99 protein-coding genes and 2 pseudogenes (1 of these 101 cut by a window edge) are annotated in these 115,343 nt (G+C 61.1%); 60 read left to right on the top strand and 41 right to left on the bottom strand.

Annotated elements, in window-relative coordinates:
* Positions 1-2,262, bottom strand: partial view of a valine--tRNA ligase gene (locus KW062_RS05470; RefSeq protein WP_027618647.1) — the 5' portion only. Its footprint begins 585 nt before the window's first position; only the first 2,262 of its 2,847 coding nucleotides appear in the window; it begins with the start codon at positions 2,260-2,262; the stop codon falls past the left edge of the window.
* 366 nt (positions 2,263-2,628) lie between these two features.
* Between KW062_RS05470 and KW062_RS05475 the strand changes: the two genes are divergently transcribed.
* Positions 2,629-3,066 (top strand): DUF3757 domain-containing protein, encoded by a 438-nt coding sequence (locus KW062_RS05475; RefSeq protein ID WP_105755124.1) that lies wholly within the window; start codon positions 2,629-2,631, stop codon positions 3,064-3,066.
* A 54-nt stretch (positions 3,067-3,120) separates the two neighbouring features.
* Here the strand turns inward: KW062_RS05475 and KW062_RS05480 are convergent, their stop codons facing one another.
* Genes KW062_RS05480 through KW062_RS05490 form a run of 3 tightly spaced genes read right to left on the bottom strand, consistent with a single transcriptional unit; the run spans position 3,121 to position 5,531 of the window.
* Positions 3,121-3,546 (bottom strand): hypothetical protein, encoded by a 426-nt coding sequence (locus KW062_RS05480; RefSeq protein WP_027618649.1) that lies wholly within the window; start codon positions 3,544-3,546, stop codon positions 3,121-3,123.
* A 7-nt stretch (positions 3,547-3,553) separates the two neighbouring features.
* Complete coding sequence (locus tag KW062_RS05485) at positions 3,554-3,982, bottom strand: DNA polymerase III subunit chi (protein ID WP_105755125.1); 429 nt, start codon at positions 3,980-3,982, stop codon at positions 3,554-3,556.
* A gap of 58 nt (positions 3,983-4,040) precedes the next feature.
* Complete coding sequence (locus tag KW062_RS05490) at positions 4,041-5,531, bottom strand: leucyl aminopeptidase (protein WP_027618651.1); 1,491 nt, start codon at positions 5,529-5,531, stop codon at positions 4,041-4,043.
* Between the two features lie 288 nt (positions 5,532-5,819).
* Here KW062_RS05490 and lptF point away from each other — a divergent pair, with 288 nt between their 5' ends.
* From lptF to pdxJ, 8 genes are all read left to right on the top strand, one after another.
* A complete protein-coding gene (gene lptF, locus KW062_RS05495; RefSeq protein ID WP_027618652.1) occupies positions 5,820-6,935 on the top strand; it encodes an LPS export ABC transporter permease LptF in 1,116 nt (371 codons plus the stop codon).
* Positions 6,928-7,989, top strand: coding sequence for an LPS export ABC transporter permease LptG (gene lptG, locus KW062_RS05500; RefSeq protein WP_027618653.1), 1,062 nt, complete (start codon positions 6,928-6,930; stop codon positions 7,987-7,989). Before lptF ends, lptG begins: the two co-directional genes overlap by 8 nt.
* 171 nt (positions 7,990-8,160) lie before the next feature.
* The gene (gene lepA, locus KW062_RS05505; RefSeq protein ID WP_027618654.1) at positions 8,161-9,960 is read left to right on the top strand and encodes a translation elongation factor 4; all 1,800 of its coding nucleotides are present in this window, start codon (positions 8,161-8,163) and stop codon (positions 9,958-9,960) included.
* 5 nt (positions 9,961-9,965) lie between these two features.
* The gene (lepB, locus tag KW062_RS05510; RefSeq protein WP_027618655.1) at positions 9,966-10,820 is read left to right on the top strand and encodes a signal peptidase I; all 855 of its coding nucleotides are present in this window, start codon (positions 9,966-9,968) and stop codon (positions 10,818-10,820) included.
* A 178-nt stretch (positions 10,821-10,998) separates the two neighbouring features.
* Positions 10,999-11,688 (top strand): ribonuclease III, encoded by a 690-nt coding sequence (gene rnc, locus KW062_RS05515; RefSeq protein ID WP_027618656.1) that lies wholly within the window; start codon positions 10,999-11,001, stop codon positions 11,686-11,688.
* Positions 11,681-12,583 carry a GTPase Era gene (gene era / locus KW062_RS05520; RefSeq protein WP_027618657.1) on the top strand — a complete coding sequence of 301 codons (903 nt, stop codon included), beginning with the start codon at positions 11,681-11,683 and terminating at the stop codon, positions 12,581-12,583. Before rnc ends, era begins: the two co-directional genes overlap by 8 nt.
* 155 nt (positions 12,584-12,738) lie before the next feature.
* Complete coding sequence (gene recO / locus KW062_RS05525; RefSeq protein ID WP_105755126.1) at positions 12,739-13,428, top strand: DNA repair protein RecO; 690 nt, start codon at positions 12,739-12,741, stop codon at positions 13,426-13,428.
* Between the two features lie 50 nt (positions 13,429-13,478).
* Positions 13,479-14,225, top strand: a complete 747-nt coding sequence (gene pdxJ, locus KW062_RS05530; RefSeq protein WP_027618659.1) for a pyridoxine 5'-phosphate synthase — start codon at positions 13,479-13,481, stop codon at positions 14,223-14,225.
* Positions 14,226-14,340: 115 nt separating this feature from the next.
* Here the strand turns inward: pdxJ and mltF are convergent, their stop codons facing one another.
* Positions 14,341-15,801 carry a membrane-bound lytic murein transglycosylase MltF gene (mltF, locus tag KW062_RS05535; protein ID WP_105755127.1) on the bottom strand — a complete coding sequence of 487 codons (1,461 nt, stop codon included), beginning with the start codon at positions 15,799-15,801 and terminating at the stop codon, positions 14,341-14,343.
* Between the two features lie 287 nt (positions 15,802-16,088).
* Between mltF and purL the strand changes: the two genes are divergently transcribed.
* Together purL and KW062_RS05545 are read left to right on the top strand one after the other, a co-directional pair.
* A complete protein-coding gene (gene purL, locus KW062_RS05540) occupies positions 16,089-19,985 on the top strand; it encodes a phosphoribosylformylglycinamidine synthase (protein WP_105755128.1) in 3,897 nt (1,298 codons plus the stop codon).
* 20 nt (positions 19,986-20,005) lie between these two features.
* Complete coding sequence (locus KW062_RS05545; RefSeq protein WP_027618662.1) at positions 20,006-20,317, top strand: Nif3-like dinuclear metal center hexameric protein; 312 nt, start codon at positions 20,006-20,008, stop codon at positions 20,315-20,317.
* 101 nt (positions 20,318-20,418) lie between these two features.
* Here the strand turns inward: KW062_RS05545 and nagE are convergent, their stop codons facing one another.
* The 7 genes from nagE to KW062_RS05580 all read right to left on the bottom strand — a co-directional run bounded on the left by nagE (position 20,419) and on the right by KW062_RS05580 (position 28,974).
* The gene (gene nagE, locus KW062_RS05550) at positions 20,419-22,125 is read right to left on the bottom strand and encodes an N-acetylglucosamine-specific PTS transporter subunit IIBC (RefSeq protein ID WP_105755129.1); all 1,707 of its coding nucleotides are present in this window, start codon (positions 22,123-22,125) and stop codon (positions 20,419-20,421) included.
* Positions 22,126-22,151: 26 nt separating this feature from the next.
* Positions 22,152-24,668: a phosphoenolpyruvate--protein phosphotransferase gene (ptsP, locus tag KW062_RS05555; protein ID WP_105755130.1), complete on the bottom strand. Its 2,517-nt coding sequence runs from the start codon at positions 24,666-24,668 to the stop codon at positions 22,152-22,154.
* A gap of 24 nt (positions 24,669-24,692) precedes the next feature.
* Positions 24,693-25,715, bottom strand: coding sequence for an SIS domain-containing protein (locus tag KW062_RS05560; protein ID WP_027619137.1), 1,023 nt, complete (start codon positions 25,713-25,715; stop codon positions 24,693-24,695).
* The gene (nagA, locus tag KW062_RS05565; RefSeq protein WP_027619136.1) at positions 25,696-26,802 is read right to left on the bottom strand and encodes an N-acetylglucosamine-6-phosphate deacetylase; all 1,107 of its coding nucleotides are present in this window, start codon (positions 26,800-26,802) and stop codon (positions 25,696-25,698) included. The genes KW062_RS05560 and nagA overlap by 20 nt, the downstream gene beginning before the upstream one ends.
* 19 nt (positions 26,803-26,821) lie before the next feature.
* Positions 26,822-27,553 (bottom strand): GntR family transcriptional regulator, encoded by a 732-nt coding sequence (locus tag KW062_RS05570; RefSeq protein WP_027619135.1) that lies wholly within the window; start codon positions 27,551-27,553, stop codon positions 26,822-26,824.
* Between the two features lie 325 nt (positions 27,554-27,878).
* On the bottom strand, positions 27,879-28,382 hold the full coding sequence (locus KW062_RS05575) for a L,D-transpeptidase family protein (protein ID WP_027619134.1): 504 nt from the start codon (positions 28,380-28,382) through the stop codon (positions 27,879-27,881).
* 40 nt (positions 28,383-28,422) lie between these two features.
* Positions 28,423-28,974 (bottom strand): NUDIX hydrolase, encoded by a 552-nt coding sequence (locus KW062_RS05580; RefSeq protein ID WP_027619133.1) that lies wholly within the window; start codon positions 28,972-28,974, stop codon positions 28,423-28,425.
* Positions 28,975-29,123: 149 nt separating this feature from the next.
* Here KW062_RS05580 and KW062_RS05585 point away from each other — a divergent pair, with 149 nt between their 5' ends.
* The 5 genes from KW062_RS05585 (at position 29,124) to purT (ending at position 32,389) form a co-directional block, all read left to right on the top strand.
* Positions 29,124-29,723: a CoA pyrophosphatase gene (locus tag KW062_RS05585; RefSeq protein ID WP_027619132.1), complete on the top strand. Its 600-nt coding sequence runs from the start codon at positions 29,124-29,126 to the stop codon at positions 29,721-29,723.
* Positions 29,724-29,779: 56 nt separating this feature from the next.
* Complete coding sequence (locus KW062_RS05590) at positions 29,780-30,304, top strand: gamma carbonic anhydrase family protein (protein WP_027619131.1); 525 nt, start codon at positions 29,780-29,782, stop codon at positions 30,302-30,304.
* The gene (locus KW062_RS05595; RefSeq protein ID WP_027619130.1) at positions 30,301-30,513 is read left to right on the top strand and encodes a DUF1289 domain-containing protein; all 213 of its coding nucleotides are present in this window, start codon (positions 30,301-30,303) and stop codon (positions 30,511-30,513) included. The genes KW062_RS05590 and KW062_RS05595 overlap by 4 nt, the downstream gene beginning before the upstream one ends.
* A gap of 126 nt (positions 30,514-30,639) precedes the next feature.
* A complete protein-coding gene (locus KW062_RS05600) occupies positions 30,640-31,107 on the top strand; it encodes a VUT family protein (protein WP_027619129.1) in 468 nt (155 codons plus the stop codon).
* Between the two features lie 100 nt (positions 31,108-31,207).
* Positions 31,208-32,389 carry a formate-dependent phosphoribosylglycinamide formyltransferase gene (gene purT / locus KW062_RS05605; protein ID WP_027619128.1) on the top strand — a complete coding sequence of 394 codons (1,182 nt, stop codon included), beginning with the start codon at positions 31,208-31,210 and terminating at the stop codon, positions 32,387-32,389.
* 116 nt (positions 32,390-32,505) lie between these two features.
* Here the strand turns inward: purT and KW062_RS05610 are convergent, their stop codons facing one another.
* The 3 genes from KW062_RS05610 to KW062_RS05620 all read right to left on the bottom strand — a co-directional run bounded on the left by KW062_RS05610 (position 32,506) and on the right by KW062_RS05620 (position 36,108).
* Positions 32,506-33,822 carry an MFS transporter gene (locus tag KW062_RS05610; protein WP_105755131.1) on the bottom strand — a complete coding sequence of 439 codons (1,317 nt, stop codon included), beginning with the start codon at positions 33,820-33,822 and terminating at the stop codon, positions 32,506-32,508.
* A gap of 219 nt (positions 33,823-34,041) precedes the next feature.
* Positions 34,042-35,283 carry a transporter associated domain-containing protein gene (locus KW062_RS05615; RefSeq protein ID WP_105755132.1) on the bottom strand — a complete coding sequence of 414 codons (1,242 nt, stop codon included), beginning with the start codon at positions 35,281-35,283 and terminating at the stop codon, positions 34,042-34,044.
* A gap of 12 nt (positions 35,284-35,295) precedes the next feature.
* On the bottom strand, positions 35,296-36,108 hold the full coding sequence (locus KW062_RS05620; RefSeq protein ID WP_027619125.1) for a cytochrome C assembly family protein: 813 nt from the start codon (positions 36,106-36,108) through the stop codon (positions 35,296-35,298).
* A gap of 208 nt (positions 36,109-36,316) precedes the next feature.
* Between KW062_RS05620 and ffh the strand changes: the two genes are divergently transcribed.
* The 5 genes from ffh to rplS all read left to right on the top strand — a co-directional run bounded on the left by ffh (position 36,317) and on the right by rplS (position 39,887).
* Positions 36,317-37,693, top strand: a complete 1,377-nt coding sequence (ffh, locus tag KW062_RS05625) for a signal recognition particle protein (RefSeq protein WP_027619124.1) — start codon at positions 36,317-36,319, stop codon at positions 37,691-37,693.
* 249 nt (positions 37,694-37,942) lie between these two features.
* Positions 37,943-38,194, top strand: coding sequence for a 30S ribosomal protein S16 (rpsP, locus tag KW062_RS05630; protein ID WP_003185073.1), 252 nt, complete (start codon positions 37,943-37,945; stop codon positions 38,192-38,194).
* 5 nt (positions 38,195-38,199) lie between these two features.
* Positions 38,200-38,736, top strand: coding sequence for a ribosome maturation factor RimM (rimM, locus tag KW062_RS05635; RefSeq protein WP_027619123.1), 537 nt, complete (start codon positions 38,200-38,202; stop codon positions 38,734-38,736).
* Positions 38,737-38,738: 2 nt separating this feature from the next.
* Complete coding sequence (gene trmD, locus KW062_RS05640; protein WP_027619122.1) at positions 38,739-39,491, top strand: tRNA (guanosine(37)-N1)-methyltransferase TrmD; 753 nt, start codon at positions 38,739-38,741, stop codon at positions 39,489-39,491.
* Positions 39,492-39,536: 45 nt separating this feature from the next.
* Positions 39,537-39,887 carry a 50S ribosomal protein L19 gene (rplS, locus tag KW062_RS05645; protein WP_027619121.1) on the top strand — a complete coding sequence of 117 codons (351 nt, stop codon included), beginning with the start codon at positions 39,537-39,539 and terminating at the stop codon, positions 39,885-39,887.
* 57 nt (positions 39,888-39,944) lie between these two features.
* On the opposite strand, the gene KW062_RS05650 is transcribed toward rplS, so the two are convergent.
* The gene (locus KW062_RS05650) at positions 39,945-41,756 is read right to left on the bottom strand and encodes a cation:proton antiporter (RefSeq protein WP_027619120.1); all 1,812 of its coding nucleotides are present in this window, start codon (positions 41,754-41,756) and stop codon (positions 39,945-39,947) included.
* Between the two features lie 107 nt (positions 41,757-41,863).
* Between KW062_RS05650 and xerD the strand changes: the two genes are divergently transcribed.
* From xerD to KW062_RS05680, 6 genes are all read left to right on the top strand, one after another.
* The gene (gene xerD / locus KW062_RS05655) at positions 41,864-42,760 is read left to right on the top strand and encodes a site-specific tyrosine recombinase XerD (protein WP_105755133.1); all 897 of its coding nucleotides are present in this window, start codon (positions 41,864-41,866) and stop codon (positions 42,758-42,760) included.
* A gap of 149 nt (positions 42,761-42,909) precedes the next feature.
* The gene (locus KW062_RS05660; protein ID WP_027619118.1) at positions 42,910-43,641 is read left to right on the top strand and encodes a DsbC family protein; all 732 of its coding nucleotides are present in this window, start codon (positions 42,910-42,912) and stop codon (positions 43,639-43,641) included.
* 135 nt (positions 43,642-43,776) lie between these two features.
* On the top strand, positions 43,777-45,081 hold the full coding sequence (locus KW062_RS05665; protein ID WP_027619117.1) for a homoserine dehydrogenase: 1,305 nt from the start codon (positions 43,777-43,779) through the stop codon (positions 45,079-45,081).
* Between the two features lie 93 nt (positions 45,082-45,174).
* Positions 45,175-46,584, top strand: a complete 1,410-nt coding sequence (gene thrC / locus KW062_RS05670; protein ID WP_027619116.1) for a threonine synthase — start codon at positions 45,175-45,177, stop codon at positions 46,582-46,584.
* A gap of 119 nt (positions 46,585-46,703) precedes the next feature.
* Positions 46,704-48,062, top strand: a complete 1,359-nt coding sequence (locus tag KW062_RS05675; RefSeq protein ID WP_105755134.1) for a transporter substrate-binding domain-containing protein — start codon at positions 46,704-46,706, stop codon at positions 48,060-48,062.
* 171 nt (positions 48,063-48,233) lie between these two features.
* Positions 48,234-48,521: a DUF3509 domain-containing protein gene (locus KW062_RS05680; protein WP_105755135.1), complete on the top strand. Its 288-nt coding sequence runs from the start codon at positions 48,234-48,236 to the stop codon at positions 48,519-48,521.
* A gap of 163 nt (positions 48,522-48,684) precedes the next feature.
* Here the strand turns inward: KW062_RS05680 and KW062_RS05685 are convergent, their stop codons facing one another.
* Positions 48,685-49,623 (bottom strand): TIGR02285 family protein, encoded by a 939-nt coding sequence (locus KW062_RS05685; RefSeq protein ID WP_105755136.1) that lies wholly within the window; start codon positions 49,621-49,623, stop codon positions 48,685-48,687.
* Positions 49,577-50,776: a CaiB/BaiF CoA transferase family protein gene (locus tag KW062_RS05690; protein ID WP_105755137.1), complete on the bottom strand. Its 1,200-nt coding sequence runs from the start codon at positions 50,774-50,776 to the stop codon at positions 49,577-49,579. Before KW062_RS05690 ends, KW062_RS05685 begins: the two co-directional genes overlap by 47 nt.
* Before the next feature lie 148 nt (positions 50,777-50,924).
* Here KW062_RS05690 and KW062_RS05695 point away from each other — a divergent pair, with 148 nt between their 5' ends.
* The 3 genes from KW062_RS05695 (at position 50,925) to KW062_RS05705 (ending at position 54,545) form a co-directional block, all read left to right on the top strand.
* Positions 50,925-51,467, top strand: coding sequence for a YaeQ family protein (locus KW062_RS05695; protein ID WP_027619111.1), 543 nt, complete (start codon positions 50,925-50,927; stop codon positions 51,465-51,467).
* A gap of 52 nt (positions 51,468-51,519) precedes the next feature.
* Positions 51,520-53,229, top strand: a complete 1,710-nt coding sequence (gene recJ, locus KW062_RS05700; protein WP_027619110.1) for a single-stranded-DNA-specific exonuclease RecJ — start codon at positions 51,520-51,522, stop codon at positions 53,227-53,229.
* 209 nt (positions 53,230-53,438) lie between these two features.
* Positions 53,439-54,545: an NADH:flavin oxidoreductase/NADH oxidase gene (locus tag KW062_RS05705; protein ID WP_105755138.1), complete on the top strand. Its 1,107-nt coding sequence runs from the start codon at positions 53,439-53,441 to the stop codon at positions 54,543-54,545.
* Between the two features lie 44 nt (positions 54,546-54,589).
* Here KW062_RS05705 and KW062_RS05710 read toward each other — a convergent pair whose 3' ends face one another.
* The gene (locus KW062_RS05710; RefSeq protein ID WP_027619108.1) at positions 54,590-56,224 is read right to left on the bottom strand and encodes a glucan biosynthesis protein D; all 1,635 of its coding nucleotides are present in this window, start codon (positions 56,222-56,224) and stop codon (positions 54,590-54,592) included.
* 476 nt (positions 56,225-56,700) lie between these two features.
* Between KW062_RS05710 and KW062_RS05715 the strand changes: the two genes are divergently transcribed.
* Positions 56,701-56,886: a hypothetical protein gene (locus KW062_RS05715; RefSeq protein WP_027619107.1), complete on the top strand. Its 186-nt coding sequence runs from the start codon at positions 56,701-56,703 to the stop codon at positions 56,884-56,886.
* 61 nt (positions 56,887-56,947) lie between these two features.
* Here KW062_RS05715 and KW062_RS05720 read toward each other — a convergent pair whose 3' ends face one another.
* The 9 genes from KW062_RS05720 to KW062_RS05760 form a co-directional block, all read right to left on the bottom strand.
* Positions 56,948-58,810: an NAD(P)-binding protein gene (locus KW062_RS05720; protein ID WP_027619106.1), complete on the bottom strand. Its 1,863-nt coding sequence runs from the start codon at positions 58,808-58,810 to the stop codon at positions 56,948-56,950.
* Positions 58,811-58,870: 60 nt separating this feature from the next.
* Entirely contained in the window at positions 58,871-60,355 is a 1,485-nt protein-coding gene (locus KW062_RS05725) for an APC family permease (protein WP_027619105.1), read from the bottom strand.
* 231 nt (positions 60,356-60,586) lie between these two features.
* On the bottom strand, positions 60,587-62,011 hold the full coding sequence (locus KW062_RS05730; protein ID WP_027619104.1) for a gamma-aminobutyraldehyde dehydrogenase: 1,425 nt from the start codon (positions 62,009-62,011) through the stop codon (positions 60,587-60,589).
* Between the two features lie 132 nt (positions 62,012-62,143).
* Positions 62,144-62,953 carry an ABC transporter permease gene (locus KW062_RS05735; protein ID WP_105755139.1) on the bottom strand — a complete coding sequence of 270 codons (810 nt, stop codon included), beginning with the start codon at positions 62,951-62,953 and terminating at the stop codon, positions 62,144-62,146.
* Positions 62,943-63,890 carry an ABC transporter permease gene (locus tag KW062_RS05740; RefSeq protein ID WP_105755140.1) on the bottom strand — a complete coding sequence of 316 codons (948 nt, stop codon included), beginning with the start codon at positions 63,888-63,890 and terminating at the stop codon, positions 62,943-62,945. Before KW062_RS05740 ends, KW062_RS05735 begins: the two co-directional genes overlap by 11 nt.
* Before the next feature lies 1 nt (position 63,891).
* The gene (locus tag KW062_RS05745) at positions 63,892-64,929 is read right to left on the bottom strand and encodes an ABC transporter ATP-binding protein (RefSeq protein ID WP_105755141.1); all 1,038 of its coding nucleotides are present in this window, start codon (positions 64,927-64,929) and stop codon (positions 63,892-63,894) included.
* Between the two features lie 249 nt (positions 64,930-65,178).
* The gene (gene ydcS / locus KW062_RS05750; protein ID WP_105755142.1) at positions 65,179-66,330 is read right to left on the bottom strand and encodes a putative ABC transporter substrate-binding protein YdcS; all 1,152 of its coding nucleotides are present in this window, start codon (positions 66,328-66,330) and stop codon (positions 65,179-65,181) included.
* A gap of 86 nt (positions 66,331-66,416) precedes the next feature.
* Positions 66,417-67,907 (bottom strand): gamma-aminobutyraldehyde dehydrogenase, encoded by a 1,491-nt coding sequence (locus tag KW062_RS05755; protein ID WP_105755143.1) that lies wholly within the window; start codon positions 67,905-67,907, stop codon positions 66,417-66,419.
* 101 nt (positions 67,908-68,008) lie between these two features.
* Entirely contained in the window at positions 68,009-68,923 is a 915-nt protein-coding gene (locus KW062_RS05760) for a LysR family transcriptional regulator (protein ID WP_027619098.1), read from the bottom strand.
* 198 nt (positions 68,924-69,121) lie between these two features.
* Between KW062_RS05760 and KW062_RS05765 the strand changes: the two genes are divergently transcribed.
* From KW062_RS05765 to KW062_RS05835, 15 genes are all read left to right on the top strand, one after another.
* Positions 69,122-69,814, top strand: a complete 693-nt coding sequence (locus tag KW062_RS05765) for a tellurite resistance TerB family protein (protein WP_105755144.1) — start codon at positions 69,122-69,124, stop codon at positions 69,812-69,814.
* Positions 69,815-70,059: 245 nt separating this feature from the next.
* Complete coding sequence (locus KW062_RS05770) at positions 70,060-71,682, top strand: methyl-accepting chemotaxis protein (RefSeq protein ID WP_105755145.1); 1,623 nt, start codon at positions 70,060-70,062, stop codon at positions 71,680-71,682.
* Entirely contained in the window at positions 71,682-72,218 is a 537-nt protein-coding gene (locus tag KW062_RS05775; RefSeq protein WP_105755146.1) for a chemotaxis protein CheW, read from the top strand. The genes KW062_RS05770 and KW062_RS05775 overlap by 1 nt, the downstream gene beginning before the upstream one ends.
* Entirely contained in the window at positions 72,215-73,483 is a 1,269-nt protein-coding gene (locus tag KW062_RS05780; protein ID WP_105755147.1) for a CheR family methyltransferase, read from the top strand. Before KW062_RS05775 ends, KW062_RS05780 begins: the two co-directional genes overlap by 4 nt.
* Complete coding sequence (locus tag KW062_RS05785; protein WP_027619093.1) at positions 73,480-74,163, top strand: chemotaxis protein CheW; 684 nt, start codon at positions 73,480-73,482, stop codon at positions 74,161-74,163. The genes KW062_RS05780 and KW062_RS05785 overlap by 4 nt, the downstream gene beginning before the upstream one ends.
* On the top strand, positions 74,160-76,448 hold the full coding sequence (locus KW062_RS05790; protein ID WP_105755148.1) for a hybrid sensor histidine kinase/response regulator: 2,289 nt from the start codon (positions 74,160-74,162) through the stop codon (positions 76,446-76,448). The genes KW062_RS05785 and KW062_RS05790 overlap by 4 nt, the downstream gene beginning before the upstream one ends.
* Positions 76,445-77,455: a chemotaxis response regulator protein-glutamate methylesterase gene (locus KW062_RS05795; protein WP_105755149.1), complete on the top strand. Its 1,011-nt coding sequence runs from the start codon at positions 76,445-76,447 to the stop codon at positions 77,453-77,455. The genes KW062_RS05790 and KW062_RS05795 overlap by 4 nt, the downstream gene beginning before the upstream one ends.
* Positions 77,456-77,503: 48 nt before the next feature.
* Complete coding sequence (locus KW062_RS05800) at positions 77,504-78,505, top strand: diguanylate cyclase domain-containing protein (protein ID WP_105755150.1); 1,002 nt, start codon at positions 77,504-77,506, stop codon at positions 78,503-78,505.
* Between the two features lie 107 nt (positions 78,506-78,612).
* A protein-coding gene (prfB, locus tag KW062_RS05805; protein WP_095965010.1) for a peptide chain release factor 2 occupies positions 78,613-79,708 on the top strand; the annotation gives its coding sequence in 2 pieces (ribosomal slippage) (positions 78,613-78,684 and positions 78,686-79,708; 1,095 coding nt in all).
* Positions 79,709-79,802: 94 nt separating this feature from the next.
* Positions 79,803-81,305 (top strand): lysine--tRNA ligase, encoded by a 1,503-nt coding sequence (lysS, locus tag KW062_RS05810; protein WP_027619088.1) that lies wholly within the window; start codon positions 79,803-79,805, stop codon positions 81,303-81,305.
* Positions 81,306-81,403: 98 nt separating this feature from the next.
* Positions 81,404-82,120 carry a TetR/AcrR family transcriptional regulator gene (locus tag KW062_RS05815; protein ID WP_027619087.1) on the top strand — a complete coding sequence of 239 codons (717 nt, stop codon included), beginning with the start codon at positions 81,404-81,406 and terminating at the stop codon, positions 82,118-82,120.
* 30 nt (positions 82,121-82,150) lie between these two features.
* The gene (locus KW062_RS05820) at positions 82,151-82,693 is read left to right on the top strand and encodes a hypothetical protein (protein ID WP_027619086.1); all 543 of its coding nucleotides are present in this window, start codon (positions 82,151-82,153) and stop codon (positions 82,691-82,693) included.
* Between the two features lie 46 nt (positions 82,694-82,739).
* On the top strand, positions 82,740-84,017 hold the full coding sequence (locus tag KW062_RS05825; protein WP_027619085.1) for a flavohemoglobin expression-modulating QEGLA motif protein: 1,278 nt from the start codon (positions 82,740-82,742) through the stop codon (positions 84,015-84,017).
* 97 nt (positions 84,018-84,114) lie between these two features.
* Positions 84,115-85,029, top strand: coding sequence for an alpha/beta hydrolase (locus KW062_RS05830; RefSeq protein WP_027619084.1), 915 nt, complete (start codon positions 84,115-84,117; stop codon positions 85,027-85,029).
* Complete coding sequence (locus KW062_RS05835) at positions 85,026-85,355, top strand: hypothetical protein (protein ID WP_027619083.1); 330 nt, start codon at positions 85,026-85,028, stop codon at positions 85,353-85,355. Before KW062_RS05830 ends, KW062_RS05835 begins: the two co-directional genes overlap by 4 nt.
* A gap of 56 nt (positions 85,356-85,411) precedes the next feature.
* Here the strand turns inward: KW062_RS05835 and KW062_RS05840 are convergent.
* Positions 85,412-85,672 (bottom strand): annotated as a pseudogene (locus tag KW062_RS05840) (integrase core domain-containing protein); the annotation flags it as partial.
* A gap of 64 nt (positions 85,673-85,736) precedes the next feature.
* Here KW062_RS05840 and KW062_RS05845 point away from each other — a divergent pair.
* A complete protein-coding gene (locus KW062_RS05845; protein WP_081786355.1) occupies positions 85,737-87,113 on the top strand; it encodes an IS30 family transposase in 1,377 nt (458 codons plus the stop codon).
* A 7-nt stretch (positions 87,114-87,120) separates the two neighbouring features.
* Here KW062_RS05845 and KW062_RS05850 read toward each other — a convergent pair.
* The 4 genes and pseudogenes from KW062_RS05850 to KW062_RS05865 form a co-directional block, all read right to left on the bottom strand.
* A pseudogene (locus KW062_RS05850) lies at positions 87,121-88,085 on the bottom strand (IS3 family transposase); the annotation flags it as partial.
* Positions 88,086-88,202: 117 nt separating this feature from the next.
* Positions 88,203-88,991: an OmpA family protein gene (locus tag KW062_RS05855; RefSeq protein WP_105755049.1), complete on the bottom strand. Its 789-nt coding sequence runs from the start codon at positions 88,989-88,991 to the stop codon at positions 88,203-88,205.
* A gap of 56 nt (positions 88,992-89,047) precedes the next feature.
* Positions 89,048-89,461: a DUF4398 domain-containing protein gene (locus KW062_RS05860; RefSeq protein ID WP_027619081.1), complete on the bottom strand. Its 414-nt coding sequence runs from the start codon at positions 89,459-89,461 to the stop codon at positions 89,048-89,050.
* A gap of 261 nt (positions 89,462-89,722) precedes the next feature.
* Positions 89,723-90,067 (bottom strand): hypothetical protein, encoded by a 345-nt coding sequence (locus KW062_RS05865; protein WP_027619080.1) that lies wholly within the window; start codon positions 90,065-90,067, stop codon positions 89,723-89,725.
* A gap of 205 nt (positions 90,068-90,272) precedes the next feature.
* On the opposite strand from KW062_RS05865, the gene ppc reads away from it, so the two are divergent.
* The 7 genes from ppc (at position 90,273) to KW062_RS05900 (ending at position 97,545) form a co-directional block, all read left to right on the top strand.
* The gene (ppc, locus tag KW062_RS05870) at positions 90,273-92,903 is read left to right on the top strand and encodes a phosphoenolpyruvate carboxylase (protein WP_105755048.1); all 2,631 of its coding nucleotides are present in this window, start codon (positions 90,273-90,275) and stop codon (positions 92,901-92,903) included.
* A gap of 288 nt (positions 92,904-93,191) precedes the next feature.
* Positions 93,192-93,839, top strand: a complete 648-nt coding sequence (gene adk, locus KW062_RS05875) for an adenylate kinase (protein WP_027619078.1) — start codon at positions 93,192-93,194, stop codon at positions 93,837-93,839.
* Between the two features lie 92 nt (positions 93,840-93,931).
* Positions 93,932-94,606, top strand: coding sequence for a tRNA (adenosine(37)-N6)-threonylcarbamoyltransferase complex dimerization subunit type 1 TsaB (gene tsaB / locus KW062_RS05880; RefSeq protein ID WP_105755047.1), 675 nt, complete (start codon positions 93,932-93,934; stop codon positions 94,604-94,606).
* Positions 94,607-94,817: 211 nt separating this feature from the next.
* Positions 94,818-95,114 carry a hypothetical protein gene (locus tag KW062_RS05885; RefSeq protein WP_027619076.1) on the top strand — a complete coding sequence of 99 codons (297 nt, stop codon included), beginning with the start codon at positions 94,818-94,820 and terminating at the stop codon, positions 95,112-95,114.
* Complete coding sequence (locus KW062_RS05890; RefSeq protein ID WP_105755046.1) at positions 95,114-95,974, top strand: DUF72 domain-containing protein; 861 nt, start codon at positions 95,114-95,116, stop codon at positions 95,972-95,974. The genes KW062_RS05885 and KW062_RS05890 overlap by 1 nt, the downstream gene beginning before the upstream one ends.
* 34 nt (positions 95,975-96,008) lie before the next feature.
* Positions 96,009-96,830, top strand: coding sequence for an isocitrate lyase/PEP mutase family protein (locus KW062_RS05895; protein WP_027619074.1), 822 nt, complete (start codon positions 96,009-96,011; stop codon positions 96,828-96,830).
* Between the two features lie 25 nt (positions 96,831-96,855).
* A complete protein-coding gene (locus tag KW062_RS05900) occupies positions 96,856-97,545 on the top strand; it encodes an extensin-like domain-containing protein (RefSeq protein ID WP_256350891.1) in 690 nt (229 codons plus the stop codon).
* A 3-nt stretch (positions 97,546-97,548) separates the two neighbouring features.
* Here KW062_RS05900 and KW062_RS05905 read toward each other — a convergent pair whose 3' ends face one another.
* Positions 97,549-98,172, bottom strand: coding sequence for a hypothetical protein (locus KW062_RS05905; RefSeq protein ID WP_027619072.1), 624 nt, complete (start codon positions 98,170-98,172; stop codon positions 97,549-97,551).
* A gap of 94 nt (positions 98,173-98,266) precedes the next feature.
* Here KW062_RS05905 and KW062_RS05910 point away from each other — a divergent pair, with 94 nt between their 5' ends.
* Positions 98,267-99,049: a class I SAM-dependent methyltransferase gene (locus tag KW062_RS05910; protein WP_105755044.1), complete on the top strand. Its 783-nt coding sequence runs from the start codon at positions 98,267-98,269 to the stop codon at positions 99,047-99,049.
* 8 nt (positions 99,050-99,057) lie between these two features.
* Here KW062_RS05910 and KW062_RS05915 read toward each other — a convergent pair whose 3' ends face one another.
* Entirely contained in the window at positions 99,058-99,699 is a 642-nt protein-coding gene (locus tag KW062_RS05915; protein WP_027619070.1) for a TetR/AcrR family transcriptional regulator, read from the bottom strand.
* A 94-nt stretch (positions 99,700-99,793) separates the two neighbouring features.
* On the opposite strand from KW062_RS05915, the gene KW062_RS05920 reads away from it, so the two are divergent.
* From KW062_RS05920 to KW062_RS05930, 3 genes are all read left to right on the top strand, one after another.
* A complete protein-coding gene (locus tag KW062_RS05920; protein ID WP_105755043.1) occupies positions 99,794-100,894 on the top strand; it encodes an efflux RND transporter periplasmic adaptor subunit in 1,101 nt (366 codons plus the stop codon).
* Positions 100,895-100,900: 6 nt separating this feature from the next.
* The gene (locus tag KW062_RS05925; protein ID WP_105755042.1) at positions 100,901-103,960 is read left to right on the top strand and encodes an efflux RND transporter permease subunit; all 3,060 of its coding nucleotides are present in this window, start codon (positions 100,901-100,903) and stop codon (positions 103,958-103,960) included.
* Positions 103,961-104,059: 99 nt separating this feature from the next.
* The gene (locus tag KW062_RS05930; RefSeq protein WP_105755041.1) at positions 104,060-105,415 is read left to right on the top strand and encodes a Fic family protein; all 1,356 of its coding nucleotides are present in this window, start codon (positions 104,060-104,062) and stop codon (positions 105,413-105,415) included.
* A 39-nt stretch (positions 105,416-105,454) separates the two neighbouring features.
* On the opposite strand, the gene KW062_RS05935 is transcribed toward KW062_RS05930, so the two are convergent.
* Positions 105,455-105,853: a YbaY family lipoprotein gene (locus tag KW062_RS05935; RefSeq protein WP_027619066.1), complete on the bottom strand. Its 399-nt coding sequence runs from the start codon at positions 105,851-105,853 to the stop codon at positions 105,455-105,457.
* A 51-nt stretch (positions 105,854-105,904) separates the two neighbouring features.
* Positions 105,905-108,406: a glycerol-3-phosphate 1-O-acyltransferase PlsB gene (gene plsB, locus KW062_RS05940; RefSeq protein ID WP_105755040.1), complete on the bottom strand. Its 2,502-nt coding sequence runs from the start codon at positions 108,404-108,406 to the stop codon at positions 105,905-105,907.
* A 247-nt stretch (positions 108,407-108,653) separates the two neighbouring features.
* On the opposite strand from plsB, the gene KW062_RS05945 reads away from it, so the two are divergent.
* Positions 108,654-108,863 (top strand): cold-shock protein, encoded by a 210-nt coding sequence (locus KW062_RS05945; protein ID WP_027619064.1) that lies wholly within the window; start codon positions 108,654-108,656, stop codon positions 108,861-108,863.
* A 106-nt stretch (positions 108,864-108,969) separates the two neighbouring features.
* Here the strand turns inward: KW062_RS05945 and KW062_RS05950 are convergent, their stop codons facing one another.
* The 4 genes from KW062_RS05950 to KW062_RS05965 form a co-directional block, all read right to left on the bottom strand.
* Positions 108,970-109,347, bottom strand: a complete 378-nt coding sequence (locus tag KW062_RS05950; protein WP_105755039.1) for a hypothetical protein — start codon at positions 109,345-109,347, stop codon at positions 108,970-108,972.
* An 85-nt stretch (positions 109,348-109,432) separates the two neighbouring features.
* A complete protein-coding gene (locus tag KW062_RS05955; RefSeq protein WP_105755038.1) occupies positions 109,433-110,242 on the bottom strand; it encodes a putative RNA methyltransferase in 810 nt (269 codons plus the stop codon).
* Positions 110,242-111,393: a succinyl-diaminopimelate desuccinylase gene (gene dapE / locus KW062_RS05960; protein ID WP_027619061.1), complete on the bottom strand. Its 1,152-nt coding sequence runs from the start codon at positions 111,391-111,393 to the stop codon at positions 110,242-110,244. Before dapE ends, KW062_RS05955 begins: the two co-directional genes overlap by 1 nt.
* Positions 111,394-111,612: 219 nt before the next feature.
* Positions 111,613-114,204: a glycosyltransferase gene (locus tag KW062_RS05965; RefSeq protein WP_105755037.1), complete on the bottom strand. Its 2,592-nt coding sequence runs from the start codon at positions 114,202-114,204 to the stop codon at positions 111,613-111,615.
* Between the two features lie 219 nt (positions 114,205-114,423).
* On the opposite strand from KW062_RS05965, the gene tcdA reads away from it, so the two are divergent.
* Complete coding sequence (gene tcdA / locus KW062_RS05970; RefSeq protein ID WP_027619059.1) at positions 114,424-115,236, top strand: tRNA cyclic N6-threonylcarbamoyladenosine(37) synthase TcdA; 813 nt, start codon at positions 114,424-114,426, stop codon at positions 115,234-115,236.
* The last annotated feature ends 107 nt before the right edge of the window (positions 115,237-115,343 follow it).

Below are 115,343 nucleotides of genomic sequence, written 5' to 3' on the forward strand. Positions count from 1 at the left end.
GATGAACGGCATGAACGGATGCGCCAGGCGCAGGGCCACTTCCAGCACGCGAACCAGGGTGCGGCGGGTGCCGCGCTGACGTTCGATCGGGCCGTTTTCGTCCCACAATACCGGCTTGGACAGTTCCAGGTACCAATCGCAGTACTGGTTCCAGATGAACTCGTACAAGGCTTGCGCCGCCAGGTCGAAACGGAACTGGTCGAGTTGACGGGTGACTTCGGCTTCGGTGCGTTGCAGTTGGGAAATGATCCAGCGATCCGCCAGCGACAGTTCGTAGGCCTCGCCGTTCTGGCCGCAGTCTTCGCCCTTGTCGAGGACGTAGCGCGCAGCGTTCCAGATCTTGTTGCAGAAGTTGCGATAGCCTTCAACGCGGCCCATGTCGAACTTGATGTCGCGACCGGTGGAGGCCAGCGAGCAGAAGGTGAAGCGCAGGGCATCGGTGCCGTAGCTGGCGATACCGTCGGCGAACTCGTCGCGGGTCTGCTTCTCGATCTTTTTCGCCAGTTTCGGCTGCATCAGGCCGGAGGTGCGTTTCTGCACCAGGGCTTCAAGCTCGATGCCGTCGATGATGTCCAGCGGGTCAAGCACGTTACCCTTGGACTTGGACATCTTCTGGCCTTGGCCATCACGCACCAGGCCGTGCACGTACACGGTCTTGAACGGAACCTGCGGTGTGCCGTCCTCGTTTTTCACCAAATGCATGGTGAGCATGATCATCCGGGCAACCCAGAAGAAAATGATGTCGAAGCCGGTCACCAGGACGTCGGTGGAGTGGAACTTCTTGAGGAATTCGGTCTGCTGCGGCCAGCCAAGGGTCGAGAAGGTCCACAGGCCTGAACTGAACCAGGTGTCGAGTACGTCGTTGTCCTGCTGCAGGGCAACGTCGGCGCCGAGGTTGTTCTTGGCCCGCACTTCGGCTTCGTCGCGACCGACATAGACCTTGCCCGACTCGTCGTACCAGGCCGGAATCCGGTGGCCCCACCACAGTTGGCGGCTGATGCACCAATCCTGGATGTCACGCATCCACGAGAAGTACATGTTTTCGTACTGTTTCGGCACGAACTGGATGCGACCGTCTTCAACGGCGGCAATCGCCGGCTCGGCCAGCGGCTTGGTGGACACATACCACTGGTCGGTCAGCCAAGGCTCGATGATGGTCCCGGAGCGGTCGCCCTTTGGCACTTTCAGACCGTGGTCGTCGACGCTGACCAGCAGGCCCGCAGCTTCGAAGGCGGCAACGATCTGCTTGCGCGCTTCGAAACGATCGAGGCCTACGTATTCGGCCGGGATCTTGCCGTCGATGCTGTCGTTCAGTGTGCCATCGAGGTTGAACACCTGGCAGGCCGGAAGGACTGCAGCGTTCTTGTCGAAGATGTTCAGCAGCGGCAGGTTGTGGCGCTTGCCGACTTCGTAGTCGTTGAAATCGTGTGCCGGGGTGATTTTCACGCAGCCGGTGCCGAATTCAGGGTCGCAGTAATCGTCGGCGATGATCGGGATGCGGCGGCCCACCAGTGGCAGCTCGACAAACTTGCCGATCAGGGCCTGGTAGCGCTCGTCGTTCGGGTTCACCGCGACGGCGGAATCGCCGAGCATGGTTTCCGGACGGGTGGTCGCGACGATCAGGTAATCATTGCCTTCGGCGGTTTTCGCGCCATCGGCCAGCGGGTATTTCAGGTTCCACAGGAAACCTTTCTCGTCGTGGTTTTCCACTTCAAGGTCGGAAATCGCCGTGTGCAGCTTGGTGTCCCAGTTGACCAGGCGCTTGCCGCGGTAGATCAGGCCGTCTTCGTGCAGGCGCACGAACGCTTCCTTGACCGCTTCCGAGAGGCCGTCATCCATGGTGAAGCGCTCGCGGCTCCAGTCCACGGACGAGCCGAGGCGACGGATCTGACGGCTGATATTGCCGCCGGACTCTTCTTTCCATTCCCAGACTTTTTCGAGGAATTTTTCCCGGCCCAGGTCGTGGCGATTCTGGCCCTTGGCTTCGAGCTGACGCTCAACCAGCATTTGCGTGGCGATACCGGCGTGGTCGGTGCCCGGCTGCCACAGGGTGTCGCGACCCTGCATGCGGCGGAAACGGATCAGGGCGTCCATGATCGCGTTGTTGAAGCCATGACCCATGTGCAGGCTGCCGGTGACGTTCGGCGGTGGAATCATGATGGTGTAGGAATCGCCCGCGCCTTGCGGGGCGAAGTAGTTCTCGGACTCCCAGGTGTTGTACCAGGAAGTTTCAATGGCGTGCGGCTGGTAGGTCTTATCCATGCGCGGCGGGACCCTATTGGCATTTATTCAGGAAAAGCCGGCAAGTATAGCGGGGATGACGCCCGGGGCGTAGGGCGAGCTGATGGCAGGGGTGAGAAAACTCGCGGTTTTTTTGCTGTCACCGTCGCTGGGCGCTCCTCGTTAAGGAGGGTGCGTCCTGAAGTCAGTCTCGGATGCCAACCGTTGAAGAGGGAGTGGAACTGCTAAATGACTTTTCGTTTACATGTAAGGACTTTCCCTACAAGTTTGCGGGTTTGAGCAAGGTAAGTGTGTGGGTAATATTCGACCGGCACTGGAGCGCCATTGTTATCTGCGCGTGATAGCTGCAAATCACACATTGGGTTACACGTATTACATGGAGTGTTTATGGCTATTAAAAAGTTAGCGCTGTTGATCCCCTTCCTGTTGTCGAGCACGGCCTGGGCGGGCGTCATCGAGCACTGCCCGAAAGTCGCCGATATCAAGGAGGTGGGCACCGCCAGCTACACGGCGCCAACCGTCAGCGGTGAGGGCCAGTGGCACGGTACTTCGCAAGGCGCGGGCGGACCTGTCGTCGGCTTTGACGAGGCGATCTTCAAGGCTCATGGCGAGCCGGCCGAAGGTGAGGTGGTCGGCGAGTTGCTGCACTGTGGCTACAGCCTGCGCGATGGTGGCAAGTTGGATATGCGTTTCAAGCAGGAAGGTACTGTTATCAAAATCAAGTCTGGCGGCGCTTGGGAGCAGTGGTACAGCCAATATTACTGTGAGGATAAAACCGACGGTGGTTGTGCCTTCAAAGAATTGAAGCGTCCAACTAAAGGCTGACTCAGTAACATTCAAACAAGGAGCGAGTCATCTCGCTCCTTTTCGTGTTGGCAATCAATTCTCGTACTGACTCAACAAGCGTTCCATCCGCGCATCCAGCCGACGCTTGATTTCGGTTTCGATGTGCGGAGCGAAGTCGTCGATCACGTCTTGCATGATCAGTTGCGCGGCGGCGCGCAGTTCGCCGTCCAGGTGCAGCATCACGTCAGCAGCCTGTTGCGCAGTGCTGGCCGCCGGCGGAGGAGGTGCTTGTACCGCGGGTGCGGGTGGTGCGGGCTCTTCGATGGCTTCAGCCGGCGCAGTGCCGCCGACCTGATCGAACAGCATCGGAATCTGGCCTTCTTCGCTGACACTATCGACCGTTTCGACGGTATCGGTCAGCAGGGGCGGTTGCAGGTTGTCGTCGCCGAGCAGTTGGCGGATCGACTCAAGGTCGTCCAGCAGGTGCGCGGATTTTTTCAGCGGGTTTGGCGTGTCCATGGGGTACTCAGATTCGCTGTAGCCGGTGATCTTGCAGAGGATAGCCCTGTTCGCGGTAGAAGCGGAAACTCTCCCGCGCGGCCTGACGAATTGCCGGATCTTCCACCACCACTTCAGCCACGCGGGCGAAGCGCTGGGCAAAGGTCGGGACCTTGAGGTCGAGGTTAACCAACAGATCCTGATGAGAGCCTGGATCTTCGCCCAGGCCCAATACGATCAAGCCGTCCGGTTCACGTTCGGCGGCACCGTGGGGGACGAAGGTTTCGCCCTTGAAGGCCCAGAGCCGGGCATCGAGGTCGTCGCGTTGCGCGGCATCGCTGCAATGCAAATAGATGCGATGACCCATGCGCCAGGCTTTTCCCGTGAGTTTGCAGGCGAAGTCCAGGCGTGCCGACGGGTCGGCGCTGGGCAGGATATAAAAGTCGACTTTGGTCATTGCGGTTCCTGAGCCACAAGTGGCGCCCCATAAAGGACGCCACTCGCGGTCATCGGTTTCAGGCCTTGGCGCGATCCAGCAGGTATTGGGTCAGCAGGGGGACCGGGCGGCCGGTGGCGCCCTTGTCCTTGCCGCCGCTGATCCAGGCGGTGCCGGCGATATCCAGGTGCGCCCAGTTCAGGTTCTTGGTGAAGCGCGACAGGAAGCAGGCGGCGGTGATGGTGCCTGCCTTCGGCCCGCCAATGTTGGCGATGTCGGCGAACGGGCTGTCCAGTTGTTCCTGGTACTCATCGAACAGCGGCAGTTGCCAGGCGCGGTCGTCGGCGGCCTTGCCGGCGCTGAGCAGTTGTTCGATCAGTTCGTCGTTGTTGCCCAGCAGGCCCGAGGTGTGCGAGCCAAGGGCGACGATGCAGGCGCCGGTCAGTGTGGCGATGTCGATCACGGCCTGTGGCTTGAAGCGCTCGGCGTAGGTCAGGGCATCGCACAGCACCAGGCGGCCTTCGGCGTCGGTGTTGAGGATTTCAACGGTCTGGCCGCTCATGGTGGTGACAATGTCGCCAGGACGTGCAGCGTTGCCGCTTGGCATGTTTTCGGCGCATGCCAGAATGCACACCAGGTTGATCGGCAGTTTCAGTTCGAGCACGGCACGCAAGGTGCCGAACACGCTGGCGGCGCCGCCCATGTCGTACTTCATTTCATCCATGCCGGCGCCAGGCTTGAGGCTGATGCCGCCGGTATCGAAAGTGATGCCTTTGCCAACCAGGGCGTACGGTTTCTCGGATTTCTTGCCACCGTTGTATTGCATGACGATCAGGCGCGGCGGCTGGGCGCTGCCCTGGCCAACGGCGTAGAACGAGCCCATGCCCAGTTCCTTGATCTTCTTCTCGTCAAGCACTTCGACTTTCAGGCCCTTGAACTCTTTGCCGAGGTTCTTTGCCTGCTCGCCGAGGAAGGTCGGGTGGCAGATGTTCGGCGGCAAGTTGCCGAGGTCGCGGGTGAACGACATGCCGTTGGCAATGGCAGTGGCGTGGGTCACTGCGCGCTGCACTTCAGCCTGGGCTGCCTTGATGGTCAGCAGGGTGATTTTCTTCAGTGCGCGAGGTTCGGCTTTCTGGCTCTTGAACTGATCGAAGGTGTATTCGCCGTCCACCAGGGTTTCCGCCAGCAGGCGGGTCTTGCCATAGCTGTCGCGACCCTTGACCACGACTTCGTCCAGCGCCAGTGCGGCATCGCCGCCACCCAGGCCCTTGAGGGTGTTCAGTACGCCAGCGACGATTTTGCGGAACGGACGGTCGCCCAGTTCGGCGTCCTTGCCCACGCCCACCAGCAGCACGCGCTCGGCCTTGATGTTGGGCAGGTTGTGCAGGAGCAGGCTTTGGCCGACTTTGCCGGCGAGGTCGCCGCGCTTGAGGATGGCGCTGATGGCGCCACCGGAGAGTTCGTCGATCTGCTGAGCGACGTTGCCGAGTTTGCGGCCTTCGCCGACGGCAACCACCAGGGTGGCGGTCTTCAACGTTTCTGGGCTAACGCTTTTTACAACCAGTTCCATGTCCGGGTCCCTGAATAAATGGTCAAAGTGCAACGGCACGCACGTTTGCTTCTATATTGAAAAGGCGCTGCTACAGCCAGCGACAAAGGCCGCAGTGTGAACCTCGCCAGCGGCGCCTGACAACCCTTGCGCCGCTGATCTTTGAGGCTTTGCGCGCCGGCTTGAGCGTGCGCAGTGACAGGCGCGGTCAATCACAGGATAATGCCGCAACTTTTTCGGCGGCTCATTCCTGAGAGCCGCTGTTTGCTTGTTTGGCCGCCTTAGCCTGACAACCCTGGAGTGTCTGGTTTGATTGTCTTCCGTTATCTGTCCCGAGAAGTCCTGGTGACCCTGAGCGCCGTCAGCGCCGTGCTATTGGTCATCATCATGAGTGGGCGCTTTATCAAATACCTGGCCCAGGCTGCGGCCGGCCTGCTGGACCCGGGCTCGCTGTTCCTGATCATGGGCTTCCGCCTGCCGGGGTTCCTGCAACTGATCCTGCCCCTGGGGCTGTTCCTGGGGATTCTGCTGGCGTATGGCCGGCTGTACCTGGAAAGCGAAATGACCGTGTTGTCCGCGACCGGTATGAGCCAGCAGCGGCTGTTTGTTTACACATTGTTTCCAGCGACCCTGGTGGCCTTGCTGGTTGCCTGGCTGAGCCTGGGCCTGGCACCGCAAGGGGCCAATCAGTTCCAGTTGCTGCTGAACAAGCAGGATGCCCTGACTGAGTTCGATACCCTGGAGCCAGGGCGTTTCCAGTCTCTGCGCGACGGTACGCGGGTGACCTATACCGAAACGCTGACGGACGACCGCATCAACCTCGCCGGCGTGTTCATTTCGCAGAAGAATCAAGGCTCGGAAACCAAGGATCGCGGGATTTCGGTGTTAGTGGCTGAAAAAGGTCGTCAGGAAATCAAGCCCGACGGCAACCGCTACCTGATCCTCGACAACGGCTACCGCTACGACGGCAACCCGGGGCAGGCCGACTACCGGGTCATCAAGTACGACACCTATGGCGTGCTGCTGCCCAAGCCGGATGTCAGTGACGAAGTGACCGACCGCGATGCGATCAGCACTGCCAACCTGCTGGGCAGCGACGACGTGCGTTCGCGCGCCGAGTTGCAATGGCGCATGTCCCTGCCGCTGCTGGTGTTTATCGTGACCCTGATGGCGGTGCCGCTGGCGCGAGTCAATCCGCGCCAGGGCCGATTCCTCAAGCTGTTGCCGGCAATCCTGCTGTACATGGCCTACCTGACCATCCTGATTGCCGCTCGCGGCGCCCTGGAGAAAGGCAAGCTGCCGGCGTCGCTGGGCTTGTGGTGGGTGCACGGGATATTCCTGGTCATCGGCCTCGGATTGCTTTATTGGGAACCCTTGCAATTGAAGCGGGCGAGTCGCCGTGCGTTGGAGGTGACCCGTGGTTAAGCTCGATCGCTACATTGGCAGCAGTGTATTCATGGCCATTCTGGCCGTGCTGGGGATCATCCTCGGGTTGGCGACACTCTTCGCCTTCATCGATGAAATGGGCGATGCCAGCGACACCTATACCGTGATGGATGTCCTGAGCTATGTGCTGCTGACCGCGCCACGCCGGCTGTATGACATGTTGCCGATGGCCGCGCTGATTGGCTGCCTGATCGGCCTCGGCAGCCTGGCCAGCAACAGCGAATTGACCATCATGCGCGCTGCGGGCGTGTCGATTGGCCGTATCGTCTGGGCGGTCATGAAGCCGATGCTGTTGCTGATGGTCGCCGGCGTGCTGATTGGCGAATATGTGGCGCCGGCCACGGAAACCATCGCTCAGGCCAATCGTTCGCTGGCCCAAGGCAGTGGCGATTCGCAAAGCGCCAAGCACGGCCTGTGGCACCGTCAGGGCGAGGAGTTTATTCACGTCAACTCGGTGCAGCCCAACGGCCGTCTATATGGCGTAACTCGTTATCGCTTCGATAATGAGCGGCACCTGGTGTCGTCGAGTTTTGCCAAGCGTGCTGAGTTTGATACCGATCACTGGCAACTGAGCGACGTCACCACCACCCTGTTCCACGACAAGAGCACTGAAGTAGTAAGCACTCCGATCGAGCGCTGGGATGTGGCGTTGAGTCCGCAATTGCTGAGCACGGTGGTGATGGCGCCCGAGTCGCTGTCGATCAGTGGTCTGTGGGGCTATATCCACTACCTGGCTGACCAGGGCCTGAACAACGGGCGCTACTGGCTGGCATTTTGGGTCAAAGTGTTGCAGCCACTGGTCACCGCTGCGCTGGTATTGATGGCCATCTCCTTCATCTTCGGTCCTTTGCGTTCGGTGACCCTCGGTCAGCGAGTGTTCACCGGGGTGCTGGTGGGTTTCACCTTCCGTATCGTCTCGGATTTGCTGGGTCCTTCGAGCCTGGTGTTCGGCTTCTCGCCGTTGTTCGCAGTGCTGGTTCCGGCCGCGGTCTGCGCCTTGGCGGGCCTGTTCCTGATGCGCCGAGCCGGCTGACGAGCGGTATACAGCGTCGCGCCGGACACTCAAAAACGCCCCGTTCACCAGAGCGGGGCGTTTTTGCATCCGGGCTTCATGCTGCAAACGTGACGCTTGCCCAGTGATTCAGGTACAATTCCCGGCTATTTTTCGGCGGGCCATGCCTGCAGCCTTTTTGAGTGTTGATCCGTGAGTGATTTGAGTCATATCCGCAATTTCTCCATCATCGCCCACATTGACCATGGCAAGTCGACGCTGGCCGATCGCTTCATCCAGATGTGCGGCGGCCTGGCCGAGCGTGAAATGGAAGCCCAGGTACTGGACTCCATGGACCTTGAACGCGAGCGCGGCATCACCATCAAGGCGCACAGCGTCACCCTGTATTACAAAGCCAAAGATGGTATCAACTACCAACTGAACTTCATCGATACCCCGGGCCACGTTGACTTCACTTATGAGGTCAGCCGTTCGCTGGCGGCCTGTGAAGGTGCGCTGCTGGTGGTCGACGCCGGTCAGGGTGTCGAGGCGCAATCGGTTGCCAACTGCTACACGGCGATCGAGCAGGGTCTGGAAGTGATGCCTGTCCTGAACAAGATCGACCTGCCACAGGCTGATCCTGAGCGGGTGAAGGAAGAAATCGAGAAAATCATCGGCATCGATGCCACCGACGCCGTCACTTGCAGCGCCAAGACCGGCCTGGGTGTCGATGAGGTGCTCGAGCGCTTGGTGACTACCATTCCCGCGCCGACCGGCAATATCGAAGATCCGCTGCAGGCGTTGATCATCGACTCCTGGTTCGACAACTACCTGGGCGTTGTGTCTCTGGTACGCGTGCGTCATGGCCGGGTGAAGAAGGGCGACAAGATTCTGGTCAAATCCACCGGCAAGATCCATCTGGTGGACAGCGTCGGTGTATTCAATCCGAAACACACCCCGACCGCTGATCTGAAAGCCGGCGAAGTGGGCTTCATCATCGCCAGCATCAAGGACATTCACGGCGCGCCAGTCGGCGATACCCTGACCTTGAGCTCGACCCCTGACGTCGACGTGCTGCCAGGCTTCAAGCGTATTCAGCCGCAGGTCTATGCCGGTCTGTTCCCGGTCAGCTCCGACGACTTCGAAGACTTCCGTGAGGCGCTGCAAAAACTCACCCTGAACGACTCGTCGCTGCAGTACACCCCGGAAAGCTCCGACGCCCTGGGCTTCGGCTTCCGTTGTGGGTTCCTCGGCATGCTGCACATGGAAATCATCCAGGAGCGCCTGGAGCGCGAATACAACCTGGACCTGATCACCACGGCGCCGACGGTAATCTTCGAGCTGCTGCTCAAGACTGGCGAAACCATCTACGTCGATAACCCGTCGAAGCTGCCGGACCTGTCGACCATCGAGGACATGCGCGAGCCGATTGTGCGCGCCAACATCCTTGTGCCGCAGGAGCACCTGGGTAACGTCATTACCCTGTGCATCGAAAAACGCGGCGTGCAGGTCGACATGCTGTTCCTCGGCACTCAGGTTCAGGTTACCTATGACCTGCCAATGAACGAAGTGGTATTGGACTTCTTCGATCGCCTGAAATCCACCAGCCGCGGCTATGCTTCGCTGGACTACCATTTCGATCGCTACCAATCAGCTAATCTGGTCAAGCTGGATGTGCTGATCAACGGCGACAAGGTCGACGCCCTGGCGCTGATCGTGCACCGCGACAACTCGCACTACAAAGGTCGCCAGTTGACCGAGAAGATGAAAGACCTGATTCCTCGGCAGATGTTCGACGTGGCCATCCAGGCCGCCATTGGCGGTCAGATTGTGGCGCGGACAACTGTCAAGGCACTCAGAAAGAACGTATTGGCCAAATGCTACGGTGGTGACGTCAGCCGTAAGAAGAAACTGCTGGAGAAGCAAAAGGCCGGTAAAAAACGCATGAAGCAGGTCGGCAACGTGGAAATTCCACAGGAAGCCTTCCTTGCAGTGCTCAGGTTGGATAGTTAGGTCCTATGTCACTAAATTTCCCGCTGTTGCTGGTCATCGCTGTCTTCGTCTGCGGTTTGTTGGCCTTGCTCGACCTGGTGTTTCTGGCGCCGCGTCGGCGTGCCGCCATTGCCTCCTATCAGGGCACGGTCAGCCAACCGGACCAGGTTGTGGTCGAGAAGCTGAACAAGGAGCCGATGCTGGTTGAATACGGCAAATCGTTCTTTCCGGTGCTGTTCATCGTGCTGGTGTTGCGTTCGTTTCTGGTGGAGCCGTTCCAGATTCCGTCGGGTTCGATGAAGCCGACCCTGGATGTCGGCGACTTCATCCTGGTGAACAAGTTCTCTTACGGGATCCGCTTGCCGGTGCTCGACAAGAAAATCATCGAGGTGGGTGATCCGCAGCGCGGTGATGTGATGGTGTTCCGTTACCCGAGCGACCCGAACGTCAACTACATCAAGCGTGTGGTCGGCCTGCCGGGCGACCAGATTCGCTACACCGCTGACAAGAAACTGTTCGTCAATGGCGAGTCGATTGCCGAACAACTGGTCGGCTCCGAGCCGGGAACCCTGGGCAGCGCCGAGCTGTACAAGGAAAAACTCGGTGCGGCCGAGCACATGATCCGCAAGGAAATGACGCGCTATCGCGCCACTCCTGACCGTCAGTGGACAGTGCCTGCCGGGCACTACTTCATGATGGGCGACAACCGCGATAACTCGAACGACAGTCGCTACTGGGATGACCCGAACATTCCCAAGAACCTGCTGGGCATGGTTCCCGACCAGAACATCGTCGGCAAGGCCTTCGCGGTCTGGATGAGCTGGCCTGAACCAAAACTCAGCCACCTGCCGAATTTCTCGCGGGTTGGCCTGATCAAGTAATCCCACACGGCGCTGTTGAATACAGCGCCGAGTGTTTTTCTGGAACCCGCAGACGGTTGTTGAAAAGCATTGAAGCCACGATATTCAGGAAGTAATTTTTGAACACAGCGTTATTTGTCCCAGGCCTTCGCAGCGATGCTGTGAGGGAAGTCGGCCACGAACTCAGCGTGGGTAAACCGTGAGCGTCTCTTTAAGTCGTCTTGAGCGTCAGCTCGGCTACACCTTCAAGGACCAGGAACTGATGGTCCTGGCCCTCACTCATCGCAGCTTTGCCGGGCGCAACAACGAACGCCTGGAATTCCTCGGTGACGCCATCCTTAACTTTGTCGCCGGTGAAGCCCTGTTCGACCGCTTCCCGCTGGCCCGCGAAGGCCAGTTGTCGCGTTTGCGCGCGCGTCTGGTGAAAGGCGAGACACTGGCGGTACTGGCGCGTGGTTTTGACCTGGGCGAGCATTTGCGCCTGGGCTCCGGCGAGCTGAAAAGTGGTGGCTTCCGTCGTGAGTCGATCCTGGCCGATGCCCTCGAGGCGCTGATTGGTGCGATCTACCTCGACGCTGGCATGGACATGGCGCGTGAGCGGGTACTGGCCTGGCTGGCGTCTGAGTTCGAGAGCCTGACCCTGGTCGACACCAACAAGGATCCGAAGACCCGCCTGCAGGAATTCCTGCAGTCGCGTGCCTGTGAGCTGCCGCGTTACGAAGTGGTGGATATCCAGGGTGAGCCGCATTGCCGGACGTTCTTCGTCGAATGTGAAATCACCTTACTGAACGAAAAAAGCCGTGGCCAGGGCGTCAGCCGTCGTATTGCCGAACAGGTAGCGGCCGCTGCAGCACTGATCGCCCTGGGCGTGGAGAATGGCCATGACTGATACAAACGTAACTCGCTGTGGCTATGTCGCCATCGTTGGCCGCCCGAACGTGGGCAAGTCGACCCTGCTGAACCACATCCTGGGCCAGAAGCTGGCGATCACTTCGCGCAAGCCGCAGACCACCCGCCACAACATGCTCGGGATCAAGACCGAAGGCGACGTGCAAGCTATCTACGTCGACACCCCCGGCATGCACAAAGGCGGCGAGAAGGCCCTGAACCGCTATATGAACAAGACCGCTTCGGCGGCGTTGAAAGACGTCGACGTGGTGATCTTCGTGGTTGACCGGACCAAGTGGACCGAAGAAGACCAGATGGTGCTTGAGCGCGTGCAATACGTCACCGGCCCGTTGATCGTGGCGCTGAACAAGACTGACCGCATCGAAGACAAAGCCGAGCTGATGCCGCACCTGAGCTGGTTGCAGGAGCAGTTGCCGAACGCCCAGGTCATCCCGATTTCGGCTCAGCACGGTCACAACCTCGACGCGCTGGAGCGTGTGATCGCCGAGCACCTGCCGGAAAACGATCACTTCTTCCCGGAAGACCAGATCACCGACCGCAGCAGCCGCTTCCTCGCCGCCGAACTGGTGCGTGAGAAAATCATGCGCCAGATGGGCGCCGAGCTGCCGTACCAGATCACCGTGGAAATCGAAGAGTTCAAGCAGCAGGGCAAGACCCTGCACATCCACGCGCTGATCCTGGTCGAGCGTGACGGTCAGAAGAAGATCATCATTGGCGACAAGGGCGAGCGGATCAAACGCATCGGCACCGAAGCGCGCAAGGACATGGAGCTGCTGTTCGACTCCAAGATCATGCTCAACCTGTGGGTCAAGGTGAAGGGCGGCTGGTCCGACGACGAGCGCGCCTTGCGTTCGCTGGGTTACGGCGACTTGTAAGCTACACCAGACCCTTGTAGAAGCGGGCTTGCCCGCGAAGGCGGAGTGACATTCAACATCTTTTTTGAATGCTGCATCCCCTTCGCGGGCAAGCCCGCTCCTGCATTGGGTTGTGTCGATCTCAAAAGTGGTGGCACCCCGTCAGCGAGACACGCATGTCCTCGAATCCACCGCCCAGCCAACCCGCCTACGTCCTCCACTCCCGCGCCTACCGCGAAAACAGCGCGCTGGTCGATTTCATCACCCCACAGGGTCGCTTGCGGGCGGTGTTGCGCAGTGCGCGGGGCAAGGCCGGGACGCTGGCGCGGCCGTTCGTGCCGCTGGAAGTCGAGTTTCGCGGGCGTGGCGAGCTAAAGAATGTCGGGCGCATGGACGGAGCAGGTATTCCCACCTGGCTCAATGGCGAGGCGCTGTTCAGCGGCTTGTACCTCAATGAGCTGCTGATTCGCCTGCTGCCCGCCGAAGATCCCCATCCCGCGGTATTCGAGCACTATGCCGCGACCTTGCTGGCCCTGGCCGAAGGCCGTGCGCTGGAACCCTTGCTGCGCTCGTTCGAATGGCGCCTGCTGGATGACCTCGGCTATGGCTTTGCGTTGACCAGCGATATCCACCAGCAACCAATCGAGGCGACGGGCATGTACCGCTTGCAGGTCGATGCCGGGCTGGAGCGGGTCTACCTGGTGCAGCCGGGATTGTTCAGCGGCGCCGAGCTGTTGGCCATGGCTGAAGCCGATTGGGGCGTGCCCGGCGCGCTGTCTGCGGCCAAGCGCCTGATGCGCCAGGCGCTGGCGGTTCATCTGGGTGGTCGTCCGCTTGTCAGTCGCGAGCTGTTTCGCAAGCCCTGATCACCCCGTATGCTGTGCACCGAACTTTCTCTTCCTCTGGAGCGTTTTCCGTGACCACCAGCACTCGCATTCTTCTTGGCGTGAATATCGACCACGTTGCCACCCTGCGTCAGGCCCGGGGCACTCGTTACCCTGACCCGGTCAAGGCAGCGCTGGACGCGGAAGAGGCGGGGGCCGATGGCATCACCGTGCATTTGCGCGAGGACCGCCGGCACATCCAGGAGCGCGACGTGTTGCTGCTCAAGGATGTGCTGCAAACCCGGATGAACTTCGAAATGGGCGTCACCGAGGAAATGATGGCGTTCGCCGAGCACATTCGCCCGGCGCACATCTGCCTGGTGCCGGAAACCCGCCAGGAACTGACCACCGAAGGCGGCCTGGATGTCGCGGGGCAGGAGGCGCGGATCAAGGCGGCGGTGGAGCGTCTGGCGAAGATCGGCTGCGAAGTGTCGCTGTTCATCGATGCCGACGAGCGCCAGATCGAAGCCTCGAAGCGGGTCGGCGCCCCGGCGATCGAGCTGCACACCGGGCGCTACGCTGATGCCCAGACACCCAGCGAAGTCGCCGAAGAGCTGCAGCGCGTGGCCGATGGCGTGGCCTGTGGCCTGGCCCAGGGCCTGATCGTCAATGCCGGTCACGGCTTGCACTACCACAACGTCGAAGCGGTAGCGGCGATCAAGGGCATCAATGAGTTGAACATCGGCCACGCGCTGGTGGCCCATGCGCTGTTTGTCGGCTTCAAGTCGGCGGTGGCCGAGATGAAGGCGCTGATTGTGGCGGCTGCGGCCAAGGCCTGAAAATCAACCTCTGTAGGAGCGAGCCTGCTCGCGATGCGGTCTGACATTCACCGTTGATGTGTCTGACATATCGCATCGCGAGCAGGCTCGCTCCTACAGTGTCATGCGCTGGCCGTCACAGCGGCGCCGGCTCTTCCGGCGGCTTGGTCTTGTCGATCCCCGGCACATGCAGGTTGCCTTCGGCGACCTGGTCGCCTTCCAGTTGCGGCTGCGTGACCCAGGTCAGGATGTCGTAGTAGCGGCGGATGTTGGCCACGAAATGCACCGGCTCGCCGCCACGGGCGTAGCCATAACGGGTCTTGCTGTACCACTGTTTCTGCGACAGGCGCGGCAAGATCTTCTTCACATCAAGCCATTTGTCTGGATTCAGCCCCTCCTTGGCGGCCAGCTTGCGCGCGTCATCCAGGTGGCCGCTGCCGACGTTGTAGGCCGCCAGGGCAAACCAGGTGCGATCAGGCTCCTTGATCGAGTCGTCGAGCTGATCCTTCATGTAGGCCAGGTACTTGGCGCCGCCCATGATGCTCTGTCGGGCATCCAGGCGGTTGGACACGCCCATCGCCTGCGCGGTGTTCTGGGTCAGCATCATCAGGCCGCGCACGCCGGTTTTGGAAGTGACGGCCGGTTGCCACAGGGATTCTTGATAGCCAATCGCGGCCAATAGCCGCCAATCGACTTTCTCTTTCTTGGCGTAGGTCTTGAAGTGCTGTTCGTACTTGGGCAGGCGCTGCTGCAAGTGCTGGGCAAAGGTATAGGCGCCGACGTAGCCGAGCACGTCGACATGCCCGTAGTAGCGGTCCTTCAGACGTTGCAGGGTGCCGTTTTTCTCGACCTTGTCGAGAAACTCGTTGATCTCGTTGAGCAGGCTGTTGTCATCGCCGGCGGCCACGGCCCAGCTCTGGTTACTGGCATCGCCAAGGTCGAAAGCCACCCGGACGTTGGGGAAGTACACCTGGTTCATCGCGACTTCGTTGGAGTCGACCAGGGTCAGGTCGATCTGACCTTCATCCACCATGCGCAGCAGATCGACCACTTCCACAGCGTCAGACTCTTCGTATTCGATCCTGGGATTTTTTGCCTTCAATGCCGCCAATTGTTCGGCATGGGTGCTGCCCTTGAGCACCATGATCTTCTTGCCTGCCAGGTCGGCTGCATTGGTGGGGCGCGACTGGCCGTTGCGGTAGATGATCTGCGGGGTAACTTCCAGATAGGAGTGGGAAAACCGCACTTGCGCCTTGCGTTGCTCGCTGCTGACCAGGCCGGCAGCAGCGATCACGGGACCGTTGGGCTTGCCCACCTGTTCAAAGAGGTCGTCGAGGTTGTCTGCGGTCTCGATCTTCAGCTCCACCCCCAGATCGTCGGCAAAGCGCTTCACCAGCTCGTATTCGAAGCCGGTTTCACCGTTGCGGTCCTGGAAGTAGGTGGCCGGGCTGTTACGCGTGATCACGCGCAGCACGCCATCCTCCTTTACGCGCTCCAGGGTGTTGGGTTTATCAACACAGCCGCTGAGCATCAGGAAGAGTCCGGTTGCGATGAGCCATTTGGCGAATCGCGGACGCAAAGCCATTGGGGAAAACATCTGCGCAGTATACGCAAAGGACCACGGCCGCCATATCTCGACAGCAAGGGGCTTGTCTGCTAGAGCGCGAAAAAGCGGCGCAAAGCCCGTAAAAACGGCTGTCTGCCAGTGATTTTCAGTACCAAATCATTCCCGGCCGACGGCCTTAATGAGCATTGGTTATAGCTCATGAGCCCCTGGCCGACGTTCGGGCAATACCGGGCGTAGCGTTTCGGGTGCTGTCGCGGGCGGTTTAGGCTAGAATGCACGGCCTCAAAGCACACCCCCTTCCCGAGGCTGTCCCGAAGATGTTGATCCTGCGCGGCGCTCCTGCCCTTTCTGCCTTTCGCCACAGCAAACTCCTAGAGCAACTGAGCCAGAAGGTTCCGGCTGTCAGTGGCCTCTATGCTGAATTCGCTCACTTCGCCGAAGTCACCGGCGTCCTGACCGGCGACGAACAGCAGGTGCTTGCGCGCCTTCTGAAGTACGGCCCAAGCGTTCCGGTACAAGAGCCAAGTGGCCGACTGTTCCTGGTGTTGCCACGTTTCGGCACCATTTCGCCCTGGTCGAGCAAGGCCAGCGACATTGCCCGTAACTGCGGCCTGGCAAAAATCCAGCGCCTGGAGCGTGGCATCGCGTTCTATGTCGCCGGTGAGTTCACAGACGCCCAGGCCCAGTTGATCGCTGACGGCCTGCACGACCGCATGACCCAGATCGTGCTGGAGAACCTCGAGCAGGCTGCCGGCCTGTTCAGTCATTCCGAGCCCAAGCCGCTGACCGCGATCGACGTGCTGGGTGGCGGTCGCGCCGCGCTGGAAAAAGCCAACGTCGAGCTGGGCCTGGCCCTGGCCGAAGACGAGATCGACTATCTGGTCAACGCCTTCGTCGGCTTGAAGCGCAACCCGCACGACATCGAACTGATGATGTTCGCCCAGGCGAACTCCGAGCACTGCCGTCACAAGATTTTCAACGCCAGTTGGGACATCGACGGTGAGAGCCAGGAAAAAAGCCTGTTCGGCATGATCAAGAACACCTATCAGATGCACAGCGAAGGCGTACTGTCCGCTTATAAGGACAACGCTTCGGTGATCGTCGGTTCGGTGGCCGGTCGTTTCTTCCCGGACCCTGAAACCCGCCAGTACGGCGCGGTGCAGGAGCCGGTGCACATCCTGATGAAGGTCGAAACCCACAACCACCCGACCGCGATCGCCCCGTTCCCGGGCGCATCCACCGGTTCCGGCGGCGAGATCCGCGACGAAGGCGCCACCGGTCGCGGCGCCAAGCCAAAGGCTGGCCTGACCGGTTTCACCGTGTCCAACCTGCAGATTCCTGGCTTCGAACAGCCGTGGGAAGTGCCGTACGGCAAGCCAGAGCGCATCGTCAACGCCCTCGACATCATGATCGAAGGCCCGCTGGGCGGCGCCGCGTTCAACAACGAGTTCGGCCGTCCGGCCCTGACCGGTTACTTCCGTACCTTCGAACAGTCCATCAGCACCCCGCATGGTGATGAAGTTCGCGGTTACCACAAGCCGATCATGCTCGCAGGCGGCATGGGTAACATCCGCGAAGAACACGTCAAGAAAGGCGAGATTCTGGTCGGCTCCAAGCTGATCGTGCTCGGCGGCCCGGCGATGTTGATCGGCCTGGGTGGCGGTGCCGCTTCCTCGATGGCCACCGGCACCAGCTCGGCCGATCTGGACTTCGCTTCGGTTCAACGCGAAAACCCGGAAATGGAGCGCCGTTGCCAGGAAGTCATCGACCGTTGCTGGCAACTGGGTGACAAGAACCCGATCAGCTTCATCCACGACGTGGGTGCCGGTGGTCTGTCCAACGCCTTCCCGGAACTGGTCAACGACGGCGACCGTGGTGGCCGTTTCGAATTGCGTAACATTCCAAACGACGAGCCGGGCATGGCCCCGCACGAAATCTGGTCCAACGAATCCCAGGAGCGTTATGTCCTGGCGGTTGGCCCGGCTGATTTCGAGCGCTTCAAGGCGATCTGCGAACGTGAGCGTTGCCCGTTCGCCGTGGTCGGCGAAGCCACTGCCGAACCGCAGCTGACCGTGACCGACAGCCACTTTGGCAACAGCCCGGTGGACATGCCACTGGAAGTGTTGCTGGGCAAGGCGCCACGCATGCACCGTTCGGTGGTTCGTGAAAATGAACTGGGCGACGATTTCGATCCGTCGACCCTGGACATCGCCAACTGCGTCGAGCGCGTCCTGCATCACCCGGCCGTGGCCAGCAAGAGCTTCCTGATCACCATCGGCGACCGCACCATCACCGGCCTCGTGGCGCGTGACCAGATGGTCGGCCCTTGGCAGGTGCCGGTGGCTGACGTGGCCGTTACCGCCACCAGCTTCGACGTCTATACCGGTGAAGCCATGGCCATGGGCGAGCGTACCCCGCTGGCCCTGCTGGACGCTCCGGCGTCGGGCCGTATGGCGATCGGCGAGACCCTGACCAACATTGCCGCCTCGCGCATTGCCAAGCTTTCCGACATCAAACTGTCGGCGAACTGGATGTCGGCAGCCGGTCACCCGGGCGAAGACGCACGTCTGTACGACACCGTGAAAGCGGTCGGCATGGAACTGTGCCCTGAGCTGGGTATCACCATTCCGGTGGGCAAGGACTCGATGTCCATGGCCACGCGTTGGAACGAGGAAGGTGTCGACAAGACCGTGACCTCGCCGATGTCGCTAATCGTCACCGGCTTCGCGCCAGTGACCGACATCCGTCAGACCCTGACCCCACAACTGCGCATGGACAAGGGTACCACCGACCTGATCCTGATCGACCTCGGTCGTGGTCAGAACCGCATGGGCGCCTCGATCCTCGCCCAGGTTCACGGCAAGCTCGGTTCCCAGGCTCCGGACGTCGACGACGCCGAAGACCTGAAAGCCTTCTTCGCGGTGATCCAGGGCCTCAACGCCGACGGCCACCTGCTGGCGTACCACGACCGTTCCGACGGTGGCCTGCTGACCAGCGCCGTGGAAATGGCCTTCGCCGGTCACTGTGGTCTGAGCCTGAACCTCGACGGCCTGGCGGAAACGTCGGCTGACATCGCCGCAATCCTGTTCAACGAAGAGTTGGGTGCGGTGATCCAGGTTCGCCAGGACGCCACCCCGGACATCCTCGCGCAGTTCAGCGCTGCCGGTCTGGGCGACTGCGTCTCGGTGATCGGTCAGCCGATCAACAATGGCGAAGTCAGCATCACCTTCAACGGCGAAACCGTATTCGAAGGCCAGCGCCGTCTGCTGCAACGCCAATGGGCGGAAACCAGCTACCAGATCCAGCGCCTGCGTGACAACGCCGACTGCGCCGATCAAGAGTTCGACGTGGTGCTGGAAGAAGACAACCCGGGCCTGAGCGTCAAGCTCAGCTTCGACGTCAACCAGGACATCGCTGCGCCGTACATCAAGAAAGGCATCCGCCCACAGGTTGCCGTGCTGCGCGAGCAGGGTGTCAACGGTCAGGTGGAAATGGCTGCAGCCTTCGACCGCGCCGGTTTCAGTGCGATCGACGTGCACATGAGCGACATTCTGGCCGGCCGCGTCGACCTGAACGAGTTCAAGGGCCTGGTGGCTTGCGGTGGCTTCTCCTACGGCGACGTACTGGGTGCCGGTGAAGGCTGGGCCAAGTCTGCGTTGTTTAACAGCCGTGCCCGCGATGCGTTCCAGGGTTTCTTCGAGCGCAACGACAGCTTCACCCTCGGCGTGTGCAACGGTTGCCAGATGATGTCCAACCTGCACGAGTTGATCCCGGGCAGCGAGTTCTGGCCGCACTTCGTGCGTAACCGCTCGGAGCAGTTCGAAGCCCGTGTGGCCATGGTCCAGGTCCAGGAATCGAACTCGATCTTCCTGCAGGGCATGGCCGGTTCGCGCATGCCGATCGCCATCGCTCACGGTGAAGGTCATGCCGAGTTCGAAAGCGAAGAGGCACTGCTCGAAGCCGACCTGTCCGGTTGCGTGGCGCTGCGTTTTGTCGACAACCACGGCAAGGTCACCGAAAGTTACCCGGCCAACCCGAACGGTTCGCCGCGCGGGATCACCGGCCTCACCAGCCGCGACGGTCGCGTGACCATCATGATGCCGCACCCGGAACGTGTGTTCCGCGCCGTGCAGAACTCGTGGCGCTCGGACGACTGGAACGAAGACGCTCCGTGGATGCGCATGTTCCGTAATGCTCGGGTCTGGGTGAACTAAGAACGGGTGGACTAAGGGCCGTGTACAAGCTCGGTTTTTTTGTTCCCGACAGCCATGTCGAGGTGGTCAAGAGTGCCGTATTCGCCGCCGGTGGCGGACGCATAGGGGCCTATGACCACTGCGCCTGGCAAGCGCTTGGCCAGGGCCAGTTCCGACCACTGGACGGCAGTCAGCCGTTCATTGGCGAAGCCGGGCAGGTCGAGCGGGTCGAGGAATGGAAGGTCGAGTTGGTAGTGGCTGACGAGTTGATCCACTCGGTGGTGGTGGCGCTGAAACAGAGCCATCCCTATGAGACACCGGCGTATGAGGTGTGGCGGTTGGAGGATTTCTAACGGCTGAAATGAAAAACCCGCTGAGAGAGATTTCAGCGGGTTTTTTGTTGCCCTGATTTTGTAGAGTCCTCGCGGCCTCTTCGCTGGCAGGACAATGTAATCTAAACCCTGGCCCCAACCTCCCGCCGCTCAACCAGCCCCACCAGCGCCGCACTCAATCCCGCGGCCTTTTCCCCCACCAGCAAATGCCACACATTGCCCTCCAGCGCACTCGTACCCTGGCAACCCAGCTCCTTCAATTGATTCTGCGACAGCGCCTGGCCATCGGCCAATTGCAGGCGAATCCGGGTCAGGGCCACGCACTCCAGGTGCAGCACATTGTCGCTACCACCCAGGGCGCTGAGCCATTTTCGGGCTTCACTGCTCGGTACTGCCGGCACTGCTTCGTCTTCGGCCAACGCCGCAACCGGTATTGACCCGGTCATCGGCAGCGCCCGGCGGATTTCGTCTGCGATGCTGTCAGCCAGCGGCCCCACCACCACCTGCAAACTCCCACCCTTGCCCGGACGGACCACGGCCATCGCACCGAGCGCTTTCAGATCGGCATCGTTGGCCTGGTTGCGGTCGACCATTTCCAGGCGCAAGCGAGTGGTGCAGGCGCCGATGGTGATCAGGTTCGCGGGGCCACCCAAGGCCTGGATGTAGGCACTGGCTCGCTGGTTGTCGCTCAGCTCGGCTTTTTCCGTGACGATATTGTCTTCCCGGCCCGGGGTTTTCAGATTGAAGCGGCGAATGCAGAAACTGAACACGTTGTAGTAAATCAACCCATAGACCAGACCCACCGGCACCACCCTCCAGCCATTGGTCGACTTGCCCCAGCCGAGGATCATGTCGATAAAACCGCCGGAGAAGGTGAAGCCCAGGTGGATGTTCAGCGCGTTGGTGATCGCCATCGACAACCCGGTCAGCAGCGCATGCAGCAGAAACAGCAGCGGCGCGAGGAACATGAAGGCGAACTCGATCGGCTCGGTGACGCCGGTGAGGAACGAGGTCAGGGCCATCGACAGGAAGATCCCGCCCATCACCTTGCGCCGTTCCGGCAGGGCATTGCGGTACATCGCCAGGCAGGCGGCTGGCAGGCCGAACAGCATCACCGGGAACATGCCGGTGGTGAATTGGCCGCCCTTGGGGTCGCCGGCGAAATAGCGGGCGATGTCGCCGGTGACCAGGGCGCCGGTGGCCGGATCGGTGAAGTTGCCGAACACGAACCACGCCATGTTGTTGAGGATATGGTGCAGGCCAGTGACGATCAGCAGCCGGTTGAACACGCCGAAGATGAACGCGCCGAAGCTGCCGCTTTCCATCATCAACGTACCGAAGCTGTTGATGCCCTGCTGGATCGGCGGCCAGATCAGGCCGAAGACTACGCCCAGGCCGACGGCGGCGAAGCCGGTGGCGATCGGGACGAAGCGGCGGCCACCGAAGAACGCCAGGTATTCCGGAAGCTTGATGTCCTTGAAGCGGTTGTACAGCGCGCCGGCCATCAGCCCGGCGACGATGCCGGCGAGCATTCCCATGTTGATGCTCGGATCGAGCACCTTGAGGGTCGAGACCATCACCAGGTAGCCAATCACCCCGGCCAGGCCGGCGGTGCCGTTGTTGTCCTTGGCGAAACCGACCGCAATGCCGATGGCGAAGATCATCGCCAGGTTGGCGAAAATCACCTGCCCGGCGTCGTGGATGATCGCAATGTTCAACAGGTCGGTGTCGCCCAGGCGCAACAGCAGGCCGGCAATCGGCAGGATGGCAATGGGCAGCATCAATGCCCGGCCGAGGCGCTGCAGGCCTTCGATAAAGAGTTGGTACATGGCGTGTCTCCGTGGATTCTTGTTGTTCAGGCCAGCGGCCAATGTTGCCGGCAGGCGTTACGCACGGCGGCGGCGCTGGGCAACTTGAGCAGCTCGGCGCTCAGGCGCTGGCAATCGGCGGCGTCCAGTTGGCGCACGCGCGCCTTGATTTCACCGATTTGCGGCGGGCTCACTGACAGCTCGCGAACCCCCAGGCCCAGCAGTACCGGCGTCGCCAGCGGGTCAGAGGCCAGTGCGCCGCAGACGCCAACCCAGCGCTGATGAAGGGCGGCGCCAGCGCAGGTCTGGGCGATCAGGCGCAACAGCGCCGGGTGCATGGCGTCGACGCGGGCGGCGAGACCGGCGTGGTCGCGGTCCATGGCCAGGGTGTACTGGGACAGGTCGTTGGTGCCGATGGACAGGAAGTCCGCGTGCTCGGCCAGTTGTTCGGCGAGCAGGGCGGCGGCCGGGACTTCGATCATTACCCCCAGCTCTGGACGCTGGCTGATCTGCAACTCGCCGCAGAGCGCTTCGAGGCGCTGGCGGATCTGCAGCAGTTCATCCACTTCGCTGACCATCGGCAGCAGAATCCGGCAACGCTGGAGGGGAGTGACCTGCAGCAGGGCGCGTAATTGCTGGTCGAGCAGTTCCGGGCGTACCTGGGCCAGGCGAATTCCGCGCAGGCCGAGCACCGGATTGGCCTCGGCGGGCAGCGGCAGGTAGTCGAGTTGTTTGTCGCCACCAACGTCGATGGTGCGGATGATTACTGGCTTGTCGCCCATGGTATCCATCACGGCTTGATAGGCTTGGCGTTGCTCCTGTTCGTCCGGTGCGGTCTGGCGATCGACGAACAGAAACTCGGTGCGCAGCAGGCCGACACCATCGGCGCCGCCCTTAAAGGCATCGGCGGCTTCGTGGCTGGAGGCGACATTGGCGGCCACTTCCATGTGGATGCCATCGAGGGTCACGGCCGGTTCGTGAGCCTGGGTCTGCTGACGGGCACGGCGTTGCTGTTGCTCGTCGCGAGCTTGGACGACTTGCGCCAGGCGCTGGGCATCGGGCGTCAATTCCAGACGGCCACCGTCAGCATCCAGCACTACCGCGTGACCTTGGGTTTGTTCAAGCAGGCTGGCGCCGAGGGCGACCACGCACGGCAAACCCTTGCCCCGGGCGAGAATCGCCACGTGGGAAGTGGCGCCGCCTTCGGCCATACACAGACCGGCGACGCCCTGTTCGCACAGTTGCAGCAAGTCCGATGGAGTCAGCTCGTGGGCCGCGACTATCGCGCCTACCGGGATGTCGTAGTGCCATTCCTCACCGAGCAGGGCGCGCAACACCCGTTGTCGTAGGTCGCGCAAGTCGTTGGCGCGCTCGGCCAACAGCTGGTTGCCGAGTTGCAACAGGACCTGGCATTGGGCTTCGATCGATTGGCTCCAGGCATGGGTCGCGGCGCTCCCTTGTTCGATGGCCTGATAGGCCGCGTCGAGCAGGGCCGGGTCTTCAAGCAGGGCGAGGTGGGCGGCGAAGATTTGCTCTTCTTCTACCTGCCGGTGTTTCTGCGCTGCGGTGAGGGTTTCGCGGATCTCATTGCGCACCTGTTCCAGGGCGGTAGCGAGAGCTAGGCGCTCCTGCGCAGGATGGTGATTGCCGGTGTCTTCGCGCAGGTGGATCGCTGCCAGTTGGAACAGGGTGCCGCCGACAAGCCCGGGCGCGGCGCAGACACCCTGAAGCACACCCGCTTCGGCATCGCGCGGGGGCTGCACAATAGCAGTTGGCACGGCGCTCTGATGAGCGTCATGCACTGCCGTCGACAGCGCCGTGATCAAGGCTTGCAGCGCCGCGTCGGCGTCCGCGCCCTGGCAACTGACCTGGACTTCATCCTGTTCACCAATGCCCAGACCCATCAGCCCGATCAGGCTGTCACAGGACGCCGATTTGCCGGCGAAGTGCAGTTGCGAACGGCTGCGAAATTGCTGGGCGGTCTGGCGGATCAAGGCGGCCGGACGCGCGTGCAGGCCGCCGCGATGGTTGATCCGTACCTGACCTTGCACCGGTACCGCCGATTCGTCCCCGTGGTGCTGCGCTCCATGACTGGCTTTGCGCACGATGTGCAGCAGGGCGTCGCCGACCTTGACGGGCTTGAGGGTAATCGGCAGGACCTGAAAGTCGTCGCTGTTGGTGAGGATTAACAAGCTGACCAGGCTTTTGCAGCCCTGAGCGACTCGGTCCAGGTCGAAGCGCAGCAGTGCGTCGCCCTGGCTGACGCGCGCGCCTTCCTCGACCAGCAAAGTGAAACCCGCGCCTTGCAGGTTGACCGTATCCAGGCCCAGGTGCAGCAGCAATTCGGCGCCATTGTCGGTGCGCAGGGTCATAGCGTGACGGGTACGCGCAACCTGGATCACAACGCCGCTGCAGGGGGCGTGCAGCGTGTCGTTCAACGGGTCGATGGCGATCCCGTGACCCATGGCGCCGCTGGCGAACACTGGGTCGGGAACCTTGGCCAGTGTCAGCACCGGACCGCTGAGCGGGGCGCTGAGGATCAGCTCATTATTGTTGTTGGGCATGGCTCGGTACTCGACTCGGGCGATTTAGTGGGTGCGGGTGACTTTGCTCAGGTGCCGTGGCTGATCCGGGTCCATGCCGCGCGCCTGAGCAAGGCCGGCGGCCATTACATAAAAACTCTGGATGGCGAGGATTGGGTCGAGCGCCGGGTGTTCGGCGCGACTCAGCGTCAGGTCGCGTTCACTGACGTCATCAGGCGCGGCCAGCAGCACCCGGGCACCGCGCTGGCGCATTTCTGCCGCCAGGCTCAGCAGGCCAGCCTGTTCCGCGCCGCGTGGGGCGAACACCAGCAATGGGTAGTTGTCGCTGATCAGGGCCATCGGACCGTGTTTCACTTCGGCGCTGCTGAAGGCTTCGGCCTGAATGGCCGAGGTTTCCTTGAGTTTCAGCGCCGCTTCCTGGGCGATGGCAAACCCGGCGCCGCGGCCGATCACCATCAGGCGCTGGCAGTCACGCAGGGCATCGATGGCCGGCGTCCAGTCCTGAGTTGCAGCGTCGCGCAGGCCCTGAGGCAGTTCCAGGCCGGCTTCGAGCAACTCGGCGTCCTGCTTCCAGTGTGCCACCAGGCGCGCGCTGGCGCTGAGGGTGGCAATGAAACTTTTGGTTGCGGCGACGCTGCTTTCAGTGCCGGCGCACAGCGGCAGGCTGAATTCGCACGCCGCTTCCAGTGGCGAATCCTCGGCGTTGACCATGGCAATGCTCAGGGCGCCGCGTTTGCGCAGCAGGCGCAGGCTGTTGACCAGATCCGGGCTCTGCCCCGATTGGGAAAAGGCGAATACCGCCTGGCCGCTGACTTTCAGTGGAGCCTGTTGCATGGTCACTACCGACATCGGCAGCGAGGCCACCGGCACGCCAACCTGTTGCATGGTCAGGTAGGCAAAGTAGCTGGCGGCGTGATCGGAGCTGCCCCGAGCGACGGTCATTGCCACTTGCGGTGGCTGGCGATTCAGGCGTCCGGCAATTTCGATCAACGCCGGGTCGAGTTGCTGCAGTTGGGCTTCGACGGCCAGGTGCGAGGACAGCGCCTCTTCAAGCATTTTTGAAGTCAATGTCTTCTCCTTCGACCATCACGGCGGTCAGTGTCAGTGAGCGATCCAGGCGCACGCAGTCGGCCCAGGCGCCGGGTTGCAGGCGTCCGCGTTCGTTGATGCCGAGGTAGTCGGCGGGAAATTGCGACAGGCGTTGTGAGGCTTCGGCCAGCGGCAGGCCGATTTTCACCAGGTTGCGCAGGGCCTGATCCATGGTCAGGGTGCTGCCGGCGAGGGTGCCATCGGGCAGACGCACGCCGCCCAGGCATTTGGTCACGGTATGGCTGCCCAACTTGTATTCGCCGTCCGGCATGCCGGCGGCTGCGCTGGAGTCGGTCACGCAGTACAGGCAGGGGATTGAGCGCAGCGCCACGCGAATCGCGCCCGGGTGCACGTGCAGCAGGTCCGGAATCAGCTCGGCGTATTTGGCGTGGGCCAGCGCCGCGCCAACAATCCCCGGTTCGCGGTGATGCAGCGGGCTCATGGCGTTGTACAGGTGAGTGAAGCTGGTGGCTCCGGCTTCCAGCGCGGCCAAGCCTTCCTCGTAGCTGCCCAGGGTGTGGCCGAGTTGCAGGCGCACACCACGCTCGCTCAGGGTGCGGATCAGTTGAGCGTGACCGGCGATTTCCGGGGCGATGGTAATCACCCGGATGGGTGCCAGGGCCATGTACGACTCGACTTCGGCCAGCAGTGCGGTGTGAGCGAAGTTCGGCTGTGCGCCGAGTTTTCCCGGATTGATGTAGGGCCCTTCCAGATGAACGCCCAGAACCCGGGCGCAGCCGGCAGGGCGTTGTTCGCAGAACTCACCGACCTGCTCCAGCACCCGAGCGATTTCCTCGCTGGGGGCGGTCATGGTGGTGGCCAGGAGCGCCGTGGTGCCGAAGCGCACATGGGTGCGGGTGATGGTTTCGAAGGCGGGTGTGCCTTCCATCAAGTCCTTGCCGCCGCCGCCATGCACATGCAGGTCGATAAAACCCGGTAGCAGGTAAGGGAGATCGTTGTCCGCCGGATCGCAGGGCTGGCCTTCGATGCGCACGACCTTGCCGTGTTCATGGATCAGCCGGCCGCGAATCCAGCCGTTCGCGGTGAGGATGTTGTCTTCAGACATGGGACGGTTCTCTGGCCTGTTATCGACGCAGTTCAGCGACGAAATCGTAGTAATCGTTGCGGCAATAGGTGTCGGTGACTTCGATTGGCGTGTTGTCTTCGAGGTAGCCGACCCGGGTCATCAGCAACATGGCAGTGCCCGGCGCTATGCCCACCAGCGCAGCGAATTCGTCCGAGGCGTTGATCGCCTGGATGTGCTGCAGGGCGCGGACCACCGGTTTGCCGATGCCGTCGAGGTAGTGGTAGAGCGAATCGCCGACGGCCTGGGGCTGGGCAATGATCGAGGCGGGCAGGGTGCTCATTTCGATCGCCATTACGGTGTCGTCGGCTTTGCGCAGGCGCTTGAGGCGCGCGACTTTGTCGTAGGGCGACAGGGCCAGGCGAATCAGTTCTTCATGGGTCGGTTGGGTGATTTCCCGTTGCAGCCATTGCGAACTGGGGGAAAAGCCTTTGAGACGAAGCATTTCGCTGAAGCCAGAGAGACGCGACAGCGGCTGTTCCAGGCGCGGCGTAATGAAGGTGCCAGAGCCTTGGTTGCGACGGATAAGACCTTGCTCGAACAAGACTTCCAGGGCTTTGCGCGCGGTCACTCGGGAAATGTTCAACAGCTCGCTGAGGTTGCGTTCCGAGGGCAGTGCCTGTTCGGCTTTCCAGTGGCCGGCGTGAATGGCCGCTTCCAGGTTGCGCGCCAGTTGCAGGTACAACGGCGTAGGCTGAGAGTCATCGAGGCGTAGGGCCTGGAGGTCGTTCATAGGTCGTTTCCGATGCGGATGTAGGATTGTTGTCGCCCGGTTGTGGGGCGAAACTAATACCACTTAAATACCATGTCAACGCCAGTGACGGGCGGCGGGCAGGCGAAAACGTGCCGGGCTTTGGGCAGCGTCGGGGTTGGCTTTAAAGTGGTATTAGAGGTGGTGTGGCGAGCGGATCAGATGACTGTCTGCGCCGGTATTTTCTTTTGCAGGTGGTATTGCGGTAGGGCGGGCGGCCCTGGAAAGAATTTTTTTCATTTATTTTTGCCGGGCGACGTGCGGTCACCAGGCTGGCGAGGGCGCGGAGTCCCTCGCCGCGACGAGATCAGGGGCGGATCTCGATCATCGTGCCATCCGGGACCAGGCCCCAGACTTCGCGCATGTCGACGTTGCGCATGGCGATGCAGCCGTCGGTCCAGTCCAGGGTGTGGAACAGGTCCTCGGGGTTTTCCTCGGTGTCCGGGGTGCCGTGGATCATGATCATCCCGCCGGGGTTTACGCCTTCACGGCGCGAGCGGGCGGCATCGCTGATGTTCGGGTAGGAAATATGCATGGCCAGGTTGAAGCGGTCGCTGACCTTGCGCCAGTCCAGCCAATAGAACCCTTCGGGCGTGCGTCGATCGCCTTCCATGAGCTTCTGCCCCTTGGGGTTCTTGCCCAAGGAGATGCGGTAGGTCTTGATGGGCTTGCCGTCGTTGATCAGTTGCAACTGATGGGCGGATTTGAGCACCAGGACTTTTTCGATGACTTTGCCGTCCAGAGTCTCCACGGTGGAAGCCTGGGTGACAGCAACGAACGACAGGCAGAGGAACGCGAGCAACCAGCGCATTGAAACGATATCCCTGTGAGTACGGCGTACTTCTTGTTGTTTAAGTGATCGCAGGCTGAGCAAGCGGAGGAATGGATTCGCTGCGCACCGGGTAATCGCCCTGGCGACGGTCAGCGAAGAAGCATTCTAGGGTACGGCCCACCGTGCGGAAAGCCAGCTCTGACCAAGGGATGTCCTGTTCTTCGAAAAGCTGCACTTCCAGGCTTTCGACACCGGCAGAAAACTGCTCGTCGGCCATCTCGGCGCGAAAAAATACATGCACCTGGCTGATGTGCGGCACATCGATCAGCGTATAGATGCTCAGGTTACGTACCCGGGCGCAGGCTTCCTCGGCGGTTTCACGAATGGCCGCCTGTTCGATGGTCTCGCCGTTCTCCATGAAACCGGCCGGCAAGGTCCAGAAACCACGGCGCGGTTCGATGGCGCGTCGACAGAGCAGCACCCTGGAGCCCAGGGTGGGAATGCAGCCAGCGACGATATTGGGGTTCTGGTAGTGAATGGTCTGACATTTGTCGCAGACATACCGCAGGCGCGAATCGCCTTCGGGAATGCGTTGAGTGACCGGGTTACCGCAGTGGCTGCAAAAATTCATGCTGGGTCTTCCGAAAAGGCTGCGCCTATCTTGGCGTGGTGCGGTGTCGGTCGGCAAGTTGTCGTTTAGCGACATGCCCCGGGGCCGGGGGTTGGGCGGCTTGTGTGTTTGGTGCATGATGCTCGGTAGCCAACAGATCGAGAGCACTCATGCTGGACGAGCTACTGCACCGGGTCAGTCATCACACGCCGAACACCATGGAAACTGACCGACGTTTTCCCGAGGCCGCCGTGTTGGTGCCCATCACTCGCAGTGACGAGCCGGAACTGGTTCTGACCCTGCGCGCCAGCGGGCTTTCCACCCATGGCGGGGAAGTGGCCTTTCCGGGCGGTCGACGCGATCCCGAAGACCCGGACCTGGTCTTCACTGCCCTGCGCGAAGCCGAGGAAGAAATCGGCCTGCCGCCGGGTCTGGTGGAGGTGATCGGGCCCTTGAGTCCGCTGATTTCCCTGCATGGGATCAAGGTCACGCCCTATGTCGGTGTCATTCCGGACTTTGTCGAGTACCGCGCCAATGACGCCGAGATCGCCGCGGTATTCAGTGTGCCGCTGGAGTTTTTTCGCACGGACCCACGAGAACATACGCACCGCATCGATTACCAGGGGCGTAGTTGGTATGTGCCGAGCTACCGTTATGGCGAGTACAAGATCTGGGGACTGACCGCGATCATGATTGTCGAGTTGATCAATCTGCTCTATGACGCCAAGATCAGCCTGCACCAACCTCCCAAAAGCTTTATCAATATTTGAAGCCATCGTGCCTATGGCGCGAACCCGCGGCTGCCTGAGCCATGAGGATAACAACGATGAAATACCGTCTGGGCGACGCCCGCGTCGAAACCCATCCGCAGAGCTGGGTCGCACCCAATGCGGTGCTAATTGGCAAGGTCAAGCTGGAAGAGGGCGCCAACGTCTGGTTCAACGCGGTATTGCGCGGTGACAACGAGCTGATCCTGATCGGCAAGAACAGCAACGTTCAGGACGGCACGGTGATGCACACCGACATGGGTTATCCGTTGACCATCGGCACCGGCGTGACCATCGGCCATAACGCCATGCTGCACGGCTGCACCGTCGGCGATAACAGCCTGATCGGTATCAATGCGGTGATCCTCAATGGGGCAAAAATCGGCAAAAATTGCATAATCGGCGCCAACTCGCTGATTGGCGAGAACAAGCAGATCCCCGATGGCTCGCTGGTGATGGGCTCGCCGGGCAAGGTGGTACGTGAACTGACCGAGCCGCAGATCAAAATGCTCGAAGCCAGTGCCGCGCACTATGTTCAACGCTCCCAACGCTATGCGGTGGACCTGGTCGAGCAAGAAGAATGACAGCTTCGGAACGCCCGGTTGCCTCGCCCTGCGTGAACATTTGCGCGCTGGACGAGCAGGACATCTGCACCGGTTGCCAGCGCACGGTGGCGGAAATTACCCGCTGGAGCCGCATGGACAACGACGAACGCCGCCAGGTCCTGGTGCTGTGTCACGAGCGGGCCAAGGCCAGCGGGCTGGTGTGGATGGTCGGCGCCAAGCAGCCGTAGTCGCGGACCTGCCACTGATATGAACTGTGGGAGCGGGCTCGCCCGCGATGGCGTCAGCAACTACATCGCCGGCAAGCCAGCTCCTACGGTATTCTGTGCGGCAAATTTCCAGGTACTCCGCGCCCCATGCTCTTTCTGATTGCCTACATCAGCAGCGTCGTGCTGATCAACTTCGCCTTTTCCACTGCCCCGCACCTGGACATCATCTGGTCAGCCTGGGGTGGCCTGGTGTTTGTGTTGCGCGATATGGTGCAGACCCGCTTCGGGCATGGCGCGATCATTGCCATGCTGGTGGCGCTGGTGCTGTCCTACCTGACCTCCGACCCGTCCATCGCCCTGGCCAGTGCCACGGCGTTCGCGGTGTCCGAGTGCATCGACTGGCTGGTGTTCAGCATCACCAAGCGGCCGCTGCACGACCGCTTGTGGATCAGCTCGGCGCTGAGCATTCCGCTGGACACTTTCATCTTCTTCGGCATGATCGACGCCCTGACCCCTGGGGTGATTCTCACCGCGCTCGGCTCCAAGTTCGCCGGCGTGACTGCCGTATGGCTGATCATGGCCTGGCGCTTGCGCAAACAGGCGCTCGCCAGCTGAGGCCAAACCCCTCGGTTCATGTAAAATGCCGCGCTTTCTCCCCTGGGAAGTGCGCGCAGCGCCTTGTCCCTTGATGATCCGCTCCTTTGAGGAACTGCAAATGACTCGTATCGGAACTCCATTGTCGCCAACCGCGACCCGCGTATTGCTGTGTGGCTGTGGTGAGTTGGGCAAGGAAGTGGTGATCGAGCTGCAGCGCCTGGGCGTTGAAGTGATCGCCGTGGACCGTTACGCGGATGCGCCGGCCATGCAGGTGGCGCATCGCAGCCACGTGATCAACATGCTCGATGGCGCGGCACTGCGCGCAGTGATCGAGGCCGAGAAGCCGCACTTCATCGTGCCGGAAATCGAAGCCATCGCCACCGCCACCCTGGTCGAGCTGGAAGCCGAAGGCTTCACCGTGATCCCGACCGCGCGCGCCGCCCAGTTGACCATGAACCGTGAAGGCATCCGCCGCCTGGCCGCTGAAGAGCTGGACCTGCCGACCTCGCCATACCACTTCGCCGACACCGTGGAAGACTACCGCAAGGCCGTCGACGACCTCGGTTTCCCGTGCGTGGTCAAGCCGGTCATGAGCTCGTCGGGCAAAGGCCAGAGCCTGTTGCGCAGCGCCGATGACGTGCAGAAGGCCTGGGACTACGCGCAGGAAGGCGGACGTGCCGGTAAAGGGCGAGTAATCGTCGAAGGTTTCATCGATTTCGACTACGAAATCACCCTGCTCACCGTACGCCACATTGGCGGCACCACGTTCTGTGCGCCGGTCGGCCACCGTCAGGAGAAGGGCGATTACCAGGAATCCTGGCAGCCACAAGCCATGAGTCCGATTGCCCTGGCGGAATCCGAGCGGGTGGCCAAGGCCGTGACCGAGGCCCTGGGTGGTCGTGGGATGTTTGGCGTCGAACTGTTCATCAAGGGTGATCAGGTGTGGTTCAGCGAAGTCTCGCCACGCCCCCACGATACTGGCCTGGTAACCCTGATCTCGCAGGACCTGTCGCAGTTTGCCCTGCACGCCCGGGCGATTCTCGGCCTGCCGATCCCGCTGATCCGTCAGTTCGGGCCTTCGGCCTCGGCGGTGATCCTGGTGGAAGGGCAATCGACCCAGACCGCGTTCGCCAACCTCGGCGCGGCATTGGCCGAACCGGATACGGCATTGCGCCTGTTCGGCAAGCCTGAGGTTAATGGCCAGCGTCGCATGGGCGTGGCCTTGGCCCGCGACGAGTCGATCGAAGCGGCACGGGCCAAGGCCATGCGCGCCTCGCAGGCGGTTGTTGTCGAGCTGTAACGCAGGTCCCTTGTAGGAGCGAGCCTGCTCGCGATGAACCTGAGAGCGCTGCGCAGTGTCAGGCACCCAGTGTTATCGTTGACGTTCATCGCGAGCAGGCTCGCTCCAGGGTTGGTTCACACCACCCGATCCAAGTCGTTATTGCGCGTTTCCTTCAGGCACAGCACAGCGATCAAGCTGAGCACCGCAGCCGCCGACACATACCCGCCAACCCAACTCAAGCCGCCCATCGCCACCAGTTTCTGGGCGAAGAATGGAGCTGCGGAGGCGCCGACAATGCCGCCCAGGTTGTAGGCCGCCGATGCGCCCGTGTAGCGTACGTGCGTCGGAAACAGTTCCGGCAACAGCGCGCCCATCGGGGCGAAAGTCACCCCCATCAGAAACAGCTCGATGCACAGGAACAGCGCTACGCCCCAAGTGCTGCCGTGGGTCAGCAAGGGTTCCATGGTGAAGCCCGACAACACCGCCAGCACGCCACCAATGATCAGCACCGGCTTGCGCCCGAAACGGTCGCTGGCCCATGCCGACAGCGGTGTGGCGGCGGCCATGAACAGCACGGCGAAGCACAGCAGGCCGAGGAAGGTTTCGCGGCTGTAGCCCAGGGTCGACACGCCGTAACTCAGGGAAAATACCGTGGAGATGTAGAACAGTGCGTAGCACACCACCATTGCCGCGGCGCCCAGCAGCATCGGCGCCCAGTACTGGCTGAACAGCTCGACCAGCGGGATCTTCACTCGCTCCTGGCGAGCCACCGCGTTGGCGAAGACCGGGGTTTCATGCAGCTTCAGGCGCACGTACAGGCCGACCATCACCAGCGCGGCACTGAGCAGGAACGGGATGCGCCAGCCCCAGGAGCGGAACTGTTCGTCGTCCAGGGTCATGGCCAGCGTCAGAAAAAGGCCGTTGGCCGCCAGGAAACCAATTGAAGGCCCCAGTTGCGGGAACATGCCGAACCAGGCGCGTTTGCCTTTCGGTGCGTTCTCGGTGGCGAGCAAGGCTGCACCACCCCATTCGCCGCCCAATCCCAGGCCCTGGCCAAAGCGCAGCACGCAGAGCAGGATCGGCGCCCAGGCACCAATGCTGTCGTAACCTGGCAACACGCCGATCAGGGTGGTGCAGACACCCATCAGCAGCAGAGAAGCGACCAGCGTCGATTTACGGCCGATGCGGTCACCAAAGTGGCCGAACAGTGCTGAACCCAGCGGCCGGGCGAGGAAGGCGATGCCGAAGGTCAGGAAGGCCGACAGCATCTGCGCCGTGCCGGAGGTCTGGGGAAAGAACACCGGGCCGATCACCAGTGCGGCGGCGGTGGCGTAGACGTAAAAGTCGTAGAACTCGATGGCGGTGCCGATAAAGCTCGCCGTAGCGACCCGGGTCGCGGAGTTCGTCGGTTGGGCAGGCGTATCGGCGCCGTAGGTGGTGCTCGTGGTCATGCGGTTATCCCTGACAGTCATGTGCTCGCGAGGAGCGAATTATTATGGTTGAAGCACCCAGGGATGTGGGGTGGGGCGCGGCGCAGGCTCAAGGTAGGAGCGTTCGCCGGATAGTCGCGGATCTTGCCGCAGGACGCTGAGTGCGGGTAGCACGGTCTGCGGCGGCGCTTGGGTAAGCGTTTGGATTATAGAAAGGAGGCTAACGATTCAACAAGGGGCTTAGCGCACTGCTGGCGTGGAAGCCGTTTGCCAGATCAATACCTGGCTGACCCGATTGTCTTCGGTTTCGAGGATTTCCAGGCGATAGCGGCCGATTTTCAGGCACACCGGGCAGTCCGGGATGGTTTCCAGGGCTTCGGTCACCAGGCCGTTGAGGGTTTTCGGGCCGTCGCTGGGCAGGTGCCAGCCGAGGCTTTTGTTCAGCTCGCGGATCGAGGCCGCGCCGTCGATTATCAGACGGCCGTCGGCTTGTGGATGGATGTGCGGGTTGTCGAGGCTGTGTTGGCTTTCGAATTCGCCGACGATTTCTTCGAGAATGTCTTCCAGGGTGACGATGCCTTGGACTTCGCCGTACTCGTCGACCACCATGCCCAGGCGACGCTGCTGCTTGTGGAAGTTCAGCAGTTGCAGTTGCAGTGGGGTGCTTTCCGGTACGAAGTATGGCTCGTGGCAGGCGGCCAGCAAGGCCTCCTTAGTCAGGCTGGCGTCCGCCAGCATGTGCCTGATCTGGCGGGTGTTGAGCACCGCTTCGACCTGGTTGATGTCACTGTGGAACACCGGCAGGCGTGTGCGTCGGTTGGCCCGCAATTGCTCGATGATCACTCCGATTGGCTCGTCGAGGTTGATTCCGTCCACTTCGCTGCGCGGTACCAGAATGTCGTTGACGGTAATGTTGTCCAGCGCATGAATGCCGGGGAGGGCGTGTGGCCGGCATACGGCGTGCTCGCCGTCGAGGTGGGTGTTTTGTGCCGGCGCGGGCTCGTCGTCGCTCTGCTGGACCACCTTGGGTTTGCGCGCCAGAGGCTTGAGCAGCAGCAGGCTGATTCCGCTGAGCAGCCAGGCCAGCGGGTAGAGCATCTTCAGGGGCACAGCCAGCAGCGTATTGCCCAGGCTCAAGACGGTATCCGGGTAGCGGCTGGCGAGGGTGCGTGGCAGGTAATCGGCGAAGACCAGTAAGGCCGCCGTCGCGCCGAGGCAGGCCAGCCACGGACCGTTGTCCGCCCAGCCGAACACCGCGAGCAGGGTGCTAATGATCACCACCAGCGAGCGGCAGAGGGTGTTGCAGAGGATGAGGCTGCTCAGCGGGAAGTTCAGGCGCGCCACAGGCCTGTCATTGGAACGCGAGGCGGTGCGCTGGGCCAGCAAGTGCTGCTGTGCAGCTTCGATGGCGGTGAACAGGGCGGACCAGAGGATCAACAGGGCCAGAACAGCGAGTAATGGCCCTATGGGCAGGTTGTCCATAACGAATGCCCGTCAGATGTGCAGGATGAATTCGCGGACCAGCTTGCTGCCGAAATAGGCCAGCATCAGCAGGCAGAAACCAGCGAGGGTCCAGCGGATCGCCTTGTGACCGCGCCAGCCGAGGCGGGTGCGCCCCCACAGCAAGACGCTGAAGACGATCCACGCCAGACACGCCAGCAGGGTCTTGTGCACCAGGTGCTGGGCAAACAGATTTTCGACGAACAGCCAGCCGGAAATCAGTGACAGCGACAGCAGGGTCCAGCCGGCCCAGAGAAAGCCGAACAGCAGGCTTTCCATGGTTTGCAGCGGCGGAAAGTTCTTGATCAGCCCGGACGGGTGCTTGTGCTTGAGTTGATGGTCCTGCAGCAGCAATAGCAGCGCCTGGAACACCGCAATGGTGAACATCCCGTACGCGAGGATCGACAGCAGGATGTGGGCGAGGATGCCTGGCTCCTCGTCGATCACCTGCACTGTCCCGGACGGCGCGAACTGCGCCAGCAGGACTGTGGCCATGCCTAGCGGAAACAGCAGTAGCAGCAAGTTTTCCACCGGGATGCGCGAGGTGGCCAGCAGGGTCAGGGCGATCACGGCGGCAGCGATCAGGCTGGCGGCACTGAAAAAGTCCAGGCCCAGGCCGATCGGCGTCATCAGGTGAGCGAACAGGCTCGCGCTGTGGGTCAGCACGGCAAGGATGCCGAGCGTTACCAGCAGGCGTTTGTTCGCCTTGGCGCCTGTGGCGAGGCGAGAGCCCTGATAGAAGGTCGCAGCGGCATATAAGCAGGCGGCGGCGAGTGTAGTGAGCAAACTGGGTGACAAAGGGAGCATAAGTCCTGTTAGGCAAGCCCGAAAGACAACGAGTTTGGCATACAACCCTCGTCGCATGAAAGACCGCACAACGAGACGGCGGGTGTGCGCCAGACGCAGTCTTCGCTATAATCCGCGACCTGCCCCCGCCGCAGGCTCGCCGAGCACCTGTATTTCACGGTCTGGGCCGCCATTACCCGGTCTTCCTTAGGGCCTGAAAGGATCGCGCATGTTTGAAAACTTAACCGACCGTCTCTCGCAGACGCTGCGCCATGTCACCGGCAAGGCCAAGCTGACCGAAGACAATATCAAAGACACCCTGCGTGAAGTGCGCATGGCGTTGCTGGAGGCTGACGTTGCCTTGCCAGTGGTCAAGGACTTCGTCAATTCGGTCAAGGAGCGCGCTGTCGGCACCGAGGTGTCGCGCAGCCTGACGCCGGGCCAGGCCTTCGTGAAGATTGTCCAGGCCGAACTCGAAAGCCTGATGGGCGCGGCCAACGAAGATCTGAACCTGAGCGCCGTGCCGCCGGCCGTCGTATTGATGGCGGGCCTGCAGGGCGCTGGTAAGACCACCACCGCCGGCAAGCTGGCGCGCTTCCTTAAAGAGCGCAAGAAGAAGTCGGTGATGGTGGTGTCCGCGGACGTCTACCGTCCGGCGGCGATCAAGCAGCTGGAAACCCTGGCCAACGACATCGGCGTCACCTTTTTTCCGTCCGACCTGAGCCAGAAGCCGGTCGACATCGCCGAAGCGGCTATTAAAGAAGCCAGGCTGAAGTTCATCGACGTGGTCATCGTCGATACCGCCGGTCGCCTGCACATCGACGAAGAGATGATGGGCGAGATCAAGGCCCTGCACGCCGCGATCAAGCCGGTCGAAACCCTGTTCGTGGTCGACGCCATGACTGGCCAGGACGCCGCCAATACGGCCAAAGCCTTTGGTGATGCACTGCCGCTGACCGGTGTGATCCTGACCAAGGTCGACGGTGATGCCCGTGGCGGTGCCGCGTTGTCGGTGCGTTCCATTACCGGCAAGCCGATCAAGTTCATCGGTATGGGCGAAAAAACCGAAGCCCTGGAGCCGTTCCACCCCGAGCGTATCGCTTCGCGCATCCTCGGCATGGGCGACGTGCTCAGTCTGATCGAGCAGGCCGAACAGACCCTCGACAAGGACAAGGCCGACAAGCTGGCGAAAAAGCTGAAGAAGGGTAAAGGCTTCGACCTCGAAGACTTCCGCGATCAGCTGCAACAGATGAAGAACATGGGCGGCCTCGGTGGGCTCATGGACAAGTTGCCGAACATCGGCGGCGTCAACCTGGCGCAAATGGGTAATGCCCAGGGTGCGGCAGAGAAGCAGTTCAAGCAGATGGAAGCCATCATCAACTCCATGACCCCGGCCGAGCGCCGCGATCCTGAGCTGATCAGCGGCTCGCGCAAGCGTCGGATCGCCATGGGTTCCGGCACCCAGGTGCAGGACATCGGTCGCTTGATCAAGCAGCACAAACAGATGCAGAAGATGATGAAGAAATTCTCTGCCAAGGGCGGGATGGCGAAAATGATGCGCGGCATGGGCGGTATGTTGCCCGGCGGCGGCATGCCGAAGCTCTGAAGAATTCGCGCCGGCAGCTTTGCCGGCGTGTCTCCCACAGGGATGTGGGGACGACAGTGACCTGCCCTGGCAGGCACTGACTCGCCGTTGTTCGCAGCGGCTCTATCGCAAATCTGCAGCGCACACCGACAGGCGTCGGAAAAAGTCATTTGCAAAAGTCCGGATATTCCTTAGAATATGCGGCCTTTCGGGCACCTATGCCCGCTGTGCGTTTAGATTTGCAGCACCGACTACAGGAACTATGTTCACATGCTAACAATCCGTCTTGCCCTTGGCGGCTCCAAAAAGCGCCCGTTCTACCACCTGACCGTAACCGACAGCCGCAACCCGCGCGACGGTTCGCACAAGGAACAGGTTGGTTTCTTCAACCCTGTTGCTCGTGGTCAGGAAATCCGTCTGTCCGTGAACCAAGAGCGCGTAGCCTACTGGCTGAGCGTTGGTGCACAACCTTCTGAGCGCGTTGCTCAGTTGCTGAAGGAATCTGCTAAGGCTGCGGCCTGAGCAATATGAACGCGACGCCAGACATTGCTGATGATTTGATCGTTATCGGCAAAATTTATTCTGTTCACGGCGTTCGCGGCGAAGTGAAGGTGTATTCCTTTACTGATCCGATCAAGAACCTGCTCAATTACAAATCCTGGACGCTCAAGCGCGAAGGCGATGTCAAGCAGGTAGAGCTGGTCAGCGGACGCGGGAACGACAAGTTCCTGGTCGCAAAGCTCAAGGGTCTCGATGATCGTGAAGAAGCTCGTCTTCTCGCCGGTTATGAGATCTGCGTGCCACGCAACCTGTTCCCTGAACTGACTGACGGCGAGTACTACTGGTACCAGCTGGAAGGTCTTAAGGTCATCGACACACTCGGGCAACTGTTCGGGAAAATCGATCACCTGCTGGAGACCGGCTCGAACGATGTCATGGTGGTCAAGCCTTGCGCTGGCAGCCTGGATGATCGCGAACGCCTGTTGCCCTATACGGAGCAATGCGTGTTGGCAGTCGACCTGGCAGCGGGCGAGATGAAGGTGGATTGGGATGCGGACTTCTAAGCGTGGCTAACTTGCGCGTAGAAGTGATCAGTTTGTTTCCCGAGATGTTTTCCGCCATCAGCGACTACGGCATCACCAGTCGTGCGGTGAAACAGGGGCTCTTGCAGCTGGCTTGTTGGAACCCGCGAGACTACACGACGGATCGACATCACACTGTGGACGATCGCCCATTTGGCGGTGGCCCGGGCATGGTGATGAAGATCAAGCCCCTGGAAGATGCACTGGTTCAGGCCAAGGCAGCAGCCGGGGAGGCGGCGAAGGTAATTTATCTGTCGCCCCAAGGCCGTCAACTGACTCAGTCGGCGGTACGCGAGTTGGCGAATGAGGAATCATTGATCCTGATTGCCGGCCGCTATGAAGGCATTGACGAGCGATTTATTGATGCTCATGTCGATGAAGAGTGGTCGATTGGCGACTATGTATTGTCTGGCGGTGAGCTGCCGGCCATGGTCCTGATTGACGCGGTTACGCGACTGCTGCCTGGAGCTTTAGGGCATGCGGACTCCGCCGAGGAAGATTCCTTTACGGATGGTCTGCTGGATTGCCCGCACTACACCCGACCGGAGGTGTATGCGGATCAGCGTGTTCCCGACGTGTTGCTGAGTGGCAACCACGCACACATCCGGCGTTGGCGTTTACAGCAGTCCCTTGGTCGGACCTATGAACGACGCGCCGATCTTCTGGAAAGCCGCTCGCTTTCTGGAGAAGAGAAGAAGCTGCTCGAGGAATACATCCGCGAGCGGGACGATAGTTAACAACGTATCGATGGTAGATCCGACGATTTACCTTAGGAGCACAGCATGACTAACAAAATCATCCTTGCACTCGAAGCAGAGCAGATGACCAAAGAGATCCCTACCTTTGCCCCGGGCGACACCATTGTCGTTCAGGTGAAAGTGAAGGAAGGTGACCGCGCGCGTCTGCAAGCGTTCGAAGGCGTAGTAATCGCCAAGCGTAACCGTGGCGTGAACAGTGCTTTCACTGTTCGTAAAATCTCCAACGGTGTTGGCGTAGAGCGTACTTTCCAGACCTACAGCCCGCAAATCGAAAGCATGGCTGTCAAGCGTCGCGGTGACGTGCGTAAAGCCAAGCTGTACTACCTGCGTGATCTGTCGGGTAAAGCAGCTCGCATCAAGGAAAAACTGGCTTAAGTCCAGCTTCCGATGCAGAAAAAGCAGCCTACGGGCTGCTTTTTTGTTGTCTGCGATTTATTCAGCGCCATGGGTTTCCGGCTGGATCAGCGCCACCAGGGTCCAGCCGGGGCCGGGCTTGAGCGCGCTATCGGGTGTCACCACATAGACCCAGTCGCTGCTATCACGGGCGAACAACAGAGTTGCGCGCTCGCCGTGCAGCGCCTTGTAATCCTCCCAGCCAAAACCCTCCGTCAGGTGCGTGGTATACAACTCGGCGCCCTGGCCGAGCAGGCTGGCCAGCTTGGTATAGGTCAATGCCTGGCTGCCCAGCAGTTGCCCGCGATGCTCAAGGCTCGCCCGATGTTTATCGGTGCGACGATTTTCCTGGCCGCTCGCCAGGGAGAACATCCGCTGATGGCCGAACTCATGGCGAAAACGCATAGTCGCCAGGGTGTTCAGCTCGCCCGAGGGGGACAGGGTCAGCAGGTGGCCGAGGCCGACCAGATCCAGGTGTGCATCGGCGTGCTGTGAGGCCGGGTTGCCGAAGTAGGTAGGCAATCCCTCCATGCGCGCCGCGCGAATGTTTTCCCAGCTCGAATCCGTCAGCAGCACGCGGCTGTCCAGCTGTTGCAAGGCTTTGCCCAGGGCGCGCGCCGGCCCGTTGGCACCGACAATCAGAAAGCCACTCGGCGCCGGCTCGGCGACCTTCAGCAGACGTGCCAATGGTCGGGCGGTGGCGCTCTGCAGGACTACGGTACCGATGATTACCGCAAACGTCAGTGGCACCAGCAGCAGTGCGCCTTGATGACCGGCCTCGTCCAGGCGAATCGCAAAAATCGCCGATACCGCCGCCGCGACTATCCCGCGCGGTGCAATCCAGGCCAACAGCGCGCGCTCACGCCAGTTCAGGTTCGACCCTGCGGTCGACAATGCGACGTTCAGCGGGCGGGCGATGAACTGAATCACCAGCAATAACAGCAGCACCAGTGGCCCCAAGGCGAGCATGGCGTCCAGGTCCAGGCGTGCCGCCAGCAGAATGAACAGGCCGGAAATCAGCAGGACGCTGAGGTTTTCCTTGAAGTGCAGGATATGTCGGACGTCCACGCCTTTCATGTTGGCCAACCACATGCCCATCAAGGTCACTGCCAGCAAACCTGACTCATGGATCGTTTGGTTGGCAGCAATGAAGATGCCAAGCACTGCGGCGAGGGAGGCCAGGTTGTGCAGGTATTCCGGCAGCCATTGGCGGCGAATCAGCGTGCCTAGCGCATACCCGCCGCCGATGCCGAACAGGCCGCCACAGACAATCACCCCGCCGAAGGTCAGCAGACTGTCCTTGAGGCCGTTGCCGTCGGCACTGGCGATGATAAAGCTGTAGACCACCACCGCCAGCAGCGCGCCGATCGGATCGATGACGATGCCCTCCCAGCGCAGGATATTGGCGATCGACGCCTTGGGCCGCACCACCCGCAGCATCGGTACGATCACCGTGGGGCCGGTAACCAGTGTCAGGGTGCCGAACAGAATTGCCAGCAGCCAGTCGAAACCCAGCAGCCAGTGGGTCGCCACGGCAATCACCAGCCAGGTGGAGAGGGCACCGAGGGTGACCAGGCGGCGTACCACGCTGCCGATTTCCCGCCATTGCGAGAGGTGCAGGGTCAGGCTGCCTTCGAACAGGATCAACGCCACTGCCAGCGATACCAGTGGCATCAGCAAAGGGCCGAACATCTCTTGCGGATCCAGCCAGCCGATGATCGGGCCCATGACGATGCCGGCCAACAGTAGAAACAGAATGGCCGGTAATTTCAGGCGCCAGGCCAGCCATTGGCAACCAATGGCTGCCGCACCGATGCCGCCGAAGGCCAAGAGGATTTGCTGCTCGTTCATTGAGACTCCCTGTTCCTTGAAATGGCCAGCTATGAAAGACTAGCGGGCATCCTGACCGTTCACTATTTTTTTGCGCGCAGTGCCTGGCCTGCGTGTCTTGAGTGCCCATGTCCGCTATAGAACACCCGCTGATCGACCAGTTCCTCGACGCCTTGTGGCTGGAGAAGGGCCTATCCGACAACACCCGAGACGCTTATCGCAGTGATTTGGCACTGTTCAACGGTTGGCTTCAGGAGCAGGGGGTAGAGTTGCCCAACGCTGGACGCGAACTGATTCTCGATCACTTGGCCTGGCGTGTTGAGCAGGGCTACAAACCCCGGTCCACAGCAAGGTTTCTCTCGGGTGTGCGTGGGTTTTATCGCTATCTCTTGCGGGAAAAAATGATCGCCGTGGACCCGACGCTGCGGGTCGACATGCCGCAATTGGGTCGGCCGCTGCCCAAGTCGTTGTCGGAAGCCGACGTCGAAGCGCTGCTCAAGGCGCCGGACCTGAGCGAGGCGATCGGCCAGCGCGACCGGGCCATGCTCGAAGTGTTGTACGCCTGCGGGCTGCGGGTCACCGAGTTGATCAGCCTGACCCTGGAACAGGTCAACCTGCGTCAGGGCGTGCTGCGAGTCATGGGCAAGGGCAGCAAGGAGCGCCTGGTGCCGATGGGCGAAGAGGCGATCGTCTGGGTCGAGCGTTACCTGCGCGATGCCCGTGTCGAGTTGCTCGGCGGGCGTCCCAGTGACGTGCTGTTTCCCAGTTTGCGCGGCGAGCAGATGACTCGCCAGACGTTCTGGCATCGGATCAAGCACCAGGCCAGGGTCGCCGGGATTGGCAAGTCGCTGTCGCCCCACACCCTGCGCCATGCCTTCGCCACGCATCTGCTTAATCACGGCGCGGATTTGCGGGTGGTGCAGATGCTCCTCGGTCATAGCGATTTGTCGACCACCCAGATTTACACCCACGTGGCTCGGGCGCGCTTGCAGGACCTGCATGCCAAGCATCACCCGCGTGGTTGAAAGCATCGGCAAACACCTTGCATCACCCACATTCCGCCCCGCCAAGCCTTATGTGATAGGCTTTGCCGGTTTGCACGATGGACGGTTTTGACCCGCTGTAGCGACAGCGGTGTTCTGGCCGATCCATTTGTCCGCCTTCAGGAGTTCCCATGCGTCTGACCCAGATTTTCGTCGCTGCCGCCATTGCGCTGCTCAGCACTTTCGCCGTCGCCGATGATGCGGCTGACAAAGCCATCCGCAAGAGCCTCGAAACCCTCCAGCTCGACACGCCGATCGAAACCATCAGCGCCAGCCCGCTGGCCGGCCTGTACGAAGTCAAACTCAAGGGCAGTCGCGTCCTTTACGCCAGCGCCGACGGCCAGTACATCGTCCAGGGCTACCTGTTCCAGCTCAAGGATGGCAAGCCGGTCAACCTCACCGAAAAAACCGAGCGCCTGGGCATCGCCAAGCTGGTCAACGGTATTCCGGTCGCTGAAACCGTGGTTTACCCGGCCATCGGCGAAACCAAGACTCACATCACCGTCTTTACCGATACCACCTGCCCGTATTGCCACAAATTGCACGCTGAAGTGCCAGCCCTGAACAAACTCGGGGTAGAAGTGCGTTATGTTGCTTTCCCGCGTCAGGGCCTGGGTTCGCCAGGTGATGAGCAACTGCAGAATGTATGGTGCTCGGCCGATAAGAAAGCGGCCATGGACAAGATGGTCGACGGCAAGGAAATCAAGGCCGCCAAGTGCGATAACCCAGTGTCGAAACAGTTCGCCCTTGGCCAGTCGATTGGCGTGAACGGCACACCGGCCATCGTTTTGGCCGATGGTCAGGTCATTCCGGGCTACCAGCCAGCGCCACAAGTGGCCAAACTGGCGCTGGGTGCGAAATAATCCTGCGTCGTCACGGTAAGCCTTTGACGATCATGGAGCGGCGACAGCAGTCGACGCTCCATTAATAGAGAGCCGCATGCTATGCGGCTGTTTCCACGGCCGGCCTCGAGTCGGCCGTTTTATGGGGAGTTCAGAGTGAATCCGGTCAAAGTAGGCATCTGTGGGTTAGGTACCGTCGGTGGCGGCACCTTCAACGTACTTCAGCGCAACGCCGAGGAAATTGCTCGTCGTGCCGGGCGTGGAATCGAAGTGGCACAAATTGCCATGCGCACGCCAAAGCCTCAGTTCCAGACGACCGGTATTGCGATTACCAACGATGTCTTCGATGTGGCCACGAACCCTGAGATCGACATCGTTATAGAGCTGATGGGCGGCTATACCGTTGCCCGCGAGCTGGTACTCAAGGCCATCGAGAATGGCAAGCATGTGGTCACCGCGAACAAGGCGCTTATCGCTGTTCACGGTAATGAAATTTTCGCCAAGGCTCGCGAGAAGGGTGTGATTGTTGCCTTCGAAGCGGCAGTGGCTGGCGGCATCCCGGTGATCAAGGCGATTCGTGAAGGCCTGTCGGCCAACCGCATCAACTGGGTCGCAGGCATCATCAACGGTACTGGCAACTTCATCCTCACCGAAATGCGTGAGAAGGGCCGTACCTTTGAAGACGTGCTCGCCGAAGCCCAGGCGCTCGGCTACGCCGAAGCCGATCCGACGTTCGACGTCGAAGGCATCGATGCCGCGCACAAGCTGACGATCCTGGCGTCGATTGCCTTCGGTATTCCGCTGCAATTCGACAAGGCCTACACGGAAGGCATCACCAAGCTGACCACCGCTGACGTGAATTACGCCGAAGCCCTGGGCTATCGCATCAAGCACCTCGGCGTGGCGCGCAGCACCGCCAGTGGTATCGAGTTGCGGGTTCACCCGACGCTGATCCCGGCCGATCGCCTGATCGCTAACGTCAATGGCGTGATGAACGCAGTCATGGTCAACGGTGACGCGGCCGGTTCGACCCTGTTCTACGGCGCTGGCGCCGGCATGGAGCCCACCGCTTCGTCGGTCATCGCCGATCTGGTGGATGTGGTTCGCGCCATGACCAGCGACCCGGAGAACCGTGTACCGCACTTGGCGTTCCACCCGGACACCCTGTCGGCGCACCCGATCCTGCCGATCGACGCCTGCGAAAGTGCCTACTACCTGCGTATCCAGGCCAAGGATCATCCGGGCGTACTGGCCCAGGTGGCGAGCATTCTGTCGGAACGCGGTATCAACATCGAATCGATCATGCAAAAGGAAGTCGAAGAACACGACGGCCTGGTGCCAATGATTCTGCTGACGCACCGTGTGCTGGAGCAGCGCATGAACGATGCGATTACCGCCCTTGAAGCGCTGCAGGGCGTTGACGGTCCGGTAGTACGTATCCGTGTCGAACATTTGAATTAATACAGCAGCGGCGAGCGGCAAGCGGCAAGTGAAAGGCGGTTCAGCGTTCACTTGCCGCTTGCAGCCCCAAGCTCAAACCGAAGGTTTGCCCCAATGCGCTATATCAGTACCCGCGGCCAGGCACCGGCCCTGAATTTCGAAGACGTCCTGTTGGCCGGTCTGGCCAGCGATGGCGGCCTGTACGTGCCCGAGAACCTGCCGCGTTTCACCCAGGAAGAGATCGCTTCCTGGGCTGGCCTGCCTTACCACGAGCTGGCATTCCGGGTGATGCGCCCGTTCGTTACCGGCAGCATTCCGGATGCCGATTTCAAGAAGATTCTTGAAGCGACCTACGGCGCGTTTTCCCACAATGCCGTGGCGCCTTTGCGTCAACTCAACGGCAATGAATGGGTGCTTGAACTGTTCCACGGCCCGACCCTGGCGTTCAAGGACTTCGCCCTGCAACTGCTCGGTCGCCTGCTCGACTACGTGCTGGAGAAGCGCGGCGAGCGCGTGGTAATTGTCGGCGCGACTTCCGGCGACACCGGTTCGGCGGCGATCGAAGGCTGCAAGCACTGCGAAAACGTCGACATCTTTATCCTTCACCCGCACAACCGGGTTTCGGAAGTTCAGCGTCGGCAGATGACCACGCTGTTCGGCGACAACATCCACAACATTGCCATCGAAGGCAACTTCGATGACTGCCAGGAAATGGTCAAGGCCAGCTTCGCCGATCAGAGCTTCCTCAAGGGGACGCGCCTGGTTGCCGTGAACTCGATCAACTGGGCGCGGATCATGGCCCAGATCGTTTACTACTTCCACGCGTCCCTGCAGTTGGGCGGTCCGGCGCGTTCGGTGGCGTTCTCGGTGCCGACCGGTAACTTCGGCGATATCTTCGCCGGCTACCTGGCGCGCAACATGGGCCTGCCGATCAACCAGTTGATCGTCGCCACCAACCGCAACGACATCCTGCACCGCTTCATGAGCGGCAACCAGTACGTCAAGGAAACCCTGCATGCGACCCTGTCGCCGTCGATGGACATCATGGTCTCGTCGAACTTCGAGCGCCTGCTGTTCGACCTGCATGGTCGCAACGGTGCAGCCATTGCCGGTTTGATGGACAGCTTCAAGCAGGGCGGTGGTTTCAGCGTCGAGCAGGAGCGCTGGACTGAAGCGCGCAAACTGTTCGACTCGTTGGCCGTGGATGACGCGCAGACCTGCGAGACCATCGCAGAAGTCTTTGCCCAGACCGGTGAACTGCTCGATCCGCACACTGCCATTGGCGTCAAGGCCGCGCGCGAATGCCGCCGCAGCCTGGATATCCCGATGGTGATCCTTGGTACTGCGCATCCGGTCAAGTTCCCGGAAGCCGTGGAAAAGGCTGGTGTAGGAAAAGCGCTTGAACTGCCTGCGCACCTTTCGGATTTGTTTGAGCGAGACGAGCGTTGCACCGTTCTGCCAAATGACCTGAAAGCCGTGCAGGCCTTTGTCAGTCAGCATGGCAATCGCGGCAAGCCACTCTGATCTGCAAAAAACTGTCACACATGAAGCCCGTCTCCTGACGGGCTTTCTTGTTCCTGCATGCCACACTTGTCGCCGTTTTGCCCTTCAGGGATGGGTCAGTCAGAGTGAAGGATGTGGGCATGTGGACAATGACACGCATAAGGCCGGCCGTGTGCTGGTGGTTTTTTTCCTGTCTGCTGGGGTTGGCGCTCTGCATGCGGGCCGCTCAGGCCGATGGCCCGGCCGTCAGCTCTGCAGGTACGAGCAAGCCGCTGCAGTTGTCCGCTCGGGAACGAGACTGGATTGCTCATAATCGCCAGGTGATTGTCGCGTCAGTGCAGTATCCGTTGTATTTGTTCAAGGACGAGCAGGGCCATTGGAGCGGGCTGAATAACGATATTCTTTTACAGCTTTCGCGGATGACCGGCTTGCAGTTTGTCCACGAAGAGTCGTTTTCCACGGAGCACCTGTTGGGCCTGTTGGAGAGTGCACGAGCCAACATGAGTACCACGCTGGCGATGAACGAGGAGCGCAAGGCTTACCTGGATTTCAGTCATGCGTTTGGCGGCTCGGGATGGGTCTTCGTCGAACGCGCCGGGGCGCAACCGGTGGAGTCGCTGGAGGCGTTGCAAGGCAAGGTCCTGGCCTTGCCGGCTCGGCATGCACTGGAAAGCGCCATTCGTCATGAGTATCCGCAGATCGGGCTGCGTTCAGTCAAAACCTACGCAGAGGCGCGTGCGCTGGTGGAAACCGGCGAGGCCGATGTGACCATCGAAAATGACAACGCCATCTACCGGTTTCCGGCTGGCCGGCTGAAGATTGGTGCGAGCCTGGAAGGCAAGTGGGAGCACGATCACCTGGCCCTGCGCAAGGAGCAGCCGCAACTGTTGAGCATCCTCAACAAGGCGCTGGAGGCGCTTCCTCCCGGCGAATTGCAGGCGATCCGCACAAAATGGCTCGAGGGCACCGCCGCAGTCCCACCTTCGCCCTGGCAATCCATGCGTTCGTGGCTTTTCTGGGGCGGTTTGCTGGCGGGGGTGTTTGGCCTGATCAGCGTGTCATGGCGACAGCGGCTGAACATTCAGGTGAAAAAACGCAAGGCGGCGGAACAGGCGCTGAACGATCAGTTGGCGTTTCGGCACAGCTTGATCAACGCCATGCCTGATCCGGTGTTTGTGCGTGATCTGCAGGGGCGCCTGCTGCTGTGCAACAAGGGCTACGAGGAGTACCTGTCGGTCCGCCTGGAGCGGGCTCAAGGCAAATGCCTGCCCGATATGGATGTGCTCCCGGACGCCACGGCCAGGCTCCTGCACGAGGAAATGATGGAGCAATTGAGCAGTGGCAAAAGTCGTTTCGGCGAGCGCCAACTGATGCTCAAGGACGGCGTCAGGTTTATCTATCAATGGACCGTGCCGTTCTACAGCGCAAGCGGCGAGCTACGCGGCGTAGTGGGGGGCTGGACCGAACCTCGAGGCAGGTCGTCCCGTACCGGTGACTGACCTGCACCACCCGGTGTTTTTTTCCTGTCATCTTTGCCGTGCATGCTCTGCCAACTCAGGACGGCATCGCGCCTGTGCAGTAACGATGCAGAACTTTCTTCTCGGGCCGGTAGTCATTTACAGTGAATGCGCCTTGGCACTTTGTCTTCGAACTATTGAGTGGTGATCGAGATGGAAAGTATCAGCCTGTTGTTGGGTGAAGCATTGGCCCCTTATCACGTCACGCTGACGCCGTCGGGTGTCCACGGCCAGTGCCTGGTGACCTTGAAGAATGCAGTGGGCGCCATCGTGGTTGAGCGTGAGTTCAATCAGGTGCAGTTCATGGATAAACGATTACTGACCGATGTCGTCGATGGCTTGCACCGGGACCTGTTGATTGCCGAAGGACGGCTGCAGCCCTGTGCCATCGAGGCACAGCGCAACGTTGCGCAGGACCGGCACCAGGCGCTCAGCCACTGATTGGTTTTTTCGGGAACCTTCACCACGTCGAGACTGTCAGATTTTATACCTTCAAGAGCAAGCATTGTGCTCCGGTGCTTGTCGCTTGAGGTACGGGTCTTTGTAGACCACGTTTAACCCCGAGTTGTCTCCCCACTGCTCGGGGTTTCTTTTTGCCCGGCGTTTACTCAGGCGCGTCATCCTGAAAAAAGTCCTCGGCGTCGCGCAGGTATTCACTGCGCATTTGCGGGTCGAGCCATTGCGCATAAAACTCGATCAAGCGGTTATGTCGCAGTTGGCGGATGGTCGCGTTGATGGCGCTTATCGCCTGGCGGCCTTCGGGGATGTCGGAGCAAGCGACATGGATTGATTGGTACTTGGCGTTGCCATGAATACCAAAGAACTCCAGTTCCTCGGGGGCGATGCCTTGTTGCAACGCCTGATAGCGAATCTCCGGCCAGTAGCCAAGAAGCGAGGTCAGGCGACCCAGGCGCTGCATCTGCAGAAGGCTGCCCAGGGCGTCATTGCCATAGTGCGCCGTCAGGCTGCCGGGCGGTGCCTGGCTCAGGGTACGATCGACGGCCTCGCCGTAACTGCGTTCGGCAACCACGCCCAGCTTGCGGCTTTTGCTCGCCAGCAGTCGTTCGAGATCCACCTGATTGTCAATCAGAAAGGGGCTCAGCGCTGCGTGGTCTTTGCGGCGTATGGCGACGCCGTTGCTGCGGATCCGATACGCCGGGATCGAATAAACCATTCGCTTTGCCCGCTCAGGGTTCCACAGCAGGGAAGGGTCGCAGGTAAAACTCGGTTCCAGCAACATCTGCATGCCCCGCGCACGATTGACCCGCAACAGGTCATGGCGATATTGCGGCAGGCTGGCGATCAACAGTGGCATCAGTTGATCCACTGCACCGAGGTTCTTCTGCGATCCTTCGAAGATGGTCAGTGGCGGTAAGTCGCGCAGGAGCCAGATCAGCGTCTGCTTGTCTTCGGCAGCAGCGGGCAGGACGTGCAGCCAGGCTAGCGCTGCCGCAATACTCAGCCAGCGCAATACGCGCCCGGTAATCCTGTCCAGCTCAGATTGCCCCGGCTTCACGCAGGCGCGCGATCTGTGCCGCGTCATAGCCCAGTTCGCCGAGGACCTGGGCGTTGTGTTCGCCCAGTTCGGCGCCGACCCATTCGCAGGAGCCCGGGGTGTCCGAGAGTTTCGGCACGATGCCGGGCATCTTGAAGGCCTTGCCATCGGGCAGCTTGGCCTGGAGGAACATTTCCCGGGCAATGAATTGCGGGTCGCTGAACATGTCTTCGGCGCTGAAGATACGACTGGCGGGGACTTCGGCGGCGTTCAGGCGTTCGATCACGGTATCGAGCGGCAGTGAGCTGACCCACCGATCGATCACCCCATACAACTCGTCGCGACGGTTGTCGCGGCCATCGTTGCTGGCCAGGCTCGGGTCATTGGCCAGATCGTCGCGTCCGATGACTTGCATGAAACGCTTGAAAATCGCATCGCCATTGGCGCCGATCTGTACATGCTTGCCGTCGACACTGGTGTGAATGGAGGAGGGCGTGATGCCGGGCATGATGTTGCCGGTGCGCTCGCGGATAAAGCCAAACACATCGAACTCCGGGACCATGCTTTCCATCATCGCGAAGATCGCCTCGTACAGCGCCACATCGACGACCTGGCCCTGACCGCCGTTGACTTCACGGTGACGCAAGGCCATCAAGGCGCCGATCACGCCCCACAGGGCCGCGATCGAGTCTCCAATCGAGATCCCGGTGCGCACCGGTGGACGATCCTCGAAGCCGGTGATGTAGCGCAGACCACCCATGGATTCACCGACGGCACCGAACCCCGGCTGGTCCTTCATCGGTCCGGTCTGGCCGAAACCGGACAGTCGCACCATTACCAGTTTCGGGTTCAAGGCATGCAGCACATCCCAACCCAGGCCAAGTTTTTCCAGGACCCCGGGGCGAAAGTTTTCGATGAGGATGTCGGCTTCGCCCAGGAGCTTTTTCAGGATCGCCAGGCCGTCGGGGTGCTTGAGGTTGAGGGTCAGGGATTTTTTGTTGCGGGCCTGGACGAACCACCACAACGAGGTGCCTTCGTAGAGTTTGCGCCATTTACGCAGGGGGTCGCCGCCGTCCGGTGATTCGATTTTGGTCACGTCGGCGCCGAATTCGGCACAGATTCGCGAAGCGAAAGGCCCTGCGATCAGGGTGCCGAGCTCAATGACTTTCAGGCCGGCAAGTGGTTTGGCGGAGAGCGACATGGACGATCCTGTAGGACAAAGCGGAATCAATACAGCGTTTTATCATAGCCAGGTGCCCAGCGGCCAAGCTTGATGGCGGTCATGATTCGTTGAATGGTCCTCGCATCGGTTAGACTTGCCGCCTTTCCTCGTATCAAGAAGCGCGTCCATGGCCCAGCCGTCCACGACCTATAAATTTGAACTGAACCTGACCGATCTCGACCGCAGCGTCTACGAGACGGTGAAGCAGACCATCGCCCGTCACCCGTCAGAAACTGAAGAGCGGATGACCGTACGGCTGTTGGCCTACGCCTTCTGGTACAACGAGCAGTTGTCCTTTGGCCGTGGTCTGTCGGACGTCGATGAACCTGCACTGTGGGAAAAGAGCCTGGACGACCGCGTGCTGCACTGGATCGAAGTCGGCCAGCCCGATGCCGACCGCCTGACCTGGTGTTCGCGTCGCACCGAGCGCACCAGCCTGCTGGCGTACGGCAGCCTGCGGGTGTGGGAAGGCAAGGTGATCCCGGCGATCAAGACCCTGAAAAACGTCAACATCGCCGCCGTGCCTCAGGACGTGCTGGAGACCCTGGCCCAGGACATGCCCCGCGTGATCAAGTGGGACGTGATGATCAGCGAAGGGACCATTTTTGTCACCGACGACCGTGGCCAGCACGAAGTCCAGTTGCAGTGGTTGCAGGGCGAGCGCGGCTAAAAGCGCTCCCACCTCCATCAAACCCGTATCAAAGAGAAGCTCCTGACATCCTATGCGTATCGAACCTCGCCAGCTCCCCGCCACCCTGCCATTTCTCGGTGACTTGCCGCCCTTGCTGACCCGCTTGTATGCGGCTCGCGGCGTGCAGTCCGAGGCGGAGTTGGACAAGAGCCTGGCGCGCCTGATCCCGTTCCAGCAACTCAAGGGGATCGAGGCGGCGGTGGACTTGCTGGTGGTGGCGCTGGAGCAGCGGCAGCGGATCCTGATCGTCGGCGATTTTGATGCCGACGGCGCGACAGCCAGCACCGTTGGCACCCTCGGCTTGCGGCTGCTGGGCGCAGCCCATGTCGACTACCTGGTGCCCAACCGGTTCGAGTACGGCTATGGCCTGACCCCGGAGATCGTCGCGGTGGCCCTGCAGCGCCAGCCGCAGTTGCTGATCACCGTGGACAACGGCATTTCCAGCGTCGAGGGGGTTGCCGCGGCGAAACAGGCCGGGCTCAAGGTGCTGGTGACCGATCACCATTTACCAGGCGATGAACTGCCGCTGGCCGATGCCATCGTCAATCCCAACCAGCCGGGCTGTACCTTCCCGAGCAAGGCGCTGGCCGGGGTCGGGGTGATTTTCTATGTGCTGATGGCCCTGCGCGCGCGCCTGCGTAGCCTCGGCTGGTATGACAGCCGACCGCAACCGAACATCGGTGAACTGCTCGATTTGGTGGCTTTGGGCAGTGTGGCCGACGTGGTGCCGCTGGATGCCAACAACCGGATCCTGGTGCACCAGGGCCTGGAGCGGATTCGTGCCGGGCGTGCGCGGCCGGGGATCAAGGCGATCCTCGAAGTGGCCAAGCGCGATCATTCGCGCATCACCTCCACTGATCTGGGTTTTATCCTCGGCCCGCGTCTGAATGCCGCGGGGCGTCTGGACGACATGAGCCTGGGCATCGAATGTCTGCTCACCGATGACGTCGACCTGGCCCGTGAAATGGCCGCGCAACTGGATGGCATGAACCAGGATCGCAAATCCATCGAGCAGGGCATGCAGCGCGAAGCACTGGCCCAGCTCAAGGATTTGCCCTTGGAATCGATGCCCTTCGGCCTGTGCCTGTTCGATCCGGAGTGGCACCAGGGGGTGATCGGTATTCTTGCCTCGCGAATGAAAGAGCGCTATTTCCGCCCGACCATCGCCTTTGCCGACGCCGGTGACGGCATGCTCAAGGGCTCGGGACGTTCGGTGCAGGGCTTTCATATCCGTGACGCCCTGAGTGTGGTGGCGGCGCAGCACCCGGAACTGATCAGCAAATATGGCGGCCACGCCATGGCGGCGGGCCTGACCTTGCCCGAAGCGAACTTCCCGCTGTTTTGCCAGGCGTTCGACGCCGAAGTGCGACGGCAGATGCGCGAGGAAGACCTGACCGGGCGGTTGCTGTCGGATGGCACCCTGGCGGTGGAAGAGTTTCATCTGGAACTGGCCCGCGCCCTGCGCCATGCCGGTCCTTGGGGCCAGCACTTCCCGGAGCCGCTGTTTCACGGAGTGTTCCAGCTGGTCGAGCAGCGGATCGTTGGCGAGCGCCACCTGAAAGTGGTGCTCAAGAGCGAATGTGGCTCTGTGAAACTCGACGGGATTGCCTTCGGGGTTGACCGTGAAGTCTGGCCCAACCCGACCATCCGCTGGGTCGAATTGGCCTACAAGCTGGATGTGAACGAGTTCCGCGGCCAGGAAACCGTGCAATTGATGATCGCCCATATCGAACCGCGCTGATGCCCCCGGTCGGGCTGCAATGTGCTAACTGCAGCCTGAACCCTCCCTGATCGCCGGATGTCGACTAGGCTCTAATCACTGCTTGATTGGCCTTGTGACGTTTTTGTCCATTTTTTACCCGCGGGGGCGGGTCCTGCATCCTTTCCAGTCACTCGTCGACTATTCAAACAGAACCCTGGAGCCTGCCCACTGGATCAAAGAGGTGCCCCATGAGTCTGCTGCTTGAACCCTATACCCTTCGTCAATTGACCCTGCTCAATCGCATTGCCGTGTCACCGATGTGTCAGTACTCCAGCGTCGATGGACTGGCCAATGACTGGCACCTCGTACACCTTGGCAGCCGCGCCGTGGGCGGGGCCGGCCTGATCTTTACTGAAGCCACGGCCGTCACCGCCGATGGCCGTATCACCGCACAGGACTTGGGTCTGTGGAACGACGAGCAGATCGAACCGCTGCAACGCATTACCCGCTTTATCACCGCCCAAGGGGCGGTCGCCGGGATTCAACTGGCCCACGCCGGGCGCAAGGCCAGTACTCATCGACCATGGCTGGGCTTGCATGGCAGCGTCAAACCGGCGGATGGCGGCTGGACCCCGGTCGGCCCTTCACCGATTGCCTTCGACCCGCAGCACACCCAGCCCACACAGCTCGACGAGGCGCAAATCAGCGAGGTGATTCAGGCGTTTGTCGCGGCCGCCAAACGCGCCCTGGTCGCCGGTTTCAAGGTGGTCGAGGTGCATGCTGCTCACGGCTATCTGCTGCATCAGTTTCTCTCGCCCCTGAGTAACCAGCGGCGGGACCAGTACGGTGGCTCGTTCGAAAATCGCATTCGCCTGGTGCTGCAAGTGACCGAAGCGGTACGTGCAGTGTGGCCCGAAGAGTTACCGCTGTTCGTGCGAGTGTCGGCGACCGACTGGGTCGAGGATGGCTGGAACCCGGATGAAACCGTCGAGCTGGCACGGCGCCTGAAAGCCCTGGGGGTCGATCTGATCGATGTGTCGTCGGGTGGTACTGCGGCGAATGCCGAGATCCCCACCGGCCCGGGCTACCAGACCCGGTTTGCCGAGCGGGTGCGCAAGGAGTCGGGGATTGCCACCGGCACTGTGGGATTGATTACCGAGCCGGCACAGGCCGAGCATATCCTTCGCACCTGCCAGGCCGATATCATTCTGCTTGCGCGGGAACTGCTGCGCGACCCGTATTGGCCGCTGCATGCCGACGATGACCTGGGAGGCCGCAAGGCCGTCTGGCCATCGCAATACCAACGGGCGACGCACCGCGATCAGCCGATCCATGAGTCTGATCTGCGCGACTGATGCGGCGAGCGGGCCGGTTCCCCACAGGAACCGGCCCGCAAGGTTCAGGCCTTCGGCCAGTCGGGGTAGGTGCGCTGGTCAGGCGCAGGAGGGAAGTACTGGTACAGCCAGGTTTCGCTCAACGTGCGGTCATGGGTGCGAATGAACAGGCGCAGTTCCACCGGCTCGACGCTGTCATTGGTCGGGAACCAGTCGAAGGTAATTCGATAACCCTTGATGTCATCCAGCAGCAGCACGTTGAAATCCTTGACCTCACCGTTCGACGCGGTGACCACCGGCTCGATCCCGGTGCCCGCCGGCAGGCGATCCAGTCCGCCGCCATTGAAATCGACCGCAAAACGCCGCGCCCAGACTTTCGGATAGTGCTCGCCCGGTGCCCAACCTTCCGTGAAACCGCCCATGCCCGAGCGCGTGGCGTTGACCCGTGCCAGCGGTGTGCCCACCGGCGGCAGGGCGCTCCAGTAGAGCTTGTAGCCATAGTTCAGCGAATCGCCGGCAGCCACTGGTTTCTTCGGGGTCCAGAAGGCGACGATGTTATCCAGGGTTTCGCCGGTGGTCGGGATCTCCAGCAGATCGATCGAGCCTTCGCCCCAAGCCGTGGTCGGCTCAACCCATAGGCTCGGACGCTTGCTGTACCAGTCGACGGTGTCCTGATAACTGGCGAATTCATGGTCGGTCTGCACCAGACCGAAGCCCTTCGGGTCCTTGTCGGCGAACGCGTTGAATTGTAGGGTCGCCGGGTTGTTCAGCGGACGGCAGATCCACTCGCCATTGCCGCGCCACATGGCGAGCCGGTCCGAATCGTGGATCTGCGGGTGGATGGTGTCGCACATACGCCGTTCGTGGGTGCCGCAACTGAACATGCTGGTCATCGGCGCGATGCCCAGTTGCTCGATGGCGGTGCGTGCATTGACGTGCGCGTCAACCGCCATCACCACCTGCGTGGCCTGGCAATCGATGTCGAAACGGTAGGCACCGGTGGCGCTCGGTGAGTCGAGCAGGGCATAGACCACGAAGCGGGTGCTGTCCTTGTCCGGGGTTTCGAACCAGAACTTGGTGAAATCGGGAAACTCTTCGCGTTTTTTTCCGTAGGTGTCGATGGCCAGGCCGCGAGCCGACAAGCCGTACTGGCCGGTGTTGTCCACCGCGCGGAAGTAGCTGGCGCCGAGGAACGACACCACATCGTGCTTATCCAGCTCCGGCGCCTTGAACAGCTTGAACCCGGCAAAACCCAGGTCGCCCTTGAGCTGGCCGGTGTCGACGCTGGAGCGCTCATAGTTGAACAGTGACGGGCGGAAGTGCACCTCCCGCGCCTGGCGGGTCTTGGGGTCGACGCTGTACATGCGTACCGGCTGCTTGAAGCCCATGCCGACGTGGAAGAACTGCACGTCCAACTGGCCGTTCAGTTCATTCCACAGCGAATGGTCGGCATCGTATTGAATGGCGTTGAAATTCTGCGGGGTCATGCTGGCCAGCGTCGGCGGCAGCACTTGCTTGGTATCGACGTAGCGGTTACTGGCCAATTGTTTGGCCTGAATCTTCAGCGCTTCGAAGTCGAAGGCCTGGGCCTCGCCATCGGCCGTCCCGGCCCAGGCACGTGTCGCCAACAGTCCAGTGGCCGAGAGGCCGGTGTAGGCAGCGATGGCCATGGAGGCCTTGAGCAAATTCCTGCGGTGCATAGGACAACCTGTCTTGGACAATCCCGCGGCGTTCCTGGCTGCGTTACGGATCAGAGATGGAGGTTCGGACAAGCCTTCGACCAAACCCGTGGAAGTTTAAACAGATGCCCGATTAGTTAAAGGGTTCGAAATAACTCGCAAAATGATTGGGTTGCGCTTTTTGAAAACTACGGCTGTCCCTGTATGAGCGAGCCGGCTCCGGGCGGCGCTCCGACAAAAAACGTCAACGATGACGCGGATTGCCTGATTGCAAGCGGTGCCTACAGATTTTTCGCGAGCAGGCTCGCTCCAAGGTTCGATTTCCTACAGTCTTTTATGAAGGCCCCAATGACCGATATGGCGTTTTAAATAGGCGTTTTTATTTATTTGACTAATTACTCTAAAAATCCTTCCCGAAGCATTTTTTCTCCCTATTCTTAGGCTCATGACCGATATGGCAGTCGGCGTTTTTATCCAGATTCAGAAGGAAAGCCTCCATGGCAAAAGCGCAAGGCATTATCGAGTGGCTGGGGATGTTCCTGGGTGTGAGCGGTGCGTGCGGTGCACGTCGGCTCAGCAATGAGGAGAGAAGGCTGGTGGAGCATTACCGAGAGTTGTCCGAGAGTGACCGGATTGCCATGCGCTATCTGGTGGACGCGATGCGCAGCATTTCGCGATTTTGAAGACACTTCCGAATCCTGCCTCGCCGATATTCGCGGCGAGGCAGAGACTAAACCGCCCTGATTAGCCGATTTCTCCTACCGCACGATGCGCTTCATCAATGGCTGCATGGGCATAGGCACTCCAGGCAGCGTCGGAGTTGGCAATGCTGACTTTGCCGACCGGCTGACGCGCCAGTTCCATCAGTTTCTCGCTCTCATCGGCATCGTCGTACAGGCTATTGGAGAAGTACGCATAGCCATGTGACCAGCGGTTGACGGTGATTTCGAGAATATCGGCCTCATGGTTGAATCCGCCCGGGCCGAGCATGCGTTGCAACTGATCGCGCAGTTGTGCCTCAAGTGCCTCGAAGGTCTGACCATACAGTCGACCACGGCCGGCGCGTGCCTGGTCGCGGGCGTTCATGCCGCTATTGGGGCTGGTGGGCACATAGACCATATGCAGGCCAATCGGCTGTGTTGGGTCTTTCGGATGCTCGTAGCCACCCATGCTGACCGGGTAATCGAGCTTGATCCGGCTGTAGGGTTGGGTGGCGGCATAGATTTCGTGGACCCCCAGTTTCTGGAACGACTGCCAGTTGCGGATCACCACCTTGGTGTACACCAGCGGGAATTTCACGTTCTGGCTCAGGGCGTGGGCCTGCTCCTTCGACAGGTCGCGCAACAGGTATGGAATCATCATGTTGTAGCAGGCCATGATGCAGTGCTTGCCACGCACCTGGCTCAATTTTCCGCCACGGCTGTAGCCGACATTCACCCCATTGCCGACGTTGCGCACACTGACTGCGGTGCTGTTGAGGCGAATGCGTACCGGGGTTTTCGCTTGGTCGAGTTTGGCGTAGTCGAATGGCGCGAGGACGATGTCATCCATGGTGTGACCAGGGGCAACGGCCGGGATCAGACTGCGCACCAGCAGGCGCGCTAGCGAAGCGTTTCCGTCGGGGAAGTGGTAGATGTAGGGCTCTTCCATTTCCGCCAGGGCTTCCTCGCTGATCGGCTCCAGATTCATCGCACTGAAACCGGGGAAGCCGACGTTGTAGGCGTCGTACGCGGCCACGGCGTCGATGCTCAGGGCCATGAAGTCGTTGGTGCGGCTTTGGAAATACTTCACCGCCTGTTCCGACAGACCGACATCCTTGAGCAGGAAATCGCGGTAGCTGGTGGTCTCCAGATGCGCCGTTTTTTCCTCGGTGGATTTGCCGGCAAGGTAATCCTTCGGTGCGCTGTGCAGGGCAATCAACGCATCACGGTCGGACTTCGGCAACGGGAAGTCGTTGATGAAGGCCTCGATGCTGCGGGCATGCAGTTGGTCCGGCGCGATGTCGTCGGCCACCATCGGCGTCGGGTCGCCGGTGACCAGTTTGTCTTCGCCAAAGTTTTCCTTGTCGAAGAACACCGCGCGCGACAAGCCCAGGCCCGGATAGAACTGGCGGTCGAAGGCGGTTTCAAAGCGCTTGATATCGACCCCGAGTTTTTTCAGCAGGCCATTCACCTCTTTGCTGTAGAGGTGGTTGGGCGACTGAAAGGCCTCACTGCCGCCGTAGCCGAGGATCATCCGGCCACCGGCGGAGAATTCATTGCGCTTGGCGTGACCGCCGAAGTCATCGTGGTTTTCCAGAATCAGGATCCGCGCTTTCGGATGTTTCTCACGGTAGAACCAGGCGGCGGATAACCCGCTCAAACCACCGCCAACCACCACTAGGTCATAGTCCTCGCTGATTGGCAGGGCATCGGTGTCGAAGACTTTTTTCTCCCAGCCCATCTGATGCGCCAACTCGAACGAGCCGACATGGCTGCCGCGCAAACCGGTGAGGGCCGGCGGGTAATAACGTCCATCCGGTGCAGCCTGGAGAATCTGCAGCGGGGTCATGCCGGCGGCGATGGTGACTGCGACACCGTTGAGGAAGTCGCGGCGGGTGATATCCATGTTCAATCCTTGTTGGTTTTTTGTCGCCCTGACCCGTGTTCACCGGCCAGGGCGTTGTCGTTACCGGCTGACTTTCCAGGCATCCCCGGAAGGTGCGGTGCCGTGGTCGTACGGCTTGCCGAGCCACATGTAGAGCAGGCCCAGGCCAATCACGATGGCGGTGCTCAACACCATTGCGTAGTTGATGAACCACGGCGCATCCGGCGTGCGTGGCCATGCCATGTTGACGATCGCCCCGACGCCATAGACCAGCGCGCCGATGTTCACCGGCAGGCCCCAGGCTCCCAGGGTGAATTTACCGCTGGGCTTCCAGCCGCGCGCACGGGCGTAGAGTGCCGCGAGGACAATCATCTGGAAGGCCAGGTAGATGCCAATGGCGGCGAAGCTGACGATGGTGGCGACGGCATCCTGAAGGAAGAAACCGAGGACAATAATCAGCGCGGGCAGCACGCCTGATACGAACAGCGCCGCGACGGGCACCTGGGTGTTCGGCGAGATGCGTTTAAGCAGGCTGCTGCCGATGACCATCTCATCACGAGCGTAGGAGTACAGCAGACGACTGGCCGCTGCTTGTAGGCTGATGACGCAGGAGATGAAGGAAATCATCACCACGCCCATCACCACTTTTGAACCCACCGGGCCGAAAGCGTTGTTGAGGATGGTGGTCACCGGGTCCTTGTCGGTGCCGTTGATCACTGCCTGCATGTCCGGTACCGCGAGAATCAGCGCCAGGCAAGCGAACATCGCGGCGATGCCGCCGATGTAGATGGTCATGCGCATGGCCACCGGAATCTTTTTGCTCGGGTTCGGTGTTTCCTCGGCCACGTCACCGCAAGCTTCGAAGCCGTAGTACAGAAACATCCCGGCCAGCGAAGCGGTGAGGAAGGCCGGCAGGTAGGAGCCATCGACGCTGATGTCGAAGGTGTTGAACAGCACGCTGATGGGTTGGTGACGTTCGAACATCAGCAGGTAAACACCGACGATGACCGCGCCGATCAGTTCACAGAGAAAACCGAACATGGCAATCCGCGCCAGCACTTTGGTGCCGCTGAGGTTGACCAGGGTGGCGAACAGGGTTAGCACCAGGGCAATGACGATGTTGGTGTTGTTGTTCGGTTCAAAACCGAGCATTGCTGCCAGGTACGGACCGGCGCCAACGGCCACGGCGGCAATGGTCACGCACAGGGCGATGGAGTAGATCCAGCCGACCATCCACGCCCAGCGCTTACCCACCAGGCGCCGAGCCCAGGGATAGACGCCGCCGGAGATCGGGAACTGGGAAACCACTTCACCGAAGATCAGGCACACCAGCAGTTGGCCGCAGCCCACCAGCAAATACGCCCAGAACATCGGCGGCCCGCCAGCGGCCAGGCAAAGGCCGAAGAGGGTATACACCCCTACGACCGGGGAGAGGTAAGTGAAGCCCAGGGCGAAGTTTTCCCACAGGCTCATGCTGCGGTTGAAGTTCGAGGTGTAGCCCAGTTGGCGTAGCTGCTCGGCATCGCTGTCGGCGGCGCTTGCAGACATTTCGGGTAGTGCACTCATGGCGTGGTTGCTCCGGAAAATCGGCAGATTTCGGATGGCCGAGGCCGAGGCGGCGCCTTGGGAGGCGTCGCCTGGATCGGGGGTTATTGTTGTTTTGTGTTGCTAGCCTGGTGGTGCTTGTTGCCGGTTTCTGCCTTGAAACCGAGGTGACGGCGTTCCGACAAGCCAGTTCCTACAGTTCAATCCTTTGTGGGAGCTGGCTTGTCGGGTCGCCGCATCGCAGCGAAGCTTTTAATGCTTGAACATCACATGCCGCACACAGGTGTAGTCTTCCAGCCCATACATGGACATGTCCTTGCCATAGCCGGACAGTTTCTGACCGCCATGGGGCATTTCGCTGACCAGCATGAAGTGGGTGTTGACCCAGGTGCAGCCGTATTGCAAGCGAGCGGCGAGGCGGTTGGCGCGGCCGACGTCGGCGGTCCACACCGAGGAGGCGAGGCCGTAGTCCGAATCGTTGGCCCAGCCCAGGACTTGCGCTTCGTCGTTGAAGCGGGTTACCGAGACCACCGGGCCGAACACTTCGCGACGAACAATTTCGTCATCCTGTTGGGCATCGGCGAGCACGGTTGGCTCGAAGAAGAAACCATTGCCTTCGACGGTTTTGCCGCCCGTGACCAGGCGGATGTGCGGTTGCGCCACGGCGCGTTCGACGAAGCCGGCGACGCGGTCGCGGTGCTGGGCGGTGATCAGCGGGCCGAGCTCGGTGCTCGGATCATCCTGCAGGCCGTACTTGATGCTGGCGACCGCCGCACCGAGCTTCTCGACGAACTTGTCGTAGATGCCGTCCTGAGCGTAGATGCGGCAGGCGGCGGTGCAGTCCTGGCCGGCGTTGTAGAAACCGAAGGTACGAATGCCTTCGACCGCAGCGTCGATGTCGGCGTCGTCGAAGATGATGACTGGCGCCTTGCCGCCCAGTTCCATGTGCATGCGCTTAACACTGTCGGCGGTGCTGGAAATGATGTTCGAGCCGGTGGCAATCGAACCGGTCAGCGACACCATGCGCACTTTCGGGTGAGTCACCAGCGGGCTGCCGACGGTTGGCCCGCGACCGAATACCAGGTTGAGTACGCCGGCCGGGAAAATCTCCGATGCCAATTCGGCGAGGCGCAGGGCGGTCAGTGGGGTTTGCTCCGAGGGCTTGAGCACCACGGTATTACCGGCGGCCAGGGCCGGGGCAATTTTCCAGGCGACCATCATCAGCGGGTAGTTCCACGGCGCGATGGAAGCGATCACCCCCACCGGGTCGCGGCGGATCATCGAGGTATGCCCCGGCAGGTACTCGCCGCCGGCCATGCCGCTCATGCAACGGCTGGCGCCGGCGAAGAAGCGAAACACATCGGCAATCGCCGGAATCTCGTCATTCAGCGCTGCACTCAGAGGCTTACCGCAGTTGTCCGATTCCAGCTTGGCCAGCTCTTCGGCGTTGGCTTCGATGGCGTCTGCGAGTTTCAGCAGGAGCAGCGAGCGATCCTTGGGCGGGGTCTGTGACCAGTTGTCGAACGCCGCATCGGCGGCACGCACGGCGGCGTCGACCTGGGCTTCGCTGGCTTCATTGATTTCCACCAGGACACGGCCCAGGGCGGGGTTGAACACCGGTTGGACGGCGCCTTCACCGGCGACCAGTTGGCCGTTGATCAGCAGTTTGGTTTGCATGGTAGTTGTCCCCTTGCGAGCTGTTCTTGTTTTTCTGTGGGAGCGAGCCTGCTCGCGAAAGCGTCCTCAAGGACGCCAAAAGCTTCGCGAGCAGGCTCGCTCCCACAGGGAAAGTTGTTGTCAGTTGCGATGTTATTTCCCACCACTCCCCGCCACGCTTTCACCGCCGCGTGTCAGGTAGTAGGCGCCGAGGATCGGCAGCATGGTCACGAGCATCACCAGCATTGCCACCACGTTGGTCACCGGCACGTCCCGTGGGCGGCTGAGTTGGTTGAGCAGCCACAGTGGCAAGGTGCGCTCGTGCCCGGCGGTGAAGGTGGTCACGATGATTTCATCGAACGACAGGGCAAACGCCAGCATGCCGCCGGCCAGCAAGGCCGAGCCGAGGTTCGGCAGGATGATGTAGCGGAAGGTCTGCCAGCCGTCGGCGCCCAGGTCCATCGAGGCTTCGATCAGGCTGTGGGAGGTGCGGCGCAGGCGGGCGATGACGTTGTTGTAGACGATCACCACACAGAAGGTCGCGTGACCGACGATGATGGTGAACATGCCCGGCTCGATGCCCAGGGACTTGAAGGTCGCCAGCAAGGCAATACCGGTGATGATCCCGGGCAGGGCGATCGGCAGGATCAGCATCAGCGAGATGCCTTGCTTGCCGAAGAAATCACGGCGGTACAGCGCGGCCGAGGCCAGGGTTCCGAGGACCATGGCAATCAGGGTGGCGATGGCGGCGACCTGTGCCGAGAGCTTGATCGCTTCGAGCACGTCCGGTCGCGAGAACGCGACGCTGAACCACTTCAGGGTGAAGCCCTTGGGCGGAAAGCTGAACGCGGCGTCTTCGGTGTTGAAGGCGTACAGGAAGATGATCAGGATCGGGAAGTGAAGGAACACCAACCCGCCCCAGGCTGCGATGCGCAGGCCCAGCGAAGCTTTTTCAGAGTGCATCGAAGGCCCCCAGGCGTTTGACGATGGACAGGTAGATGGCGATCAGCACGATCGGCACCAGAGTGAAGGCGGCGGCCATCGGCATGTTGCCGATCGCACCCTGCTGGGCGTAGACCATGCTGCCGACGAAGTAGCCGGGCGGACCGACAAGTTGCGGCACGATGAAGTCACCCAGGGTCAGCGAAAAGGTGAAGATCGATCCGGCGGCAATCCCCGGGATCGACAGCGGCAGAATCACCTGCATGAAGGTCTGCCGGGGTTTCGCCCCAAGGTCGGCGGAGGCTTGCAGCGGCGACGGCGGCAGACGCTCCAGCGACGCCTGGATCGGCAGGATCATGAACGGCAGCCAGATGTAGACGAACACCATGAAGCGCCCCAGGTGCGAGGTCGACAAGGTGCTGCCACCGACGCCGGGAATCCCCAGCACGAATTGCAGCAGCGGCTCCAGCCCCAGGTGCTGGACGAACCATTGCGCCACGCCACCCTTGGCCAGCAGCAGGGTCCAGGCGTAGGCCTTGACGATGTAGCTGGCCCACATCGGCAGCATCACCGCGATGTAGAAAAACGCCTTGGTCTTGCCGGTGGTGTAGCGCGCCATGTAGTAGGCGATCGGAAACGCGACGAAGGCGCTGGCGATCGAGACCACGATGGCCATGCTCAGGGTGCGCAGGATGATGTCGAAGTTCGACGGCTGGAACAGCGCGGCGAAGTTGGCCAGGGTCAGGTCAGGGGTGACCGCCATGGTGAAGTCATCGAAGGTGTAGAACCCTTGCCACAACAGGTTGAGCAGCGAGCCGAGGTAGATCGCGCCGAACCAGATCAGCGGCGGCACCAGCAGCATCGTCAGGTACAGGTTGGGTCGGCGATAGAGCAGGTTGGACAACCTGCGCAGCGGCGAGCCGCCTGTGGCTGTATGGGTCATTGTTGCGCTGTTCATGTCACACCCCGCCCACGGCAGTGTCGTGCAACGGCGTCATTGCCTCGCGTGCCCAGCGCGCGCTGATGCGCTGGCCGGTTTGGTGCTGGGCGCTGGTGTCCAGCCACTGGCTGTTTGCCTTGCTAATGTTAAGGGTCTGGCCGTTGTCCAGTTTCAGTTCGTAGCGGGTGGCGCTGCCCTGGTATTGAATGTCGTGCAGCAGGCCGCTGACTTCGATTTCATGGCTGGCCAACGGGCCTTCGGCGAAACGCACGTGTTCCGGGCGAATGGAGAAAGCTTGCGGGTTGCCGCTCAATTGCTGCGCCAGTTCACCGCGAATCACGTTGGAGGTGCCGACGAACTCGGCGACGAAGCTGGTGGCCGGCTTCATGTAGAGGTTGCGCGGGGTGTCGACCTGCTCGATGCGACCCTTGTTGAACACGGCCACGCGATCGGACATCGACAGCGCTTCGGTCTGGTCGTGGGTAACGAAAATAAAGGTGATACCGAGCTGGCGCTGGAGCTTTTTCAGCTCGCTCTGCATTTGCTCGCGCAGCTTCAGGTCAAGGGCGCCCAGCGGTTCGTCGAGCAGCAGCACTCGCGGACGATTGACCAGTGCGCGGGCCAGGGCCACGCGCTGACGCTGGCCGCCGGACAGTTGCGCCGGCTTACGGTCGCCGTAGCCACCCAGGGCGACCATGCCCAGCGCCTCTTCGGCGCGCTGCAGGCGTTCGGTTTTGCCGACACCCTTGACCTTCAGGCCATAGGCGACGTTGTCACGCACGTTCATGTGCGGGAACAGGGCGTAATCCTGGAACACGGTGTTGACGTCACGCTGATAGGGCGGCAGGCCCGCCGCTTCTTCGCCGTGGATGCGGATGGAACCGGCACTCGGTTGTTCGAAACCGGCAATCAGTCGCAGGCAAGTGGTCTTGCCCGAACCGGAAGGGCCGAGCATGGAAAAAAACTCGCCGTCCTGGATGTCGATGGAAACCCGGTCTACGGCTTTCACTTCGCCGAAAAGACGGGAAACGTTGGTGAACTGGACTGCAAGCGTCATGGTGCGGTGCTCCAAAAAGGCGAAGGCCGTCGCAGCGGCCCTGCCTGGACTTCTGAAAAAACAGTTATTGCGTCAACCGTTGAGCTTTTGACAAAGCTCAGGATGTGGAAAAGTCGTTTCGGGAGCGTCGCGAGCGGCGACTAGTCGTGTCCGGCCAGCGCACAGCCCCCGGAGCGTACGTCAGTACGTGAGGAGGCGAGCACTGCCCGGGCGCGAATAATCGACGCGCAGCAGCTACCGGAATGACTTTTAGCGGCCGCCCATGATCGCGATATAGTCCTGGGTCCAGCGGCTGTACGGTACGAATTTGCCGCCTTCAGCCTGCGGGGTTTTCCAGAAGGCGATCTTGTCGAACTGGTCGAAACCGTTGGTCTTGCAGCCTTCGGCGCCCAGCAGTTCGCTGCCCTGGCAAGCCGCCGGGACCGCTGGCAAGGAGCCGAACCAGGCTGCGACGTCACCCTGGACTTTCGGCTGCAACGACCAGTCCATCCACTTGTAGGCGCAGTTCGGGTGCTTGGCCTCGGCGTGCAGCATGGTGGTGTCGGCCCAGCCGGTGGCACCTTCTTTCGGGATGGTGGAAGCGATCGGCTGCTTCTCGTTCATCAAGCCGTTGACCTGATAAGGCCAGGCGCTGGAGGCCACCACGCCTTCGTTTTTGAAGTCACTCATTTGCACGGTGGTGTCGTGCCAGTAGCGGTGGATCAACGGCTGCTGTGCGCGCAGCAGATCGAGCACGGCCTTGTATTGGACTTCGGTCAGTTCGTAGGGGTTCTGGATCCCCAGCTCCGGCTTGGTGCTCTTAAGGAACAGCGCCGCGTCGGCGATGTAGATCGGGCCGTCATAGGCTTGCACGCGACCTTTGTTCGGCTTGCCGTCCGGCAGGTTCTGCGCGTCGAACACCACGTTCCAGCTGGTCGGCGGCGTCTTGAACACGTTGGTGTTGTACATCAATACGTTCGGACCCCACTGGTAAGGGGTGCCGTAAGTCTGCTTATTGACCACGTACCACGGTGCATCCTTGAGGCGAGGGTCGAGGTTTTTCCAGTTCGGAATCAGTGCGGTATTGATCGGCTGCACACGCTTGCCGACGATCAGTCGCAGCGAGGCGTCGCCGGACGCTGTCACCAGGTCGTAGCCGCCCTTGGCCATCAGACTGACCATCTCATCGGAAGTGGCGGCGGTCTTGACGTTGACCTTGCAGCCGGTTTCCTTCTCGAAACCGCTCACCCAGTCGTAGGCCTTGTCGCTTTCGCCCCGTTCGATGTAGCCAGGCCAGGCCACGATATCCAGTTGGCCTTCGCCGGCACCAACGGCTGTCGCGGGTTCGGCGGCCTGGATACTGGCACTGGCCAGCAGCGCGGTGGTGATTGCACTGAGCAGTGCGGTCTTGTGCGCGAACATGGGAATTCCCTCTTCTTTAAATTATGGTCGGGGCAGTTTTTCAAGCAGGGTTGCTGGCCTTTTGGCTCGTTATTAGCTTAGTTGTGTTATTTCAGGTCATTGCCGTGACGCGCCATGATGTGGCGCACCACGCTGTAGTCCTGCAACGAATCACTGGATAAGTCTTTGCCGTAGCCCGAACGCTTCAAACCGCCGTGGGGCATTTCGCTGACCAGCATGAAATGGCTGTTGATCCAGGTGCAGCCGTATTGCAGGCGCGCGGCGACCTGCATGGCCTTGTCCAGGTTCTGGGTCCAGACCGAGGAGGCCAGGCCGTATTCCGAGTCGTTCGCCCAATCCACCGCTTGCTCCAGTTCGTCGAAGCGGGTCACGGTGACCACCGGGCCGAACACTTCGCGCTGGACGATTTCATCGCTTTGCTTGCAGCCGGCCAGCAGGGTGGGCTGGTAATAGAAGCCGGCACCGGAGTGCACCGCTGCGCCGGTCACGCGTTCGATATGCGGTTGACCGAGAGCACGCTCGACGAAGCTGGCCACGCGGTCACGCTGGCGGGTGCTGATCAGCGGGCCGATTTCGTTGTCGGCGTCGCGCTTGCCCGCGAACCGCAGGCTGCTGACCGCGGCGCCCAGATCGGCCACCAGTTTGTCGTGGATGCCCGCCTGGGCGTAGATCCGGCAGGCCGCCGTGCAGTCCTGTCCGGCGTTGTAATAGCCGTAGCTGCGCACGCCTTCGATCACCGCCTTCAGGTCGGCGTCGTTGCAGACGATCACCGGCGCCTTGCCACCCAGTTCCAGGTGGGTGCGCTTGAGGGTCTTGGCCGCGGCCTGGAGAATTTTCTGGCCGGTGACGATGTCGCCGGTCAGGGACACCATGCGCACCTTCGGGTGGCTGACCAAGTGACTGCCAACCCCCTCGCCACCACCGCAGATAATGTTGATCACGCCGCGTGGCAGGATCTCGGCAAGCATCGGCGCCAGCGCCAGGATCGACAGCGGGGTGTGTTCCGAAGGCTTGAACACCAAGGTGTTGCCGGCGGCCAGGGCCGGGGCGATTTTCCACGCGGCCATCATGATCGGGTAGTTCCACGGGGCAATCGAGGCCACCACGCCAATCGGGTCGCGGCGCACCATGCTGGTGTAGCCGGGCAGGTATTCGCCGCTGAGCTGGCCGGTCTGGCAGCGTACGGCACCGGCGAAGAAGCGGAACACATCGACGGTTGCGCTGAGATCGTCCTGACGGGCCAGGTGCAGGGGCTTGCCGCAGTTCAGCGATTCGAGGCGGGCGAGCAGGTCGGCGTGTTTTTCCACGGCATTGGCAATGCTCAGGAGAATGTTCGAGCGCTGCTGCGGGGTGGTCCGTGACCAGGCCGGGAATGCGTGGTGGGCCGCGAGAATCGCCGCTTCGACTTGTTCGTTGCTGGCTTCGGCAATCTGGGTCAGCACTTCGCCAGTGGCTGGATTGAGAATCGGCTCGACAAAGCCCTGGCCGGCAACCAATTCACCATCGATCAACAAGTTGGTGAACAACGGGGTCTGCGTGCCGGGCATTTTGCGGGTTCTCTTTTCTTGTGTGGCCATGGTGCTCCCGGTGACTGGGGGCCCGACCGTCTTATAGATGGGCTAAGACTAGTGGCAGGGCCTGGGGACGACAAATTCTAAATACTGAATGCAGCGTTCGATTAAATCGATGGCTTGCGTCCGCCGTGGGGTTGCTCGCGGGCGACGGTGAGGAACGGGTCGACCAGGGTTGGGCGGGCGGTGCCGCGACGCCAGGCGAGGCCAACGTCGAGGGTCTGGCTGAGGTCGGCGATGGGCCGCGCTTCGATGATGTCGCCTTCCAACGACCAGGGGCGATAGGTCATGTCGGGCTGGATCGACACGCCCAGGCCGGCAGCCACCAGGCTACGAACAGCCTCGGTGGACGCAGTGCGCAGGGTGATGCGCGGCTGCAGTGAGGCGGCGCGCCACATACGCTGGGCATTGCGGTCCATTTCGTCGACGTTGAGCTGGATCAGCGGCTCGCGAGCGACGTCCGCCAGATTGATGCTGTCGTGCTCGAGCAGGGGATGCTGGGCCGGCAGCCACAGGCGATGGGGCGAGTGGGTCAGCACTTCGGTTTGTAGGGCGTGGCGATCTTCCAGGTTGGAGAGAATCAATACCCCAACGTCGATTTCGCCGCTGACCAGCAAATGCTCGATGTACGGCCGCTCGTCTTCCATGACGCGGATTTCCACGTTGGGGTAGGCGCGCTGAAAACGGGTCAGCAGGTCGGCCAGGTAGTAACCGGCCACCAGGCTGGTCACGCCAATGGTCAACTGCCCGGCCACCTGGTCGGTGCTCTGTTGCAGGCTGCGTTTGGCGTTGTCGACGGTGGCGAGGATCAAGTGCGCCTGGCGCAGGAACTGATGGCCCTGGTGGGTCAGGGTCATGCCCTTGGCATGGCGATTGAACAGGTTAACCCCGATCTCCTGCTCCAGTTGCTGGATGGCCAGGGTCAGGGTGGATTGGGAGATATATACCGCCTGGGCGGCGGCCGAGATCGAGCCGGTTTCGGCCACGGCGATGAAATGACGGATCTGACGCAGGGTCATCATGGGAAAAAGTACCCGGTGAGCGGTTTTTATAGATTTTTTGCAGTGTATATCTTTTTTTTCGATGCCCTAGTCCAACCAAGGTCGGGTGGCAAGGCTCGGGCAACATCTGGAAGCACTCTCGTCGACGAGGCCCGGGCACTTTGGATCTAGGCTGGTGGCCTTATTTATGGGTTAAACCTGATTTTCTGGAGGCTATAAATGAACACCCGTGGTTTGCTCGACCAGTTACTCAAGTCCGGTCAGGACCTGTTGCAGAACAAGACCGGCAATGTTCAGCGCACGACTGCACGTTCGGATAAAAGCGGTCTCGGCAGTCTGTTATCCGGTGCCGGTGGCGGCGCTCTGGCGGCTGGTGCCATGGGCCTGCTGCTGGGTAATAAAAAGGTGCGCAAGGTTGGCGGGAAGGTCGCCATCTATGGCGGTTTGGCGGCTTTGGGCGTGATTGCCTACAAGGCGTTCGGCAACTGGCAGGCGCAGCAGGGCACCGCTCCGCAATCAGCACCACAAACCCTTGACCGCCTGCCGCCGGCGCAGGTCGAGGAGCACAGCCAGGCAATCCTCAAGGCGTTGGTGGCGGCGGCCAAGGCTGATGGGCATATTGATGAGCGTGAGCGCGGGTTGATCGAGGGCGAATTCGTCAAGCTCGACAACGACCAGCAACTGCAACACTGGCTACACGCCGAACTGAACAAACCGCTGGATCCGGCCGACGTCGCACGTGCGGCGAGAACCCCGGAAATGGCCGCCGAGATGTACATCGCCAGCGTCATGCTGGTGGATGAGGAAAGCTTCATGGAGAAGTCCTACCTCGACGAACTGGCGCGCCAGCTCAAGCTGGAACCTGGCTTGAAGGTCGAACTGGAGAAGCAGGTGCGTCAAACGCTGGTCTGATCACCCGGGCGATGGCGAGCCAGCTTTGTCATGGTTAACGCCATCGCCGCCCCGCACATGACCGTTTCACGGTCTGTTTCTACACAAATATCACTGGCGGCACTTGGCCCATCTGACGGAAAGTAGCCGTCCCAGAGCGGACGCTGGCTTTTCGCTCGAGATGAGACGCAGTGCGCAACGGCTGCTAAAACGCAGCGCGCCCTCGGCTATACTCCCCACCATTTGAATGGCCCCGAGGACTGACTGTGAAGAACTGGACGTTGCGCCAACGCATTTTGGCGAGCTTTGCGGTAATTATCGCCATCATGCTGCTGATGGTTGTCGTCTCGTATTCGCGGCTGTTGAAAATTGAAAGCAGCGAAGCCAGTGTTCGTGAAGATGCGTTGCCCGGGGTGTTTTACAGCTCGATGATTCGCGGTGCCTGGTCCGACAGTTACCTGCGAATGCTGGAGATGCTGGGTACGGAACAGGGCCAGGGCTTCAGCGCTCAGGATGCCGCCGACTTCAAGGCCTACTCCGCGCGTCTGCAGGAGCAGATGGACCTGTACCAGGCGACGGTGACGGATGACGACGACCGGGCTGAGTACGCCGCGTTCGGTAAGCTTCACGAGGACTACCACCGCATTCTCGCCGCCGTGATCGAGTTGCATGCACTTAGTCAGAACGCTGACGCGCTCAAGATGTTCCACGACCAGCTGACGCCGGCCTGGACCGCAGGTCGAGTCAAACTCAACGATATCTTGCGTCATAACAAAAAGGTGGCGGACAGGGACATCGCGGCCATCGATGACGCGGTCCTCACTGCAAAAGTGATCATGGGCATTTCGCTGCTGGTGGCGGTGCTGGCCGCCGCACTCTGCGGCCTGTTGCTGATGCGGGCGATCATGGCGCCAATGAACCGCATCGTGAAGATCCTCGAGATCATGCGCACCGGCGACCTCAGCGGCCGCCTGAATCTCGACCGCAAGGACGAATTCGGCGCCGTGGAAACCGGCTTCAACGACATGATGACCGAGCTCACAGCGCTGGTGTCCCAAGCCCAACGTTCCTCGGTACAGGTCACCACTTCGGTCACCGAAATTGCCGCTACCTCCAAGCAGCAGCAGGCCACCGCCACCGAAACCGCCGCGACCACCACGGAAATCGGCGCCACCTCGCGGGAAATCGCCGCAACCTCCCGCGACCTGGTGCGCACCATGACTGAAGTCTCCACCGCCGCTGATCAGGCCTCGGTGCTGGCCGGCTCTGGCCAGCAAGGCCTGGCGCGCATGGAAGACACCATGCACTCGGTGATGGGCGCCGCCGATCTGGTGAATGCCAAGCTGGCGATCCTCAACGAGAAGGCCGGCAACATCAATCAGGTGGTGGTGACCATCGTCAAGGTCGCCGACCAGACCAACCTGCTGTCGCTCAACGCCGCGATCGAAGCGGAGAAAGCCGGCGAATATGGGCGCGGCTTTGCCGTGGTCGCCACCGAAGTGCGACGCTTGGCCGACCAGACGGCTGTCGCCACTTACGACATCGAGCAGATGGTGCGCGAGATCCAGTCGGCGGTCTCGGCCGGGGTGATGGGCATGGACAAATTTTCCGAAGAAGTGCGCCGTGGCATGTCCGAGGTGCAGCAGGTGGGTGAACAGCTGTCGCAGATCATTCATCAGGTCCAGGCGCTGGCACCGAGGGTGCTGATGGTCAACGAGGGCATGCAGGCCCAGGCCACCGGTGCCGAGCAGATCAATCACGCGCTGGTGCAGTTGGGCGATGCCAGCAGCCAGACCGTCGAATCGCTGCGCCAGGCCAGTTTCGCCATCGACGAACTGAGCCAGGTGGCCGTCGGGCTGCGCAGCGGCGTCTCGCGATTCAAAGTCTGATGAGCGAACTCCTGGCCAAGCGGGGCGCGGCCGTGGGGCCGAAACTGGCGCTGTTTCTGGTGTTTCGCATCGGCGGCGAGCGCTACGCGTTGCAGGCCGTGGAGGTGGCAGAGGTGCTGCCGCGCCTGCCATTGAAGCCGATTGCCAGGGCGCCGCATTGGGTGGCGGGGGTGTTCGCCTACCGTGGCGCCGTGGTGCCGGTGATTGATATTGCTGCGCTGACCTTTGGCCAGGCTGCCGTATCGCGCACCAGTACCCGCCTGGTGCTGGTGCACTACCGTGCCGATGACAGCGTCCCGGCGCGCTTGCTGGGATTGATTCTGGAGCAGGCCACCGACACCCTGCGCTGCGACCCCGCCGACTTCCAGCCCTATGGCCTGGACAACCGCCAGGCGCCGTACCTGGGGCCGGTGCGCGAGGATGCCCAGGGCTTGTTGCAGTGGGTGCGAGTGGCAGACCTGCTGGATGCGCAAGTGCGTGCGTTGCTGTTTCCTCAGCCGCCGCTGGATCTTGCGCTGCTTGGGGAGCATCCATGAGCAGCGATCAACGTTTTTTCGATTTTCTCAAGGCGCGGATCGGCCTTGATGTAACGTCGGTCGGGCCTGCCATCATCGAGCGCGCCGTGCGCCAACGCACGACTGCGCAACAGGTGGAGACGGCCGACCAATACTGGCAGCGTCTGCAGGTGTCGGCTGACGAACAGCAAGCGCTGATCGAAGCGGTGATCGTCCCCGAAACCTGGTTCTTTCGCTATCCGGAGTCCTTCGCGACCCTGGCCAAACTGGCGAACAAACGCCTGGCCGAACTGCATAACATGCGTGCGCTGCGCATTCTCAGCTTGCCGTGTTCCACCGGCGAAGAGCCCTATTCGATTGCCATGGCTTTGCTCGATGCAGGCCTGGCGCCGCATCAGTTCAAGGTCGAGGGGCTGGACGTCAGCCCGCTGTCGGTGGAGCGGGCCAAGCGTGCGCGCTACGGCAAGAACTCGTTTCGTGGGCAGCAGATCGATTTTCGCGACCGCCATTTCAGCACCGAGGCAGACGGCTATCAGCTTGATCAGCGAGTGCGCGAGCAGGTGCGCCTGCAGGTCGGCAATCTGCTGGATCCGACGCTGCTGGCCAATGAACCGCCTTATGACTTCGTGTTCTGCCGCAACCTGCTGATCTACTTCGACCAGCCGACCCAGCAGCAAGTATTCGAAGTGCTCAAGCGCCTGACCCATGTCGATGGCGTGCTGTTTATCGGCCCGGCCGAAGGCAGTCTGCTGGGGCGCCTGGGCATGCGTTCGATTGGTATCCCCCAGTCGTTTGCCTTCAGCCGACACAGCGATCCGCAGCCCGAACCTCTACCCGCCTTCATCCCGCCGCCTTTGCCGGTCAGTGCTCCGGCGCGCCGGATGTCTGCGCCGACGCCACGGGGTCGACCCTTCGCCAGCACTGCACCGGCACGGGTTGAAAAAGCCCCGGCGAGTGATGCCGCGCAGCTGTTGGCGAATATCGCGGCCCTGGCCAACGCAGGCAAAAGCCTGGAAGCGCGCGCGGCGTGCGAGACTTATCTGCGCCAGCATGCCCCTGTCGCCCAGGTGTTCTATTGGTTGGGTCTGCTCAGCGACGTGGCCGGCAGTGCGGTGGAGGCCCAGGGCTTTTATCGCAAGGCCTTGTACCTGGAACCGCAACACCCCGAAGCCCTGATGCATTTGGCCGCCCTGCTGGCCTCCCAGGGCGACGAGGCCGGAGCTCGGCGCTTGCAGGAGCGCGCTGCGCGTAACGAACGAACCGCTGGCAGTGAGCGCAAACGATGATCGGTTCTGTTTCGTTGAACGTGACCCATGACGATGCCCAAGCCATTGACGATTGCTGGAACCGCATCGGGATCCATGGCGATCACTCCTGTCCGTTGCTGGCTGAGCATATTCATTGCCGCAATTGTGCGGTGTATTCCGCCGCCGCCACCCGCTTGCTGGATCGCTATGCCTTGCAGCAGGACGACGAGCGACACTCTTCGGCGGTCGTCGAAGTCCAGGTCGCCACGCGCTCGCTATTAATGTTCCGCCTGGGCGAGGAGTGGCTGGCGCTCAGCACCCGCAGCCTGGTGGAAGTGGCGCCCTTGCAGACCGTGCATTCGTTGCCTCATCAGCGCTCGCGGGCACTGCTGGGGGTGGCGAATGTGCGCGGGGCGCTGGTGGCGTGCCTGTCGCTGGTGGAGTTGCTGGGGCTGGAAGCGTCCGCCCCTGTCACCGCAGCCGCACGGGTGATGCCGCGTATGTTGATCATTGCTGCACAGGGTGGCCCGGTGGTGGTACCGGTGGATGAAGTGGACGGGATTCACGCCATTGACCAGCGCCTGCTCGACGCTGCCTCGCAGTCCGGCCCGCAGGCCAGTGGCAAGTACACCCGAGGCGTATTGCCGTACAAGGGGCGCAGCTTGCGTTGGCTGGATGAAGAGCAGTTGTTGTCCGCCGTGACCCGGAGCCTCACATGACCCCCGAGCAAATGCGCGACGCCTCGCTGCTGGAGTTGTTCAGCCTGGAGGCCGAGGCCCAGACCCAAGTGCTCAGTGCCGGCCTGTTGGCGTTGGAGCGTGATCCGACCCAGGCCGACCACCTGGAATCCTGCATGCGTGCGGCTCACTCGCTCAAGGGCGCCGCCCGGATTGTCGGGGTGGACGCCGGGGTCAGTGTTTCTCATGTGATGGAAGATTGCCTGGTCAGTGCTCAGGAGGGGCGCCTGCTGCTGCGCCCCGAGCACATTGATGCATTGCTCCAGGGCACTGATTTGCTGATGCGCATTGCCACGCCCGGCAGTACCGATGTCGGCCCCGAGAACATTGAAGCCTATGTGGCGTTGATGGGACGCCTGCTGGATCCGGCGGCGCCCGCCCCAGTAGTGGCCGCGCCGCTGTCCGAACGGCCAATGGCTGAGTTGCAGCTTGAGCCAGCGCCTGCTCCAGAGTTGCTCGAGCCGGAGATCGCGACGTCGGTGCAAACGTCACGTCCGGGCAAGCGCGTCACCGAAGGTGGCGAGCGTGTGCTGCGGGTCACCGCCGAGCGCCTGAACAGCTTGCTCGACCTGTCGAGCAAGTCGCTGGTGGAAACCCAGCGCCTGAAGCCCTACCTGGCAACCCTGCAGCGGCTTAAACGCTTGCAGAGCAATGGCCTGCGCGCACTGGAAAACCTTAACGCCCAACTCACCGAGCAGAGCCTGAGCCTGGAGGCGCAGGAAGCCCTGGAGGATGCGCGACGGTTACTCGCCGAGTCGCAGCAGGTGCTGGCGGAGCAAACCGCCGAGCTGGACGAGTTTGCCTGGCAGGCCAGTCAGCGTGCGCAAGTGCTCTACGACACCGCCCTGGCCTGTCGCATGCGGCCGTTTGCCGATGTATTGACGGGGCAGGTGCGCATGGTCCGCGACCTGGGGCGTAGTCTCGGCAAGCAGGTGCGGTTGGAGATCGAGGGCGAGAAGACTCAGGTCGATCGTGATGTTCTGGAAAAACTCGAAGCCCCGCTGACCCATTTGTTGCGCAACGCGGTGGACCATGGCATCGAAATGCCGGAGCAGCGCCTGCTCGCCGGCAAGCCCGCCGAAGGGTTGATCCGCTTGCGCGCCTCTCACCAGGCCGGTCTGCTGGTGCTGGAGCTCAGCGACGATGGCAATGGTGTCGACCTGGAGCGGGTCCGGCGCAGTATCGTCGAGCGCCAGCTGTCGCCGGCCGAGACGGCTGCACAGTTGAGCGAGGAAGAGCTGCTGACGTTCCTGTTCCTGCCCGGCTTCAGTCTGCGCGACAGGGTCACCGAGGTCTCCGGGCGCGGTGTCGGCCTGGACGCGGTGCAGCATATGGTGCGCCAGTTGCGTGGAGCGGTGGAGCTCGAGCAGAAAACCGGGGAGGGCAGTCGCTTTCATCTGGAAGTGCCGCTGACCCTGTCGGTGGTGCGCAGCCTGGTGGTGGAAGTGGGTGAAGAAGCCTATGCCTTCCCCCTGGCGCACATCGAGCGCATGTGTGACCTGGCCCCGGATGAGATCATTCAGGTCGAGGGGCGCCAGCATTTCTGGCACGAGGGGCGTCATGTCGGCCTGGTTGCCGCCAGTCAGTTGTTGCAGCATCCGGCCAGCCAGAACAGCGCGGCGACCCTCAAGGTGGTGGTGATTCGTGAGCGCGATGCGGTGTACGGCGTGGCGGTCGAGCGCTTCATCGGCGAGCGCACCCTGGTGGTGCTGCCGCTGGATGAACGCCTGGGCAAGATCCAGGATATCTCCGCCGGGGCCTTGCTCGATGACGGCTCGGTGGTGTTGATCGTCGATGTCGAAGACATGCTGCGCTCCGTTGAGAAGCTGCTTAACACTGGACGCCTGGAGCGCATCGCTCGTAATAATCAGCAGGCGGCGCACGTGGTGCGTAAACGGGTGCTGGTGGTCGACGATTCGCTGACCGTGCGTGAGTTGCAGCGCAAGTTGCTGGTCAATCGCGGTTATGACGTCGCCGTCGCCGTGGATGGCATGGACGGTTGGAACGCCCTGCGCTCCGAGGATTTCGACCTGCTGATTACCGATATCGACATGCCGCGCATGGACGGTATCGAGCTGGTATCGCTGTTGCGTCGCGACAACCGCTTGCAGTCATTGCCGGTGATGGTGGTGTCCTACAAGGATCGCGAAGAAGACCGACGCCGTGGACTGGAAGCCGGAGCCGACTATTATCTAGCCAAGGCCAGTTTTCATGATGATGCCCTGCTCGACGCAGTGGTTGAGCTCATAGGAGGAGCGCGGGCATGAGGATCGCAATCGTCAACGACATGCCCATGGCGGTGGAGGCGTTGCGCCGCGCCCTGGCGTTCGAGCCCGCACATCAGGTGGTGTGGGTCGCCAGCAATGGCGCGGAGGCGGTGCAGCGATGCGCCGAGCTGACCCCGGACCTGATCCTGATGGACTTGATCATGCCGGTCATGGACGGGGTCGAGGCGACCCGGCGGATCATGGCCGAAACCCCATGCGCCATCGTGATTGTCACGGTCGATCGCCAGCAGAATGTGCACCGGGTCTTCGAAGCCATGGGCCATGGCGCCCTGGATGTGGTCGACACCCCGGCGCTGGGTGCGGGCAACGCCCAGGAAGCGGCGGCGCCACTGCTGCGCAAAATCATGAATATCGGCTGGTTGATTGGCGAGAAGACCGGCCGCGAAAGGCAGACGCCCAGCCCGTTGCGCGCGTCGGCGTCGCGCCAGCGCCTGGTAGCCATCGGCTCCTCGGCCGGTGGCCCGGCCGCCCTGGAAGTGCTGCTCAAGGGCTTGCCGCGTAATTTTCCCGGGGCGATTGTGCTGGTACAGCACGTGGATCAGGTGTTTGCCGCCGGCATGGCTGAATGGCTGAGCAGTGCCAGCGGCCTCGATGTACGCCTGGCGAAGGAGGGCGAGCCGCCTCAGAGCGGTACCGTGCTGCTGGCGGGCACCAATCACCATATTCGATTATTGAAAAACGGTACGCTGGCCTACACCGCCGAACCGGTCAACGAGATCTACCGACCTTCGATTGACGTATTCTTTGAAAGCGTGGCCAGTTACTGGAACGGTGATGCAGTGGGTGTGCTGCTGACCGGCATGGGCCGCGATGGCGCCCAGGGACTTAAATTGATGCGCCAGCAGGGTTTTCTGACCATTGCTCAGGATCAGCACAGCAGTGCGGTGTACGGCATGCCCAAGGCCGCCGCCGCCATCGATGCCGCTGTAGAAATCCGCCCGCTGGACAAAATAGCGCCACGTTTGCTGGAGATCTTTGCACAATGACTGACATCCGCAGCGGTACTGGCCAAGCAGTATTTCAGGTGAATCCCCATGGATGAGTTACAGCTCGACGACTTCAAGAACGATGAAAACGCCGCCATGGTCCTGCTGGTCGACGACCAGGCGATGATCGGCGAAGCGGTGCGTCGTGGGTTGGCCAACGAGGACAACATCGACTTCCACTTCTGCGCCGATCCGCATCAGGCGATTGCCCATGCGATCCGCATCAAGCCGACGGTGATCCTCCAGGATCTGGTGATGCCCGGCCTGGACGGCCTGACGCTGGTGCGCGAATACCGCAACCATCCAGCGACCAAGGACATCCCGATCATTGTTCTGTCGACCAAGGAAGACCCCTTAATCAAGAGCGCGGCCTTTGCCGCCGGTGCCAACGATTATCTGGTCAAACTGCCGGACAATATCGAACTGGTCGCGCGGATCCGCTATCACTCACGCTCCTACAACACCCTGATCCAGCGAGATGCCGCGTACCGGGCGCTGCGGGTCAGTCAGCAGCAGTTGCTCGACACCAACCTGGTGCTGCAACGCCTGATGAACTCCGACGGCCTGACCGGCCTGTCGAACCGCCGGCACTTCGACGAATACCTGGAACTGGAGTGGAGGCGGTCGCTGCGGGATCAGACCCAGCTCTCGCTGTTGATGATCGATGTCGACTACTTCAAGTCATTTAACGACAGTTTTGGCCATTTGGACGGGGATGAAGCCCTCCGCAAGGTGGCCACGGCCATCCGCGATGCCAGCAGTCGTCCATCAGACCTGCCGGCGCGCTACGGCGGCGAAGAGTTCGCCCTGGTGCTGCCCAACACCTCGCCCGGCGGCGCACGGCTGGTCGCGGAGAAGCTGCGCCAGGCCGTCGCTGCCCTGAAAATTCCGCACATTTCCCCGGCCGAGGGTGCGAGCCTGACCATCAGCATCGGTCTGTCGACCATCACCCCGCAGCCGGGCAGTGACTGCCGACAGTTAATTTCGGCGGCCGACAAGGGGCTGTACCTGGCGAAGAACAATGGGCGCAATCAGGTCGGGATCGCGTAAAAAACAGCCGTTTTGGTGGCGCAATTGCCGCCAGGCGGGCTGCCGTGGCGGCCTGATTACGGTATACTCGCCGGCTTTCAAAAGTTCGCCAACGAGTGCTGCCCGCCATGGAAATCAACCCGATCCTTAACACCATCAAGGACCTGTCCGAGCGCTCCGAAACTATTCGGGGGTATCTTTGACTACGATCAAAAGCATGAGCGTCTGACCGAGGTCAATCGCGAGCTTGAAGATCCGAGTGTCTGGAACAAACCTGAATACGCCCAGGAACTGGGCCGCGAGCGCGCTGCGCTGGCGCAGATCGTTGATACCCTTGACGAGCTGAACACCGGTCTGGCCGATTGCCGTGACCTGCTGGACATGGCCGTCGAAGAAAACGACGAAGGCGCCGTCGACGATGTGGTCGCCGAGCTGGCCCGTCTCGAGGAAAGCCTGGCCAAGCTGGAATTCCGTCGCATGTTCAGCCATGAAATGGACCCGAACAACGCCTACCTGGACATCCAGGCCGGTTCCGGCGGCACCGAAGCCCAGGACTGGGCCAACATCCTGCTGCGCATGTACTTGCGCTGGGCTGACAAGCGCGGCTTCGACGCGACCATCATGGAGCTGTCGGCCGGTGAAGTCGCCGGGATCAAGGGCGCTACCGTGCACATCAAGGGCGAGTACGCCTTTGGCTGGCTGCGCACCGAAATCGGCGTGCACCGCCTGGTGCGCAAGAGCCCGTTCGACTCAGGCAACCGTCGCCACACCTCGTTCTCCGCGGTTTTCGTCTCGCCAGAGATCGACGACAAAGTGGAAATCGAAATCAACCCGGCAGACCTGCGGATCGACACCTATCGTTCCTCCGGTGCCGGTGGTCAGCACGTAAACACCACCGACTCGGCCGTACGTATCACTCACGTACCGACCAACACCGTGGTCAGCTGCCAGAACGAACGTTCCCAGCACGCCAACAAGGACACCGCCATGAAAATGCTGCGGGCCAAGTTGTACGAGCAGGAAATGCAGAAACGCAACGCCGCGTCGCAAGCGCTGGAAGACACCAAGTCCGATATCGGCTGGGGTCACCAGATTCGTTCCTATGTACTGGATGCCTCGCGGATCAAGGATCTGCGCACCAACATCGAACGCAGCGACTGCGACAAGGTGCTCGACGGCGACATCGACGAGTACCTGGAAGCCAGCCTGAAGTCCGGGCTGTAATACCCTGACACACCGCGATCCCTGTAGGAGCCGGCTTGCCGGCGATCCCCGGCCGCAGGCCGGGGGCAACGAACCAGATGGAATACCTAAAGACATGAGCGACCTAGAACTCGACCCGCAAGCCCTGCAACAGGAAGAAAACACCCTGATCGCCCTGCGCAAGGAAAAGCTTGCTGCCGAGCGCGCCAAGGGCAATGCCTTCCCGAACGACTTCCGCCGCGACAACTACTGCGATGTCCTGCAGAAACAGTACGCGGACAAGACCAAGGAAGAGCTCGCAGAGGCTGCAATCCCGGTCAAGGTTGCCGGTCGCATCATGCTCAACCGTGGCTCGTTCATGGTGATCCAGGACATGACCGGGCGCATCCAGGTCTACGTCAACCGCAAGACCCTGCCGGAAGAAACCCTGGCCGAGGTGAAAACCTGGGACCTGGGCGACATCATTGCCGCCGAAGGCACCCTGGCCCGTTCCGGCAAGGGCGACCTGTACGTTGAAATGACCAGCGTGCGTCTGCTGACCAAGTCCCTGCGTCCATTGCCGGACAAGCACCACGGCCTGACCGACACCGAGCAGCGCTATCGCCAGCGTTACGTTGACCTGATCGTCAACGAAGACGTGCGCCAGACGTTCCGCGTGCGTTCGCAAGTGATTGCGCACATCCGCAGCTTCCTGATGAAGCGCGACTTCCTCGAAGTTGAAACGCCGATGCTGCAGACCATCCCTGGCGGCGCGGCAGCCAAGCCGTTCGAAACCCACCACAACGCGCTGGACATGGAAATGTTCCTGCGTATCGCGCCTGAACTGTACCTCAAGCGCCTGGTGGTTGGCGGCTTCGAGAAAGTCTTCGAGATCAACCGCAACTTCCGTAACGAAGGCGTTTCGACTCGTCACAACCCTGAATTCACTATGTTGGAGTTCTACCAGGCTTACGCCGACTACGAAGACAACATGGACCTGACCGAAGAACTGTTCCGTGAACTGGCGCAGCTGGTCCTGGGCAGCACTGACGTGCCGTACGGCGACAAGGTGTTCCACTTCGGCGAGCCGTTCGTGCGCCTGTCGGTGTTCGACTCGATCCTCAAGTACAACCCTGAGCTGACCGCCGACGACCTGAACGACATCGACAAGGCCCGTGACATCGCCAAGAAAGCCGGCGCCAAGGTGCTGGGCTTCGAAGGCCTGGGCAAGCTACAGGTGATGATTTTCGAAGAACTGGTGGAGCACAAGCTGGAACAGCCGCACTTCATTACCCAGTACCCGTTCGAAGTATCGCCGCTGGCTCGTCGCAACGACGACAACCCGAACGTCACCGACCGCTTCGAGCTGTTCATCGGTGGTCGCGAAATCGCTAACGCCTACTCCGAGTTGAACGACGCGGAAGACCAGGCCGAGCGCTTCATGGCCCAGGTGGCCGACAAGGACGCCGGCGACGACGAAGCCATGCACTACGACGCCGACTTCGTGCGTGCGCTGGAGTACGGCATGCCGCCAACGGCGGGCGAGGGCATCGGTATCGATCGCCTGGTGATGTTGTTGACCAACTCGCCATCGATCCGCGATGTGATCCTGTTCCCGCACATGCGACCGCAAGCGTAAATGCTGCAATTTAAAAAGCCGCCGACTTCAGGCGGCTTTTTATTGCCTGAATGGAACAAACGTATCAACTTATTGCTTCCAACTGCGAGGTAAGACCGGTGAATCGTGCAAATGCTCAAGAAGGAGCTGCGGGGGTCGCCACGGCGGTCGCCGAAAGTGTTCAGTACCAGGGCCGCAAGGCCAGCCGCCAGGGCAGTGAACAGCGTCGCCAGGAGATTCTTGATGCCGCGATGCGCATTGTCGTGCGCGACGGCGTGCGCGCGGTGCGCCACCGCGCCGTGGCGGCGGAAGCCGACGTACCGCTGTCGGCGACCACCTACTATTTCAAGGACATCGACGACCTGTTGACCGATACCTTCGCCCAGTATGTGGAGCGCAGCGCCGCGTATATGGCCAAGCTGTGGGCCAACCACGAAGGGTTATTGCGCGAATTGGTGGTCAGCAGTGATGGCAGCCCCGAATCCCGTTCGCGAGTGGCCGACGACATTGCGCGGTTTACCGCCGATTATGTGCACCGGCAACTGGTCAATCGCCGTGAGCACCTGATGGCCGAACAGGCGTTTCGCCAGGAAGCCCTGCTCAATCCACGCCTGGCACTGTTGGTGCGCTCCCATCAGCAGATTCTCCTGCATGGCACCTTCCAGTTGTTCGAGGTGCTGGGCTCGGCGCAGCCGGAGCAGGATGCCAAAGTGTTGACGGCTATAATCGGACGGATGGAATATCAAGGCTTGCTCAACGAGGCGCAGCCGCAAACGGAAGAGGAAACGCTCGCTATCCTCACCCGGTACATGCATTTGGTGCTGGCGTCGGTGTAACCCCTGGCGGGCAGTAAAAGGGAGTCCTGGATGAAGTATTGGCGTGTGATGGTGATCTTCCTGGCGTTTTTGCTGCTGGGTGGCTGCCTGGTTTCCTTCAAGGAGCCGTTGCCCGCCAATGAGGCCGCCCCGCAGGGGCTGCTGGGAAAATGGACCAGCAAGAACGCCTGGGGCGAAGCACAGAATCTGGAACTGACCCGAGTCGGCCCGGACCGCTATCAAGCGGTGAGCTACTTCAAGGCGCGACCGAAAGAGCGTGAAGCCTACCCCTTCACCGTGTCGCGCCATGGCAACCGCTGGTACCTGTCGGCCAAGGTCCCGGCCCAGTATGGCGGACACTTCACTATCGCCGGCTTCGAACTCGACGATCGCCGGGAACTGGTGATCTATCAACTCGATCTCGACCAGATCCGCCAGGCCCTTGGCCAGCAGCGGCTTCAGGGCGACCCCTTTACCACCGGTGAAGGCGATGGCGTGCTGGTCAATAGCAGCATGGACCAGGTATTCGCCTACCTCGACGATCCGGCCAATTCCGATGTCTTTGTCGAGGCTGCCCGCTACCAGCGGCGCTGAATATTTACTCAACGCAGTACGTCAGGCTTGAACAAGGGAGTTACCGGTGGACGATTACCAGCAGACGATACGCACCCTGTCTGATCGCATAGTGCTGGCGCAGACGCCGATCCGCGTCCTCGATGCGGTGAAGTGGGACGACACCATTCGCAAGGGCTTCCTCAAGGCCAAAGGCAAGGAAATGCCGGCGGTGGACCGCGATTACTACCTCAATCGGCCGCTGTCTTTCGACTCGAGCAAAGTGAAGCTGGAGTTCCAGAACATCGAGCGTGACATCACTCGTCAGCTCGGTCAGTTCAACCCGGTCGGGCAGATCATGCGGCGCATGTGCAAGGAGTACCGCATGGTGGTGCGGATGCTCGAAGCCCGGGGCACCGAGGATTTCGGCCTGATTTCCCAGGAGCTCTACGGCGCGGCCTCCGATGCCTTTCACGCCGGCGACCCGACCCTGGCCGACCTGGGTCTGATGATGTCCGATTACCTGAACAACATCGATGGCCGGGGCGACCTCAAGGACGAACCGAAGACCCTTAGCGCCAAGGAGGCCGTGCACCTGCTGCAGACCCGCCTGAACAAAGTCTTTGGCGAGGCCGAGGAGACCATTCGGGTGTTCGAGTCCGACGGTATCGTCGCTGATGCGGCGGCGGGTGCCGACTACATCAAGATTCGCGCCGACGCGAAGTTCAACGAACGCGACGTGCGTGCCCTCGAGGTGCATGAAGGGCTGGTGCATGTCGGCACCACCCTCAATGGCTTGAGCCAACCGATCTGCACCTTCCTGGCCAAGGGCCCGCCGTCGTCGACCGTGACCCAGGAAGGCCTGGCGATCCTGATGGAAATCATCACCTTCGCCTCCTATCCCAGCCGCCTGCGCAAATTGACCAACCGTACTCGCGCCATCCATATGGTCGAGGAGGGCGCGGACTTCCTGCAGATCTACGAGTTCTTCCGCGAGCAGGGCTTCGAAATGGCCGAAAGCTACGGCAACGCCAGCCGGGTGTTCCGCGGTTCGGTGCCCAATGGCCTGCCATTTACTAAAGACTTGTCCTATCTCAAGGGCTTCATCATGGTTTACAACTACATTCAGTTGGCCGTGCGCAAAGGCAAGCTTGAGCAGATTCCGTTGCTGTTCTGCGGCAAGACCACCCTGGAAGACATGCGCACCTTGCGCCAGCTGGTCGATGAAGGCCTGGTGGAACCACCGAAATACCTGCCGGCTCAGTTCCGCGACATGAACGCGCTGTCGGCCTGGATGTGCTTCTCCAACTTCCTCAACCACCTGAGCTTGGACCGGATTGAGGCGGACTATTCCAACATTCTGTAGGAGCCAGCTTGCTGGCGATGGCGGTTTATCCGGCAACAAATATGTTGAATGTGGCCCCCAATCGCGAGCAGGCTCGCTCCTACAGAGGTTTCAAAGGATGCGAATCCTCGGCGTCATCTGCCTTCTCCTGACCCTGACCGGCTGCAGCTCCCTGCTGTTCTACCCAGAACCCGGTCAGTTATTTACCCCGGCAAAAGCCGACCTCGAATTTCACGACGTCACCCTGACCACCGCCGACGGTGTCCGCCTGCACGCCTGGTGGTTGCCGACGAAACCGGGTGTGGCGGTCAAGGGCACGGTGCTGCACCTGCACGGCAACGGCGGCAATCTGCCGATGCACCTGGGAGGCAGCTATTGGTTGCCGAAAGAAGGTTACCAAGTGTTGCTGCTGGACTACCGCGGATACGGACTCTCCGAGGGCAAACCGAGTCTGCCGCAGGTCTATTTGGACATCGACGCCGCGTTCAACTGGCTGGACCAGGCGCCCGAGGTCCAGGGTAAGCCGTTGATCGTGCTGGGCCAGAGTCTCGGCGGGGCCATGGCCCTGCATTATCTGGCCGAACGCCCGCAGCGTCAGGCCGGGCTCAAGGCATTGGTGCTCGATGGCGTACCCGCCAGCTACCGCGCAGTCGGCCAGTTTGCCTTGAGTACTTCATGGCTGACCTGGCCGCTACAGGTGCCGTTGTCCTGGCTGGTTCCGGACGCCGACAGTGCCATTTACGCGATGCCAAAGATCAATCAAGTGCCGAAATTGATCTACCACAGCATCGACGACCCGATCGTGCCTCTTTCCAACGGCATCCGACTGTATCAAGCTGCGCCGCCGCCCAAAGTCCTGCAGCTGACCCGGGGAGGTCATGTGCAGACCTTCGCCGATCCGGTCTGGCGCACCGTCATGCTGCGTTGGCTGGACGATCCAGAACATTTCAATGGGGTGCGTCGACTCGGCGAAATCCCCAACTACCCGGCACCCCGTCATTCTGAAGTTGAACCGCAAGAGAGCCCGCAATGAGTGAAGAACGTAACGCCATCCCGCTGATCATCACCGGTATCTGCACCATCCTCGGCACCGTGGGCGCCCTGTGGTGGTACGGCTACCTGCACTTTGCCAAGCCGGAAGATGCCTTGCTGCTCAGCGACTTCACCATGCTCAAGACCGTGCCGGGCGAAGACTACAAAATCTCCCTGCAACCGGCCGCGCAAGTCGCGCAGTGCATCGATGGCGTGCTGGTGATGTTCGACACCGAACAGAAAGGCCTGACGGGCGTACTGGTCAACAACAAGAAGCAGGCGGTGCGCTGCATGGGCCAGGAAACGCCGCAGCAGCTTGAACCGTAAGTCCAGCCGCACTGATCGTTGTCTAGTCCTGAAATAGGTTTACACCTGTTTCACCCTCAAAACGCCCGATGCACCGCATCGGGCGTTTTGCATTTCAACGATAGGTGCGGACGTTTGCTGTTGTAGATGCTTATCGACTCGTCGACCATTCGAATCGCCTCGGCAAGATCTCTAGGTCGGTGAAGCAGAAACTCTGTCTTCAAGATCCCGTTTACACGCTCCGCCAAAGCGTTCTGATAACAGTCGTACCCGTCGGTCATGGAGCACCTGACGCCATGTTTGGCATGCAACTTCTGGTAAAGATCAGAGCAGTATTGGGCGGATTCAACCGGTCGTCGCAACACCTTGATCGAGGTGTTTATGGGACGACCCGCAGGATGGATGCAAAAATTGACGGGCCGGGGAGCGATGCGTTCTCCAGGTGCACCCTCACTTCGTAATGAGATCGAGCGGCTATTTTGGGTGCAGATTGCAACAGGTATCACAAGCGAAAAGGCAGCACATGCCGTTGGCGTATCAACAGCGGTAGGTACACGCTGGTTCCGTCATCGAGGCGGGATGCCATTATTCATGTCGAATCACATATCAGGACGTTACTTATCGTTTGCAGAGCGAGAAGAGATTGGGCTGCTTCGAGCGCAAAGTGTTGGCGTTCGTGAGATCGCCCGTCGCCTTGGACGAAGCCCATCGACAATTTCACGGGAGCTGACACGAAATGCTGCTACCCGTTGCGGTCGGCTTGAATATCGAGCGTCAGTAGCGCAATGGAAGGCAGAACTGGTGGCCAAGAGGCCGAAACCAGCAAAGCTGGTCACTAACCCGCGACTGCACCAGTACGTACGCGACCGCCTTGAGGGCAAGGTTCAAGACGCCGATGGTCGTGACATCTCTGGGCCTCGGCAAGCGCCCTTCAAAGGTCGAAATAAACCGCATCGCAGTGACCGTAAATGGGTCAATGGCTGGTCGCCTGAACAGATTGCCAACCGGCTCCAGATCGATTTTCCGGATGATGAATCCATGCGCATCTCTCATGAAGCCATATATCAGGCGCTCTACATTCAGGGTCGAGGAGCTCTCAAGCGCGAACTGGTGAGCTGCCTGCGCTCAGGACGAGCATTGCGCGTGCCGAGAGCCAGAGCGCAGGCCAAAGTGTGGGCACACGTCAGCGAGGACGTCATGATCTCCAGTCGCCCTGCTGAGGTAGAAGATCGGGCTGTACCCGGGCATTGGGAGGGCGACCTGATCATCGGTCTGAACCGTTCTGCGATTGGAACTCTGGTCGAGCGCTCAACTCGATTTACCATGCTCGTCCATCTGCCCCGCGAGAAAGGTTATGGGCTAATTCCCCGCACGAAGAACGGCCCGGCGCTGGCTGGCTATGGGGCTGTTAGTATGGCCAATGCATTGAAGAAGACGGTGACTGATCTTCCCATCGAGCTGTGGCGATCTTTGACCTGGGATCGTGGAAAGGAGCTGTCGGATCACGCTCGATTTACCATCGAGTCCGGAGTAAAGGTTTTCTTTGCTGATCCACATAGTCCATGGCAGCGCGGCACAAACGAAAATACGAACGGCCTTCTACGGCAATACTTCCCGAAAGGCACTGACCTCTCTCGTTGGAGTGCTCAAGAAATACAGGCGGTAGCTCACGTACTTAACACTAGACCTCGAAAAACACTCGGCTGGAAAACACCTGCCGAAGCACTGAATGAGTATCTAAAGTCTGTACAACAATCCAGTGTTGCGACGACCGGTTGAATCCGCCTTGCGAGCCGCGATCTGAGTGATGCACCAGCGCCTGATCCGTTCTTCTGTTCCTTAGAGCCTTGTTCATTGCCTGTATGACCGATTCGGTGTGCAGGGTTTCATGCACGTGATGGCCGACGATTTTGCGAGAGTAGGCATCGGTCACCAAGCTCACATAGGCAACGCTTTGTTGGGTAGGCAAATAGGTGATGTCCGCCACCCAGACCTGCTCGGGGCCCGTAGCAGTCACTTGATCAGGGCCAGGTTTTAACCGATTCGGATGTCGGCGGAAGCGATGATGGCTGTCAGTGGTCTTGTGATAGGCGCGCTTGCGAGGAACCAGTTGCCGATTGTCTCGCAAGATATCGAATAGCCGATCTCGACCTACCGTTTGCGTCAGCTCAGGCTCCGCCTGCATAAGGCCATGCAGCTTACGAGTGCCCAACCGGGGCATCTGAAGACGTGTTTCCAGGACAAAACCCAGCACTTTCTGAGCATGACTGGCTTGCGCGTCATAAGCCCGGTTTCGTTTGTAGTACGCCTGCCGGGATATACCCAGAAACTGGCAAGCCCTCTGAATACTCAGGCCTTGGACTTGCCCTTGGGTGAGGACTTGCCGGATCGCTTTTTTACGATAGAAACCCCGTAATCGTTCTTCAACACGTCAACCACCGCTTCGAAGAATTGGGCTTTCTGATTGGCAAGGGCTAGCTTTTCCTCCAGCTCCTTGATTCGCTGCTCAGGCGTCAGAGGCAAACTTTGCTCGTCCATCGGTCGGCTCCTCTGGGTACGAATAGAGGCGCCTTGGCTCCAGTCCTGCCGCCCATGCTTGCGTAACCACACCAGCACAGTCGACCGCCCCTGAATCCCATAGCGCCGTTGAGCCTCTTTATAACTCAACTCGCCTTTTTCGACCTGATCAACGACTGCCAATTTAAAGCCCAGCGTGTAATCACGTTGGCTGCGCCTTTTTCCCGTATCCATTGGTTCCTCCTGAAGATAAGTCAGAAGGTGTAAACCTTATTCAGGACGAGACACGTGCTCAAAAAAAGCCCCGCCTGAACGAATCAGACGGGGCTTTTGCGTTACTGCGTTAAACGTTTAGTTTGCGCTCACTGCCGAGCGCGGAATCACTGGTTGGCTGTCATTGGAAACGGTGACTTCGACCCGACGGTTCATCGCTCGGCCCGAGGCGCTGCCGTTGTCGGCGACCGGGTATTCCTTGCCATACCCCTGGGCGACGATGCGCGCAGGGTCAACGCCCATTTTCACCAGGGCCATGCGCACCGAGTTGGCGCGACGTTCCGACAGCGACTGGTTGTGCGAGGCGGTGCCAGTGCTGTCGGTGTAGCCTTCGATAATCACTTTGCGGTCCGGATTCTGCTCCAGGTAGCGCGCCAGGGTGTTGACGTTGACCAGGCCGCTGGATTTCAGCTCGGCCTTGTCGGTGGCGAACAGCACGTCGCCGAAGGTCACCAGGGTGCCGCGGTCGGTCTGCTTGGCATTGAGGCTGGCCTGCAGTTGCTTGATCTGCGTGTCGCGGGCATCAAGGCGGGCCTGGGCGCGCTTGGCCGAAGCATTTTTCAGCTCGGCTTCAGCAGTGCGCAGAGCGATGGTCTGTTTGGCCACTTCGACTCGCTGATTGGTCAGGTAGGCCAACTGGTCGACCTTCGCCGTGTCCTCACGTTCACGGAACGCATTGTCGGCTTTGTCCATGTAGTCGCTGGCTTCCTTGGTTTCCAGGGCCGCGACCTTGCTCGCCTGTGGATCGGCCTGGAGTGCCGAGTAGTTGACGCGGGCCTGTTCCAGGTTGGCGTTGGGTGGGGTCGAGCAGGCCGCGAGGGCAACGCTGGCGGCCAAGAGGGCTGGGATCATCAGTTGTTTGCGCATATGAATTCGTCCTTTCTATCTATTCGCGGGGCTCAGGGCGTAGGGGGGGGCAGCTTTTACTGCACGGTGCGCTGGCTTTCCTGACGTAGTTCCTGGACGCCTTGCTGAGAGTCCTTGACCGATTGTTCGGCTTTCGCCGCCTGGGCTTTGCGTTCGGCGACGCGGGCATCCCACTCCGCCTGTTCGGCGTACATCCGGGCTTGGTCATATTGCTTGTCATGCATGGCCAGCTCGGCTTGTTTGAGCTTGTCCTGGGCGGATTTCATTTCCACGGCGGCAAACTCGGTGCCGCCAGCGCTCACGGCACTCTTGACCGCCGATTCAGTCACGGCGTATTGCTCGGTCGGCGGGTTGCCGGCGCACCCGGCCAGCACGAAGCTGCAACCGAGGGCCAGGGCAGCCAGTTTCAGACCGCGCGGGAAGGTGGGGGTGCTGGTGGCGGTGCGGGATTTCATGGTCGTCAACTCCATTGGATAACTCCTGAAAAACGTCAAATCCATCCTGGGGAAAGAGCCGTTGTGGCGCCTGTTTTGAGACGGCAGTTCCAGCGATGGTTACAGGATGGACCCGAGGCTTTTTTTCAAAGTTCAGAAAAATTGACGGTTGTTGTAAAAAAAATGGACGCCAGGGTCAGGGCTGCGGGCGTTGTTTCAGATGTGCACAGCCGAATTCCCGAGCCTGTGAAGGCCCGGGAAATGTGCTGTTCAGGGGGAGGATGCAGCGAGCTTGGATCAGTGTTTCTGCTCGCCGGCGTCCGCTGACAAATCGCGTAAATGCTGGCGTGACAGGGAGAGAAAACGCGGGGTTGGACCGACATCTTCGTACAGCGGATCGCCTTCTTCGTCGGTGGCGATGACCTGCTGGCCCTTGATGTACGGGAAGCTTGCTTCAAGCTCCTCGAGCGCTGCACCGATCAGTTCGCCGAGCAGTTCCTCGGGGTGGCGCTTGGGGTACATGTCACTGAGGGCAGCCAGGCGGGCAGCGGCTTCGACGTCCAGGTGAATGGTGTAGCCGGTCTTGGTCAAGCGGCCTTTGGCAGTTTCTTCCCAATGCTGGGCCAGTTCACGGATTTTCATAATGACCTCAATAGGCACCTGCTCGTGACAGGTTGAGATGAATGTCCGGCCGTGGCCGGTGCAAGCCTTTGTGCGGCTTACTCATGAGACTAGTCGTAACCGCGAAGGTTTACTGTCAGTTCGTCGCCTGCTTGTAAGAACCGTCTGTGGGCGGCACTCTTGGGGTTCGCTTCAGAGCTGACCGCCATTCGCTGGAGAACTGCTGATGACCGATATTGATGCACGCTTGCGCGAAGATGTTCACCTCTTGGGTGAGCTGTTGGGCAACACCATTCGCGAGCAGTACGGGGAAGGATTTCTCGACAAGATCGAGCAGATTCGCAAGGGTGCCAAGGCTGACCGCAGGGGCTCGATGGACGCGGAGCTGAGTGCCAGCCTCAACCAGCTGAGCGAAGACGAATTGCTGCCTGTGGCACGGGCGTTCAATCAATTCCTCAACCTGGCGAACATCGCCGAGCAGTACCAGTTGATTCATCGGCGCGACGAGTCGCAACCGGCACCGTTCGAGGCGCGGGTATTGCCCGAACTGCTGGCCCGGCTGCGTGCCGAAGGCCATGGCGCCGAGGCGCTGGCGCGACAGTTGGGCCGCCTGGAAATCGAACTGGTGCTGACCGCGCATCCCACCGAAGTGGCGCGTCGCACGCTGATCCAGAAGTACGACGCGATCGCTGCGCAACTCGCCGCGCAAGATCACCGCGACCTCACCAGCGCCGAGCGTGAACAGATCCAGCAGCGCTTGCAGCGGCTGATCGCCGAGGCCTGGCACACCGAGGAAATCCGCCGGACCCGACCCACCCCGGTGGATGAAGCCAAGTGGGGCTTCGCGGTCATCGAGCACTCGCTGTGGCAGGCGATTCCCAATTACCTGCGCAAGGCCGACCAGGCGCTGCAGGCCGCCACCGGCTTGCGTCTGCCGCTGGAAGCCGCGCCGATCCGTTTCGCCTCGTGGATGGGTGGCGACCGTGACGGTAACCCCAACGTCACCGCCGCGGTGACCCGTGAAGTGCTGTTGCTGGCGCGCTGGATGGCGGCGGACCTGTACCTGCGTGACGTCGATCAATTGGCCGCCGACCTGTCGATGCAGCAGGCCAGTGCGGCCTTACGTGCCCAGGCTGGCGACAGCGCCGAACCTTACCGTGCCGTGCTAAAGCAACTGCGCGACCGCCTGCGCGCGACCCGCCAATGGGCTCAGGCCTCCTTGGCCGCAACGACCCCGGCACCCGCTCAAGTGCTGCACAACAACCGCGAACTGCTGGATCCGCTGGAGCTGTGCTACCAGTCGCTGCATGAGTGCGGCATGGGCGTGATCGCCGATGGGCCGTTGCTCGATTGCCTGCGCCGCGCGGTGACCTTCGGCCTGTTCCTGGTGCGCCTGGACGTGCGTCAGGACGCCTCGCGTCACGCTTCGGCCATGACTGAAATCACCGACTATCTCGGCCTGGGTCGTTATGAAGACTGGGACGAGGAGGCGCGCATTCGCTTTCTGATGGCGGAGTTGAACAATCGCCGGCCGCTGTTGCCGACGCATTTCAAGCCTTCGGCCGATACCGCCGAGGTCCTTGCTACCTGTCGTGAAGTGGCTGCAGCACCGGGGGCCTCGCTGGGCTCCTATGTGATTTCGATGGCCGGTGCCGCCTCTGATGTGTTGGCGGTGCAACTGCTGCTCAAGGAGTCCGGGGTGCTGCGGCCGATGCGCGTGGTGCCGCTGTTCGAAACCCTGGCTGACCTCGACAATGCCGGGCCGGTGATCGAGAAGCTGTTGCTGCTGCCGGGCTATCGCGCACGCCTGCAGGGCCCGCAGGAAGTGATGATTGGCTATTCCGACTCGGCCAAGGACGCCGGCACCACGGCCGCCGCCTGGGCGCAGTATCGAGCGCAAGAGCGGCTGGTGGACATCTGTCGCGAGCAGCAGGTCGAATTGCTGCTATTCCATGGTCGCGGCGGCACGGTGGGGCGTGGCGGTGGTCCGGCTCACGCGGCCATTCTCTCGCAGCCACCGGGTTCGGTGGCCGGACGCTTCCGCACCACCGAGCAGGGCGAGATGATTCGCTTCAAGTTCGGCCTACCGGACATCGCCGAGCAGAACCTTAACCTGTACCTGGCGGCTGTCCTCGAAGCGACGCTCCTGCCGCCGCCGCCACCAACCCCCGAGTGGCGTCATCTGATGGATGAATTGGCGGCCGATGGTGTCAGCGCCTATCGTGCGGTGGTGCGGGAAAATCCGCAATTCGTCGAGTACTTCCGCCAATCCACGCCTGAGCAGGAACTGGGGCGTCTGCCGCTGGGCAGCCGGCCGGCCAAGCGTCGCGCTGGTGGTATTGAAAGCCTGCGAGCTATCCCGTGGATCTTCGGCTGGACCCAGACGCGCCTGATGTTGCCGGCCTGGCTCGGCTGGGAAGCGGCGCTGAGCAATGCCCTGGCACGCGGCGAGGGTGAGCTGTTGGCACAGATGCGCGAGCAATGGCCGTTCTTCCGCACCCGTATCGACATGCTGGAGATGGTGCTGGCCAAGGCCGACACGGACATCGCCCGGTCTTACGACGAGCGTCTGGTGGAGGCGGATCTGCTGCCGTTGGGTGCGCATTTACGCGACCTATTGTCGCAGGCCTGCGCGGTGGTGCTGGGCCTGACTGGCCAGTCGCAGTTGCTCGCCCATAGCCCGGCTACCCTGGAGTTCATCCGTTTACGCAACACCTACCTGGACCCTCTTCATCTATTGCAGGCGGAGTTGCTGGCGCGTTCGCGGCAACAGGAGGTGGCGCAAGGCAGCCCGGTAGAACAGGCGCTGCTGGTGTCTGTGGCGGGAATTGCCGCTGGTTTACGTAATACCGGCTGAGGCGTTTGCGCCGTCGTCAGTGAACGTTTTCGTCCCTTTTCAGGGCGAGCGAGGAGGGTTGTTGTCGACGGCCAGGCGACACTTTGTTATGGGGTTGCGACTTGGAATACCTCGTCGCAACGGCACCACAGGCGCGGGTTCTTCCGACTTTCGGCGGCTTGTGTGGGCCGTGCCTGCTGTGTATCTTGATCAGCCTTTGGCCGTTTGGGCGGCCCACGACCCTATTCCAGGATTGGCCCCGTGCGGCGAATCCGATTGTTTATAAATAAGAAATTGAGGAGCACATCGATGCGCGTCATTCTGCTGGGAGCTCCCGGAGCCGGTAAAGGTACTCAGGCCAAGTTCATCACCGAAAAATTCGCCATTCCACAGATTTCCACCGGCGACATGCTGCGTGCGGCGGTCAAGGCTGGCACCGAGCTGGGCATCAAGGCCAAAGGCATCATGGATGCCGGCGGCCTGGTCTCCGACGACCTGATCATCGCCCTGGTCAAGGACCGTATTGCTCAGCCGGACTGCGTCAACGGTTTCCTGTTCGACGGCTTCCCGCGCACCATTCCGCAGGCTGAAGCCCTGGTGACTGAAGGCGTCGAGCTGGACCACGTGGTCGAAATCGCTGTAGACGATGAAGAAATCGTCCAGCGTATCGCCGGTCGCCGTGTTCACGAAGCCAGCGGCCGCGTGTACCACACCGTCTACAACCCGCCAAAACTGGCTGGCAAGGACGACATCACCGGTGAGGAGCTGGTGCAGCGCAAGGACGACACCGAAGAAACCGTGCGTCATCGCCTGTCGGTCTACCACTCGCAGACCAAGCCGCTGGTGGACTTCTACCAGAAGCTGTCGGCTGCCCAGGGCAAGCCGAAGTACAGCCACATTGCAGGCGTTGGCTCGGTTGAAGCCATCACCGGCAAAGTGCTGGAAGCGCTGAGCTGATAAAGCTGATTTGCTTTGTCTTCAACGGCCCGCTTGCGGGCCGTTGTTGTTTATACTGACGGACTTTTTTCTACTGCCTGACGGAAACATCGATGAGCACCTTGCTGGCCCTGGACACCGCGACTGAAGCTTGCTCCGTTGCCTTGCTGCATGACGGTAAAGTGACGAGCCATTACGAGGTGATCCCGCGCCTGCATGCGCAGAAGCTGTTGCCGATGATCCAGCAGTTGCTGGCGGATGCCGGCACAACCTTGCAGGCCGTTGATGCGATTGCCTTCGGCCGTGGTCCAGGCGCATTCACCGGTGTGCGAATTGCCATAGGCGTGGTCCAGGGTCTGGCGTTTGCCCTCGATCGCCCGGTGTTGCCGGTGTCCAACCTGGCAGTACTGGCGCAGCGTGCATTGCGTGAGCATGCTGCGACGCAGGTGGCGGCTGCCATCGATGCGCGGATGGACGAAGTCTATTGGGGTTGCTACCGCGAGACCGCCGGGGAAATGCGCCTGGTGGGTGCCGAAGCGGTGCTACCGCCAGAAGTCGCGGCCTTGCCGGTCGATGCCACGGGCGAGTGGTTTGGCGCGGGCACGGGCTGGGGTTATGGCGAACGCATTGGCGTTGCGCCCAGCGGCCAGGACGCGGGCATGTTGCCCCACGCCGAGGACCTGCTGAGCCTTGCCCGGTTCGCTTGGGAACGCGGCGAAGCCGTTGCCGCCGATCAAGCGCAACCAGTCTACCTGCGCGATAAAGTGGCGACGCCGAAGGCTAGATAAATATTGCTTGTACCCCTGTAGGAGCAAGCTCTCTCCTACAGGGTTTTGTGGTCGATCAAATGGTGATCGGTGGCCGATAACCCCGCCAATCGTCTGTTTTCCTTCAGCCTTTTAAACCTTTTGCCTTTTATGTGTTCTAGTTATCACTTGGCTGTTTGCGCACCTCTGCAAGTGCCGCTAAATTGCCATCATTGATGACAGGCACGCTCTCATGCGCATAGACGGATTTCCCTCGCAGTCGTACCCCATTTCGCGTAAGCCTCGCAAAGGCCGGGCGACGGTGGACGAGTCGGTCATCGACGAAGACGGCGAGTTGCAAATCCCCTCCGAAGAGCAAATGGCCGCGCGTGCCGAGCAACGCACCAGCCATCTTCCGGCACGCCAGCAAGACCTGCTGTATCACCGGGCCATGGACCGCAATGCATCGCTGGCCCTGGCCAGCTACCTGAGTACCGCCGCTTTCGTCGATTGGGATATGGAAGTGCTGGGGCTCGACCTGTACATCTGATGTCACTGCCTTATTTCCTCGGTTGCCCGTCCTGGAGCGAAAACGCCTGGCGCGAGTACCTGTACCCGCAAGACGCGCGCGCCAACCAATACCTCGAACTGTATTCGCAGGTGTTCAACGCGGTGGAGGGCAACACCACCTTCTATGCCCGTCCCGCCCCGGCAACCGTGGAGCGCTGGGCGCAGATCATGCCCGAGCATTTTCGCTTCACTGCCAAGTTTCCCGGCGATATCAGCCACGGCGGTGACCTGCGCGAGCAACTGACCGCAGCCGAGACCTTCGTGCAGTTGCTTAGCCCTTTAGGCGACAGAGTTGCGCCGTACTGGTTGCAGCTGTCCAAAGCCTTCACCCCGCAACGCCTGGCCGAACTCGCCGGCTTTATCGATGGCCTGCAGTGCCCGCTGGCGGTCGAGGTGCGGCATCGAGACTTCTTTGCCAAGGGCGATGCCGAACGCATGCTCAACCGGCTGTTGCGCGACCGTGGCGTGGAGCGCATCTGCCTGGACCCGCGGGCGCTGTTCAGTTGCACTTCGACCGAGGCTGCGATTTTGCATGCGCAGGATAAAAAGCCCAATGTGCCGACCCGGCCGGCGGCCTTTACTCAGTTCCCTCAGGTGCGCTTCATTGGTCATCCGGAGCTCGAAGCTAACGAGCCGTTTCTTACGCCCTGGGTGGAGAAAATCGCCCTGTGGATCGAGGAGGGTCGCACCCCCTACGTCTTCCTGCATACCGCGGATAACCGTTTGGCGGCAGCCTTGGCGCAACGCTTTCATCAGCGGCTGATGCTGCGTTTACCTGGCTTGCCGGCGCTGCCTGAGTTATACAGAGAGCCCGCCGCCGTGCAGCTTGGATTGCTCTGACGACGGCTCACACCCATCGCCAAGGAGCCCATCTATGGATGCGCAAACTCGCAAAGCCCATGCGTTCAAAGCCCTGCACGAAGGTGCCGGGGTGTTTGTGATTCCCAATCCATGGGATGCCGGCTCGGCGAAAATGCTCGCCAGCCTGGGGTACCAGGCGTTGGCAACCACCAGCGCCGGCTGCGCCTTTTCCATGGCCCGCGCCGATGGTGCGCTGAAACTCGACGATACCCTGGCCAACGTCCGCGCAATTGTTGCCGCCAGCGACCTGCCTGTGGCCGTGGACCTGGAAAACGGTTTCGCCGACGACCCGAAACAATCCGCCGCCAGCCTGCTGGCTGCCGCTGGGGCCGGTGCCGTGGGTGGCTCGATTGAAGATGCCACCGGCCGCGAAGAAGGGCCGATCTATTGCTTCGAACACGCCGTGGCGCGGATCGAAGCGGCGGTCGCGGCGGCGCGCAGCCTGCCATTCCCGTTCATCCTGACCGCCCGCGCCGAAAATTACCTGCATGGCAAACCCGACCTGGCCGACACCATTCGCCGCCTGCAGGCATTTGCCGAGGCCGGCGCCGATGTGTTGTATGCCCCGGGCCTGCGCAATGCCGAGGAAGTGCTGGCGGTGGTGCGTGCCGTGGCGCCGAAACCGGTCAACGTGTTGATGTCGGGCGGGCTCAAGCTGACGGTGGCGCAACTCGCAGAGATGGGCGTCAAGCGCATCAGTGTCGGTTCGGCGATGGCCCTGGCGGCTTATGGCGAGTTCTTCCGCGCCGCCCAGGAAATCCGCGATCACGGCACTTTTGGCTTCACTGAGCGCTCGATGCCGTTTGCCCAGGCCAATCAACTGTTCAAGGGCTGATGGACGCGATCCAAGGGGATGTTGGGTGAAAGTGCTGGCGCTGCTGGTTGTCTTGCTGGGAGGGCTGCTACTCAGCGTCTGGCGTGGCTGGTTGATTGTTCCGTCAGCCTGGAACCCTTGGGCGCCGCTGGATGTGCACACGACGCCGAACCTGCTGACTCGCTACAAGCTCGCCCAGTTGCGCGACAACCCGATGCTTTGCGATCAGGCACTGGCTACCTCGGGGCTGAAAGTCAGTCGCCAGGCCGACAGCCCGGTGAACGTCGCGTGTCCATTGTCCAACGTGGTACGGGTACAGGGTGCCGAAGTTGGCCTGAGCAGCAGCTTCCTCGCCAGTTGCCCCTTGGCCGTGGCCTTCGCCCTGTTCGAGCGGCATGCCCTGCAGCCGGCGGCGCAGCAGGTCTATGGCCAGGCGGTGACGCGGGTCGATCATCTGGGTAGCTTTGCGTGTCGCAATATCTATGGCCGGGAAAAAGCCGCGCGCAGTCAGCATGCGAGTGCCAGCGCCCTGGATATCGCCGGTTTTCGTCTGGCTGATGGCCGCAGCATCAATGTGCTGCGCGATTGGCCCAAAGATAACGACGACGCACGATTCCTGCGCCAGGTCCGCGACGATGCCTGCGCGATGTTCAATGTGGTGTTGAGCCCGGACTACAACGCGGCGCACCGCAACCATTTTCATCTGGACGTGGGCCGCTGGTGGGTCTGTCGCTGAGTCTTAGGCGGCGATGCGCAGGTTCTGCAGGACGATCGGACGCGCCCAGTGCAGGTCGTAGTCCAGGTCTTGCTGTTGATCCACCAGCTCTTGCGGCGGATACGGCGGGGCAGGTGGGTCCAGCAGGTCCAGCTCGAATTCGGCAATCGGCAGGAACAACGGGCGCGGTTGCGGCGCGGGGCCTGGGGTGGGCAGCGGTTGACCGGCAGTGAGGACCAGCGGGCGCAGCCATTCGCTGTCGAAATCCTGTTGCGCCTGCTGGGCCACCAGCTCTTCAGCGGCGAAGGCGGGCGCGGGCTTGTCGGCCAGGTCCATCTCGAATTCGGCGATCGGCAGGAACAACGGCTCGGGTGGACGGATTTCGGTGTCGACGATCGCGCAGGCGCGCTGAGTGACGATCTCCGCCAGCAACTCGGAACCGCCTGCTGGCTCGTCCGGACCATCGACCACTACGGGCTGCAAGGTGCCTGGCGGCGGGGCCCCGTCACCCAACTGATCGGCCAGCGCCCGGGCAAAGAAATCTTGCCACAGGTGGCTGCTGACGCCGCTCAGTGTCTGGGTGTTGTGACGGCTGTATTCGCGATAAGGCGTAATAAAGCCTGCGGGGACGCGTTGAAGGTCTGACATGGTTCTCGGTCGACGCTCAGCTCTGGCAAAATGCTCGATAGTTTGGTTATCGGCCGCTTTTGCCGATCCTTGATTTTTTCGAGTGTGATTTCTGATGAGTGAACAACCCGCGGCCAGCCGCATCATTGTCCAGGCCCTGGCCGATGCCTACCGCACCCAAGCCGAGCAGTGGGCCGAGCGCCTGGGCCTGCCGCTGCACCTGGAAGATGCCGAGTTCGCCTTGCAAGTGGGCGAGCAAGGCTTGCAGTTGCAGCAACTGGGGCCGGATGCGCCGGGGCCGGTGCGGGTCGACTTCGTCGAGGGCGGCGCAGCTCATCGCCGACTGTACGGCGGCGGCAGCGGGCAAATGATTGCCAAGGCGGTGGGTATCGCCCAAGGTGTGCGGCCTCGGGTGCTGGATGCCACGGCAGGCTTGGGCAAGGACGGCTTCGTGCTGGCCAGCCTGGGCTGCGAAATGAGCCTGATCGAACGCCAACCACTGATCGGCGCCTTGCTCGAAGACGGCCTGGCCCGTGCGGCGGAAGATTTCGAGGTGGCGCCGATCGTTGCGCGCATGCGGTTGCTCAAGGGTAATTCGATCGAGTTGATGCGCAACTGGGAGGGCGAACCGCCGCAGGTGATCTACCTCGACCCGATGTTCCCGCACCGCGAGAAAACTGCACTGGTGAAGAAGGAAATGCGCCTGTTCCGGCCCCTGGTCGGTGACGATCCGGACGCCCCGGCGCTGCTCGCCGCCGCCCTGGCGCTGGCCACTCACCGCGTGGTGGTCAAACGCCCGCGCAAGGCACCCTGCATCGAAGGGCCGAAGCCGAGTCACGCGCTGGATGGCAAGTCCAGCCGCTACGATATTTATCCCAAGAAAGCTCTTAAGCCCTGAGCTTGCCGCTAGTGCCTGCGGGCAAACGCCCGCATGAACAACTCCACCACTTCCCGCACATGCGCCTCGGCCGCTTCGCCGGTCAGCGGCTCGCCGCAGCCGTAGAGCAGGCGGAAATTGCCGGCGCCCTTGAGCAGGCAGAAAAAGTGCTCTGCGGCGTTGCGTGGTTTGTCGATGCTCAAGGCGCCCAACTGGTCGATCTTGCCCAGCAAGCGCTCCATGCCCTGCAACATCCGCTCGGGACCGGCTTCGAAAAAGATCTGCGAGAGCTTGGGGTCCTGGCTGCCGAGGGCCATGATCAGGCGATGCAGATTGACGGACTCATCGCTGTTGATCAGTTGATGAAAGCCTCTGGCAATGTTCAGTAATACATTTTCCACCGACATGCCGTCGGGCAATTCGAAGAACAAGGTAGGCAATTGCTCTTCGCATTTGGCGATGACGGCGGCGGAAAACAGTGTCTCCTTGTCGTTGAAATGACTGTAGACCGTCAGTTTCGATACGCCGGCCTCAGCCGCCACCGCGTCCATGCTGGTGCTCGCGTAACCATTACTCAGAAACAGGCGCTTTGCCGCTTCAAGGATTGCCTCGCGCTTTGCGAGATCTTTGGGGCGGCCGGGGCCGTTTTGTGAAGAAAGATTGTCGGACATTTTTCGCTTTTAATACTGGACTGGTGAGTTTGCTATTAATAACATACTGGCCAGTATAAATATTCCAAGCACTATTAGCGAAAGGTCGTTCACCATGTTCCGCTATGCCTTGCCCCTCGCGTTGCCAGTCAGCCTGGCCTTTCTGTTAACGGCATGTGGTCAGGAAGAGCCGGTACAAGCCACCGTGCGTCCGGCCATGGTGGTTCAGCCAGAGCCTTCGGCGCAGTCGCTGGAGAGCTACCCCGGTGAAGTTCGCGCTCGCTTCGAGCCCGACCTGGCCTTTCGCATTGCCGGTAAAGTCAGCCGACGACTGGTCGATGAGGGCGAGCGGGTCAAGGCCAATCAGCCATTGGCCGAACTCGATCCCGAGGACGTGCGCCTGCAACTGGACGCGACCCGTGCCCAGGTCACCGCAGCCACCGCCAACCTCAATCTGGTACGCGCCGAACGCGATCGCTACAAGACCCTGATGGAACGTCAGATGGTCAGCCGTTCGCAGTACGACAATGCGGAAAACCTCTACCGTTCAGGTGAAGCACGTCTCAAGCAGATCAAGGCGGAATTTGACGTGGCCAACAATCAGGCCAGCTACGCGATCCTGCGGGCGCCACAGGACGGCGTGGTCGCCAAGCGTGCGGCAGAAGTCGGGCAAGTGGTGGCCGCTGGGCAAACGGTGTTCACCCTGGCCGCTGACGGTGAGCGCGAAGTGCTGATCAGCCTGCCGGAGCAGAACTTCGGCCGCTTCAAAGTCGGTCAGCCAGTCACTGTTGAACTCTGGACCCAGCCTGATCAACGCCTGGCAGGCACCCTTCGTGAGTTGTCGCCGGCGGCCGATCCAAAATCACGGACCTTTGCCGCTCGCATTGCGTTCACTGCCGGCAAGGTGCCGGCGGAACTGGGACAGAGTGCCCGGGTGTTCATTGAAAACGCTCAGGCGATGGCGCTTTCGGTGCCGCTCTCGGCACTCACTGCCGAGAACGGTGCGACCTACGTCTGGATCGTCGGCCCTGATAACACCCTGAAAAAAGCCCCGGTCCGGGTCGGTGCCTTCGGTGAAAAAACCGTGCCGGTGCTCGAAGGCTTGAGTGCCAATGATTGGGTAGTGGCAGCCGGCGTGCATGTACTGCTCGACGGCCAGAAAGTGCGTCCGGTGGATCGCGCCAACCGCACGGTCGATGTGGCGGCCAAGGAGTAATGCCCGATGGGTTTCAATCTTTCCGCCTGGGCGCTGCGTAATCGCCAGATCGTACTGTTCCTGATGATTCTGCTGGCGGTCGTCGGCACCTTGTCGTACACCAAGTTGGGGCAGAGCGAAGATCCGCCCTTCACCTTCAAGGCCATGGTGATCAAAACCAATTGGCCGGGCGCAACGGCCCAGGAGGTCTCGCGGCAGGTCACCGAGCGTATTGAAAAGAAACTGATGGAGACCGGTGAATACGAGCGCATCGTTTCGTTCTCGCGTCCCGGTGAATCCCAGGTCACGTTCATTGCCCGCGACTCGATGCACTCGGTGGAGATTCCCGAGCTGTGGTACCAGGTGCGCAAGAAGGTCAGCGACATCCGCCAGACCCTGCCACCGGGCATCCAGGGGCCGTTTTTCAACGACGAATTCGGCACCACCTTCGGCAATATCTATGCGCTGACTGGTGAAGGGTTTGATTACGCAGTGCTCAAGGACTACGCCGATCGCATCCAGATCCAGCTGCAACGGGTCAAAGATGTCGGCAAGGTCGAACTGCTCGGGGTGCAGGACGAGAAGATCTGGATCGAGCTGTCCAACCTCAAGCTGGCGACCCTTGGGCTGCCGCTGGCTGCGGTCCAGCAGGCACTGGAAGAACAGAACGCGCTGTCCAATGCCGGCTTTTTCGAGACCGGCAGCGAACGCTTGCAACTGCGGGTGTCGGGTAACTTCCAGTCGGTTGAACAGATCCAGCAATTCCCGATTCGCGTAGGCGATCGCACCTTCCGTATTGGCGACGTCGCCGATGTGCGCCGTGGCTTCAACGATCCGCCGGCACCGCGCATGCGCTTCATGGCTGAAGATGCCATCGGCCTGGCTGTGGCGATGAAGGACGGTGGCGACATTCTGGTGCTCGGCAAGGCCCTGGAGGCGGAGTTCGAGCGCATCCAGAACAACCTGCCGGCGGGCATGCAGTTGCGCAAGGTCTCCGACCAGCCAGCGGCGGTGAAAACCGGTGTGGGCGAGTTTGTCCGAGTATTGGTCGAGGCGTTGGCGATCGTCCTGTTGGTGAGTTTCTTCTCCCTCGGCGTGCGCACTGGCATGGTGGTCGCGCTGTCGATTCCGTTGGTGTTGGCGATGACCTTCGCCTGCATGTATTACCTGGGCATCGGCCTGCACAAGATTTCCCTGGGCGCCCTGGTGCTGGCCCTTGGGCTGCTGGTGGACGACGCGATCATTGCCGTGGAAATGATGGCGATCAAGATGGAGCAGGGTTTTGACCGGATCAAGGCGGCCAGCTATGCCTGGACCAGCACCGCCTTCCCGATGCTCACCGGTACCCTGATCACTGCCGCCGGTTTCTTGCCGATCGCCACCGCGCAATCGGGCACCGGCGAATACACCCGTTCGATCTTCCAGGTGGTGACCATCGCCCTGCTGGCCTCCTGGGTGGCGGCGGTGCTGTTCGTGCCGTACCTGGGCGAGAAGCTGCTGCCGGATCTGGCGAAAATCCACGCCGCCAAGCATGGCGCCGGGCAGCCGGATCCTTACGCCACGCCGTTTTACCAGCGAGTGCGCCGGCTGGTGGAGTGGTGCGTGCGTCGGCGTAAAACGGTGATTACCTTGACCCTCATGCTCTTCGTGGCCTCGGTGGTGCTCTTCCGGTTTGTCCCGCAGCAGTTTTTCCCGGCCTCTGGTCGCCTGGAATTAATGGTCGACCTGAAACTGGCCGAAGGCGCCTCGCTGAGCAACACCACGGATGATGTCAAGCGTTTGGAGGCGATGCTCAAGGAGCGCGCTGGCATTGAAAACTATGTGGCCTACGTCGGCACCGGTTCGCCGCGCTTCTACCTGCCGCTGGACCAGCAATTGCCGGCGGCCAGCTTTGCCCAGTTTGTCGTGTTGGCCAATACCATCGAAGAGCGCGAGACCCTGCGCACCTGGCTGATCGAGACCCTTAACCAGCAGTTCCCGACTTTGCGTTCGCGGGTCACGCGCCTGGAAAACGGGCCGCCTGTGGGCTATCCGGTGCAGTTCCGAGTCACCGGCGAACACATCGAGGAAGTCCGCGCACTGGCGCGCAAGGTAGCGGCCAAGGTCCGTGAGAACCCGCATGTGGTCAACGTGCACCTGGACTGGGAAGAACCGAGCAAGGTGGTCTACCTGAACATCGATCAGGACCGCGCCCGGGCGTTGGGCGTAAGCACCGCCAACCTGTCGAAGTTCCTGCAAAGCTCGCTGACCGGCTCCACTGTCAGTCAGTACCGCGAGGACAACGAGTTGATCGAAATCCTCCTGCGCGGCACGGTGCACGAGCGCACTGAGCTGTCGCGGCTGTCGAGCCTGGCGGTGCCGACCGATAACGGCAGGAGCGTGGCCCTGTCCCAGGTCGCGACCCTGGAATACGGCTTCGAGGAGGGCATCATCTGGCACCGTAACCGCCTGCCCAACGTGACAGTGCGCGCCGACATCTATGGCAAGGAGCAACCGGCAACCCTGGTCAAGCAGATCCTTCCGACCCTGGAGCCAATCCGTGCCGAATTGCCGGATGGCTATTTGCTGGATGTTGGCGGTACGGTGGAAGACTCTACCCGTGGCCAGGATTCGGTGAAGGCCGGCGTGCCGTTGTTCATCGTGGTCGTCCTGACTTTGCTGATGGTGCAGCTGCGCAGCTTCTCGCGCACGGCCATGGTGTTCCTCACCGCGCCGCTGGGGTTGATTGGCGTGACGCTGTTCCTGATGGTGTTCCGCCAGCCGTTCGGCTTCGTGGCCATGCTCGGCACCATCGCCCTGTCGGGGATGATCATGCGCAACTCGGTGATCTTGGTGGACCAGATCGAACAGGACATCCGCGCCGGCCTGAAACCCTGGCAGGCAATCATCGAAGCCACGGTGCGGCGCTTCCGGCCCATCGTGCTGACTGCACTCGCGGCGGTACTGGCGATGATTCCCTTGTCGCGCAGCGTGTTCTTCGGGCCGATGGCGGTGGCGATCATGGGCGGGCTGATTGTCGCCACGGCGCTGACCCTGCTGTTCCTGCCGGCGCTGTATGCGGCGTGGTTCAGGATCAGGAAGGAGTAGGGTTCGTCGGTAATCCTTGTCTCAATATTGGCAAATATTGAGACAAGGGGCCTCGTGTGCTGTACTGCTGTCTCAGTTTTAGCTGATTTTGAGACAGCGATGATCAAAAGCCCTCCCACCATCGACCCCCATGTGCTGGATAGACTCGCGCGCTCTCCCCACAAGGAAAAGCTTGCCGAGTACCTGGCCTTGCTCAAGCCGCTGGATGATCAGGGGCGATATTTGCCGTTCGATGATCTGCGTTACCGCTGGGCCCCGGGCCTGGATACAACCTTGTGCTGGGCCTTGGTGAAAAAGGCCCGCGCCGCGCAGTACGTAAGCTTGTTGCCCGTAGGAGAACCGACGCGCTGGGGGCAGTTCGTGCTTACGCCGCTGGCACACAAAACCCTGTCGGCGGTGGACCGCCAGGCAACCACTGCCGCCCTGGAATATATGACCCATCACATCGGTGAGACGGCGCATTTCAGTTACCTGCTCAATGACCTGATCGAAGATGAGGCCATCAGCAGCAGTCAGTTGGAAGGGGCGGCGACCACCACACGGGTGGCCAAGGACATGCTCAAGCGTAACCGCCTGCCACGCTCGTCGGATGAGCGGATGGTCATCGGCAACTACAAGATGATGCTGTTGGCCTGGGAAAAGCGCGATGAGCCATTGAGTCTCGGACTGATTCGGCAACTGCATGGTGTCGGAGTGGAGGGTATCGATGACGGGCAATATTCACCTGGCCAGTTCCGCAGCAACGATCAGGTCGTGGTGCAGGATGCCCAAGGCAATACCGTGCATACGCCGCCACCGGCGTCCGGCCTCGGCGCGCGGCTGGAGCGTTTGAGTAACTGGATCAATCAGGCGCAAAACGATCCGCTTCACGGTGACTATGTGCACCCGCTGATCAGGGCCATTGCCCTGCATTTTGCGATTGGCTACGAGCATCCATTCCGCGATGGCAATGGCCGAGTGGCACGAGCGTTGTTTTACTGGCTGATGTTCAAGCATGATTTTTCGGCGTTTCGCTACATTGCCATCAGCATTCTGCTGCGCAATGCCCCGGTGAAATATGGCCGGTCCTATCTGTACAGCGAAAGCGATGGCCTGGACCTCACTTATTTCATCGACTACCAGTGTTCGGTGATTCTAAGGGCCGTCACCGAGTTTACGGCGGCGTACCGCAACAGCCTGGAATACGCCAAGGGCTTTAACCATTGGCTGGAGGAGTCCGGGTTGTTCAAACAGTTGAGCGATAAACAACGCACGCTGGTCCAGGTAGCGAAGAGTGGCATGGCCAAGGAGTTCACTGCGGTCAACGTCAAGGAGAACCTGGATTGCTCCTACAACACCGCGGCCAGCACCCTTAATGGTCTGGTCGAACTCAAGGTATTTGAAAAGAGAAAGATGGGGCGCGAGTGGGTGTTCTTCCTACGGGATGCGGCGAACATCCAGGCCGAATGGAAGTAGGAGCCCACCCGCGGGCTCCTATCATCTGACGGTTAATACTCAGCGAACAGCGTCGACGCGAACTTTCATCGGTTGCGGGTCGCTGCCGTCCAGTTGCACGGCGTGATGTTCGGTGGTGATGAACAACAGTTTGCCGTCGTTCTCGATCCGCGCGCTCACCGAGTAACGGTGCCCAGGTTGTATTTGCTGCGGGTCATAGCTGAGGTGGAATTTCAGCGGGACCTGGCCCTGGACTTGGCCTTTCTGTTCGTCAATCACCTGTGCCGGCGCATCGGCCAGGGACACGTCTTGCAGGCTGACACTCAGGGTCGCAGTTGGCGGCAGGGCGATGCGCTGCAGGTAAAACACCTCGCCGTCGAGGCTGGCTTTACCGGTTGGTGTGGTCGACTGGCAGGCGCTGAGCAGGGTAGCGGCGGCGAGCAGGGTCAGTTTTTTCATCGGAGTACTCCGTATCGGCGGCGCCAGAAACAGACTGGCGCCTTGAACAAATCAGAGGGTTTGCGCGGGCATCGGTTGATCTGCGGCATCTTCGCTGCGATGCAACGCCACCTGACGGATCGACAGGCGAATCTCCGCCGGCAATACGCGCTTGGCCGCACCCTCAGCCAACTCACCGAGCAACTCGTGGTGGCTGAGTTTGCCGGCTTCATCGCGGCGCAACACATCAAGGTCAAGCAAGGTCTGGATAAAGTGCCGGAACAGGCTCTTGTCGAAAAACTCCGGAGCGTTCAGGCCGTGCAGGATCGACAGGCGCTGGGCCATGACCGTGCACAGGTCTTCCAGTTCTTCGGCGCTGAGGGTGTTCTGGCCGCTGTTGAGCAGCAGCGAGATGGCCATGTAGAAGCGCTGCAGGGTCTGGGCGATGCTCTTGGACAGCAGGGTCAGCAGTACGAAATGCCGTGAGCTCGGCGCCGGTCGCAGGTAAACGTTGTTCTCGAAACGCAGCAGGCCCTGTTCGACGAAGGCTTCGAGCCATTGATCGATCACCGCGTCCAGTTCGTCCAGCGACCAGCGGATGAATAACTCCGATTGCAGGTACGGATAGAGCGCACGGCTGTAGCGAAGGATCTGTTCGCGGCTCATCCGCGAGGCGCTCTGGAAGAAGCTCGCCAACAACGCCGGCAAGGCGAAGATGTGCAGGACGTTGTTGCGGTAATAGGTCATCAGGACGGCGTTCTGTTCGTCCAGATAGAGAATCTTGCCCAGCGCATCGCTCTGCTCGGAGAGCAGGTCCATGTCCTTGACGTGCTCGATCAGCGCGCGGCCGTCACCTTCCGGCAAGGTGGTGTGCGGCGAATAAGGCACGCGCCGCAACAGCGCCAGGTACAGGTCGAGGACCCTTGCCATGGCTCGATCATCCAGGGCCAGGCGGCTGGTGGACAGCAGCGCCAGAGCGACCAGGTTGACCGGGTTGATCGCCGCGGCTTCGTTGAGGTGGCGCGCCACGCGTTCGCCCAGGCGATGGGTGGTTTCGTTGAGCCAGTTGGGGCGAAACTGCGGGCCGAGGTCCTGGGAACGCCAGTCCGGCTGCTCGCTGTCGAGGAATTCGGCGAGCTTGATTGGCTCGCCGAAATTGACGGCGACCTGGCCGAAGCGCTGCTTGAGCGCGCCGACCACTTTGAAGATGTCGAAGATCGACTCTTTCTTCTTGCTGGCACCGCGCAGTTCGCCCAGGTAGGTACGGCCTTCGAGCACCCGCTCGTAGCCGATGTACACCGGCACGAACACGATCGGCATGCGCGAGGAGCGCAGGAAGCTGCGCAGGGTGATCGCCAGCATCCCGGTCTTCGGCTGCAGCATGCGCCCGGTGCGTGAGCGGCCGCCCTCGACGAAGTACTCCACCGGGAAACCCTTGGTGAACAAAGTGTGCAGGTACTCGTTGAACACCGAGGTGTAGAGCGGGTTGCCTTTGAAGGTGCGGCGCATGAAAAACGCCCCGCCACGGCGTAGCAGGCCGCCGATCACCGGCATGTTGAGGTTGATCCCGGCGGCGATGTGCGGCGGAGTCAGGCCGTTGCGGAACAGTAGATAGGACAGCAGCAGGTAGTCGATATGGCTGCGATGGCACGGCACATAGATCACCTCGTGGCCCGGTGCGACTTTCTGCACGCCTTCGATGTGATTGACCTTGATCCCGTCGTAGATCTTGTTCCAGAACCAGCTCAGCACCACTTCGAGAAAGCGGATGGCGGTGTAGGTGTAGTCCGAGGCGATCTCGTTGCCATAGCGCAGCGCCTGGGCCTTGGCTTTTTCGGGGGTGATGTTTTCGCGCTCGGCTTCGTCGAGAATGGCCTGGCGCACCAGCGGTTGATTGACCAGGCCTTTGACCAGGTTGCGTCGGTGGGAAATGTCCGGCCCGATCACCGCCGTCTTCAGATTGCGGAAGTGCACGCGCAGAATGCGTTGGGCCATGCGCACGGTGCGCTCGTGGCCCTTGTTGTGTTCGATCAGTTCACGCAGGTGAATCGGCGCGGAGAACTGCACCCGGGTTTTGCGCCCGAGAATCATGATGCTCATCAGCCGCCGCAGGCGCCCGGTCACTGCCCAGCTGTCGGCGAACAGCAGCTTCCACGGGCTCGACTCGCTGTCTGGCGATTGGCCCCAGAACACGCTGACCGGAATGATTTGCGCATCTTCGGCGGCGTTCTGGCTCAGGGCGCTGACCAGCCGTGTCAGGGTCGGCGGTGCACCGCGCTTGTCCTGACGGCCGAGCCAGTCGGGTGCGGGTGTCAGGTAGAAGAACGCCGCTGGCTCCAGCAGATTACCCACCGACACCGGCAACACCGGCCGTGGCAAGCCGGCTTTGGTGCATTCGCGGTCGAGCACGGCCAGGTCAGTCAGCGACGGGCTTTGCAGGACATAGAACACGGGGCGACTGCGGTCGAGGTTGAGGGTAAAGGACGACTGGTTGATCGTTTCCGAGCGAACCCAGAGGTACAACAGTCGGCGCAGGGCGCCAAACACCAGACGGCGGAACGGGGAGCGGGTCATAGGCGTGCTGCTTTAGTGGAAAAAACCGAGCAATTGCTCGGGAGCGATAGTGTGCCGTATTCGTCGAAAATCGGCAAAAAAGCAGGCAAGTAAAGATGAGTTGAGACTTTTCAGGACTGTCATATACTCGGCCGGCCGTTTGCCACTATCGACCCTGTCTTTGACAGACCGTCGAGGGCAGGCAAATGTTCATCAGGCCTGTCAAAGAACAGGCTGATTCAATAATAAAAAACGGGAGTACTGATTGATGGCAACGCGCGAGACCGGCAACGTGAAGTGGTTCAACGACGCCAAGGGCTATGGCTTTATTCAGCGTGAAGGCGGGGCGGATGTGTTTGTGCACTACCGCGCGATTCGTGGCGAAGGCCACCGTTCATTGACCGAAGGCCAGCAGGTGGAATATGCGGTGGTCGACGGCCAAAAAGGCCTGCAGGCCGAAGACGTAATCGGCCTGTAACACTGCCCTGTTGGAGCGGGTTCCCGCTTGCTTGCCAGCGAAGGCGGCAATCCGAGCGCATCAATCGCCAGCCAGCCGCAAGCGGGCACCAGTTCCTACAACTCCGTCAGGCCGTTTTCCAGGTGATCTCTTCCTCACCATCGGCGCTGATTCGAATCCAGCGATCAGCCGACTCTTCACCTTCTTCTTCGACCCAGGTTCCCGGAGCGCAGCGCACTTCCACGTTCAGCGCGGCGAAGGCAGCGCGGGCGCAGGCGATGTCGTCATCCCACGGCGTCTGGTCACTTTCCAGGTACAGGCTGTTCCACTTGCCTACAGCTTTTGGCAGCCAGGTGACGGGCACGTTGCCGGCCGAGCACTTGTAAGTCTGGCCTTTCTGTACCCAGTCGGTGCAAGGGCCGAGCGCTTTGGCGAGCCAGGCGGCGATGGCCTTGTGGTCGACGTCGGCGTCCTTCAGGTAAATCTCGATATCCGGTTGGCGCATGGATGTTCCTCGCTGCGGGTTCTGAAAAATCCATTCGCGGATTTTGCCGGCCTCACGTCATCGCGTGAGGCCAAGGGTTAAAGGGTTACTGCAGAACGAAGTAATCGTAGCGCATCGACACACTGACCTCGAACGGCTCGGCCTGTTCGATGACCGCGGTCCGGCGCTCGGCACTCGCGCGCCAGCCGTGAGGGGTCATGGCCAGCAGGTTGGCGCGATCCTGGGGACTGACCAGGGTCAGCTTGAAGTCCAGGGTCTCGCTGTGTTGCAGGCTCATGCCTTGCGGCACCAATGCCAGGTGCTTGTCGTCGGTGTACTCGCGCACTTCGTCGTACAAGCGCTCGCGCAGTTCCATCAGGTGGCCACTGGTTGGGCCGACTTTCATCAAGCCGCCACCCGGGCTGAGCAAGCGCTTGGCTTCGTCCCAGTCGAGCGGGCTGAACACGCTGGCGAGGAACTGGCAACTGGCATCGGCCAAAGGAATGCGCGCCATGCTGGCGATCAACCAGGTCAATTGCGGGTTGCGCTTGCAGGCACGTTTCACCGCTTCGCGGGAAATATCCAGGGCGTAGCCATCGGCAGCGGGCAGGGCATCGGCGATTTGCGCGGTGTAGTAACCCTCGCCACAACCAATGTCCAACCAGCGTTGCGGCGTCCGTTCGGCGGCCAGCTCGGCCAGGCGCCGGGCAACCGGGGCGTAGTGACCGGCGTTGAGAAAGTCGCGGCGGGCCTCGACCATGGCCTGGTTATCGCCCGGGTCGCGGCTGTTCTTGTGCTGCACCGGCAACAGGTTCAGGTAGCCCTGGCGGGCGCGGTCGAAGCGATGTCCGACCGGGCATGCCACGCCATTGTCGACCGCACTCAGCGGCGCGCTGCAGATAGGGCAGGCGAGCATCAGGCGAGCAACTTGATCAGGGTCTGGTAGTAGATCTCGGTCAGCACATCGAGGTCGCTGGCCAGGACCCGCTCATTGACCTGGTGAATGGTCGCATTGACCGGGCCAAGCTCGACCACCTGGGTGCCCATGGTGGCGATGAAACGCCCGTCCGAGGTGCCGCCGCTGGTGGAAGCGTGGGTATCGCGACCGGTGATGTCCTTGATGCTCGACGCCACGGCATCCAGCAGCGCGCCGGGTTCGGTGAGGAATGGCAGGCCGGACAGCGCCCAGTCGATATGCCAGTCCAGGCCGTGCTTGTCGAGGATGTCGGCGACCCGCTGTTGCAGGCCTTCGACGGTGGACTCGGTAGAGAAACGGAAGTTGAACACCGCGACCAGTTCGCCGGGGATTACGTTAGTCGCGCCGGTGCCGGAATTGACGTTGGAGATTTGGAAACTGGTCGGCGGGAAGAAGTCGTTACCGTGATCCCAGTGCTCGGCGGCCAGTTCGGCCAGGGCCGGGGCGGCAAGGTGGATCGGGTTCTTGGCCAGGTGCGGGTAGGCCACGTGACCCTGCACACCACGGATGGTCAGCTTGGCGCCGAGGGAGCCGCGACGACCGTTCTTGACCACGTCGCCGACCAGACTTGTGCTCGACGGTTCGCCAACGATGCACCAGTCCAGGCGCTCCTTGCGGGCCACCAGGCGTTCCACCACGGCCTTGGTGCCGTGGTGCGCAGGACCTTCTTCATCGCTGGTGATCAGGAACGCGACCTTGCCCTTGTGGTTGGGGTAGTCGGCGACGAAGCGCTCGGCCGCCACGGTCATCGCCGCCAGGCTGCCTTTCATGTCGGCGGCGCCACGGCCGCAGAGCATGCCGTGTTCGTCGATCAGTGCGTTGAACGGCTCGATCTGCCAGGCCGCCACCGGGCCGGTCGGCACCACGTCGGTGTGACCGGCGAAGCACAGTACCGGACCATCCTGGCTGCCGTGGGTGGCCCAGAAGTTATCCACGTCTTCAATGCGCATTGGCTCCAGCATGAAACCGGCATCGCCCAGACGCTGCATCATTTGCTTCTGGCAGTCGGCATCCAGCGGCGTCACCGACGGGCGGCGAATCAGGTCGATGGCGAGTTGAAGGGTCGGCGAAAGGTCGGCGTGGGCCGTCATGGAAAACTCCGGAAATCATGAATATGGGCGCGGACTTCTGTGGGAGCGAGCCTGCTGGCGATAGCGGTGTGTCAGCCAACATAGAGGTTGATGGTTACACCGCTATCGTGGGCAAGCCCGCTCCCACAGGGATCGAGATCACGCCAAGCCCCGCAAAATGGCGGTTATCTTAAAGCAAAACGGCGACCTTTGGCCGCCGTTTGGTGGATCGCTGCAGATTTAGCTGGCAGCTGCGGTTTGCGCGGCAACCTCAGGTTTTGGCAGCGACGACAGGAATGCCATGATCAGCGCCGCCAGGTACGGCAGCGACTGCACCAGCAGCATGGTGACCCAGAAGCGCATGTCGTTGCTCGGCAAGCCCTGGACCAGGAAGATCCCCAGCGCGGCACCCCACAACAGCAGCATGATGAACAGCTCTTCGCGGGCTTCCGAAATCGCCACCCAGAAGCCATGATTGTCAGCATTTTTCGGGGTGCGGAAGAACGGAATGCTGCTGGTAAAGAACCCGTACAGCACCGCTTTTGCAATCGTATGGGACAGCGCCAGGCCGGCCAGCGCGGCGCAGAACGCGTCCTTGAGATTGACCCCGACCGCGCGACGGTAGAGGAAAATGATCTTGCCGACTTTGAACACGAACAGTGCCAATGGCGGGATAGCGAAGATCAGCAGCGGTGGATCGACCCGGTGCGGCACGATGATCATCGCCGCCGACCACAGCAGCGCGCCGACGGTGAAGAAGATGTTCATGCCATCTGCCACCCACGGCAGCCAGCCCGCGAGGAAGTGGTAGCGCTGGCCACGGGTCAGCTCGGTGTCCTTGCCACGGATCAGGCTGGCGGTGTGACGCTTGATGATCTGGATCGCGCCGTAGGCCCAGCGGAAACGCTGTTTCTTGAAGTCGATAAAGGTGTCGGGCATCAGGCCCTTGCCGTAGCTGTCGTGGTAGTACGCCGCCGACAGGCCTTTCTCGAACACCCGCAAACCCAACTCGGCGTCTTCACAGATGCACCAGTCGGCCCAGCCCAGCTCTTCGAGCACTGAGCGGCGGGTCATGGTCATGGTGCCGTGCTGGATGATCGCATCGCGGTCATTGCGGGTGACCATGCCGATATGGAAGAAACCCTTGTACTCGGCGTAGCAGAGCTTCTTGAAGGTGCTTTCGTTCTGGTCGCGATAGTCCTGCGGTGACTGCACCACGGCGATTTTCGGGTCGGCGAAGTGCGGCACCATGTGTTTGAGCCAGTTCGGATGTACGCAGTAGTCGGAGTCGATCACCGCGATCACTTCGGCGTCCTTGGCGGTATGCGGGATCAGGTAGTTCAGCGCACCGCCCTTGAAACCGGCCAGTGGCGCGACATGGAAGAATTTGAAGCGTGGGCCGAGGGTCGCGCAGTAAGCCTGCACCGGTTCCCAGACGGCCGGGTCCTTGGTGTTGTTGTCGATGATCAGGACTTCGAAATCCGGATAGTCGAGGTTGGCCAGGGCATTGAGGGTCTGTTTGACCATCTCCGGCGGCTCGTTGTAGCAGGGCACATGAATCGACACTTTGGGCCTGTAGGTCGAATCCCCTTCAACCGGCAGGAATTCCCGACGGCGTTTGTGAATCCATACCGCCTCGGCCAGCTCGTGGGCCTCGGTGAGCAACACGATAAATACCCCGAGGGCGCCGAGGGCGAGCAGGAAGCCGACGGTGAGACTGAACCAGGTACTGTATTGCTGGCTGTAGTCGTAACCGATCCACACCAGCACCGATCCGCAGAGGAACGCGATGAAGGTCAGGAAGGTTCGGCCGCGCTGGCGCAGGGCCGAGCCGTCGATCATCAACAAGGTCAGCGAGAGCAGCGCCAGTACCACCGAGCCGATGGCCAGTACGCGCCATTGCGGGATCGCGACCACCGGCCCTTCAAAGTTGAATTTCTGCTGGCGTGCGGCGTTGAATACGCCCCAGTAGGCGCCGACCGAACCTTCGTCGCTGGCTTTCCAGGGTTGGTCGAAGGCTTCGATTACGAAGTAGTTGAAGCCCTGACGGTTGAGCTTGTTCACCAGGGTGCGCAGGTAAATCGCCTGGTCCGCTGGCGAGGCATCAGCACCGCCACGCATGCGACCGTTGCTCGGCCAGCCCACTTCGGACAGCAACAGTGGTTTCTTCGGGAACATTTTCTTCAGGTCGCGGGCGCGGTCGAGGACGAATTGCCCGGCCTGATCCACCGGAATAAATTCCCAGTAGGGCAGGACGTGTGCGGCGATCAGGTCGACGTGCTTGGCCAGTTCCGGGTGTTCTTCCCAGACGTGCCATTGCTCGGACGTAGTGACCGGTACCTTGACCGCAGCGCGTACCCGATCCAGCAACACACTAAGCTGCTCGGCAGTGATTTCCTTGCGGAAGATCGCTTCGTTGCCGACCACCACCCGCACCACGCTGCGCGAGGTGTTGGCGATTTCGATGGCGCGCTGGATCTCGCGCTCGTTGCGCTCCTGATCCGGGCTGATCCAGATCCCCAGGGTCACTCGCAGACCGAATTCTTCCGCCAGTTTCGGGATGTCTTCCAGGCTGCCGTCGACCGAGTAAGTGCGGATGTTGTCCGTCAGCTTGCTCATGATCTCCAGGTCGCGGCGCATTTCATCGTCGGACGGATATTGGTTCTTCTGTGGGAACTGGCCTTGCTGAAACGGCGAGTAGGAAAAACCGGAGATTTGTTCAGGCCAGTTGGGGGTCGTGACCGGGCGGTTGATCAGCGCCCAGAAACCGGTGAACAGTGCGGCGATTGCCAGCACTACCACGAGGTTGAGTCCAAATTTACGCGATGACATGGCTATTTCGGGTTCCAAAAGGAGTGGAACGAGGGGACGTTCGGCATACGGCCAAAGGGCGCGCATCCTACACTGGGCTTTCCCTGACCGTACAGCGGACAGGGTGGTGTCTGGCATTTGGCAGCCGACTTTCACATAAGTTCTTACACTTATGCCCTGAAGGTTAAAACTTGTCGCCCGGTTCCCCTATAATGCGCGCCGGTTTTAAGGGTAGTGGTCATGAGTACAGAAGATCCGCGGTTTGCTGGCATCGCCCGCTTGTATGGCATCGAAGGCCTGGACCGCTTGCGGGCCGCTCACGTGGCGATCGTCGGGGTGGGCGGCGTTGGCTCCTGGGCGGCGGAAGCCATCGCCCGTTGCGGGGTGGGTGAGATTTCCCTGTTCGACCTCGACGATGTTTGCGTCAGCAACGCCAATCGCCAGTTGCACGCCCTCGACAGCACGGTGGGCAAACCGAAGGTCGAGGTCATGGCCGAGCGTCTGCGCGGGATCAACCCGGACTGCACCGTGCATGCGGTGCCGGACTTCGTTACCCGGGAAACCATGGCCGAGTACATCACGCCGAATATCGATTGCGTGATCGACTGCATCGACAGCGTCAACGCCAAGGCGGCGCTGATTGCCTGGTGCAAGCGGCGCAAGATCCAGATCATCACCACCGGCGGCGCGGGCGGGCAGATCGACCCGACGCTGATCCAGGTCTGCGACCTGAACCGCACCTTCAACGACCCGCTGGCCTCGAAAGTGCGCTCCACCCTGCGCCGCGAATACAACTTCTCGCGCACCGTGACCCGCCACTACAGCGTGCCCTGCGTGTTTTCCACCGAGCAACTGCGCTACCCGAAACCGGACGGCAGCATCTGCCTGCAGAAAAGTTTTGTCGGCGACGGTGTGAAACTGGACTGCGCCGGCGGCTTTGGTGCGGTAATGATGGTCACCGCGACCTTCGGCATGGTGGCGGCGACCAAGGCGGTGGATAAGATTGTGGCGGGGGTAAGGCGGCCGGCGGATAGGGTCAAGCCCGCAGTTTAATCGGCGTCGTGGCTTCGAACGCACCTCGCCCTATGTGGGAGAAGCCCGGGTGGCGCTCCGCTGCTAGCGATGAAGTTTATGCGGTGTGATGGCAGGCCTCATCGCCA

The sequence above is a fragment of the Pseudomonas fluorescens genome, from assembly GCF_019212185.1.
GTDB lineage: Bacteria > Pseudomonadota > Gammaproteobacteria > Pseudomonadales > Pseudomonadaceae > Aquipseudomonas.

Coding starts and splice junctions, on each gene's coding strand:
- KW062_RS05475 (WP_105755124.1), top strand. CDS start 2,629: ATGGCTATTAAAAAGTTAGCGCTGTTGATCCCCTTCCTGTTGTCGAGC.
- KW062_RS05480 (WP_027618649.1), bottom strand. CDS start 3,546: ATGGACACGCCAAACCCGCTGAAAAAATCCGCGCACCTGCTGGACGAC.
- KW062_RS05485 (WP_105755125.1), bottom strand. CDS start 3,982: ATGACCAAAGTCGACTTTTATATCCTGCCCAGCGCCGACCCGTCGGCA.
- KW062_RS05490 (WP_027618651.1), bottom strand. CDS start 5,531: ATGGAACTGGTTGTAAAAAGCGTTAGCCCAGAAACGTTGAAGACCGCC.
- lepB (WP_027618655.1), top strand. CDS start 9,966: ATGTCACTAAATTTCCCGCTGTTGCTGGTCATCGCTGTCTTCGTCTGC.
- era (WP_027618657.1), top strand. CDS start 11,681: ATGACTGATACAAACGTAACTCGCTGTGGCTATGTCGCCATCGTTGGC.
- recO (WP_105755126.1), top strand. CDS start 12,739: ATGTCCTCGAATCCACCGCCCAGCCAACCCGCCTACGTCCTCCACTCC.
- mltF (WP_105755127.1), bottom strand. CDS start 15,801: ATGTTTTCCCCAATGGCTTTGCGTCCGCGATTCGCCAAATGGCTCATC.
- purL (WP_105755128.1), top strand. CDS start 16,089: ATGTTGATCCTGCGCGGCGCTCCTGCCCTTTCTGCCTTTCGCCACAGC.
- nagE (WP_105755129.1), bottom strand. CDS start 22,125: ATGTACCAACTCTTTATCGAAGGCCTGCAGCGCCTCGGCCGGGCATTG.
- ptsP (WP_105755130.1), bottom strand. CDS start 24,668: ATGCCCAACAACAATAATGAGCTGATCCTCAGCGCCCCGCTCAGCGGT.
- nagA (WP_027619136.1), bottom strand. CDS start 26,802: ATGTCTGAAGACAACATCCTCACCGCGAACGGCTGGATTCGCGGCCGG.
- KW062_RS05570 (WP_027619135.1), bottom strand. CDS start 27,553: ATGAACGACCTCCAGGCCCTACGCCTCGATGACTCTCAGCCTACGCCG.
- KW062_RS05575 (WP_027619134.1), bottom strand. CDS start 28,382: ATGCGCTGGTTGCTCGCGTTCCTCTGCCTGTCGTTCGTTGCTGTCACC.
- KW062_RS05580 (WP_027619133.1), bottom strand. CDS start 28,974: ATGAATTTTTGCAGCCACTGCGGTAACCCGGTCACTCAACGCATTCCC.
- KW062_RS05585 (WP_027619132.1), top strand. CDS start 29,124: ATGCTGGACGAGCTACTGCACCGGGTCAGTCATCACACGCCGAACACC.
- KW062_RS05590 (WP_027619131.1), top strand. CDS start 29,780: ATGAAATACCGTCTGGGCGACGCCCGCGTCGAAACCCATCCGCAGAGC.
- KW062_RS05595 (WP_027619130.1), top strand. CDS start 30,301: ATGACAGCTTCGGAACGCCCGGTTGCCTCGCCCTGCGTGAACATTTGC.
- KW062_RS05600 (WP_027619129.1), top strand. CDS start 30,640: ATGCTCTTTCTGATTGCCTACATCAGCAGCGTCGTGCTGATCAACTTC.
- purT (WP_027619128.1), top strand. CDS start 31,208: ATGACTCGTATCGGAACTCCATTGTCGCCAACCGCGACCCGCGTATTG.
- KW062_RS05610 (WP_105755131.1), bottom strand. CDS start 33,822: ATGACCACGAGCACCACCTACGGCGCCGATACGCCTGCCCAACCGACG.
- KW062_RS05615 (WP_105755132.1), bottom strand. CDS start 35,283: ATGGACAACCTGCCCATAGGGCCATTACTCGCTGTTCTGGCCCTGTTG.
- KW062_RS05620 (WP_027619125.1), bottom strand. CDS start 36,108: ATGCTCCCTTTGTCACCCAGTTTGCTCACTACACTCGCCGCCGCCTGC.
- ffh (WP_027619124.1), top strand. CDS start 36,317: ATGTTTGAAAACTTAACCGACCGTCTCTCGCAGACGCTGCGCCATGTC.
- rpsP (WP_003185073.1), top strand. CDS start 37,943: ATGCTAACAATCCGTCTTGCCCTTGGCGGCTCCAAAAAGCGCCCGTTC.
- rimM (WP_027619123.1), top strand. CDS start 38,200: ATGAACGCGACGCCAGACATTGCTGATGATTTGATCGTTATCGGCAAA.
- rplS (WP_027619121.1), top strand. CDS start 39,537: ATGACTAACAAAATCATCCTTGCACTCGAAGCAGAGCAGATGACCAAA.
- KW062_RS05650 (WP_027619120.1), bottom strand. CDS start 41,756: ATGAACGAGCAGCAAATCCTCTTGGCCTTCGGCGGCATCGGTGCGGCA.
- xerD (WP_105755133.1), top strand. CDS start 41,864: ATGTCCGCTATAGAACACCCGCTGATCGACCAGTTCCTCGACGCCTTG.
- KW062_RS05660 (WP_027619118.1), top strand. CDS start 42,910: ATGCGTCTGACCCAGATTTTCGTCGCTGCCGCCATTGCGCTGCTCAGC.
- thrC (WP_027619116.1), top strand. CDS start 45,175: ATGCGCTATATCAGTACCCGCGGCCAGGCACCGGCCCTGAATTTCGAA.
- KW062_RS05675 (WP_105755134.1), top strand. CDS start 46,704: ATGTGGACAATGACACGCATAAGGCCGGCCGTGTGCTGGTGGTTTTTT.
- KW062_RS05680 (WP_105755135.1), top strand. CDS start 48,234: ATGGAAAGTATCAGCCTGTTGTTGGGTGAAGCATTGGCCCCTTATCAC.
- KW062_RS05685 (WP_105755136.1), bottom strand. CDS start 49,623: ATGACGCGGCACAGATCGCGCGCCTGCGTGAAGCCGGGGCAATCTGAG.
- KW062_RS05690 (WP_105755137.1), bottom strand. CDS start 50,776: ATGTCGCTCTCCGCCAAACCACTTGCCGGCCTGAAAGTCATTGAGCTC.
- KW062_RS05695 (WP_027619111.1), top strand. CDS start 50,925: ATGGCCCAGCCGTCCACGACCTATAAATTTGAACTGAACCTGACCGAT.
- recJ (WP_027619110.1), top strand. CDS start 51,520: ATGCGTATCGAACCTCGCCAGCTCCCCGCCACCCTGCCATTTCTCGGT.
- KW062_RS05705 (WP_105755138.1), top strand. CDS start 53,439: ATGAGTCTGCTGCTTGAACCCTATACCCTTCGTCAATTGACCCTGCTC.
- KW062_RS05710 (WP_027619108.1), bottom strand. CDS start 56,224: ATGCACCGCAGGAATTTGCTCAAGGCCTCCATGGCCATCGCTGCCTAC.
- KW062_RS05715 (WP_027619107.1), top strand. CDS start 56,701: ATGGCAAAAGCGCAAGGCATTATCGAGTGGCTGGGGATGTTCCTGGGT.
- KW062_RS05720 (WP_027619106.1), bottom strand. CDS start 58,810: ATGGATATCACCCGCCGCGACTTCCTCAACGGTGTCGCAGTCACCATC.
- KW062_RS05725 (WP_027619105.1), bottom strand. CDS start 60,355: ATGAGTGCACTACCCGAAATGTCTGCAAGCGCCGCCGACAGCGATGCC.
- KW062_RS05730 (WP_027619104.1), bottom strand. CDS start 62,011: ATGCAAACCAAACTGCTGATCAACGGCCAACTGGTCGCCGGTGAAGGC.
- KW062_RS05735 (WP_105755139.1), bottom strand. CDS start 62,953: ATGCACTCTGAAAAAGCTTCGCTGGGCCTGCGCATCGCAGCCTGGGGC.
- KW062_RS05740 (WP_105755140.1), bottom strand. CDS start 63,890: ATGAACAGCGCAACAATGACCCATACAGCCACAGGCGGCTCGCCGCTG.
- KW062_RS05745 (WP_105755141.1), bottom strand. CDS start 64,929: ATGACGCTTGCAGTCCAGTTCACCAACGTTTCCCGTCTTTTCGGCGAA.
- ydcS (WP_105755142.1), bottom strand. CDS start 66,330: ATGTTCGCGCACAAGACCGCACTGCTCAGTGCAATCACCACCGCGCTG.
- KW062_RS05755 (WP_105755143.1), bottom strand. CDS start 67,907: ATGGCCACACAAGAAAAGAGAACCCGCAAAATGCCCGGCACGCAGACC.
- KW062_RS05760 (WP_027619098.1), bottom strand. CDS start 68,923: ATGATGACCCTGCGTCAGATCCGTCATTTCATCGCCGTGGCCGAAACC.
- KW062_RS05765 (WP_105755144.1), top strand. CDS start 69,122: ATGAACACCCGTGGTTTGCTCGACCAGTTACTCAAGTCCGGTCAGGAC.
- KW062_RS05775 (WP_105755146.1), top strand. CDS start 71,682: ATGAGCGAACTCCTGGCCAAGCGGGGCGCGGCCGTGGGGCCGAAACTG.
- KW062_RS05780 (WP_105755147.1), top strand. CDS start 72,215: ATGAGCAGCGATCAACGTTTTTTCGATTTTCTCAAGGCGCGGATCGGC.
- KW062_RS05785 (WP_027619093.1), top strand. CDS start 73,480: ATGATCGGTTCTGTTTCGTTGAACGTGACCCATGACGATGCCCAAGCC.
- KW062_RS05790 (WP_105755148.1), top strand. CDS start 74,160: ATGACCCCCGAGCAAATGCGCGACGCCTCGCTGCTGGAGTTGTTCAGC.
- KW062_RS05795 (WP_105755149.1), top strand. CDS start 76,445: ATGAGGATCGCAATCGTCAACGACATGCCCATGGCGGTGGAGGCGTTG.
- KW062_RS05800 (WP_105755150.1), top strand. CDS start 77,504: ATGGATGAGTTACAGCTCGACGACTTCAAGAACGATGAAAACGCCGCC.
- lysS (WP_027619088.1), top strand. CDS start 79,803: ATGAGCGACCTAGAACTCGACCCGCAAGCCCTGCAACAGGAAGAAAAC.
- KW062_RS05820 (WP_027619086.1), top strand. CDS start 82,151: ATGAAGTATTGGCGTGTGATGGTGATCTTCCTGGCGTTTTTGCTGCTG.
- KW062_RS05830 (WP_027619084.1), top strand. CDS start 84,115: ATGCGAATCCTCGGCGTCATCTGCCTTCTCCTGACCCTGACCGGCTGC.
- KW062_RS05835 (WP_027619083.1), top strand. CDS start 85,026: ATGAGTGAAGAACGTAACGCCATCCCGCTGATCATCACCGGTATCTGC.
- KW062_RS05845 (WP_081786355.1), top strand. CDS start 85,737: ATGCAAAAATTGACGGGCCGGGGAGCGATGCGTTCTCCAGGTGCACCC.
- KW062_RS05855 (WP_105755049.1), bottom strand. CDS start 88,991: ATGCGCAAACAACTGATGATCCCAGCCCTCTTGGCCGCCAGCGTTGCC.
- KW062_RS05860 (WP_027619081.1), bottom strand. CDS start 89,461: ATGGAGTTGACGACCATGAAATCCCGCACCGCCACCAGCACCCCCACC.
- KW062_RS05865 (WP_027619080.1), bottom strand. CDS start 90,067: ATGAAAATCCGTGAACTGGCCCAGCATTGGGAAGAAACTGCCAAAGGC.
- ppc (WP_105755048.1), top strand. CDS start 90,273: ATGACCGATATTGATGCACGCTTGCGCGAAGATGTTCACCTCTTGGGT.
- adk (WP_027619078.1), top strand. CDS start 93,192: ATGCGCGTCATTCTGCTGGGAGCTCCCGGAGCCGGTAAAGGTACTCAG.
- tsaB (WP_105755047.1), top strand. CDS start 93,932: ATGAGCACCTTGCTGGCCCTGGACACCGCGACTGAAGCTTGCTCCGTT.
- KW062_RS05885 (WP_027619076.1), top strand. CDS start 94,818: ATGCGCATAGACGGATTTCCCTCGCAGTCGTACCCCATTTCGCGTAAG.
- KW062_RS05890 (WP_105755046.1), top strand. CDS start 95,114: ATGTCACTGCCTTATTTCCTCGGTTGCCCGTCCTGGAGCGAAAACGCC.
- KW062_RS05895 (WP_027619074.1), top strand. CDS start 96,009: ATGGATGCGCAAACTCGCAAAGCCCATGCGTTCAAAGCCCTGCACGAA.
- KW062_RS05905 (WP_027619072.1), bottom strand. CDS start 98,172: ATGTCAGACCTTCAACGCGTCCCCGCAGGCTTTATTACGCCTTATCGC.
- KW062_RS05910 (WP_105755044.1), top strand. CDS start 98,267: ATGAGTGAACAACCCGCGGCCAGCCGCATCATTGTCCAGGCCCTGGCC.
- KW062_RS05915 (WP_027619070.1), bottom strand. CDS start 99,699: ATGTCCGACAATCTTTCTTCACAAAACGGCCCCGGCCGCCCCAAAGAT.
- KW062_RS05920 (WP_105755043.1), top strand. CDS start 99,794: ATGTTCCGCTATGCCTTGCCCCTCGCGTTGCCAGTCAGCCTGGCCTTT.
- KW062_RS05925 (WP_105755042.1), top strand. CDS start 100,901: ATGGGTTTCAATCTTTCCGCCTGGGCGCTGCGTAATCGCCAGATCGTA.
- KW062_RS05930 (WP_105755041.1), top strand. CDS start 104,060: ATGATCAAAAGCCCTCCCACCATCGACCCCCATGTGCTGGATAGACTC.
- KW062_RS05935 (WP_027619066.1), bottom strand. CDS start 105,853: ATGAAAAAACTGACCCTGCTCGCCGCCGCTACCCTGCTCAGCGCCTGC.
- plsB (WP_105755040.1), bottom strand. CDS start 108,406: ATGACCCGCTCCCCGTTCCGCCGTCTGGTGTTTGGCGCCCTGCGCCGA.
- KW062_RS05945 (WP_027619064.1), top strand. CDS start 108,654: ATGGCAACGCGCGAGACCGGCAACGTGAAGTGGTTCAACGACGCCAAG.
- KW062_RS05950 (WP_105755039.1), bottom strand. CDS start 109,347: ATGCGCCAACCGGATATCGAGATTTACCTGAAGGACGCCGACGTCGAC.
- KW062_RS05955 (WP_105755038.1), bottom strand. CDS start 110,242: ATGCTCGCCTGCCCTATCTGCAGCGCGCCGCTGAGTGCGGTCGACAAT.
- dapE (WP_027619061.1), bottom strand. CDS start 111,393: ATGACGGCCCACGCCGACCTTTCGCCGACCCTTCAACTCGCCATCGAC.
- KW062_RS05965 (WP_105755037.1), bottom strand. CDS start 114,204: ATGTCATCGCGTAAATTTGGACTCAACCTCGTGGTAGTGCTGGCAATC.
- tcdA (WP_027619059.1), top strand. CDS start 114,424: ATGAGTACAGAAGATCCGCGGTTTGCTGGCATCGCCCGCTTGTATGGC.